The sequence below is a fragment of the Marinihelvus fidelis genome (genome assembly GCF_008725655.1).
In the GTDB taxonomy this organism is placed as follows: Bacteria; Pseudomonadota; Gammaproteobacteria; order Xanthomonadales; family SZUA-36; genus Marinihelvus; species Marinihelvus fidelis.
On record NZ_VYXP01000002.1, the window covers coordinates 115,344 to 230,686 of the forward strand.

At 63.6% G+C, this 115,343-nt stretch carries 95 protein-coding genes, 3 tRNA genes, 2 other RNA genes, 1 pseudogene and 1 riboswitch (2 of these 102 cut by a window edge); of the genes and pseudogenes, 55 read left to right on the forward strand and 46 right to left on the reverse strand.

From position 1 onward, the window contains the following. Positions 1–27: the start of a coniferyl aldehyde dehydrogenase gene (locus F3N42_RS01935; RefSeq protein WP_224784631.1), read on the reverse strand. It extends 1,410 nt beyond the left edge of the window; the window shows 27 of its 1,437 coding nt (coding positions 1–27); the start codon lies at positions 25–27; the stop codon falls past the left edge of the window. 123 nt (positions 28–150) lie between these two features. Here F3N42_RS01935 and F3N42_RS01940 point away from each other — a divergent pair, with 123 nt between their 5' ends. The 5 genes from F3N42_RS01940 to F3N42_RS01960 all read left to right on the forward strand — a co-directional run bounded on the left by F3N42_RS01940 (position 151) and on the right by F3N42_RS01960 (position 7,135). After that, entirely contained in the window at positions 151–1,206 is a 1,056-nt protein-coding gene (locus tag F3N42_RS01940; protein ID WP_191621176.1) for an AraC family transcriptional regulator, read from the forward strand. Positions 1,207–1,306: 100 nt separating this feature from the next. Beyond that, positions 1,307–1,969: a c-type cytochrome gene (locus F3N42_RS15545; protein WP_224784632.1), complete on the forward strand. Its 663-nt coding sequence runs from the start codon at positions 1,307–1,309 to the stop codon at positions 1,967–1,969. A 3-nt stretch (positions 1,970–1,972) separates the two neighbouring features. Next, positions 1,973–3,154, forward strand: a complete 1,182-nt coding sequence (locus F3N42_RS01950) for a cytochrome-c peroxidase (protein WP_150862707.1) — start codon at positions 1,973–1,975, stop codon at positions 3,152–3,154. Next, on the forward strand, positions 3,151–4,548 hold the full coding sequence (locus F3N42_RS01955) for a parallel beta-helix domain-containing protein (RefSeq protein ID WP_150862708.1): 1,398 nt from the start codon (positions 3,151–3,153) through the stop codon (positions 4,546–4,548). The genes F3N42_RS01950 and F3N42_RS01955 overlap by 4 nt, the downstream gene beginning before the upstream one ends. Positions 4,549–4,681: 133 nt before the next feature. Next, a complete protein-coding gene (locus F3N42_RS01960; RefSeq protein ID WP_150862709.1) occupies positions 4,682–7,135 on the forward strand; it encodes a TonB-dependent receptor in 2,454 nt (817 codons plus the stop codon). Positions 7,136–7,237: 102 nt separating this feature from the next. Here the strand turns inward: F3N42_RS01960 and F3N42_RS01965 are convergent, their stop codons facing one another. Further along, a complete protein-coding gene (locus tag F3N42_RS01965; RefSeq protein ID WP_191621178.1) occupies positions 7,238–7,624 on the reverse strand; it encodes a type II toxin-antitoxin system death-on-curing family toxin in 387 nt (128 codons plus the stop codon). A 4-nt stretch (positions 7,625–7,628) separates the two neighbouring features. Next, positions 7,629–7,856 carry an AbrB/MazE/SpoVT family DNA-binding domain-containing protein gene (locus tag F3N42_RS01970; protein WP_150862711.1) on the reverse strand — a complete coding sequence of 76 codons (228 nt, stop codon included), beginning with the start codon at positions 7,854–7,856 and terminating at the stop codon, positions 7,629–7,631. 143 nt (positions 7,857–7,999) lie between these two features. Here F3N42_RS01970 and F3N42_RS01975 point away from each other — a divergent pair, with 143 nt between their 5' ends. The 10 genes from F3N42_RS01975 to F3N42_RS02015 all read left to right on the forward strand — a co-directional run bounded on the left by F3N42_RS01975 (position 8,000) and on the right by F3N42_RS02015 (position 20,442). After that, on the forward strand, positions 8,000–8,356 hold the full coding sequence (locus F3N42_RS01975) for a helix-turn-helix transcriptional regulator (protein WP_150862712.1): 357 nt from the start codon (positions 8,000–8,002) through the stop codon (positions 8,354–8,356). A 256-nt stretch (positions 8,357–8,612) separates the two neighbouring features. Next, positions 8,613–9,848: a tyrosine-type recombinase/integrase gene (locus F3N42_RS01980; protein WP_150862713.1), complete on the forward strand. Its 1,236-nt coding sequence runs from the start codon at positions 8,613–8,615 to the stop codon at positions 9,846–9,848. Further along, complete coding sequence (locus F3N42_RS01985) at positions 9,845–10,558, forward strand: hypothetical protein (protein ID WP_150862714.1); 714 nt, start codon at positions 9,845–9,847, stop codon at positions 10,556–10,558. Before F3N42_RS01980 ends, F3N42_RS01985 begins: the two co-directional genes overlap by 4 nt. A gap of 295 nt (positions 10,559–10,853) precedes the next feature. Beyond that, complete coding sequence (cueR, locus tag F3N42_RS01990; RefSeq protein ID WP_150862715.1) at positions 10,854–11,249, forward strand: Cu(I)-responsive transcriptional regulator; 396 nt, start codon at positions 10,854–10,856, stop codon at positions 11,247–11,249. Continuing rightward, on the forward strand, positions 11,246–13,363 hold the full coding sequence (locus F3N42_RS01995; protein ID WP_150862716.1) for a copper-transporting P-type ATPase: 2,118 nt from the start codon (positions 11,246–11,248) through the stop codon (positions 13,361–13,363). The genes cueR and F3N42_RS01995 overlap by 4 nt, the downstream gene beginning before the upstream one ends. Positions 13,364–13,454: 91 nt before the next feature. Then, the gene (locus F3N42_RS15550; RefSeq protein ID WP_191621179.1) at positions 13,455–13,787 is read left to right on the forward strand and encodes a hypothetical protein; all 333 of its coding nucleotides are present in this window, start codon (positions 13,455–13,457) and stop codon (positions 13,785–13,787) included. Positions 13,788–13,930: 143 nt separating this feature from the next. Next, positions 13,931–15,163, forward strand: a complete 1,233-nt coding sequence (locus F3N42_RS02000) for a TolC family protein (RefSeq protein ID WP_191621180.1) — start codon at positions 13,931–13,933, stop codon at positions 15,161–15,163. Next, positions 15,160–16,659 carry an efflux RND transporter periplasmic adaptor subunit gene (locus F3N42_RS02005; protein WP_150862718.1) on the forward strand — a complete coding sequence of 500 codons (1,500 nt, stop codon included), beginning with the start codon at positions 15,160–15,162 and terminating at the stop codon, positions 16,657–16,659. The genes F3N42_RS02000 and F3N42_RS02005 overlap by 4 nt, the downstream gene beginning before the upstream one ends. Then, positions 16,652–19,810 (forward strand): efflux RND transporter permease subunit, encoded by a 3,159-nt coding sequence (locus F3N42_RS02010; RefSeq protein WP_150862719.1) that lies wholly within the window; start codon positions 16,652–16,654, stop codon positions 19,808–19,810. The genes F3N42_RS02005 and F3N42_RS02010 overlap by 8 nt, the downstream gene beginning before the upstream one ends. Continuing rightward, positions 19,807–20,442 (forward strand): cation transporter, encoded by a 636-nt coding sequence (locus F3N42_RS02015; RefSeq protein WP_150862720.1) that lies wholly within the window; start codon positions 19,807–19,809, stop codon positions 20,440–20,442. The genes F3N42_RS02010 and F3N42_RS02015 overlap by 4 nt, the downstream gene beginning before the upstream one ends. Positions 20,443–20,552: 110 nt before the next feature. Here F3N42_RS02015 and F3N42_RS02020 read toward each other — a convergent pair whose 3' ends face one another. The 7 genes from F3N42_RS02020 to F3N42_RS02050 all read right to left on the reverse strand — a co-directional run bounded on the left by F3N42_RS02020 (position 20,553) and on the right by F3N42_RS02050 (position 27,634). Then, positions 20,553–23,663 (reverse strand): efflux RND transporter permease subunit, encoded by a 3,111-nt coding sequence (locus tag F3N42_RS02020; protein WP_150862721.1) that lies wholly within the window; start codon positions 23,661–23,663, stop codon positions 20,553–20,555. A gap of 9 nt (positions 23,664–23,672) precedes the next feature. Beyond that, positions 23,673–24,830: an efflux RND transporter periplasmic adaptor subunit gene (locus tag F3N42_RS02025; protein WP_150862722.1), complete on the reverse strand. Its 1,158-nt coding sequence runs from the start codon at positions 24,828–24,830 to the stop codon at positions 23,673–23,675. Next, the gene (locus tag F3N42_RS02030) at positions 24,827–25,996 is read right to left on the reverse strand and encodes a TolC family protein (RefSeq protein ID WP_191621181.1); all 1,170 of its coding nucleotides are present in this window, start codon (positions 25,994–25,996) and stop codon (positions 24,827–24,829) included. Before F3N42_RS02030 ends, F3N42_RS02025 begins: the two co-directional genes overlap by 4 nt. 174 nt (positions 25,997–26,170) lie before the next feature. After that, on the reverse strand, positions 26,171–26,545 hold the full coding sequence (locus tag F3N42_RS02035; RefSeq protein WP_150862724.1) for a hypothetical protein: 375 nt from the start codon (positions 26,543–26,545) through the stop codon (positions 26,171–26,173). Positions 26,546–26,609: 64 nt separating this feature from the next. Continuing rightward, on the reverse strand, positions 26,610–26,927 hold the full coding sequence (locus F3N42_RS02040; protein WP_150862725.1) for a hypothetical protein: 318 nt from the start codon (positions 26,925–26,927) through the stop codon (positions 26,610–26,612). Positions 26,928–26,936: 9 nt separating this feature from the next. Next, on the reverse strand, positions 26,937–27,272 hold the full coding sequence (locus tag F3N42_RS02045) for a heavy-metal-associated domain-containing protein (protein WP_191621182.1): 336 nt from the start codon (positions 27,270–27,272) through the stop codon (positions 26,937–26,939). Positions 27,273–27,280: 8 nt separating this feature from the next. Further along, on the reverse strand, positions 27,281–27,634 hold the full coding sequence (locus F3N42_RS02050; RefSeq protein WP_150862727.1) for a mercuric transporter MerT family protein: 354 nt from the start codon (positions 27,632–27,634) through the stop codon (positions 27,281–27,283). Positions 27,635–27,746: 112 nt separating this feature from the next. On the opposite strand from F3N42_RS02050, the gene F3N42_RS02055 reads away from it, so the two are divergent. The 3 genes from F3N42_RS02055 (at position 27,747) to F3N42_RS02065 (ending at position 29,300) form a co-directional block, all read left to right on the forward strand. Then, positions 27,747–28,151, forward strand: coding sequence for a MerR family transcriptional regulator (locus F3N42_RS02055; protein ID WP_150862728.1), 405 nt, complete (start codon positions 27,747–27,749; stop codon positions 28,149–28,151). A 204-nt stretch (positions 28,152–28,355) separates the two neighbouring features. Continuing rightward, a complete protein-coding gene (locus tag F3N42_RS15875) occupies positions 28,356–28,562 on the forward strand; it encodes a helix-turn-helix domain-containing protein (protein WP_150862729.1) in 207 nt (68 codons plus the stop codon). 54 nt (positions 28,563–28,616) lie between these two features. Continuing rightward, on the forward strand, positions 28,617–29,300 hold the full coding sequence (locus tag F3N42_RS02065; protein ID WP_150862730.1) for a helix-turn-helix domain-containing protein: 684 nt from the start codon (positions 28,617–28,619) through the stop codon (positions 29,298–29,300). Between the two features lie 277 nt (positions 29,301–29,577). Here F3N42_RS02065 and F3N42_RS02070 read toward each other — a convergent pair. Next, positions 29,578–29,652: transfer RNA gene (locus F3N42_RS02070), tRNA-Val, on the reverse strand. 109 nt (positions 29,653–29,761) lie between these two features. Here F3N42_RS02070 and F3N42_RS02075 point away from each other — a divergent pair. Both F3N42_RS02075 and dnaE read left to right on the forward strand, forming a co-directional pair. Next, positions 29,762–30,580 carry a hypothetical protein gene (locus tag F3N42_RS02075; RefSeq protein WP_191621183.1) on the forward strand — a complete coding sequence of 273 codons (819 nt, stop codon included), beginning with the start codon at positions 29,762–29,764 and terminating at the stop codon, positions 30,578–30,580. Positions 30,581–30,664: 84 nt separating this feature from the next. Next, entirely contained in the window at positions 30,665–34,129 is a 3,465-nt protein-coding gene (gene dnaE / locus F3N42_RS02080) for a DNA polymerase III subunit alpha (protein ID WP_150862732.1), read from the forward strand. Here the strand turns inward: dnaE and F3N42_RS02085 are convergent, their stop codons facing one another. Together F3N42_RS02085 and tesB are read right to left on the reverse strand one after the other, a co-directional pair. Continuing rightward, entirely contained in the window at positions 34,130–34,726 is a 597-nt protein-coding gene (locus F3N42_RS02085; RefSeq protein ID WP_224784634.1) for a lytic transglycosylase domain-containing protein, read from the reverse strand. Positions 34,727–34,794: 68 nt separating this feature from the next. Next, a complete protein-coding gene (gene tesB, locus F3N42_RS02090; RefSeq protein ID WP_150862734.1) occupies positions 34,795–35,730 on the reverse strand; it encodes an acyl-CoA thioesterase II in 936 nt (311 codons plus the stop codon). A gap of 82 nt (positions 35,731–35,812) precedes the next feature. Between tesB and sbcB the strand changes: the two genes are divergently transcribed. Beyond that, a complete protein-coding gene (gene sbcB, locus F3N42_RS02095; protein WP_150862735.1) occupies positions 35,813–37,273 on the forward strand; it encodes an exodeoxyribonuclease I in 1,461 nt (486 codons plus the stop codon). A gap of 246 nt (positions 37,274–37,519) precedes the next feature. On the opposite strand, the gene F3N42_RS02100 is transcribed toward sbcB, so the two are convergent. Then, positions 37,520–37,759 carry a hypothetical protein gene (locus F3N42_RS02100; RefSeq protein WP_150862736.1) on the reverse strand — a complete coding sequence of 80 codons (240 nt, stop codon included), beginning with the start codon at positions 37,757–37,759 and terminating at the stop codon, positions 37,520–37,522. A gap of 204 nt (positions 37,760–37,963) precedes the next feature. On the opposite strand from F3N42_RS02100, the gene F3N42_RS02105 reads away from it, so the two are divergent. Continuing rightward, the gene (locus F3N42_RS02105; RefSeq protein ID WP_150862737.1) at positions 37,964–38,251 is read left to right on the forward strand and encodes a ComEA family DNA-binding protein; all 288 of its coding nucleotides are present in this window, start codon (positions 37,964–37,966) and stop codon (positions 38,249–38,251) included. Between the two features lie 41 nt (positions 38,252–38,292). Here the strand turns inward: F3N42_RS02105 and recR are convergent, their stop codons facing one another. The 5 genes from recR to F3N42_RS02130 form a co-directional block, all read right to left on the reverse strand. Further along, a complete protein-coding gene (gene recR / locus F3N42_RS02110; protein ID WP_150862738.1) occupies positions 38,293–38,898 on the reverse strand; it encodes a recombination mediator RecR in 606 nt (201 codons plus the stop codon). A 10-nt stretch (positions 38,899–38,908) separates the two neighbouring features. Beyond that, positions 38,909–39,232, reverse strand: a complete 324-nt coding sequence (locus F3N42_RS02115; RefSeq protein WP_150862739.1) for a YbaB/EbfC family nucleoid-associated protein — start codon at positions 39,230–39,232, stop codon at positions 38,909–38,911. A gap of 18 nt (positions 39,233–39,250) precedes the next feature. Further along, positions 39,251–40,909, reverse strand: coding sequence for a DNA polymerase III subunit gamma/tau (gene dnaX / locus F3N42_RS02120; RefSeq protein WP_150862740.1), 1,659 nt, complete (start codon positions 40,907–40,909; stop codon positions 39,251–39,253). A 66-nt stretch (positions 40,910–40,975) separates the two neighbouring features. Then, an RNA gene (gene ffs / locus F3N42_RS02125) (signal recognition particle sRNA small type) lies at positions 40,976–41,073 on the reverse strand. A gap of 63 nt (positions 41,074–41,136) precedes the next feature. Further along, positions 41,137–42,249 carry a bifunctional chorismate mutase/prephenate dehydrogenase gene (locus tag F3N42_RS02130; protein ID WP_150862741.1) on the reverse strand — a complete coding sequence of 371 codons (1,113 nt, stop codon included), beginning with the start codon at positions 42,247–42,249 and terminating at the stop codon, positions 41,137–41,139. Positions 42,250–42,430: 181 nt separating this feature from the next. Here F3N42_RS02130 and F3N42_RS02135 point away from each other — a divergent pair. Both F3N42_RS02135 and F3N42_RS02140 read left to right on the forward strand, forming a co-directional pair. Beyond that, positions 42,431–42,506, forward strand: a tRNA-Ala gene (locus tag F3N42_RS02135). A gap of 2 nt (positions 42,507–42,508) precedes the next feature. Beyond that, positions 42,509–42,584 (forward strand) — tRNA-Glu (locus tag F3N42_RS02140). 74 nt (positions 42,585–42,658) lie between these two features. Here the strand turns inward: F3N42_RS02140 and F3N42_RS02145 are convergent. Further along, positions 42,659–43,168, reverse strand: coding sequence for a DUF1249 domain-containing protein (locus F3N42_RS02145; RefSeq protein ID WP_150862742.1), 510 nt, complete (start codon positions 43,166–43,168; stop codon positions 42,659–42,661). Between the two features lie 105 nt (positions 43,169–43,273). Next, on the reverse strand, positions 43,274–44,089 hold the full coding sequence (gene ppsR, locus F3N42_RS02150) for a posphoenolpyruvate synthetase regulatory kinase/phosphorylase PpsR (RefSeq protein ID WP_150862743.1): 816 nt from the start codon (positions 44,087–44,089) through the stop codon (positions 43,274–43,276). 100 nt (positions 44,090–44,189) lie between these two features. Here ppsR and ppsA point away from each other — a divergent pair, with 100 nt between their 5' ends. Further along, on the forward strand, positions 44,190–46,559 hold the full coding sequence (ppsA, locus tag F3N42_RS02155; RefSeq protein WP_150862744.1) for a phosphoenolpyruvate synthase: 2,370 nt from the start codon (positions 44,190–44,192) through the stop codon (positions 46,557–46,559). Positions 46,560–46,674: 115 nt separating this feature from the next. Here the strand turns inward: ppsA and orn are convergent, their stop codons facing one another. Then, the gene (gene orn / locus F3N42_RS02160) at positions 46,675–47,241 is read right to left on the reverse strand and encodes an oligoribonuclease (protein WP_150862745.1); all 567 of its coding nucleotides are present in this window, start codon (positions 47,239–47,241) and stop codon (positions 46,675–46,677) included. A 35-nt stretch (positions 47,242–47,276) separates the two neighbouring features. On the opposite strand from orn, the gene rsgA reads away from it, so the two are divergent. The 10 genes from rsgA (at position 47,277) to F3N42_RS02210 (ending at position 59,770) form a co-directional block, all read left to right on the forward strand. Beyond that, positions 47,277–48,206 (forward strand): ribosome small subunit-dependent GTPase A, encoded by a 930-nt coding sequence (rsgA, locus tag F3N42_RS02165; protein WP_150862746.1) that lies wholly within the window; start codon positions 47,277–47,279, stop codon positions 48,204–48,206. Between the two features lie 51 nt (positions 48,207–48,257). Continuing rightward, positions 48,258–48,545, forward strand: coding sequence for a hypothetical protein (locus F3N42_RS02170; RefSeq protein WP_191621185.1), 288 nt, complete (start codon positions 48,258–48,260; stop codon positions 48,543–48,545). Between the two features lie 88 nt (positions 48,546–48,633). Beyond that, positions 48,634–49,881: a TraB/GumN family protein gene (locus tag F3N42_RS02175; protein WP_224784635.1), complete on the forward strand. Its 1,248-nt coding sequence runs from the start codon at positions 48,634–48,636 to the stop codon at positions 49,879–49,881. Beyond that, positions 49,881–50,858 (forward strand): tRNA dihydrouridine synthase DusB, encoded by a 978-nt coding sequence (gene dusB / locus F3N42_RS02180; RefSeq protein ID WP_150863139.1) that lies wholly within the window; start codon positions 49,881–49,883, stop codon positions 50,856–50,858. The genes F3N42_RS02175 and dusB overlap by 1 nt, the downstream gene beginning before the upstream one ends. Before the next feature lie 21 nt (positions 50,859–50,879). Next, positions 50,880–52,559, forward strand: coding sequence for a Na+/H+ antiporter NhaC family protein (locus F3N42_RS02185; RefSeq protein WP_150862748.1), 1,680 nt, complete (start codon positions 50,880–50,882; stop codon positions 52,557–52,559). A 62-nt stretch (positions 52,560–52,621) separates the two neighbouring features. Continuing rightward, positions 52,622–56,065 (forward strand): transcription-repair coupling factor, encoded by a 3,444-nt coding sequence (gene mfd, locus F3N42_RS02190; protein WP_150862749.1) that lies wholly within the window; start codon positions 52,622–52,624, stop codon positions 56,063–56,065. 73 nt (positions 56,066–56,138) lie between these two features. Further along, the gene (locus tag F3N42_RS02195) at positions 56,139–56,885 is read left to right on the forward strand and encodes a CsiV family protein (protein ID WP_191621186.1); all 747 of its coding nucleotides are present in this window, start codon (positions 56,139–56,141) and stop codon (positions 56,883–56,885) included. Between the two features lie 43 nt (positions 56,886–56,928). Next, positions 56,929–57,534, forward strand: coding sequence for an inorganic pyrophosphatase (locus F3N42_RS02200; protein WP_150862751.1), 606 nt, complete (start codon positions 56,929–56,931; stop codon positions 57,532–57,534). Between the two features lie 85 nt (positions 57,535–57,619). Further along, positions 57,620–57,997, forward strand: a complete 378-nt coding sequence (locus tag F3N42_RS02205; RefSeq protein ID WP_150862752.1) for a DUF6394 family protein — start codon at positions 57,620–57,622, stop codon at positions 57,995–57,997. A gap of 15 nt (positions 57,998–58,012) precedes the next feature. After that, positions 58,013–59,770 carry a potassium channel family protein gene (locus tag F3N42_RS02210; protein WP_150862753.1) on the forward strand — a complete coding sequence of 586 codons (1,758 nt, stop codon included), beginning with the start codon at positions 58,013–58,015 and terminating at the stop codon, positions 59,768–59,770. Here F3N42_RS02210 and lysS read toward each other — a convergent pair. The 3 genes from lysS to prfB form a co-directional block, all read right to left on the reverse strand. Then, positions 59,746–61,266, reverse strand: a complete 1,521-nt coding sequence (gene lysS, locus F3N42_RS02215) for a lysine--tRNA ligase (protein ID WP_150862754.1) — start codon at positions 61,264–61,266, stop codon at positions 59,746–59,748. The genes F3N42_RS02210 and lysS overlap by 25 nt on opposite strands. A gap of 192 nt (positions 61,267–61,458) precedes the next feature. Continuing rightward, positions 61,459–63,447: a TonB-dependent receptor gene (locus F3N42_RS02220; RefSeq protein WP_150862755.1), complete on the reverse strand. Its 1,989-nt coding sequence runs from the start codon at positions 63,445–63,447 to the stop codon at positions 61,459–61,461. A 132-nt stretch (positions 63,448–63,579) separates the two neighbouring features. Next, positions 63,580–64,675 (reverse strand): peptide chain release factor 2 gene (gene prfB / locus F3N42_RS02225; protein ID WP_224784636.1). Its coding sequence is split into 2 segments (ribosomal slippage): positions 63,580–64,602 and positions 64,604–64,675, totalling 1,095 coding nucleotides; the frame shifts between segments, so codons are not numbered across the junction. Positions 64,676–64,808: 133 nt separating this feature from the next. Here prfB and F3N42_RS02230 point away from each other — a divergent pair. After that, entirely contained in the window at positions 64,809–67,103 is a 2,295-nt protein-coding gene (locus F3N42_RS02230; protein ID WP_150862756.1) for a winged helix-turn-helix domain-containing protein, read from the forward strand. Between the two features lie 67 nt (positions 67,104–67,170). Here the strand turns inward: F3N42_RS02230 and F3N42_RS02235 are convergent, their stop codons facing one another. Further along, on the reverse strand, positions 67,171–70,353 hold the full coding sequence (locus F3N42_RS02235) for a S8 family serine peptidase (RefSeq protein ID WP_150862757.1): 3,183 nt from the start codon (positions 70,351–70,353) through the stop codon (positions 67,171–67,173). 187 nt (positions 70,354–70,540) lie between these two features. On the opposite strand from F3N42_RS02235, the gene F3N42_RS02240 reads away from it, so the two are divergent. Then, positions 70,541–70,726 carry a CPXCG motif-containing cysteine-rich protein gene (locus F3N42_RS02240; protein WP_150862758.1) on the forward strand — a complete coding sequence of 62 codons (186 nt, stop codon included), beginning with the start codon at positions 70,541–70,543 and terminating at the stop codon, positions 70,724–70,726. Between the two features lie 97 nt (positions 70,727–70,823). On the opposite strand, the gene recJ is transcribed toward F3N42_RS02240, so the two are convergent. The 8 genes from recJ to metB form a co-directional block, all read right to left on the reverse strand. Further along, a complete protein-coding gene (gene recJ, locus F3N42_RS02245; RefSeq protein ID WP_150862759.1) occupies positions 70,824–72,542 on the reverse strand; it encodes a single-stranded-DNA-specific exonuclease RecJ in 1,719 nt (572 codons plus the stop codon). Positions 72,543–72,556: 14 nt separating this feature from the next. Next, complete coding sequence (gene greA / locus F3N42_RS02250; protein ID WP_150862760.1) at positions 72,557–73,033, reverse strand: transcription elongation factor GreA; 477 nt, start codon at positions 73,031–73,033, stop codon at positions 72,557–72,559. Further along, positions 73,030–76,254: a carbamoyl-phosphate synthase large subunit gene (carB, locus tag F3N42_RS02255; RefSeq protein ID WP_150862761.1), complete on the reverse strand. Its 3,225-nt coding sequence runs from the start codon at positions 76,252–76,254 to the stop codon at positions 73,030–73,032. Before carB ends, greA begins: the two co-directional genes overlap by 4 nt. A gap of 292 nt (positions 76,255–76,546) precedes the next feature. Next, positions 76,547–77,698 (reverse strand): glutamine-hydrolyzing carbamoyl-phosphate synthase small subunit, encoded by a 1,152-nt coding sequence (gene carA / locus F3N42_RS02260; RefSeq protein ID WP_224784637.1) that lies wholly within the window; start codon positions 77,696–77,698, stop codon positions 76,547–76,549. A gap of 139 nt (positions 77,699–77,837) precedes the next feature. Next, positions 77,838–79,058 (reverse strand): SPASM domain-containing protein, encoded by a 1,221-nt coding sequence (locus F3N42_RS02265; RefSeq protein WP_191621187.1) that lies wholly within the window; start codon positions 79,056–79,058, stop codon positions 77,838–77,840. A 38-nt stretch (positions 79,059–79,096) separates the two neighbouring features. Next, entirely contained in the window at positions 79,097–79,825 is a 729-nt protein-coding gene (locus F3N42_RS02270) for a 4-hydroxy-tetrahydrodipicolinate reductase (protein WP_150862764.1), read from the reverse strand. Beyond that, entirely contained in the window at positions 79,822–80,955 is a 1,134-nt protein-coding gene (gene dnaJ, locus F3N42_RS02275) for a molecular chaperone DnaJ (protein ID WP_150862765.1), read from the reverse strand. Before dnaJ ends, F3N42_RS02270 begins: the two co-directional genes overlap by 4 nt. Before the next feature lie 95 nt (positions 80,956–81,050). Then, positions 81,051–82,244: a cystathionine gamma-synthase gene (metB, locus tag F3N42_RS02280; RefSeq protein WP_150862766.1), complete on the reverse strand. Its 1,194-nt coding sequence runs from the start codon at positions 82,242–82,244 to the stop codon at positions 81,051–81,053. A gap of 121 nt (positions 82,245–82,365) precedes the next feature. Further along, a riboswitch (SAM riboswitch) is annotated at positions 82,366–82,485 on the reverse strand. A gap of 204 nt (positions 82,486–82,689) precedes the next feature. On the opposite strand from metB, the gene F3N42_RS02285 reads away from it, so the two are divergent. Next, on the forward strand, positions 82,690–83,349 hold the full coding sequence (locus tag F3N42_RS02285; protein WP_150863140.1) for a hypothetical protein: 660 nt from the start codon (positions 82,690–82,692) through the stop codon (positions 83,347–83,349). 4 nt (positions 83,350–83,353) lie between these two features. Here the strand turns inward: F3N42_RS02285 and F3N42_RS02290 are convergent, their stop codons facing one another. The 3 genes from F3N42_RS02290 to grpE all read right to left on the reverse strand — a co-directional run bounded on the left by F3N42_RS02290 (position 83,354) and on the right by grpE (position 87,528). Continuing rightward, positions 83,354–84,718, reverse strand: a complete 1,365-nt coding sequence (locus F3N42_RS02290; RefSeq protein ID WP_150862767.1) for a hypothetical protein — start codon at positions 84,716–84,718, stop codon at positions 83,354–83,356. Positions 84,719–84,884: 166 nt separating this feature from the next. Then, entirely contained in the window at positions 84,885–86,804 is a 1,920-nt protein-coding gene (gene dnaK, locus F3N42_RS02295; RefSeq protein WP_150862768.1) for a molecular chaperone DnaK, read from the reverse strand. 124 nt (positions 86,805–86,928) lie between these two features. Next, the gene (gene grpE / locus F3N42_RS02300; protein ID WP_150862769.1) at positions 86,929–87,528 is read right to left on the reverse strand and encodes a nucleotide exchange factor GrpE; all 600 of its coding nucleotides are present in this window, start codon (positions 87,526–87,528) and stop codon (positions 86,929–86,931) included. Positions 87,529–87,653: 125 nt separating this feature from the next. On the opposite strand from grpE, the gene recN reads away from it, so the two are divergent. The 3 genes from recN to F3N42_RS02315 all read left to right on the forward strand — a co-directional run bounded on the left by recN (position 87,654) and on the right by F3N42_RS02315 (position 89,931). Further along, positions 87,654–89,315: a DNA repair protein RecN gene (gene recN / locus F3N42_RS02305; RefSeq protein WP_191621188.1), complete on the forward strand. Its 1,662-nt coding sequence runs from the start codon at positions 87,654–87,656 to the stop codon at positions 89,313–89,315. Between the two features lie 168 nt (positions 89,316–89,483). After that, entirely contained in the window at positions 89,484–89,669 is a 186-nt protein-coding gene (locus F3N42_RS02310; RefSeq protein ID WP_224784638.1) for a type II toxin-antitoxin system mRNA interferase toxin, RelE/StbE family, read from the forward strand. Position 89,670: 1 nt separating this feature from the next. Then, positions 89,671–89,931: a helix-turn-helix transcriptional regulator gene (locus F3N42_RS02315; protein ID WP_150862772.1), complete on the forward strand. Its 261-nt coding sequence runs from the start codon at positions 89,671–89,673 to the stop codon at positions 89,929–89,931. A gap of 20 nt (positions 89,932–89,951) precedes the next feature. On the opposite strand, the gene glsA is transcribed toward F3N42_RS02315, so the two are convergent. The 4 genes from glsA to F3N42_RS02335 all read right to left on the reverse strand — a co-directional run bounded on the left by glsA (position 89,952) and on the right by F3N42_RS02335 (position 94,118). Beyond that, the gene (gene glsA, locus F3N42_RS02320; RefSeq protein ID WP_191621189.1) at positions 89,952–91,793 is read right to left on the reverse strand and encodes a glutaminase A; all 1,842 of its coding nucleotides are present in this window, start codon (positions 91,791–91,793) and stop codon (positions 89,952–89,954) included. Positions 91,794–92,029: 236 nt separating this feature from the next. After that, on the reverse strand, positions 92,030–92,812 hold the full coding sequence (locus tag F3N42_RS02325; RefSeq protein ID WP_150862774.1) for a sulfotransferase domain-containing protein: 783 nt from the start codon (positions 92,810–92,812) through the stop codon (positions 92,030–92,032). Beyond that, positions 92,809–93,573 (reverse strand): class I SAM-dependent methyltransferase, encoded by a 765-nt coding sequence (locus F3N42_RS02330; RefSeq protein ID WP_150862775.1) that lies wholly within the window; start codon positions 93,571–93,573, stop codon positions 92,809–92,811. The genes F3N42_RS02325 and F3N42_RS02330 overlap by 4 nt, the downstream gene beginning before the upstream one ends. Beyond that, on the reverse strand, positions 93,570–94,118 hold the full coding sequence (locus tag F3N42_RS02335; protein ID WP_150862776.1) for an adenylyl-sulfate kinase: 549 nt from the start codon (positions 94,116–94,118) through the stop codon (positions 93,570–93,572). The genes F3N42_RS02330 and F3N42_RS02335 overlap by 4 nt, the downstream gene beginning before the upstream one ends. On the opposite strand from F3N42_RS02335, the gene F3N42_RS02340 reads away from it, so the two are divergent. The 3 genes from F3N42_RS02340 to F3N42_RS02350 are packed head-to-tail and all read left to right on the forward strand — an operon-like array spanning position 94,117 to position 97,918. Then, a complete protein-coding gene (locus F3N42_RS02340; protein ID WP_150862777.1) occupies positions 94,117–94,755 on the forward strand; it encodes a gamma-glutamyl-gamma-aminobutyrate hydrolase family protein in 639 nt (212 codons plus the stop codon). The genes F3N42_RS02335 and F3N42_RS02340 overlap by 2 nt on opposite strands. Next, positions 94,752–95,567 (forward strand): phosphocholine cytidylyltransferase family protein, encoded by an 816-nt coding sequence (locus F3N42_RS02345; protein ID WP_224784639.1) that lies wholly within the window; start codon positions 94,752–94,754, stop codon positions 95,565–95,567. Before F3N42_RS02340 ends, F3N42_RS02345 begins: the two co-directional genes overlap by 4 nt. Then, the gene (locus F3N42_RS02350; protein WP_191621190.1) at positions 95,564–97,918 is read left to right on the forward strand and encodes a PEP-utilizing enzyme; all 2,355 of its coding nucleotides are present in this window, start codon (positions 95,564–95,566) and stop codon (positions 97,916–97,918) included. Before F3N42_RS02345 ends, F3N42_RS02350 begins: the two co-directional genes overlap by 4 nt. Here the strand turns inward: F3N42_RS02350 and fur are convergent. Further along, positions 97,915–98,319 (reverse strand): ferric iron uptake transcriptional regulator, encoded by a 405-nt coding sequence (fur, locus tag F3N42_RS02355; protein ID WP_150862780.1) that lies wholly within the window; start codon positions 98,317–98,319, stop codon positions 97,915–97,917. The genes F3N42_RS02350 and fur overlap by 4 nt on opposite strands. A 127-nt stretch (positions 98,320–98,446) precedes the next feature. Here fur and bamE point away from each other — a divergent pair, with 127 nt between their 5' ends. After that, the gene (gene bamE, locus F3N42_RS02360; RefSeq protein WP_191621191.1) at positions 98,447–99,115 is read left to right on the forward strand and encodes an outer membrane protein assembly factor BamE domain-containing protein; all 669 of its coding nucleotides are present in this window, start codon (positions 98,447–98,449) and stop codon (positions 99,113–99,115) included. On the opposite strand, the gene F3N42_RS02365 is transcribed toward bamE, so the two are convergent. Together F3N42_RS02365 and F3N42_RS02370 are read right to left on the reverse strand one after the other, a co-directional pair. Further along, complete coding sequence (locus F3N42_RS02365) at positions 99,101–99,403, reverse strand: RnfH family protein (RefSeq protein WP_150862782.1); 303 nt, start codon at positions 99,401–99,403, stop codon at positions 99,101–99,103. The genes bamE and F3N42_RS02365 overlap by 15 nt on opposite strands. Further along, positions 99,403–99,828 carry a type II toxin-antitoxin system RatA family toxin gene (locus tag F3N42_RS02370; protein WP_150862783.1) on the reverse strand — a complete coding sequence of 142 codons (426 nt, stop codon included), beginning with the start codon at positions 99,826–99,828 and terminating at the stop codon, positions 99,403–99,405. The genes F3N42_RS02365 and F3N42_RS02370 overlap by 1 nt, the downstream gene beginning before the upstream one ends. Before the next feature lie 96 nt (positions 99,829–99,924). On the opposite strand from F3N42_RS02370, the gene smpB reads away from it, so the two are divergent. The 10 genes and pseudogenes from smpB to F3N42_RS02420 form a co-directional block, all read left to right on the forward strand. Continuing rightward, the gene (gene smpB, locus F3N42_RS02375; RefSeq protein WP_150862784.1) at positions 99,925–100,404 is read left to right on the forward strand and encodes an SsrA-binding protein SmpB; all 480 of its coding nucleotides are present in this window, start codon (positions 99,925–99,927) and stop codon (positions 100,402–100,404) included. 4 nt (positions 100,405–100,408) lie between these two features. Next, entirely contained in the window at positions 100,409–102,238 is a 1,830-nt protein-coding gene (locus F3N42_RS02380; RefSeq protein ID WP_150862785.1) for an aminotransferase-like domain-containing protein, read from the forward strand. A 94-nt stretch (positions 102,239–102,332) separates the two neighbouring features. Next, complete coding sequence (locus tag F3N42_RS02385; RefSeq protein ID WP_150862786.1) at positions 102,333–103,211, forward strand: carbon-nitrogen hydrolase family protein; 879 nt, start codon at positions 102,333–102,335, stop codon at positions 103,209–103,211. After that, positions 103,208–105,592 (forward strand): TonB-dependent receptor, encoded by a 2,385-nt coding sequence (locus F3N42_RS02390; protein ID WP_150862787.1) that lies wholly within the window; start codon positions 103,208–103,210, stop codon positions 105,590–105,592. The genes F3N42_RS02385 and F3N42_RS02390 overlap by 4 nt, the downstream gene beginning before the upstream one ends. A 132-nt stretch (positions 105,593–105,724) precedes the next feature. Further along, positions 105,725–107,158, forward strand: coding sequence for a tetratricopeptide repeat-containing sulfotransferase family protein (locus F3N42_RS02395; RefSeq protein WP_191621192.1), 1,434 nt, complete (start codon positions 105,725–105,727; stop codon positions 107,156–107,158). Further along, positions 107,155–108,810 (forward strand): serine hydrolase, encoded by a 1,656-nt coding sequence (locus F3N42_RS02400; protein ID WP_150862789.1) that lies wholly within the window; start codon positions 107,155–107,157, stop codon positions 108,808–108,810. Before F3N42_RS02395 ends, F3N42_RS02400 begins: the two co-directional genes overlap by 4 nt. A 17-nt stretch (positions 108,811–108,827) precedes the next feature. Next, on the forward strand, positions 108,828–109,979 hold the full coding sequence (locus tag F3N42_RS02405) for an MFS transporter (protein ID WP_150862790.1): 1,152 nt from the start codon (positions 108,828–108,830) through the stop codon (positions 109,977–109,979). Positions 109,980–110,065: 86 nt separating this feature from the next. Further along, positions 110,066–111,622 (forward strand): tetratricopeptide repeat-containing sulfotransferase family protein, encoded by a 1,557-nt coding sequence (locus tag F3N42_RS02410; RefSeq protein ID WP_150862791.1) that lies wholly within the window; start codon positions 110,066–110,068, stop codon positions 111,620–111,622. A gap of 63 nt (positions 111,623–111,685) precedes the next feature. Continuing rightward, positions 111,686–112,050, forward strand: a transfer-messenger RNA (tmRNA) gene (ssrA, locus tag F3N42_RS02415). Between the two features lie 331 nt (positions 112,051–112,381). Next, positions 112,382–112,495 (forward strand): annotated as a pseudogene (locus F3N42_RS02420) (type IV toxin-antitoxin system AbiEi family antitoxin domain-containing protein); the annotation flags it as partial. 27 nt (positions 112,496–112,522) lie between these two features. On the opposite strand, the gene F3N42_RS02425 reads toward F3N42_RS02420, so the two are convergent. Next, entirely contained in the window at positions 112,523–113,299 is a 777-nt protein-coding gene (locus F3N42_RS02425; protein ID WP_191621193.1) for a YbaY family lipoprotein, read from the reverse strand. Between the two features lie 203 nt (positions 113,300–113,502). After that, positions 113,503–115,343 carry the 3' portion of an amidohydrolase gene (locus F3N42_RS02430; RefSeq protein ID WP_150862793.1) on the reverse strand. It continues 67 nt past the right edge of the window, so the window shows 1,841 of its 1,908 coding nt (coding positions 68–1,908); its start codon lies beyond the right edge, outside the window — the gene reads right to left on this strand; it ends in the stop codon at positions 113,503–113,505.

The following is a 115,343-nucleotide window of genomic DNA, read 5'->3' on the forward strand; positions in this document are numbered from 1 at the left end:
ACCGCTCGCCGCCACTGATTCGCTCATCTCTGCCGCCATACCTGGTCGCCACCGCTGGTTGTTGTTGTCGCCGCCATGATAATCGCAAGCCGAGGCCACCGGAACTGCAATACAATGGCGCCCCATGACCCGAGCCCGGCACAACCCGTCTTGACCCCGTTAACCCTGCTGGCTATCGGCGCCGGGTTCTCCCAGGTCCTGCTGTCGGGCGCCTTGTTGCTCTCGCTGGGCCTGGAGTCACGCTCGGGACGGCTGTTTGCCCTGCTGCTGCTGGGCGCGATTGGCTACCTGCTGACGCCGTTGGTCAATGACGGCCAGGGGCACCCGGTGATGCAGGCGCTGGCCACGTCGCTGCCGGGCGTGTTCTGGCTGTTCTGCGCGTCGCTGTTCGACGACCACTACACGCTGCCGGCCTGGCAACCGGCCCTGGTGATCTATTCGGTGGTCGCCCCCCTGGCCTGGCACCTCCTTGGACAACCGGCAGGCGGTCCGCTGGAATGGCTGTTGCAGGACCTGCCGCAGTTGCTGGAGTTCGTGTTCATGCTGCTGGCCCTGCGCGCCACCTTCCGCTACTGGCGCGGCGACCTGGTGGAGGTGCGGCGCAAACTCAGGGTCTGGTTCTGCGCCGGCACGGGCGTATTCATGTTCTCTTTGATCCTGTCACGCGAAGTGCTGTTTGCCGGCGCGGACTGGTTGCAGGGGGCCCAGTACATCGCCACCGCCGTGGTCCTGCTGGGTATCAACATCATGCTGCTGCGTTACCCGACGCGCATCTTTGATCCGGCACGACGCGAGCCCGAAGCCACACCACCCCCGGCCAACGCCAGCAAACCGGTCGAAGACGACCCGGTCGAGGCGCTCGCACCCATTCGCCGGCTGATCATGGACCAAGGCATTTACCGCGAACACGGCATGACTATCGGCCGGCTGGCGAGCGCGGCGGAGATGCCAGAGTACCGCCTGCGCCAACTGATCAACAGCGGCCTGGGCTACCGCAACTTCAATGATTTCCTCAACCGCTTCCGTATCGAAGAAGCCTCGGCGCGCCTGGCCGACCCCCACCAGTCACACCTGCCGGTGCTGACCATCGCGCTGGACGTGGGCTTTCGCTCCATTTCGTCGTTCAACAAGTGTTTCAAGGACCAGCACGGCGTCACGCCCACGACCTACCGGAAAAACCACCTGAAACCACTCGAAGACGACTAATTCTTGCGGATTTTCAATTTCCGTAAGCCAGCCGGCATCGCCCGCGCCACAATCCGTGGCCATGATCATCAACAGAACTGCGCGACCCGGGGGTCGACCCATGAAGCCATTCCCACCTGTCCGCCAGGCCGCCATGCTGGCTGGCCTGGCGATACTCGCCCTGGCGGGCTGCAAGCCGGCCGCGGAGCCGGATGCCGCCGCCGTGGCCGCCGCCAGCGGTGCCTACAAGACCTGCGCCGGCTGCCACGGCGCCGAGGGCGAAGGCAACGCGGCGCTGAAAGCGCCCGCGCTGGTCAACCTGGACGGCGACTACATGGCCCGACAATTGCGCCACTTCCGTGACGGCAAGCGCGGCGCCAACCCCGCCGACACCCAGGGTGCGATCATGGCCGCCAGTGCCGCTGCGCTGAATGACGCCGCCATCGGGGCCATCGTCTCCCAGGTGGCGGGTTTTCCCGACATATTGCCGGCGCCCACCTTCGAGGCCGATATCGCCAACGGCCGCGACTACTACAACATGGTCTGCGGTGCCTGCCATGGCCCTGACGCGGTGGGTAACGAGGCGCTGGGCGCGCCGTCGCTGCGCGGCATAGACGATGCCTACCTGGCACGCCAGTACGAACTGTTTCGCGACGGCCTGCGCGGCGACCACCCGGATGACGAGCCCGGCCAGCAAATGCGCCGCATGGGCCAGGTGCTGAAGGACGAGGACGCCATCCGCAACGTGTCCGCCTACCTGCTGTCGCTGGGCCTGCCGGACTGAACCATGCGCGCCCTGCTCATGCTCACCGCCTGCGTGCTGTCCTGCGCAGCGGCAGCCAGTGACACGGCACCGATCCGGCTGAGCGACACCTGCCCGGCAGGGTTCGCGCCCGATGACGATAACCGTTGTCGCCTGGTCAGCCTTTACCGGCAGTACCCATCGCTACAGGACCGCGGCATGGGCGGCCTGAAGATCGGCCTGCCGCGGGTGCTGGACGGCTTCAGCCCGGAAGAAATCGACCTGGGCCGACTGCTGTTCTTCGATCCGCTGCTGTCGGCCAACCGCGACATGTCCTGCGCCAGCTGCCACCAGCCCGACAAGGGCTTCGCCGACGGCCGCGACCGCAGCCTGGGCGCCAGCGGCGAGCCCCTGCCCCGCTCCGCGCCCAGCCTGTGGAATGTCGGCTTCCAGAAGCAGTTCTTCTGGGACGGCCGCGCCGACAGCCTGGAAACGCAGATGCTCGAGCCGCTTTACGCGGCAAACGAAATGGGCAATACCCCGGAACAGTTGCTCGCCGACCTGCGCGGCAATGCCGAATACACCCGGCTGTTCCGCCAGGCCTTTCCAGGCGATGACGCTGAACCGGTGACGCTGGCGCGCGTCTACCGCGCCATCACCGCCTTCGAAAGCACGCTGGTGTCGCTGAACTCACGCTACGACCTGTACGCGCACGGCGTGCACGAGGCCCTGACCCCGCGGGAAATCGAGGGCCTGAACATCTTCCGCTCGTTCGTGGCCCGCTGCGCCGAGTGCCACACGCCGCCGCTGTTTACCAATGAGCAGATTGCCGTGATCGGCACGCCAGAGCCGGACGGACGGCCACTGGACCCGGGCCGCGAGGCGGTGACCGGCGAGGCCAGCCAGCGCGGCGGCTTCAAGGTGCCTGGCCTGCGCAACATCAGTAAGACCGCACCCTATATGCATTCGGGGCGCTTCGACGAGTTGTCGGACGCCATCGCCTTCTACACCGGTGGCCGCGGCCACGCCGTGCCCGAAGGCGAAAACCTGTACCTGCACTGGCACATCTGGGAACCCGGCCTGCGCGACGAGGAAATCGCGCGGCTGGTGGACTTCCTGGGTGCGCTGGACGATGAATCCTACCTGCCTCGCGAACCCCAACGGCTGCCTTCGGGTCTGCCGCTGGTGCATCGCGACGTGGCCCCCTTCGAGGAGATCGCACCATGACACGCACCCCCATCCACGCCCTCGTGGCCCTCTGCGCCACCGTGCTCAGCTGCGCGCCGCTGTACGCCGCCACGCTGGAAGTTCGCGACGGCGAATCGATCCAGGCCGCCGTGACCCGCGCCTCGCCCGGCGACACCGTGCTGGTCTACCCGGGCAAATACGAGGAGACCGTCTACATCGACAAGGACGACATCACCCTGCGCGGCGTGGTCGAGGAAAACGAGTGGCCGGTGCTGGAAGGCGGGCGCACGCTGAATGACGCGGTGCTGTATTCCGGCAACAACATTACCGTGGAGTGGCTGAAGATCATGCACTTCAAGGGCAACGCGATCATGGGCCAGGCCGGCAACAACTTCACCATCCGCTACAACTGGGTGGTCGACACCGGCGTCTACGGCATCTTCCCGCAGTACGGCCAGAACGGGCTGGTGGCCTACAACGTCATCAGCGGCATCGAGGACGCGGCCATTTACGTGGGCATGAGTGACAACATCGACGTGATCGGCAACGAGGTGTTCGACTCCGTGGCCGGCATCGAGATCGAGAACTCGCGCCATGCCCTGGTGGAAGCCAACTACGTGCACGACAACACCGGCGGCATCCTGGTGTTCATCACCCCGGGCTTGCCGATCAAGACCACTTACGACGTGATCGTGCGTGGCAACTTCGTGGTCAACAACAACACGCCGAACTTCGGCGCGCCCGGCTCCATCGTCGCCGGCATCCCGGCCGGCTCCGGCATGGTGATCATGGCCGCCGACGATGTGCGCATCGAGGACAACATCATCACCGGCAACAAGAACGCCGGCATCATCGTCGTCGACCTGTCCTTCGCCGCCAATGTCACCGCCGACCCGGAGTCGGAGCCCAACCCGGATCGCGTGGCCATCCTGGAGAACTTCTTCAACGACAACGGCGAGGAGCCTGTCACCGAGATCAAGGCGCTGATGATGGCCTCGAAGTTCACCACCCACGGCCCCGACGTGATCGCTGCGGGCGGCGCCGAGGACGACGACAACTGCATCGTCCACCGCGACCGTATCCTGCATCGCGGCGTCGATGACTGGACCGACTGCGAAGTCCGCAGCACCCGCGACATCACCACCATGATGCTGCCCGACGGCGCACCGCCACGCGATACCGACGAAGCGGGCAAGGCGCAGGTGGTCTACAACGGCATCTGCGCCGGCTGCCACGGCTACGACGTGCGCATGGTGGGCCCGGCCACCGTCACCATCCAGGCGCTTTACCATGACGACGCCCAGCGCCTGGCTGATTACATCGCCAGCCCGGAGAAACGCCGCCCCGATTACCCGGCCATGCCGCCGCAGGCACACCTGCCCGAGGACCTGCGCCTGGCCGTGGCCGAGTACATGCTGGGCATCAAAAAGTAGCTTGCGGATTCGGCAAATATGACGGATTTCAGGAATCCGCAAGCCGAAATCCCACATTCCGTTAGTCTTCAGCCGTGGAGAAAGGTACGCCCGCACGTGTGGACGGGCGACCGAACCTGACAAGGAAAACAACATGACCCGGAATGCTCGCAAGAACGACTCGCGCCCTGGTTTTACGCCTGCACTGCTCAGCCTGGCCGTCAGCCTGGCGCTGGCCACCCCGGCCCTGGCCCAGGACAACAACGATAACGACAACCCCAACATCGACGACGAGACCATCGGCCTTGAAGAAGTGGTGGTCACGGCGCAGCGCCGCGAAGAGAACCTGCTGACCATCCCGGTCACCGTTGACGTGTTCTCCGCCGCCGAGATCGAGAAGACCGGCGCGCTGAACCTGTTCGAAATGCAGGACTTCATCCCCGGCTTCGAGGTCGGCGAAAGCGCGACCCAGTCCAGCATCAGCATTCGCGGCGTCAGCAGCTCCAACATCAGCACCGGCGGCGACCCGTCGGTCGCGACGTTCTACGACGAGGTCTACCTGCCCCGCGGCGCAACTTCGATGGCATTCTCCGACATGGCCCGCGTGGAAGTGCTGAAAGGCCCGCAGGGCACGCTGTACGGCCGCAACGCCGCTGCCGGCGTGGTGAACATGGTGCCAAACGCGCCGTCGGCCGACACCGAGGCCTTCGTGCGCACGCGCATGGGCAACTTCGACCTGTTCCGCGTCGAGGCCATGGGCAACGTGGCGCTGGCCGACAACTTCTTCCTGCGCGCCAATATCCTCAGCAACAACCGCGACGGCTTCGCCGAAAACGTCATTGATTACGGCCGCGACCCCGGCGCCCAGGACAACCTGGTGGCCCGCATCGCCGGCCTGTGGACCATTTCCGACACCGTGCGCCTGCAGGTCAGTTACGACTACGACGAAGTGGACAACGCCCCCCGCGGCGCCTTCGGCGTCAGCGAATGGGCCGAATGCCCCGACGACCCGTTCTGCGGCCGCGTGCGCAACGACGTGCTGGAGCCATCCGAGACCCGCGACATGTCGGCCACCACCGGCAAGCTGTACTGGGACATCAGCGACAGCTTCACCTCCAAGTTGATCGTCAGCTACCGCGACTACACGCTGACCAACCGCCAGGACGAGGACGGCACGGCCGAGTACGACCGCTACCTGGACACCGACAACCTGGAAGACTCGGACATTCTCTACAACGAGTTGCAGTTCAACTGGACCGGCGACAACGTCAACCTGGTCTTCGGCGGTGTCTACAGCAAGGAAACCACCCACCAGGTGATCCCGGTGAACACCAACGCCGATTCGGCGATGCGCGCGGTGACCTCCGGCCTGGCCGCCGAGACCGGCTTCCCGCTGACCCACATCTGGGACCCGAACCAGATGGCCGGCCTGATGTCGGCGCTGCTGCAGCAACCCATCAGCCCGGAGATGATCGTCGGCACCGGCGATTTCTTCTACGACCAGCTGGACATGTTCCTGCCCGGCACGCCGATCGTCGGCCCCAGCTACGCCGGCCAGTCGTGGTCCGAGATCTACTACAACGACGGTGATTTCAAGAACTACGGCGTCTACGCCGACGTCGACTGGCAGTTCACCGAGCACTGGAGCGTGCTGGCCGGCCTGCGCTACAGCAAGGACGAGAAGACCTTCTCGTGGCGCAACCCGCCGAACACGCTGAACGCCATCCGCCCCGGCACCGCCGACATCGTCTTCCTGCCCGTGCCGGGCTACGAGCAGGCCCGTACCGGCACTCTGGTGGCCAACGACAGCTGGGACGACGTGACCGGCCGCCTGGTGTTGAACTACAGCATCAGCGACGACGCCACCACGTTTCTGTCCTATTCCACCGGCTACAAGTCCGGCGGCTACGACTCGCTCAACGTGATGACCTCCGACAACCCGCTCGACCCCGAGCAGTCGGAGAACATCGAGTGGGGCATCAAGGGTGACTTCTTCGGCAACCGCCTGCGTACGCAGCTGGCGCTGTTCAACCTGGAGATCGACGGCCGCCAGCGCTCGGTGGAATCCAAGCCGCCGGGACAACCACAGGCGGTCCCCATGGTGATCAATGGCGACCAGGAATTCACCGGCGTCGAGCTGACCCTGGACTGGGTGATCACCGACGAGGTGCAGGCCGGTTTCGTCACCACATGGCGTGACCAGGAGGCCACCTGGGAACCGTTCTACAACGCCGAGGGTGATCTCGTTACCGAGACCTTCTCAGACACCGCCGCCACCAATTACGGCGTCTGGGCGGACAGCTACTTCCCGCTGGGCGTGGGCGCCCTGGCCATCCGCGGCGAGTACTTCTTTTACGAGAACAACGACGAACTGGACCCGACCATCATCGTACGCGACATTCCCGGCTTCGGCGAAGACCGCAAGCTGCTGAACGGCCGTATCGCCTGGGTCAACGACCACTGGACCGTGGCGGTTTGGGGCAAGAACCTGCTGGACAACGAAGTGACCTCGAACATCTCCGACATCAGCACGGCCTCGTTTGGCACGCCCTTCGTCAACATCGACCCTCCGCGCACCTACGGCATTGAGGTGGGCTACCAGTTCTGATGTAAACGACAACGGTGCGCCGCCTGCGGCGCCCAACGCTCCCCCCCGAAGGCCGGGCCGCCCGCGTATCGACGAAAGTCGGTCGCTGGTCCGGCCTTCTTTTTAGTCAAGTGGACGGGTATTCAGGCGTAACCACCTGGCCAGTTCGTCTTCATTGAGGTCGTCCGTGCACAGGGCCAGAATGATCGCAACCGCCTCCGGCTCAGATGCACACAGATCCAGGTCATGCAGCCCCAGGAAGACATCCATGGTCACCAGCGCGACGCGCTTGTTGCCATCAACAAAGCAGTGGTTTTTGGCAAACCCATAGCCGTAGCACGCGGCCAGGCGGCAGGGATCATCAACGCCCTCATAGGCATTCAGGTTAACCGGGCGCGCCAGGGTCGAGTCCAGCGCACCTTCATTCAGCACGCCATGGGCACCACCATAAATATCAATCAACAGGCGTTGTTGCGCGAGTATTTCCGGCTTGTCGAGCCAATAAAACACTGCCCTATTTCGCAAGCTCTTTCAGTGCATTGCGAAACTTCGAGTTGGTTCGCTCGAAAAGCTTCATCTTCTTCTCAAACAGCGGGTCGTATGGCCGAAGATACATGCCACCACTGTCGACGGTCAGGTACAGCTCATCACCCTCGCCCACGCGCAAGCGTGCGAGTTCCTCCCGTGGAAGCGTGAGCCCAACGGAGTTGCCTACCTTTCTGAGTTTGACGGTTGTTGCCATTTGATCGCTCCTGTGTGAACGTCGTGACGTTTCTGATCCGAAAAGCGTATGCCTTTTTTCAAGTAATTACAAATGTTATTACCTTTTCGAACCGACTTTCCTACAAAGCCCTGTCAACTCAAGCCGCGTGGAGACGCATACAAATGACCATTGAGTACCTGGTCGATGAACATGGGAAACGATCGCGGGCGGTTATTCCGCTTGATGAGTATGAGCGGTTGGTTCGCATGAACGCAGACGCCGAAGATATCGCCGACGCACAAGCGGCATTGGATGAAGAAGACATTCCCATTGCAGTTGTCGACCGAATTCTGGCTGGAGAAAACCGTGTGCTCGTGTGGCGGGAGTTTCGCGGTCTGACGCAAAAGGCGCTCGCTGAACGCGCCGGCATCCGCCAGGCTTCGGTGTCAGAAATCGAAGCCGGAAAATCTTCGCCAAGGATGTCAACGGCTCGCCGCCTGGCCGATGTGCTGAACGTGGATATCGACGATTTGTTTTGAAAGAATGAGTGGTGGGCACGACTACCACAACATCGCTTGATACCGAAAATAACCAGCCATAATTCAGACAAGCATAACTATTTGTTATTGCTCATATCGACCGTCATTAAATATACTTCCAAGTACGCTCCAGCACCTTTGAGTCATTGAGGGTATAAACCTTCGAATGTGGGTACTTTAGCGGGTATAGAAATGAACCCGACACCGCAGCCACGGCATCGGGTTCCAACCACCTGGAACTGTTACGGAGTTCAAGATGGCGCGCGAATTGAACAAGCTCACGGCCGCAATGGTCAAGGGCGCCAAACCTCGAAAGAAACTTTATCGCCTGGCGGATGGCGGCGGCTTGATGCTGACCATCATGCCGAACGGCACCAAGTATTGGCACTTTCGTTTTCGGACACGTGGAAAGGAGCAACTGGTCAGTTTCGGGCCAGCAAGGGAACTGTCTCTCGCCGAAGCCAGGGAAAAGCGAAAAGAAGCCCGCGCCGGGCTTCGGAATGGCCTGACACCCCAGGCTACCCGGCAGATTAATGCGGCCGCCCAACGCGATACGTTCAAGTCGTTGGCCATGGAATGGTATGAGCGGAAATCGGCCACGTGGTCGAACAAAAAGCACCGGCAAAACATCCTGGCCAGCCTAGAAAACGACGTATTTCCACAAATAGGGGATAAACCAGTCCGCGAAATCACAGCCCGTGACATTCTCGACACGGTCCAGCTCATCGTAGATCGCGGCTCCACAGATACTGCATCCAGGACACTCCAACGAATAGGCTCAGTAATGAAACTGGGGGTTGTGCTTCGAATGATCGAAAACAGTCCAGCTGATGGGCTTTCTGAATGGGTCAGCGTGCCGCGTGGCGGGCACCTGCCCGCATTACAACCAGCTGAACTCGGCACCCTACTCCATACACTCGATTCCCCAGAATCTCTTAAGTCCGCGCTCCGGCCGGTTACGATTCTGGCCATTGAACTTCAGATGTTGACGGTTTTAAGACCCGGAGAGCTCTGCCACGGCGAGTGGAAAGAAATCGACCTTGACGCGGCAACCTGGACCATCGCTGCGGCCAAAATGAAAATGTCACGTCCACATAACGTACCACTCTCGCAACAGGCGCTTGTTGCGATACGCGAACTCTACCAACGTACCGGAAACAATCGCTGGATGTTTCCTGGCACTCGCGGTGCCGCGACAATGAGCGGCCAAACTGTCAACCAGGCAATTAAGCGTCTTGGTTTCGGCGGACGGCATTGCGCCCATGGTTTCCGAACTACGTTCAGTACTTGGGCAAACGAATCCACCAGTTTTTCCGAAGACGTGATCGAGTACCAACTCGCCCACATCCCTGCGAATAAGGTACGGGCCGCTTACAACAGGGCCAAGTACTTCGACGATCGTAAACGGCTTATGCAAGCCTGGGCGGACTTCACCGACACCATGCGCGGCATCAGCGGCAAGATCACTCCAAAAAGCCATACAGCAACATGAAACGCAGTAATTCTATTCCCTGGCACGAACACCCTGATGGCGCTTTGATATTCAAGGCCATCCTTGAGCATGAACGACGGACCGGCAGCAATTCTGACCCGCAACAAAATACCGAGATATTGCTGCGTCATCTACATGGAAAAATACAAGAGTGGAAAAACGAACATGACAATATTGGTGCGATTAACGACCGGCTGCGTTCGGCCATGCTGGAGGAAGCCCAGGTACTTTCTGCCAAACTTTCTGATGTCATTTACGCCCTGAATCTGCCAACTGGATCCTTGTCTTACTTCAGCACACATGAAATTAAAGCAAGGATGCGCGCGCAGCAAAACGCGTTCAACTCACCATTTGACGAAGACTATTTTGACCAACAAGACATTAGTGCCCACCTATCACTCGCCTTCACCGAATACCCCGAAGCTGAAATTCACCTGGATGAGTGGCTTGAGAAACTTACAAACCCTTCGACTCTCGACAGGCTTGCACCGAAACCAGTTGTAAAGAAGGTCAATACCGAGGAGGTAATCATCACATTTGTCGCGCGAAGAATCGCTACATTTTTGTACAGACGCTACGACAGGACACTGCCTGCAACGATCGAACGAATCTGTGCAATTGAATTTCCTAACGCCCAAATTACTCGAGATTCGATCCGGTCCAAGCTTCGTGGCTTCGACCCGTTACAAGTTGGGCTCAAGGATTTTTAACCGCCCTGTACACTAAGCTGGATTTATATCGGTTCGGGCACGAATGCGATTGACTGGACCATGCGTACCAAACACAAAAGCATCCGTTTCAGTGACCAAAGTCAGAAATTAATCACACCTGACGCCGCCGAGACCTGGCCAACGCCCTGAATGTGGCTATCGATGAACTGCTCTGTAAGCAGTCCGAAAAAATAGCCTGCCAGATTATTTAATGCCGCTTGACCTTACCATCATGGGAGGGTTTAGGATCGTGCCGTAACCGTTAATCGATAACGGTGTGCGGAGGAACATTCCCGTGAATATTGGACAGGCGGCAGACGCGACCGGTGTATCGGCAAAGCGCATCAGGTACTACGAGCAGATCGGTTTGCTCGGTAAGACAACACGTAGTGAATCCGGCTACCGGGTCTTCGACCAGGAAGCCCTGCACACCTTGCGATTTATCAGGCGAGCGCGCCGGCTTGGTTTTTCCGTCCCGAAGATCTCGGCACTGTTGGAACTATGGCAGGACCAGGGCCGTAGCAGCGCAGACGTTAAACGTCTCGTCGAGACACACCTTGATGAACTGCGGGAAAAGATCGGCGATCTCCAGTCGATGGTTGATACCCTCCAACACCTGGCCGATCGTTGCGACGGCGACGCTCGCCCCGACTGTCCGATTTTGCACGGCCTCGAAAGGAGCGCCACATGAATACCGTCTATACCTGCCCGATGCACCCGGAAGTTGTCAGCAACGAGCCCGGTAGTTGCCCCATCTGCGGCATGGGACTTGAACCCACTGTTGCAAGCAAGGAAGAAGATACCGCCGAACTCGATGACATGACGCGCCGCTTCTGGATCTGCGCCGCGCTGACGCTGCCACTGTTTGTGTACGCAATGGCGGAAATGATCCCTGGGCAGCCGTTGGAGCACCTGGTGCCGATTGCATGGCGTCAATGGATTCAGCTGGCACTGGCAACACCCGTGGTGCTGTGGGGCGGCTGGCCGTTTTTTGTACGTGGCTGGAATTCCATCCGGACACTTAATCTCAACATGTTCACCCTGATCGCGCTGGGCGTCGGCGTGGCATTTGTCTATTCGCTGGTTGCTACGACATTTCCCGGCGCCTTCCCTGAAGCCTTCCGAAATGACCTTGGCGAAGTGGCGCTCTACTACGAGGCGGCGGCTGTGATCACGACGCTCGTGCTGCTCGGCCAGGTGCTCGAACTGAAGGCGCGGAGCCGGACATCGGGCGCCATTCGCGCATTGCTGGAACTGGCGCCGCCGACCGCAAGACGAATTGCCAACGACGGCAGCGAGGAAGAAGTGTCACTGGACGACCTCGCTCCCGGCGATCGGCTACGCGTAAAACCTGGCGAGAAGATCCCGGTCGACGGCGAAGTCATCGAGGGGCGCAGTGCCGTCGACGAGTCCATGATCAGCGGCGAACCCATACCGGTTGAAAAAATCGTCGGCGACGGCGTCGTTGGCGGCACCGTCAACGGCACCGGCAGCCTGGTGATGAAAGTGACGCAAGTCGGTGACGACACCCTGCTGTCACAGATCGTGCGCATGGTTGCCGAAGCACAGCGCAGCCGCGCCCCGATCCAGAAGCTGGTTGACCTGGTCGCGGCGTGGTTCGTGCCGGCCGTAATCCTGGCGGCTATCCTGACCTTTATCGCCTGGTCGGTTTGGGGGCCCGCGCCCGCCATGGCTTATGCCATCGTCAACGCCGTTGCCGTGCTGATCATCGCCTGCCCCTGCGCGCTCGGCCTCGCCACGCCCATGTCGATCATGGTCGGCACCGGCAAGGGCGCCCAGCACGGCATTCTGATCAAGAACGCCGAAGCCCTGGAGACCTTTGAAAGGGTTGATACCGTTGTCGTCGACAAGACCGGCACGCTGACCGAGGGCCGCCCCGACCTGGTCATGATCAAGGCCATGGGCGAGCACAACGACGAGTCGCTGCTGGCACTGGTTGCCGCCGTGGAGAAAGCCAGCGAGCATCCGTTGGCCCAGGCCATCGTCGCAGCGGCCGAGAAGCGCTCAATCAATGTGCCCTCGGCGACGGGCTTCGAATCGACGACGGGCGAAGGTGTAAGCGCGCGTGTCGGAGATTCGGATGTCGCCATTGGCAATGCCAAACTCATGAATCACCTGGACGACCATGACACGTCGCTGGCGAAAGCTGCCGAACAGCACCGTGCTGAAGGCCAGACCGTCATGTTCGTGGCAGTCGACGGCAGGCCGGCCGGAATGATCGGCGTTGCAGACCCGATCAAGGAATCGACACCGGAGGCCATCGGGATGCTGCACGAGGCCGGACTCAAGGTCGTCATGCTGACCGGCGACAGCCAGGGTACGGCCAATGCCGTAGCCCGCAAGATCGGTATCGACGAAGTGCATGCAGATGTATCCCCGGAGGATAAAAAACGCGTCATCACGGATCTGCAGGCGAACGGCGCAATGGTCGCCATGGCCGGAGATGGCATCAACGATGCGCCGGCGCTTGCACAGGCCAATGTTGGAATCGCCATGGGCACGGGCACTGATGTCGCGATGGAAAGCGCAGGCGTTACCCTGGTGCGCGGCGACCTGCTCGGCGTTGCCAGGGCACGCGAGTTGAGTCAACAAACGATGCGCAACATCCGCCAGAACCTGTTCTTCGCATTTGCCTACAACGCGATAGGCATTCCGATCGCGGCCGGCGTGCTGTACCCGGTATTCGGACTGCTGTTAAGCCCCATGATCGCGGCCGCCGCGATGAGCCTGAGTTCGGTGTCGGTGATTGGCAACGCGCTCAGGCTGCGCCGTCAGAAACTCTGATGTTGCTGTCGCGTGAACGGCGAAACACCTGGCTTCACGGGTATTACCGTTCAATTGTCCAAATCATGGCCGGGATGTATTCTAAACAGACATGAAGTACCTGCTCGCCATATTCATGCTGTTGTATGCCCTGCAACCCGTGCCGTTGCAGGCGTGCGATATGGATATGGACAAGGCCCAGGACAACACGCATCACTCGACGATGCTCGATAGTGACTCGCCTGATTGCTGCGATTCAGAAGATTCAATGTCGGGCGATTGCATGGATGCGGCAACATGCGGTAGTTGCCCGATCGGGTTGACGTTATTCGCGACAAAGCCTGTTCGCCTAATATTGACGTCCTCCAGGCATCTTGAGGTCCTGGAGTCTTCCAGGCTTACTGCAATCCATAGCCATCCCCCATTTCGTCCACCCATCGCCTGACCAACTCTTTCAGCCCCGCGATAGCCGGCGGCTGACACTTCACTATTTCGTGAACACGCTGGAAAGCGTGACCTGTTTTATTACAGGAGTTGATTATGCGTTGCATCCACAAGTTTTTCCGTTTTACAAAAATGTCCGGGCTGATGATGGCCCTGATTGTCACGCTGCTGTCCACAGGGGCAGGAGCCGAATCGCTGTCACTGGCCGAAGCCGAGTCACTGGCCGTGCTCCAGGACCCTTCCGTGGAGTCGGTAAGATCACGACAGGCGGCGCTCAACGAGCTTGAAGTCGCTGCCGGCCAATTTCCCGATCCGCAATTGAAATTCGGCATGATGTCCGTGCCCACGGACACTTTTGACCTGGACCAGGAGGCCATGACCCAGATGCAGGTGGGGGTGATACAGCGGTTTCCCAGGGGGCAATCCAGGGAATTGCGCGCCGCGCAGCTGAATGAGCGCTCGAAAGCGCTGGGCGACACGGCACAGGACCTGCTGCTTCGGGTCCGGCTGGCGGTACGTGAGAATTACCTCGAAGTTCTGAAGCAAGTGCACCTGGCGGCCATCAACGCAGACGCCGTGGCGGCATTTTCCGATCTGGCAGACATCACCCAGGATTTTTACGCAACGGGCCGGGTTCAGCAGCAGGATGTTCTTCGCGCCGCAGTTGAACTGGCCAGGGTGCAAGAGCGCTCGGTGCGCATTACCGAGGAAGAGCAACAGGCCCGGGGGCGCCTGGCGGCCTGGATTGGCGATGACGCGTGGCGGGACATCAGCCCTGAATGGCCGGTTATTCACGAACCCGGTGCACTACAGGAGACGAAAAAGGGTTTAACCGACCACCCCCGGATTCGCGCGCTGCACCAGGAGGTGATTGCCGCCGAAAAAGGCATTGAGCTCGCCGAGCAGAACTACAAACCGGAATTTGCCGTTGACCTGACTTATGGCGGTCGTGCCGGTGAAAACCCGGATGGCAGCCATCGGGCTGATTTGCTCAGCCTGATGGTGCGAATGGACCTGCCCCTGTTTACGGGTAACCGCCAGGACCGGGTCGTACAGGCGAGCATCGCGAACTCTTCGGCAGCGGCCTTTAACCGCGATGACGCCTATCGGCGCATGTCCAGCGAGGCGGAGGTTCATCATGCCACCTGGCAGCGCCAGCAGGAGCGACTGGACCTGTACGAAGCGTCGCTGTTGCCGGATGCCGACTTCAACGCCCAGGCAACCTTCGATGCCTACCAGGCCGCCCTGGAAGACCTGACAACACTGATGCGCGCGCGCATCACGGAATTCGACCTGCAGCTGGAGCATGCGCGGCTGAAAGCCGAATCGTTCAAATCCCAGGCACGCCTGCTGTACCTGGAGGGGGCATCATCATGAAAAATCTTATTGGATTCACCCTGGTAGGCGGGTTGTTTGTCCTGGCGGGCTTCTACCTGGGTTCTGCCGCCACCGACAAGCCTGACGAAAGTGCTGATGAGCCCCGGGAGCAGGCGCGCAAGGTCGAGTACTGGGTGGCGCCCATGGACCCCAATTTCCGCCGTGATGAGCCGGGCAAGTCGCCGATGGGCATGGACCTGGTTCCGGTGTATGCGGACGAGGCGTCATCGGCTGGCGGCGTCACCATCAGCCCGGCGCTGGAAAACAACCTGGGTGTGCAAACCGCACTGGCCGAGGTGCGTCCATTGTGGCGGCGTATCGAGGCCACCGGGTATGTCGGGCTGGACGAAACCCGGATCAGTCACATCAATATCCGCACGCAGGGCTGGATCGAGCGATTGTTCGTGAATGCAGAAGGCACGCGCGTGAGCAAGGGCGACCTCCTGTTTGAGCTGTACTCGCCCGAGCTGGTCAATGCCCAGAAAGAATACCTGCAGGCGCTAAGGCGCGGTGATACCCGCCTGTTGCAGGGCGCGGACGGAAAACTTCGCGCATTGGGGATGATCCCCTCTGAGATTGATGTCCTGAAAGCATCCGGAACGGCGTCCGAACGAATCAAGATCGTGGCACCGCGTGATGGCGTCGTCACTGAACTGCTGGCCCGCGAAGGCATGTATATCCAGCCCAACACCACGGTGATGAGCCTGGCCGACCTTGGCAGTGTCTGGCTACAGGCCGAAGTGTTCGAATCGCAGGTCGAATGGGTCGCCGAGGGGCAAGCGGCAGAAGCCACCCTGGAGTACATGCCCGGCGCCGTGTTCAGTGGTGAGGTTGAGTACGTCTACCCGGTTCTGGATGCCGAAACGCGAACGCTGCGGGTGCGGCTACGCTTCGATAATCACGGCGAAAAACTCAAGCCCAACATGTATGCGCGGGTATCGATTTTCGGTCGATTACAGCCCCGGGCACTGAGCATCCCCCGCCAGGCCCTGATCCGTGGGGCCGACCGCGACCGCGTCGTGGTCGCCCTCGGCGAGGGCCGGTTCACGGTTCATGAAGTGCTCACGGGCATGGAAAGCGGTGACTGGGTAGAGATCCTTGCGGGAATCGACGCCGGCGACCGGGTGGTGACATCGGCCCAGTTCCTGATCGATTCCGAAGCCAGCCTTGTGGGCAGCATCATCCGCCTGGGGCACGTTGAGGATACGCCTGCCAACGACGAACCGGTCAAAGCGTTCGGCAACGGCTGGATCGAAGAGATCAAGGCGGCTGAGGGGCGCATGCGGATATCTCATGGCCCCATCGATGCGCTGGGCTGGCCGGCGATGAACATGGAGTTCGGCGTCGACCCCGCGGTTGACCTGGCGAACCTGGAAGTGGGCCAGGATATCCGCTTTCAGATAGAGCAGATTTCCTCCGGTCGGTTCGTCATCACCGCCGCCAACCTGAGGGACAACAGCGAGCCTTCAACCAATGGAGATCACGACCATGATTGAGGGCATCATTCGCTGGTCCATTGGCAACCGCTTCCTGGTAATTCTGCTCAGCCTGATCACGGCCGCCTGGGGCATTTATGTCCTGCGCAATACGCCGGTCGATGCGCTCCCAGACCTGTCCGATGTGCAAGTCATCGTCAAGACCTCGTACCCCGGCCAGGCGCCACAGGTGGTCGAGGACCAGGTCACCTACCCGTTGACCACGGCGATGCTGTCCGTCCCAGGTGCAGAAACGGTTCGCGGCTACTCATTTTTCGGCGATTCCTATGTCTATGTCATCTTCGAAGACGGCACGGACCTTTACTGGGCGCGTTCCCGCGTCCTGGAATACCTGAACCAGGTCACGGGCCAACTCCCCGCCGAGGCAAAACCCGCGCTCGGGCCGGATGCGACCGGCGTCGGCTGGGTCTACGAATATGCCCTGCAGGACCGCAGCGGAAACCACAACCTGGCTGACCTGCGTTCCATCCAGGATTGGTTCCTGAAGTATGAATTGCAGACCGTTCCAGGCGTGGCGGAAGTCGCCACCATTGGCGGCATGGTGCGCCAGTACCAGGTAGTCGTGAACCCGGATGCATTACGCGCCTACGGGCTGCCCCTGGCCAAGATCCGCAACGCCATCCAGGCGGGTAACCGCGAAGTGGGCGGCTCGGTCATTGAAATGGGCGAAGCGGAGTACATGATCCGCGCCACGGGCTATCTGCAATCCGTCGAGGACCTGGCCGAAATACCGCTGGGCATGAATGCGACCGGCACCCCGGTCCGGCTGGCCGACGTTGCCGAGATCCGCCTCGGGCCGCAGATGCGGCGCGGCATCGCCGAACTCAATGGCGAAGGTGAAGTGGTCGGCGGCGTGATTATCATGCGTTTTGGCGAGAATGCGCTGGCGACCATCGAAGCCGTCAAGCAACGGCTTGAAGAACTGAAAGCCAGCCTTCCCGAAGGCGTCGAAATTGTCGAAACCTATGACCGCTCGTCACTGATCCTGGGTGCGGTGGAAACGCTGCAGGAAAAACTGCTGGAGGAGTTCATCGTTGTCGTGCTCGTGTGCATGATTTTCCTGTTCCATGTGCGCTCCTCCCTGGTCGTCATCCTGTCGTTGCCGCTGGGCATCCTGGCAGCCTTCATTGTCATGGACGCACAAGGCCTGAACGCCAACATCATGTCCCTGGGCGGCATCGCCATCGCCATCGGTGCGATGGTCGACGCGGCGATCGTCATGGTCGAGACGGTCCACAAGAAAATGGAACACGAGGACTATGACACGAAGAACCATTGGCAGACGGTGACCGAGGCCGCAGTGGAGGTCGGGCCACCTCTGTTCTTCTCGCTGTTGATCATCACCCTGAGTTTTCTGCCTGTATTTACCCTGCAGGCACAGGAAGGCCGGCTGTTTTCGCCGCTGGCATTCACCAAGACCTACGCGATGGCCGCGGCCGCCGGCTTGTCGATCACCCTGGTTCCGGTGCTGATGGGCTATTTCATTCGCGGGAAAATTGTTCCCGAACACAAAAACCCGGTGAATCGTGCGCTGATCTGGCTGTACCGTCCCCTGATCCGCCAGGTCACACTGCACCCGTGGAGAATCATGGTGATTGCAGGGGCGCTGGTCATCGCTGGTTTCTGGCCGCTCAAGCATATCGGCTCCGAGTTCATGCCCGACCTGAACGAGGGTGACCTGATGTATATGCCGACCACCTTTCCGGGCATTTCGATCGGCAAGGCCCAGCAGCTGTTGCAGCAGACCGACAAGCTGATCATGTCGGTACCAGAAGTGAAACGCGTATTCGGCAAGGTCGGGCGGGCAGAAACCGCCACCGACCCGGCGCCGCTGAGCATGATTGAAACCGTGGTTCAGCTGAAACCGGAATCGGAATGGCGGCCGGGTGTCACCATTGACGACATCAAGGCTGAACTGAACCAGCGGCTGAAGATTCCGGGATTGACCAATGCCTGGGTTTACCCGATCAAGACCCGGATCGACATGCTGGCCACCGGCATCAAGACGCCGCTGGGCATCAAGGTCGCCGGCCCCGACCTGGGCGTTATCCAGCAAATTGGCGAGCAGATTGAAGATCTGCTCAGGGACCTGCCTGGTACGGCTTCAGTATTTTCAGAGCGGGTTGCCGGTGGGCGCTACGTGACCGTGGACATACTGCGTGAACAGGCTTCGCGCTATGGACTCAATATCGATGATGTCCAGGCCGTGGTGACGACCGCCATCGGTGGAATGAACGTCACCGAGACGGTCGAAGGCCTGGAACGATACCCCGTTAATCTTCGCTACCCGCGTGAAACCCGGGATTCACTGCAAAAACTACGTGACCTGGCCGTAGTCACTCCTACCGGACAGCAGATCCCGCTGTCTGCGGTGGCCGAGCTCCGGATCGAAGATGGTCCGCCGATGATCAAGAGCGAGAATGCGCGGCTGAACGGCTGGGTATTCGTTGATATCGATGGTGTTGACCTCGGCTCTTACGTCCAGTCGGCGAAAGATGTCGTCACCGACGGACTGGAACTGCCTGCCGGTTATTCACTGCAGTGGTCTGGACAATACGAGTACATGGAGCGGGCCCGGGAACGCCTGTTTATCGTCGTGCCGTTCACCCTCGTCGTTATCATGCTGCTGTTGTTTCTGAACTTCCGCAACCTGACCGAGGTGCTCATCATCCTGGGAACGCTGCCAACCGCGCTGGTCGGCGGAATCTGGCTGCTGTACCTGCTTGACTACAACCTGTCGGTCGCCGTCGGAGTCGGATTTATCGCGCTGGCCGGCGTTGCCGTCGAGATCGGCGTCGTCATGCTGGTCTACCTAAAACAGGCACTGGCCCGCGTGTATCACACGGCTGATGCCGAAGACCGGCCTATAACGCGGCAGGATTTCAACACAGCAGTCGTCGAAGGCGCACTCATGCGCGTACGCCCCATCATGATGACCGTGGCGGCCATCATCGCGGGCCTGCTGCCCATCATGCTGGGCAGCGGCACCGGCTCCGAGGTGATGCGCCGGATCGCCGCGCCCATGGTCGGCGGCATGATCAGCGCGACCCTGCTGACGCTGGCGGTCATCCCCGCCGCGTTTTTGATATGGCAAACTATGACCTTGAACATGCAGCACCGACAAACACCCCAGGACGGCAACTCCACATGAGCGAAGCTGATTTTGACCTCGATTCGGCTGAGAAACGCCGCACGCTGTGGATAGTCCTGTGGCTCAACGTTGCCATTGCGCTCGGCTTCTTCGCAACAGGCTATTTCGGTGATTCCAACGCGCTGATCGCCAATGGGCTCGACAACACGTCCGATGCAGTGGTCTACGGCCTGAGCTTACTGGCCCTGGCCCGCTCGCGATCTTGGAAACGCGGTGCGGCACGCTTCTCCAGCATCATGCTGCTACTTTTTGCCGCAGGCGTGGTTTTCGATGCATTCCGACGCTTTGTTGAAGGATCGGAGCCGGTGGGCGCCATTATGATGACGATGGCGGCCATTGCAGCGGTCGTAAACCTGCTATCGCTCTATATGCTCAAAAGCCTGAAGAGCAGCGATGTGAATCTCCGGGCTGCGACAACGTTCAGCTTCAATGACTTTATCTCCAATGGCGGGATCATCGTGGCGGGGGTTATCGTCCTGCTGACCGGAGCGAATTGGCCGGACCTCGTCGTCGGCGGCGCGGTGGCTTGCATCGCGCTGTATGGAGCCATCGAAATTTGGCGCGATGCTCACATGGACAAGCACGAAGAGACGGGAACCGAGCACCGCAAAGGCGACGGTTTCGGTCGCTGATCGTTCGCAGCACCAAAAAATGCAACTCTTGAAGTTGATACCCAGGGTGGTCCCTGGCGGGTGTGACGGGCCAGTAGCTGCCGATTGCTAGATGACCCGTCACGACCTTGTCATTCGTCGCTTCGCGCGGACGCCCGGGCGCGCGTTTCCATCCACTCGTAGATCACCGGCAGCAGCACCAGCGTCAGCAATGTCGAGGTAATTAATCCACCCACCACGACGGATGCCAGCGGTCGCTGCGTTTCGGCACCGACGCCGCTGGAGAGCAACATGGGCACCAGGCCAAGGATGGCTACGCTCGCCGTCATCAGTACGGGACGTAAACGCATTTCCGCACCGTGGCGCACGGCCTCCTCGATTGATTGCCCCTTCTCCCGCAACTCGTTGATGAAACTGACAAGCACGATGCCATTGAGCATGGCGACACCAAACACGGCGATAAAGCCGATGGCCGATGGCACGGAGACATATTGTCCGGTCACGAACAATGCCAGCAGGCCGCCGATTGTCGCGAACGGAACATTGGCGATGATCAGCGTGGCGTACTTGACCGAGTTGAACGCGGTGTAGAGCAACACAAAAATGAAGAAGATGGTCAGCGGCACAATGACGGACAATCGCGCCAGTGCGCGTTGCTGGTTCTCAAACGCGCCACCCCACTCGATCCAGTACCCCGGCGGCAATTCAAGCTGGGACTCGATCGCGGCGTTGGCGTCCTGCACGAACCCGTCGACATCCCTGCCGCGCACATCCATCTGGATGACGGCATAGCGCTGCAGTTGCTCGCGCCGCACGAAAGAGTAGCCCTCCGCCACCGTCACATCCGCCACGGCTGACAGAGGCACAATGGCACCACCGCTGGTTTTGAGCGGAATACGCTGAATCGACTGCACTGATGCCTTTGATTCGTCGTCCAGGCGCGCCGTGATATCAAAACGCCGCACGCCATCGATCAGGGTCGACACCGGCTCGTTGCCAATCCCGGTACGCACCACGGACAGCACGTCATCCGCGTTCAGGCCGTAGCGTGCCAGTTGGTCACGCCTGACCTGGATGCGAATCTGCGGCTTGCCGACATTCGCCTCCAGCGAGAGGTCGGCGACACCACCAACGCCGGCGATGACGTCCTTGACCTGCGCACTTAAGCGATCCAGTTCCGCCAGGTCCTCACCATAAATCTTGGCCGCAAGCGTGGCGCGTACGCCGGAAATCAACTCCTCGACACGCATCTGGATCGGCTGGGTGAATGCCACGACGGCGGTCGGGACCACCACCTCAAGCTCTTCCTGCATGGCATCGGCCAATTCGCCAATGTCACGACCGCCAGTCCATTCGTCCTGTGGCTTGAGCTCGGTGTAGATCTCCATGTAGTTGACGTCGGCGGTCTCGCCCTTCTCGGCGCGACCGATCATGGCCACCGTCGTTTCCACTTCCTGGAACCCGGACAGCGCGTTTTCGATGTCCTTGGAGATTTCGATTGACTGATCTAGAGAAGCCGACGGAATCGAGGTCACGCGCCACATGATTGATCCTTCCTGCAGTTGCGGCATGAACTCCTTGCCGAGGAAAGGAAACAACGCCAGGCTGAAGACCAACAGGCCTACGGCACTGCTGACGACCACCTTTTTGTGATCCAGCGACCAGGCCAACAGCGGCAGGTAACGCTTCTTAATGACGCGAACCAGCCAGGTGTCGCGCTCCTCCTTTGGTTTGAGGATGAGCGCGGCCAGCACCGGGATCAGCGTCAACGTCAATACCAGGGAGCCCGCCATCGCGTAACTGATATTGAACGCCATCGGCTTGAAGAGCTTGCCTTCGAGGCCTTCCAGCGCGAACAGCGGCAGAAACACGACGATGATGATCATGATGGCGAACGCAATTGGGCTGGCCACTTCCCGCGCGGCCGTAAGCACGGCGGCGCTGCGGTTGACGGACTCACCCGACGCCTTGCGCTCAGCCATGATGCGAAAGGCGTTCTCCACCATCACCACGGCGCCATCGACCATCATGCCGATGCCGACGGCCAGCCCCGCAAGCGACATCAGGTTCGCCGACAGCCCCACCTGGGCCATGAAGATGAACGCGATCAACATCGCCAGCGGCAAGGCGGCAATAACCACCACCGCCGAACGGAATTCGCCGAGGAACAGGAACAGCACGATGGCCACCAGGATCGACCCTTCTATAAGGGCCCTGACCGCCGTACCGACGGCTTCGTCAACCAGGTCGGTGCGATCATAAACCGGCCGCAAGGTAACGCCATCGGGCAACGACTCGTTGACGATATCGACCTTGCCCTTCACCGCATCAACCACGTTCGCTGCATTTTCCCCGATGCGGGAAAGCGCCATCCCGAGCACGACTTCCTTGCCGTCACGCGTGACTGCCCCGAAACGCAATGCGCCATCCTGCCTGATCTGGGCAATATCGCGCAGGTAGACCGGCGTACCGTCTTCAACCTTGATGACCATGTCGCCGATGTCCTGCTCGTTGGCGACCAGTCCAAGGCCGCGCACCAGGTACTGTTCGGCGCCGAGGTTCACGTATTGCCCACCCACCTGGCGATTGTTGGCGGCAATCACCTCCATGACTTCGGTAAAGGTCAGGTCATATTTGATCAGGCTTAACGGGTCCATTACGACCTGGTACTGGCGCTCCTGCCCACCCCAGGACATGACATCATCCACACCGGGCGCCGTGCGCAGAATCAGGCGCACGCTCCAGTCCTGCAGCGTGCGCAGGTCCATGTCGGTGATATCACTGTTCAGCTTTTCATCGGCCCGCTCCAGGGTGTACCAGAAGACCTGTCCAAGACCCGAAGTATTCGGCCCCATCTCCGGTGTGCCGTAACCTTCCGGGATACGGTCGCCGACTTCCTGCAGTCGCTCCATGACCAGGCGGCGGGCAAAGTAGATGTCCATGTCGTCTTCAAAGTAAACGGCAACGTATGACAGGCCGAAAAGACTCACGGACCGTATCTGCTGCACCCCGGGCAGGCCCGCCAGGCCGGACTCAATCGGGAACGTCAGTAACTGCTCGACATCCTCTGCGGCAAGACCGGGCGATTCGGTGTAAATGTTCACCTGGGTCGGAGTCACGTCCGGGAAGGCGTCGATCGGCACCGTTACCACGGCGCGCCAACCCAGGAAGGCCACGACGCCGAAAATGATCAGCACCAGGAATTTGTAGCGAAGCGAGGCTTCAACGAGTTTCTCAAGCATCGGAATCCCCTAGTGTGCGTGGCCTTCGCCGAGCGAAGACTTCAGTAACAGTGATTTGAGATGAAATACGCCATCGATCGCGATTTCATCGCCTTCGCCCAGTCCCGCCAGGACCACGGTCCAGTCGCCCACGGTCGGGCCGGTTTCGATTTTTCCCGCATGGAACTCGTGGCCGTTCTCCAGCCTGAAAACAGCAGGAGACCCTTCAATCATCGTTATCGCGGCACTGGGTACGGCGAGCACTGGCGCGCGTGTAGCGGTCACAATTTCGACTTGCACGAACTGGCCAGGGTGAATTTGATCACCGACGTTTTCGACCTCGACACGCAAACCTTGGGTGCGCGTTGTTTCGTCCAGGCTGTGATGGCGCTGTATGACGGTTCCCTCCAGCCAGTTGATGCCGTCAAGGCTTACCCGTGCGGTTGCGCCGTCATCAATATCGGACACTCCGCCAGGTGTCGTTTGCGCTTCCACCCACATCACCGACTCATCCGTGATGTCGACCAGCACCCGGCCGGGTTCTATCAACTCGCCGACGATGAAGTCGTCCTGCAACACGGTGCCTGCCTGCGGCGCCAACATATCGAACGCCCCGGTCGCTTTGCCGGGGTCACCGGACTGGGCCAGTGCCGCCGCCTGTGATTCAGTCATGCCGTAGGCAATGACCTTCGCAAGGGCCTGCTGTTGTGCTACCTGGGCTTCGGTATAGCGGCGTTCGGAGACCGTTTGGCGCCCCAGGCTCTTCACGCGCTGCCATTCGTAATCTGCGACAACCAGCGCGCCCTGCGCCTCGGCCATCTCAACGCTTGAGAGCGTCACCAACACCTGGCCTTCTTCGACCCGTTCGCCAAGCGTGACGTGTCTCGCGACCACCTGCGCCGTGATGCGCGATGTGACGCGTGAAGAACGGTAAGCATTGATAACGACCTCGCCAGGTACGCGAACGGTTTCGCTCAATGCGCGCCGGCCCACCCTGGCCGGCACGATGCCGGCGCCGCGCTGCTCTTCGGCGGTGAGTTCAATGGCACCACCATCTTCCTCGTCATGTTCGTCGTGGTCAGTTTCCTGTGCGTACAGGTTGACAGGCAGTGCCAAGCACAAGCACACCGCCCAAAGTTTCAGGGTATTCATCGGATTGCTCTCCATCATCAGTCGGGGGGTGTTCATTGTTCGAAGCCTCTGCCCAGCCAGGCATCAACCTGTCCTGAGGCCCGCAGCCATTCAAACCAGGCGCGCCACAGCGTTTCACGCAGATCGAGCGCATGTTCCTGGACATTGAGTGTGGCGGTCAGTTGAACCAGGTAATCCGTGGTGCTCAACTCGCCGGCTTCCCACAACCGCTGCAGCTGCTCAGTCTGTCGCGCCAGGCTGGCCTTGCCGGTCTCCTGCCAGGCTTCCCAGGCGCCCTGCGAGAGCTCATAGCGCTCGGCGGCGCTGGTTAGCCGGGCATAGGCGCGTCGCATGACGTCATCGGCCATTTGTTCGGCCTGGTTGCGCTGCGACAGGGCGGCGCTCACCTCGTTGCTGAAGTTGTTACGGATGTACAGGGGGATACTCAGGTTGAGGCCAATCAGGGTCTCGCCATCTTCGTCACCGCCGGCAACACTCAGGGTTGGGTCCGGTCGTTGTTCACGGCGTCGCAGTTCGGCCAACGCAGCGGCAGATTCGACTCTTCGCCGCGCCGTTTGCACCTCCGGCAACTCAAGCACAAGGGTTTCCGGGTTGGCGGCGCTTTCAGGCAATGACGGCAATGCGCCGGGTAGCGTTGGCCACTGGTCGCTGGCGGATGACCGCGGCGTCAGGTTGCGAACCACCTGTCGCGCCTCGGCAAGTTCCGCGGCGGCCGTGGCGCTTTGAATACGTGCATCCGTTGCCGTCAGGCGAGCCAGGTCAAACTCCACCTGGGCAAGATCGCCCGCGTCGTACCGGCGTTGCGCCAGGTCGACGAACCGGTCCATCAGCGCTTCGCGCGACCGTGCCAGTTCAGTACGCTCCTGGTCGGTCTGGTGCTGTGCGAGCCCGTCCAGCAACTCAACGGTGACCGCCCAGCGCACTGCGAGGTATTCCGCCTCGACAACCAGGCGATCGGATTCGGCCACGTCGGTGCGGGCTTCCCGCTTGCCGCCCCAGTCGAACGTCTGGCTAATGCCGAGTGCCCGCGTCCTGTCGGCGGCATTCTCGGCCTCGAAACTCAACTCAGGGTTGTACAGCGGACGCGAAGCCGCATCCCGGTATGCCCCGCTCGCTTCGAGCGCGGACCGGGCGGCCTGTACCCGCGGGTTGGCATCAACCACGGACTGGACAAAGTGAATGAGCGCCGGATCTGCGCTCACGGCGTTGGGTGTGGTGGTTTCAGCCGCGCTGGCCGTCCACGGAACAATTAACAGGGCACCCAGTACCAGGGCGCGCCCACGTTGGCATATATGCATAAATCATCTTCCGGATACAGTCGATCGGCGCGCGCGCCAGCTAAGCGCCGGCGTGCGCGATCCAAACTTGGAAAATGATTAAGCGTTCGGGGGTGGAGTTGGCGGTGCTTGCGCGAAATTCTGGTAGTGCGGCGCGCGACCCGGCGCATGGCCGCTGGCAGCGAATGCGATGCTATTCGCCGCCGCGCGAGTGCCGATACCGGCACAATGACCGTGGCAGCAGTGCTCACAGTTTTCGTTATCCGGCTCCGGATCGCCATCTGGATCAGCCGGTGAGTCGTGCATCACTTCGCTGTGATGGCTGCCTTCAGGGTCGATGGGGTGCCCATCGTTCGCCATATCAGCCGAACTCTCGAAGCCCAGGACGAGCATGGAGAGCACGAGGATTTGGCAGACGAATAGTTTCATGGCGGGCAAAGTATGCCTGATCCTGACGGCGGATGTGAAACCCATGGACAATCCAGGGTCAGGTGAGTTCCGCAATTTCGAAGTGCGGGCAACTCTTGCGGCGACCAGGTCAACCGAATCGGGTTCGGTCGATGGCCGCCACAATCTCCCGCGTTGTCGGCACACCACCATCGCTGGCATATAGCCGACAACTACACGCGCTGCCACGCTCCGCACCAATGATGTCCTCACCGTTGATGAGAATCGTCGGTGAACCCCAGCGCTTGATGTCATCCGGCGTATCGGGGGCCATCAGGTCCACTTCCTCGAAGTGCGCCTGGATACCCGGTTCGATTCGGTCAATGGCGGCGAGTACGTTGTCCCGGGCTTTTGGCGCCAAAGGGCAGCCATCGAAATAGAGGAATGAGACGGTAAGCTCTGGCGTCATCACGGTCATTCAATCGAGCACGGAAGTTGGAAAGCCGACATTCGTCGATGCGGCACTGATTTCATCAGCGCTGACAATGGCAGGGTTGTACTCCACCGTGGCGGACTCTGATTCAAGGTCCACCTTGACGGAAACCACACCTTCCAGCTTGTTCATCGCCGCTTTGACGGTAATGGGACACGTCGCGCACGTCATGTTTTCGACCGCGAACGCCTGGGTGGTTGTTGCAGCATCTGACACCTTATTATCCTGCCCTGCGTTAACGGTGCTGAAAAGCAACATACTGGCAGCCAACAGAGTCATTGCCATCCCGGTGAATAAAGAAAATCTGCGAAAAATGTTCATGACTTCTCCTAGTAAAAATACGGCGCCCAAATATTGACCGTCAGTGAAATGATTACCAGGCAGGCTGCAGCCCAAAGTGTAATCTTCACCAGTCGGTCCCGTACCGGTGTGCGGCATTCTTCCTCACATTCATCAGTCGCCTTTCCGTAAACCAGCCAGAATCCTGCGACCAGGAAACCACCGGTAAACAAGGCAATGAGGAACTTGTAAGGCTCGAGCACCTTGAGGGTTCCGATCCACGCGCCTGAAATTCCGAGCGAAACGAGCACCAGAGGCAAAACGCAACAGCTCGAAGCGAGCAGTGCTCCCGCCACACTTGCAAACGCCGTGGCCTGCCTGGATTGTTTCGATCTATCCACCATTGCGTTCTCCAGTTTCAGCGGCTGGACTACTAACCGATTTGTTGCCAAACCCGTCACAGGTCGATAAGTTTAATACCTGTAGCAACTACAGGTTCAAGGCATCATTTCAACCATGGCAGCTGAAACAATAACGCGCGGAAAACTGGCAAGCATGACCGACGTCAACCCCGAGACGATCAGGTACTACGAAACACAGGGACTGATGCCCGCTCCGCCCCGGTCAGGTGGCGGCCACAGACTCTATGGCCAGTCGCATGTAAAGCGTCTTTCATTTATCCGCAGATGCCGTGAACTGGGCTTCAACCTGGATGAAATTCGCGGCCTGCTGGAACTGGTGGATGGCGGAGCCTATACCTGCAGCGAGGTCCTGGACCAGACAAGGGACCATATTGCCGATATACGATCGAAGATTCGCGATCTGCGGAGGATGGAACGATCGCTATTGGATATGGCCAGCCAGTGTTCAGGCAAGGATGTACCGGACTGCCCGATCGTCGAAAAACTATGGAATGCCTAGGAAGAGTGGTGGGCACGGCTGGCATACGGTTCAGTTTTCGAATGCCCATAGTATCAATGCCTGGGTTAATGATCCGTTCCACTACCACTAATGGGCAGATTCCGGCTGTATCACGACTCTAATCTGCCCTCAACCAGACCACAGTTTGCAGCATTGTGTGCTTAACGATTGCTTGGGCAGTTTAAAGCTGCAATGAGGTAAGTGATGCACAACGTCGATACAGACCAGTGGAGACAAGCTTTAACCGTCAATGAACTCAGCCAACGCTGGGGTTGCCATCCGATAACAATCAGACGACTGATTTCTGGCGGTAATCTTCCCGCATTTCGAGTTGGCCGAGAATGGCGCATAAGGGCTAAGGAAGTCGAACGGCACGAGAGTGCCAACAAACCCTTTCACGGTGGCGGCTGACCTAGAGCTCGCGCTTTACTGGGCGAACGAGTACGCGTAGACAACGGCATTCAGATGAACCCGAAGCGCCCAGGTGAGAGACAAGAATGGGCAATTCTTTGGGGCTGTGAACTGGAATTGAGTTCCGCCGAAAGGGCCGTTCTCGTATACCTTGCACACCGATGGAATTATAAACGGAAAATCGCGTTCCCTTCGCTGGACAGAATCGCGCAGGACACCGGATTTCACCGTTCTACAGTGATACGAAGCGTAGCCAAACTCGCCGAAGACGGTTTAATTACAAAAAACCACCCCAAGCAACGTCGAAGGGACACTGGTGGTCAATTCGCAACCGAATACAGTATCAATTTCGACAAGGCACCACAGTCGCATGGTGCAACCACTTATAACAACGACCATGGTCGCATTTGTCAGAACCAAGGTCGCCCAGTGCCGGGACCACAGTCGCATGGTGCGACCCCAACAGGGTATTTAACAGGTAGAGATAATCAACATTCCGATTCCACTGAACCAGTTTCAGAATCAGTCGCACCGAATAGGTATGGCAACAACGATGAAATTGTTGGGCTATTCGATATTGGCGAGCAGGCCATGGGCGAAGGTAACGGGGCTCTGATTTCCAAGCTCATAAGAATTCGGGGTAACGACGTAGCGCGCGAGTTACTCGTCGAGGCAGCGAAATGCCAGGATCACGACAAAGCCCGCATTCGCGTTAAAAGGGAAATTGAGATCAACTGACCTGCCCGCCACAGATTTCTACCTATTTGTCGACCAGATGCAGTCCAGCGTGTCAAACAGCGATGACGACACAGCTTGAGTTCGCTGGCGGCCATCCGATTTCACCTGCATGATTGTGGGCACGTAGCCGTTGATTGCGGTGACCAGCTTCCCGGATCACGGTCACATGTGCCATGCAAAGGGCGTGCGGTAAAGTTATTTGCGGGTACAAATACGGGTACAAGCACTAAAAAAGGCCTGTATAACACTTCTAAATTCGTAAGTTACTGATATTGAGTGGTGGGCACGACTGGGATCGAACCAGTGACCCCTACCATGTCAAGGTAGTGCTCTACCGCTGAGCTACGCGCCCACTCGATCTGCGGGGCTTGAAGCCCGCAGGGGCCGCGCAGTGTACCCCATGCGCGAATATAATGAAACTGCTTTTGAGCCGCTTTTTCCGAACACGTGGATGCCGTGAAATGACGATGAACCTGGCGCGGGGCCTGGCTGTACTGGCCATCACGACCCTTGCCGTATTGACGAATGGCGCGCGTGCCCATGACGAGGCCACTGACCAGGAAGAAGTGCTGGTCCAGGGGCAGCGCTGGGACGAACTGCAGGTCTATGTGCGCACGCTGTCGGAGGCCGGGCCGACGGACCAGCTGGCGCGGTGGATGACCTACGTCTGCACCTCGGTGATCGGCGTGCTGCCGGAGCACGCGGAGATGATCAGCCGGCGTATCGCGGCATTGACCGAGGCCCTGGACCTGGACCCGGCGCCGAAGCGTTGCGACCCCAAACTGACGATCATTTTCAGCTCGGAAGCGGACGCCACGGCGGCGCAGCTGGCCGACACCTACACGGTGGCGCTGGGCACGGGTGGGCGCGGCAAGCTGGTCGCATTCGCCGACAGCGACGCGCCGGTGCGCTGGGTGAATATCGTCAATGAATGCGGCGAGGGCTGCGGGCTGATGAACTCGCGCATTCGCCAGGCCACTACGCCAGCCTTCAGCCTGATGCTGGTCGTGGTCGACAATACCGCGCTGGCGGGTTTCGATGTGCGCGAGATCGCGGACTACCTGGCCATGGTCGCCCTGACCAGTCCCTCGCAGACACGTCGGCACGCGAAGACCTCGGTGCTGTCGATGTTCGAGCGCGAGCGGCGTCCGGGTGCGATGTTCGGGCTGACCGCCTGGGACCAGGCTTACCTGGACGCGCTGTACGACCTCGAATCCAACCTCAACGAGAAGCAGCAGCGCGAGCGGATCGAGATGGCCATGCGCGACGCGCTGGAGTGATCCCGGCCGCCCCCTGCCCGGTCGCGGGCGCTATAATCTCCGGGCGCGATGACGCCGCCCCGGAACCCGCTTTCGACTGACCCGATGACCGACACTTTCGTCCACCTGCACCTGCACTCCGAATACTCCCTGGTGGACAGCACGTTGCGGCTGAAACCGCTGATCGCGAAGACACGCGAGTCCGGCATGCCGGCCGTGGCGATCACAGACCAGAACAACCTGTTCGCACTGGTGAAGTTCTACCGCCAGGCGGTGGCGGCGGGGCTGAAGCCCATCGTCGGCGCCGATGTACTGCTGCACAACCCGGACGACCCGAAACACCCTTCCCGCCTGGTGCTGCTGGCGCAGGACCGCGGTGGCTACCTGAACCTGTGCCGGCTGCTGAGCCTGGGCTACCTTGAAGGCCAGGAGCACGGCGTGCCCTACCTGACCCGCGAGTGGGTCAGCGCGCATGCCGAGGGGCTGATCGCGCTGTCGGCGGCGCGCGAGGGCGACATCGGCATGGCGCTGCTCGCCAATCACCCCAAGCGTGCGCGCACGCTGGCGGCCGGCTGGGCTCGGGACTTTCCGGACCGTTTCTACATCGAGGTGCAGCGCACCGGCCGCGAGGGCGAGAAACTGTACGAGCCACTGGCGCTGGCGCTGGCGGCGGAGCTGCAGCTACCGGTGGTGGCCACCAACGACGTGCGCTTTATCGACAGCGCCGATTTCGAGGCCCACGAGGCACGCGTCTGCATCCGCGAGGGCCGGCTGCTGGCCGACAAGCGCCGCGAACAGCGCTATTCCGACCAGCAGTACCTGAAGTCGCCCGAAGAGATGCAGGCGCTGTTCAGCGACCTGCCCGAGGCATTGGACAACGCCGTCGAGATCGCCCGGCGCTGTAACCTGGAGCTGACCTTCGGCGAGTACTTCCTGCCCGACTTCCCCACCCCGGAGGGCGAGTCGGTCAACGACTTCCTGCGCCGCGTGTCCGCCGAGGGCCTGGCGGAATTGCTGGACACCTATGGCCCGTCCGAAGGCCGCACCGCCGAGGAATACCTCGAGCGCCTGGAGACCGAGCTCGACGTCATTATCTCGATGGGTTTTCCGGGGTATTTCCTGATCGTCGCCGACTTCATCCGCTGGGCCAAGGACAACGACGTGCCGGTGGGCCCGGGCCGCGGTTCCGGCGCCGGCTCGGTGGTCGCCTGGGCGCTGGGTATCACCGGCCTGGACCCGCTGAAGTACGACCTGCTGTTCGAGCGCTTCCTGAACCCCGAGCGCGTGTCCATGCCCGACTTCGATGTCGACTTCTGCATGGAAAAACGCGACCGCGTCATCGACTACGTGGCGCAGCGCTATGGCCGCGACCAGGTCAGCCAGATCATCACCTACGGCACCATGGCCGCCAAGGCCGTGGTGCGCGATGCCGGCCGTGTGCTGGGGCACGGCTACGGCTTTGTCGACTCCATCGCCAAGCTGGTGCCGCTGGAACTGGGCATCACGCTGAGCAAGGCGCTGGAGGCCGAGCCGGAACTGCGCCGCCGCTACGACGAGGAAGAAGACACCCGCGCAGTGCTGGACCTGGCGCTGTCGCTGGAGGGCCTGACCCGTAACGCCGGCAAGCACGCCGGCGGCGTGGTCATCGCGCCGTCGGCGCTGACGGATTTCTCACCGCTGTTCTGCGAACCGGGCGGCGGCGGCGTGGTAACGCAGTTCGACAAGGACGACGTGGAGTCGGTGGGCCTGGTGAAGTTCGACTTCCTGGGCCTGCGCACACTGACCATCATCGACTGGGCCACGCAGACCATCAACGCCCGCCGCGAGGCCGAGGGCCTGGAGCCGCTCGACCTGGAGGCGCTGCCGCTGGATGACGAGGTCACGTTCCGCCTGCTGCGCGCCTGCCAGACCACCGCCGTCTTCCAGCTGGAATCGCGCGGCATGAAGGAGCTGATCCGCAAGCTGCAGCCCGACAGCTTCGAGGAAATCATCGCCCTGGTGGCGCTGTTCCGCCCCGGTCCGCTGGAGTCGGGCATGGTCGACAGCTACATCAAGCGCAAGCACGGCCAGGAAAAGGTCAGCGTGCCGCACGAAAAGGTCCGCGACATCCTGGTGCCGACCAACGGCGTCATCCTGTACCAGGAGCAGGTGATGCAGATTGCCCAGGAGATGGCCGGATACTCACTGGGCGACGCCGACATCCTGCGCCGCGCCATGGGTAAGAAGAAGCCCGAGGAGATGGCCAAGCAGCGCGAGATCTTCGTCAACGGTTCGGTCGAGCGCGGGATCGAGGAGAAGACCGCCAGCTTCATCTTCGACCAGATGGAGACCTTCGCGGGCTACGGCTTCAACAAGTCGCATTCGGCCGCCTACGCGCTGATCTCCTACCAGACCGGCTGGCTGAAGGCGCACTACCCCGCCGATTTCATGGCCGCGGTGCTGTCGGCGGACATGGACAACACCGACAAGGTCGGCTTCATGATCGACGAGTGCCGGGCCATGAACCTGGGCGTGGTGCCACCGGACATCAACCGCTCGATGTTCCCGTTCACGGTGATCGATGACGCGCGCATCCGCTACGGGCTGGGTGCGCTGAAGGGCCTGGGGCGCTCCGCCATCGAGTCGATCATCGCCGAGCGCGAGGCCAGGGGTCCCTTTACCGACCTGCCGGATTTCTGCGACCGCGTCGACCTGCAGAAGGTCAACCGGCGCGCGCTGGAGACACTGGTGCGCTCCGGGGCCATGGACCCGCTGGACGCGGACGGCAACCGCGCGCGCATGCTTAACGCGCTGGACACGGTGCTGCACGCCGCCGAGCAGTCACAACGCGACCGCGAGGCCGGCCAGTCCGATATGTTCGGCGCCGCCAGTGGAGAGTCGACCGGCATTTCCGTGGATATCCCCGACTGCCCGCCCTGGCCGGAACTGCAGCGCCTGTTTGCCGAGAAAGAGGCCCTGGGCCTGTTCCTAACCGGCCATCCCACGCAGGTGCACCAGCGCGATCTTGAGCGTTTCACGACCTGCCAGCTGGGCAAGGTGGGCAACCTGGTACCGCCCAACGAGGAAGGTCGCCGCGGCCGCGCGGTGGAGATGACCCTGGGCGGCCTTGTAGCGGCGCAACGGCGCACCAACCGCGGCCAGTTTGTCACCATCGAGGACCACGGCGGCCGGGTCGAAGTGGCGCTGTTCGACGACGCCTTTTCGCGCTACGCCGACCTGCTGGGCAAGGACGAGATGGTCGTGGTCGAGGGCCGCGTATCGGCCGATGACTTCAGTGGCGGTTACCGTATGAGCGCCAGCCGGGTGATGTCACTGGCCGAGGCCAAGTCGCGCTTCGCCCGCGGCGTGTCGTTCTCGGTACAGGGCCCGGACGAGGAACTGCCCGGCCTGCTGGCGTCCACCTTCGCGCCCTACCGCGACGGCGCCGGCACCGTGTACGTGGAGTACCGCAACCCGCGCGCGCGGGCCAGCCTGCAACTGGGTGAGGAATGGCGTGTACGGCCGTGCGAGGAACTGGTGGCCGCGCTGGGCGAACTCGACGCCGTGCTCGCGGCGCGGCTGGTTTACTGATCAGGCGCCGGCAGAGCGGTAGCGCCGGTAGAGAATCTTGATCCTGCGAACGTACTCGCGGGTCTCATCATAGGGCGGAATGCCGCCATGGCGCTGCACGGCGCCGGGGCCGGCGTTATACGCGGCCGTGGCCAGGTCGATATCGCCACCAAACTGCTCCAGCATCCGTGAAAGATACTGCGTGCCGCCGGCAATGTTGCCGGCTGGGTCGTAGGGGTCGGCGACGCTGAGTTCAGCCTGCGTGGCCGGCATCAGCTGCATCAGGCCCTGGGCGCCTTTCGGCGACTTGGCGTCTACGCGGTAGGCGGACTCGGCATGGATGATGGCGCGGATCAGCGGCTCCTCGACCGCAAATCGGGTCGCGGCATCGCTGATCTCCTGGCGGAACAGCGAGGTCATCAGCGGCACATTCTCCCAGTTCACCTTGCGACTGCACTTGGGGTCGGACGCGTAGCAGGGGAACCGGAACGTGGCGTAGGCCTGGTCGGTGGGCGGCTTGGTGTTGGTGTAGTGAACGATGCCGTTGGCATCGGTGTACTTGTAAATCTGCGCGCCGGCCGTTGAGGCCAGCAACAGTCCGGCCATCATGGCCAGCATCCTGATTGTCCGCTTCCCTTGCGTCATAGCCGTACCCTCATGGCACCTGGCCCCGATTCTAGATGATTTTATGGGACATCGCCGCCCCCGGGCGGTTCCACCACGCGGATCATGCCCTCCTGCGCCGTGCTGGCCACCAGGCGGCCCTGGCGGTCGTAGATCATGCCGCGGGCCAGACCGCGACTGCCGCCGGCATTGGGACTGTCACAGTCATACAGCAGCCAGTCATCGAGCCGGCACTCGCGGTGAAACCACATGGCATGGTCCAGGCTGGCCATCAGCACATTGCCCTTGAGCAGGCTGATGCCATGCGGCAGCGTCGCCGTGCTCACCAGGTGGAAATCCGAGACGTAGGCCAGCAATGCGCGGTTCAGCACCGGGTCGTCACCGACATCACCGTTGATGCGGAACCAGACGCGCTGGCGCGGTGGCCGGGGCTCCGGGCGGAAGGGGTCGTATATGTCCACCGGGCGGATCTCGTAGGGCCCGAAGCGATTGAACCAGCGATGCAGCTTGCGCGACACCTGTTCCAGGCGCTCCGGCGACAACGCTTCGCCGGGGACAATGTCGTCCGGGCCCGGCACATCCGGCATGTCGAACTGGTGGTCGACGCCGCCCTGCGGCACCTGGAACGATGCCGACAGCGTGAAAATCTGCTGGCCGTGCTGGATGGCCACCACGCGGCGCGCGGAGAAACTGCGGCCATCACGACTGCGGTCGACGCTGTAAACGATGGGCGATTCCGGGTCGCCGGCGCGCAGGAAATAGGCGTGCAACGAATGCGCCAGGCGCCCCGGCTCCACGGTCTCGCTGGCCGCCAGCAGGGCCTGGGCCAGCACCTGGCCGCCGAACACGCGCGGCGTGCCGATATCGCGGCTCTCGCCACGGAACAGGTTGACCTCCAGCGGTTGCGGGCGGATTAGTGCCAGCAATTCCTCGGCGGAGTGCCGCTCGCCGTCTTCATCGGCGCGGTAACAAACGTGCTCACTGTCGGTGTCACTCATCGGGTCCTGGCCTCTTGTCCCTGCCCCCCGACGGGGGCCGTTTCATTTACCATGTCGGCATGCGACGCAGTGTACCCCAGCCATGAGTTTTCTCTGGCACGACTACGAGACCTTCGGCACCGATCCCGCCCACGACCGCCCGGCCCAGTTCGCCGCCATCCGCACCGATGATGAACTACGCGAGATTGGCGAGCCGGTGAACTGGTTCTGCAAGCCACCCATCGATGCCCTGCCCCACCCCGGCGCCAGCCTGGTCACCGGCATCACGCCACAACGGGCCGAACGCGCCGGCATGGTGGAGGCCGAATTCGCCCGCCGCATCCATGCGGAAATGGCCGAGCCCGGCACCTGTGTCGCCGGCTACAACAACCTGCGGTTCGATGACGAGTTCACCCGATTCATGCTGCACCGCAACTTCATCGAGCCGTACGCGCGCGAGTACAAGGACGGCAATTCCCGCTTCGACCTGATTGACGTGGTGCGCATGTGTTACGCGTTGCGCCCGGACGGCATCGAATGGCCCGAACGTGAACCCGGCGTACCCAGCTTCCGCCTGGAGCACCTGTCCGCCGCCAATGCCCTGGTGCATGATGCGCCCCACGATGCACTGGAGGATGTCCGCGGCACCATCGCGCTGGCCGCCCTGGTGCGCCGCGCCCAGCCGCGCCTGTGGGACTGGGCGCTGCGCCTGCGTGACAAGGCGTTCTGCGCGCGCATGCTGAAGGCTGACCCGCCCTCGCCGCTGTTGCTAACCCAGTCAATGATCCCGGCCAGTCGCGGCTGCACCACGCTGGTCCTGCCGCTGGCGGATGTGCCCGAGCGACCCCAGCAGGTGGTGGTCTACGACCTGTCCGTCGATCCGGAACCGCTGCTCACCCTGCCCGCGGATGAACTGTCACGGCGAGTGTTCAGCTCTGCTGCCGACCTTGGCGACGACGAACCACGAATCCCCCTGATGACGGTGGCCTGCAACCGCCTGCCGATGGTCTCCCCGGTCGCTATGCTGGGCTCGTTCGACGAGGATCGAATCGGCATGGACAGCGCAGACGCCCTGGCCAATGCCCGGCGCATCATGCCGCACCTGGCGGAAATTCGCTCAAAGATGCGTGACGTCTTCTCACCCCCACCGCCGGCGCCGCCCGGTGACCCGGACGCGTCGCTGTACACCGGCGGGTTCTTCTCCGGCGCCGACCGCGCGCGAATGGCGGAGATATCGCGAACTCCCGCCGCGGAACTGGGTACGCGGGAATGGCGCTTTGACGACCGGCGCCTGCCGGAAATGTTGTTCCGCTTCCGCGCGAGAAACTTCCCGGAGACACTGAATGCGGAAGAAACCGCCCGCTGGCTGGACGATTGCCGACGACGCCTGACGTCTCCGCCCAGCCCGAAAATGTCAGGATTTGAAACGTTTAGCGTTGAACTCGCCCGGGCCCGTGACGAGGTCGGCGACGACCCGGCCAGGCAGCGCCTGTTGGATGAACTCGATCAATGGGTTGACAAGTTGTCCTCGACCCTGGGCGCTGACAAACATTCAACGACTTAGCGCGGCTTTCTCCAAGTCAGTCGAACTGTTTATGCACAAGTCCATGATTGTCGGTATGACAAAGTGGTGACACTGCATTGAGCCCGGCCAGGCCGGCCGGCCGCTCGTAAGTGACTGATTTTTTAAATCAAAACGCGTTGGTCAATTTTTGAACAAAATGGACACCAACCCGCCCCCGTTCAGGCGCGGACGCCTTGCCCACAGGGTTATCCACAGAATATGTGGATAACGTAAAAAATGCCCTTCTCAGGCGACATTTAGGGCCAGTTGCGGGCTCACCATGGCCTGCTCCGTACCGGCCCGTCCACGCCGTCCACGGGCATTCGTGATGCGTTCCAGCGTCCGCCGTGCGCTGGGCGAGACAAACTCAACGTGGGTGCCATCAGTGAACTGCAGCATCCAGATACGGTTCGGGCTGCCCTCATGGCCCGGCGCGGCGATGATTCCGGAGATGGTCTTGCCGACCAGGTCATTGCGGTCTTTCATGTTGCGTTCCTCGGGTTGCTTCGAGGCTATTGGACAACACCCCCTTCTCAAAACCTGAGAGACGCATTCCTCGGCTTCAGAAACCGCAATTTTCTGACATCCAAACAGGGTATTTGCCCGACGCGCCGGGATGCCGGCCAGCGCTAACCTGCCCTCAACCGGGTCATCCGGACCCGGCACTGACGTATCACCTGGGGGTGGATCATGAAGTTCCTGCTTAAACTCTTGCCCGGCCTGTTGCTGGCCACGCATTGCCTGGCCGGCCAGCCGGTCAACATCAACACGGCGAACGCCGAGGAGCTGGCCACGTCACTGGACGGCGTCGGGCCGTCCAAGGCCGAGCGCATCGTCGAGTACAGGAAAGCCAACGGCGATTTCAAACACGCCGACGAGCTGGTCAAGGTCAAGGGCATTGGCCTGAGCACCGTGGACAAGAACCGCGACTACATCCTGACCGCGGCGCCGAAGCCGAAGAAGCCGGCGTCGGGTTAGACCCGAGGGGGCACTACAGGGAGCGCGCCGGGCGCTGTGGATCAGCGCCCCGGCGTGAAGGACTGGCGGCTGCCGAAGGCATGCGCCAGCGTGGTCTGGTCGATGTATTCCAGTTCGCCGCCCAGCGGTACGCCGTGGGCGATGCGAGACACACTGATCCCACGTGCTTCCGCCATCTTGTGCAGGTAATAGGCCGTGGCCTCGCCCTCCACCGTTGGGTTGGTTGCAACGATCAGTTCCTGCGGTGGTTCCGTGTCCAGCCGCTCCTCGAGCATGTCGAGGCCGAGTTCCTCGGGGCCGATGCCGTCCAGGGGGGATAACCGTCCCAAAAGGACAAAATAGCGGCCGCGAAACGCGGTCGCCTGCTCGATCGCCAGGACATCGACCGGCGACTCGACGATGCACAGCAGGCCATCATCGCGGCGGGTATCGGAACAGATTGAGCAGAGTTCGCGCTCGGTGAGGTCGCGACAGCGCGTGCAGCGACCGATGCGCTCCATGGCCTCGGCCATGACCCGGGACAGGTTCCGGCCGCCTTCCCGGTCCCGTTCGAGCAGGTGCAAGGCCATGCGCTGGGCCGACTTCGGGCCGACGCCAGGCAGGCAACGCAGCGCGTCGACCAGGGATCCGAGCAGGTTGTCTTGCATCAACGGCGGGTCAGAACGGCATCTTGAACCCGGGCGGCAGGTTGAGCCCACCGGCCACATCGGCCATCTGCTCCTTCTGTGCCGCCTCGATGCGGTTGACGGCATCGTTGGCCGCCGCGGTCACCAGGTCTTCCAGCATTTCGACATCGTCGGCCATGCTGGGATCGATGCGCACGCCAAGCACCGCGTGCTTGCCGTTCATGCGCACCTCGACCATGCCGCCGCCGGCCTGGCCGGTGACTTCCAGCTTAGCCAGTTCTTCCTGGGCACGCTGCATTTCCTGCTGCATTTTCTGGGCCTGCTGCAACAGCCCGGCGATATTGCCTTTCACGATTTCAGTCCCTCGCCCTGCCTACTGCAGGGGTTGAATGGTGTCTTCAACAATGGTGGCGCCGAAGCGCGCCTTCAATGCCTGGACGGTCGGATCATCGGCAATGGCCTTCTCGGCTTCGCTGCGACGCCGAATGGTCGCCTGCTCATCCACGGCCGCAGGGGTCAGCACGGCGCCGGTGCTGGTTTCCAGTGACAGGTCCACTTCGTGGCCCAGCTGGCTGGACATCGCCGACTGCAACTGGCCAACCAGGGAGCCTGTGCCCAGGTGCTCGACAGTATCCGGAATCAGGAAACGCCACGCCGCCCCATTGCGTGAATCGAGCTGGATATTACGCGCCAGTTCACGGACCGCGCCGCGCAGTTCCAGCCGCTCAAACAGGCGGTGCCACTCACGCGCTTCCGGGTCCTGCCGGGGTTCATTCTTCGCCGTGGTCACGGGAGATGGCTCTTCGGCGACGGTAGCGGCTTTTGCGGCGGGCCTGGGCTGCGCCTCCACCGGTGCGGCCGGGCGTGGTTCCGCCACACCACCGGGCGCGCCCTGACGGGTGGCTGCCGGCGGCGCGGAACCACCTGACCTGGCCACATCGTCGACATCGACGGGGCGAAACGCCAGCATGCGCAGCAGGGCCATCTCCAGCCCGGTACGCGCATCGGGCGCGGCGTCAATATCACGCGCGCCCTCAATGGCCACCTGGTAAAACAACTGCACGTCTTCCGGAGACAGCCGGGGTGCCAGCGCGGCAATCGAATCCCAGTCCGCACGATCAGGATCACGGTACTTGGGGACCAACTGAACCAGCCCGATACGGTGCAGGGCCTCGGCCAGGTGGTTCAAAACCGACTTAAGGTCTCGGGACTGGGTCGAAAGTTCCGCGACCACATCCAGCAACGCAGCGGCATCGGCATCGGCCAGCGCGCCGATGATCCGGGCCACGTGGTCGTGATCGACACTGCCCATCATCAGGGCAACGTCATCGTCACGCACCGCGCCACCACCATGGGCAATGGCCTGGTCCAGCAGGCTCAGGGCGTCGCGCATGCTGCCGGCCGCCGCGCGGGCAATACGGTCAATCGCGGCCGCCTCGAACTCGATATCCTCGGTCTCCAGGATATGGGTCAACTGGCCGCTGATCTGCTCCGGCAACAGGTGCCGCAGGTTGAACTTCAGGCAGCGCGACAGCACCGTCACCGGGATCTTCTGCGGGTCGGTGGTGGCGAGGATGAACTTCACATGCGGCGGCGGTTCTTCCAGCGTCTTCAACAGCGCGTTGAAGCTGGCGCCAGAGAGCATGTGCACCTCGTCGATCAGGTAGACCTTGAAGCGGCCACTGACCGGCATGAAGTGCGCCGAATCATTCAGCTCGCGCATGTTGTCGACACCGGTATGCGACGCGGCGTCGATTTCCAGCAGGTCCTGGAAGCGGCCCTCGTCGATGGCGACACAGGCGCTGCATTCGCCGCAGGGTGACGATGTCATGCCCTGCTCGCAGTTCAGGCACTTGGCGAAGATGCGCGCGATGGTGGTCTTGCCGACACCGCGGGTGCCGGTGAACAGGAAGCCGTGGTGAACCCGGTCATTGTCCAGGCCGTTGACCAGCGCCTGCACGACCGAGGCCTGCCCAACCAGTTGATCGAAGGATTTCGGCCGCCACTTGCGGGCCAGGACCTGGTAACTCATCGAATGTTGTTTGCCACGACTGCCGGAAGAGAAAGGTGAACCACTATAGCAGATGGTGGAGGCAACCCCTGCCCGCCAATCCCCGGCGCCCGACTAACGCTGTTGCCGCTGCTCCCTTCCGGGCCTGACGGGGTTCACAACGCGTCGCCGCGGGGCGACCGACAGGGGTCACCATGGATACCATCGCGTCGCCTGGCGGCGCGACGGGCGGGCATTGTGCCGCAACGCTACCGGGGGTTCAAGCGGCCATTGGCGCGGGCCATGGACTCGGCAAAGGCCGGCTCGTCTCCACCGGCGACGGCTCCGGCCAGCCGGTCAAGGGCGTCACGGAAGGCGGCGACGACTTCCGGCGTTTTCTCATTGCCTTGCTGGATCTCGTAATACAGGTGCGGGTTCTCCGACACCACCTGCGCGGCGACCTTCAGCTGGGCGTTGAACGTGCTGGACGAAATGTTCTCCAGCATCGGCACCGCCTCGCCACTGTCGGCCAGCGCACTGGCGAAGGCGATATTGACGATATGCGACAGGCCGAGCACCCAGGCCATCACCTCGTCGTGCTCTTCCAGGCTCAGTTCCACGCAGTCGGCCGCGGTATGCGCGAACAGCGCCAGCGCGTCGCCGACGGCCTCATCGTGCCCGACGTTCACGAACAAGATATGCCGGCCGGAAAGTCCAACCTCGTTTGGGCCAAACATCGGGTGCACCGAACAGACCCGGCAGCCGGCGCTGCGCACGGCTTCCAGCCCCGGTCGCATCGGGCTTTTCAGCGAGCCAATATCGAACACCAGGCCGGGTGGCTTCAACTCGGCAATACGGGCCAGGATGGCATTACTGGGGCGCAGCGGTGCGGCCACCACCACCACGTCGAACCGGTCAACGCAGCTTTCCCAGTCATCGATATTGGTGAACGGCGTATCGCCGGCGGCCGGGTCGGAAATCTCCACCAGGTAGCCGACAGTGTCCAGGTAACGGGCGATCCAGTGACCCATGCGGCCACCACCACCAATGACCAGCGCATGCCGGCCCTGGCCGTGGTCGGACTGCACCCACTGGTCATGTTCCTGCTTGCCCAGCGAGTAGTGAATCAGCGTTTCCAGGATCTCGCGGGCCACGTCGCCCGACAGACCCAGCGATTCCGCCCGCGCCATGCCGCGCTCGATGACCTCGCGCTCGCGCTCATAGTGACGCAGCGGCGTGCCGGTGTTCTGCTTCAACTCGCCAATGGCGGACACCACGCCCTGGCGTTCTGCCACAAGGTTGACGATATGGGTGTCGATCTCGTCGAGCCGCTGGCGCAGCTCCTGCAGTCGTTCCGGTATTTCCCTGGGTTCTTCGGCCATCAATCTTTCCAGCAGTACGGCGGTGTTCGCGAAACCGGAAACTTAAGCGGCACGGGCCCCGGATGCAACCGCCAGGAGCCGCCTGGCGACCGCGCCCGGGCCAACATGACGTGATCTGAAAAAAACCGCTAAAATGTGATTGACACCCCCCGGGGGTGCCAGTAACATACCGCGCCTTGCTGGGGCCATAGCTCAGCTGGGAGAGCGCTACAATGGCATTGTAGAGGTCGGCGGTTCGATCCCGCCTGGCTCCACCAGTGTCCCCATCGTCTAGAGGCCTAGGACACCGCCCTTTCACGGCGGCAACCGGGGTTCGAATCCCCGTGGGGACGCCACTATTCCAGCAAGAAGGCCGCTCAGAAATGAGCGGCCTTTTTTTATGCCCGCTGAACGGGCAGGAACACCCGGGTCAGGCCGGCGCCGCTACACGGGCGGTCTTTTCCGCCGTCGGAATGGCGCTGTCAACGGCCGTCATCGTGTCAAATCGGTGCCCCTGGCCCAGCAGGTAGCCCAGCCACTTCTCCAGCGCGACGTTTTCGCGCCAGGCCCGCTGCACCAGCGGCAGCACCGGGTACCAGGGGTGGGCGGTGCGATTGAAGCCCTGCACGGAATCGAAGGCCGTGACCTCGGCGATTCGGGCATCGTGATACACGCGGATGTGCGCGTCCGGGGCCAGGCGCTGACGGCGCTCATCGCCAAAAAGATAGGTCAGGCGAACGAAGTGGGTGTACGGATGCCGTTCCAGCAACTCCAGGCGCAGCTCCGGCGAGCCATCGACGCGCGACGCGAAGGTATCGTGATGCGCGACGGCCTCGGGCATCAACAGCTGCAACTGGCGATAGATCTCCTCCTGCGCACGCTGCAGGTTTTTCAGTCTCGGGCGTCGCAGGACGCCATGGCTGTCGCGGAATGAAACCATGGGACGAGAATATCACGCGGCCAAATCTTGACGGTAGGCGACCCTGCCGTGGCAGAATGTAAGACCGTGACCCACATTTCCCGTGGGCACCGCCCCTTGATCCCGTCAGAACATCTCCCGCTGCATGCCCAACTGCAGCAGCACCCGGCTGGCAATTTCCTCGATCGACGCGTGCGTGGTTTCGAACGTGGTGATGCCTTCCATGCGTAACAGGTTGGCGGCCGCGTCGACTTCCATGCGGCACTGGCGCGGTGACGCATAGCGGCTGTCAGGCTTACGGGTCTGGCGGATCTGCGACAGCCGTTCCGGGTCGATGCTGAGCCCCACAAGCTTGTGCCGGTAGCGACGCAAAAACGATGGCAGGCGCATCTCGTCCAGGTCTTCCGGCGTCAGCGGGTAGTTGGCCGCACGCACGCCAAAGTGCAGTGCCATGTACAGGCAGGTGGGCGTCTTGCCACACCGTGATACGCCCACCAGCACCAGGTCGGCATCGCGGAAATCCACGCTGACACCGTCATCGTGATTCATCGCGTAGTTTGTGGCCTCCATGCGATGCTCGTAGCGGTCAAGGTTGGCGACACCGTGTGCACGGCCGACGGTAGGCTCGTGGGCCACACCCAGCGCCTGCTCCATCGGCGACAGGAACGTGGCGAACAGGTCCAGCATGACGCCCTCGCTGGCATTGATGACCGAGCACAGTGACTCATCGACGATGGTGTTGAAGACGATGGCCGGCGCGCCATCGCGCTGGCTGGCCTGGTTGATGGCCTTGACCGCGGCGCCGCATTTCTCCAGGTCATCGACAAACGGCATGCGCACCTGGTCGAACTCGACACCGGGAAACTGGGTGATCAGGCTGTGGCCGAGGGTTTCCGCGGTGATAGCGGTACCATCGGAGATGAAGAACACGGTTCGCTTCATATCGGTAATTGATGTCGGTTTTGACAACGTTATCACACCTGCACGGCCTCACTGTGACAGTTAGAATGCCGTTTCCTCAGGATCGGAATGGTGGCGCAGCGTGACCCAAAACTACATCGCCTGGTTGCACGAAACCCGCATGCAGGACCTGCCGCAAGTGGGCGGCAAGAACGCTTCACTGGGCGAAATGCTCACGCAGCTTTCCGAGCTCGGCATCGAGGTGCCGGGCGGCTTCGCCACCACCTCGGCGGCCTTCCAGGAATTCATCGCTCAGTCCGGGCTGGACCAGCGCATCGCCGGCGCCCTTGAAGGACTCGACACCGACGACATCGAGGCGCTCACCCGCACCGGCCGCCAGATTCGCGACTGGGTCATGGAAACACCCTTCCCGCCCGCCATCGAAGATGCGATCCGGGTATCCTGGGACGCCCTGGTCGAGCGTACCGGCGTCGAGCCCGAAGTCGCCGTGCGTTCCTCCGCCACCGCCGAGGACCTGCCGGACGCCTCGTTCGCCGGCCAACAGGAAACCTTCCTGAATGTGCGTGGACTGGACGAGGTGCTGGAGAAGATCCGCGCCGTGTTCGCCTCGCTCTACAACGACCGCGCCATCGCCTACCGCGTCCACCAGGGCTTCGAGCACGCCGATGTCAGCCTGTCAGCCGGCATCCAGTCGATGGTGCGCTCCGATCTCGCCGCCAGCGGCGTGATGTTTACCATCGATACCGAGTCCGGCTTCTCTGATGCAGTGTTCATCACATCGGCCTGGGGACTGGGTGAAATGGTGGTCCAGGGCGCTGTGAACCCGGACGAGTTCTATGTCTTCAAGCCCTCGCTGCGCGCCGGCAAGCCCGCCATTCTGCGCCGCAACCTGGGCAGCAAGGCGCAGCGCATGACCTTCGACGGAGATGGCGCCGGTGTGCGCGTCGAGTCGGTCGAGGCTGCCGACCAGGCCCGCTTCTCCATCACCGATGAAGACGTCGAGGCCCTGGCAAGAATGGCCCTGACCATCGAGGAACACTACGGCCGGCCGATGGACATCGAGTGGGCGAAAGATGGCCGCAACGGCCGCCTGTACATCGTCCAGGCCCGTCCGGAAACCGTTCGCAGCCGCGCCGCGGCCACCCAGCTGGAGCGCTTCCGGCTGGAAGGCGAAGGCCCGCTACTGTGCGAAGGCCGCAGCATCGGCCAGAAGATCGGTGCCGGCGTGGCCCGCGTGGTCGATTCCATTGACACCATGAACGAGGTGCGCGAAGGCGACGTGCTGGTCACCGACATGACCGACCCCGACTGGGAGCCGGTGATGAAGCGCGCCGCGGCAATCGTCACCAACCGTGGCGGCCGCACCTGCCACGCGGCCATCATCGCCCGTGAGCTGGGTATCCCGGCCGTGGTCGGCTGCCGCGATGCCACCGACCGCATCCGCGACGGCCAGGCCGTCACCGTGTCCTGCGCCGAGGGCGATACCGGCTTTGTCTATGATGGTGAACTGGATTTCAAGGTGCAGAACGACGACCTGGAAGACCTGCCGGGAGCACCGGTCAAGGTGATGATGAACGTCGCCAACCCGGACCGCGCCTTCGATTTCGCCGCCATCCCGAACCACGGGGTCGGCCTGGCGCGGCTGGAGTTCATCATCAACCGCATGATCGGCGTGCACCCACGCGCGCTGCTGGACTACGACGACCAGGACCGTGAGACCCGCGCCGAGATCGACCGCCGCATGGCCGGCTACGCCGACCCGGTCAGCTTCTACGTCGACCGCCTGGTCGAAGGCATCGCCACCATCGCCGCCTCTTTCGCACCGAACCCGGTGATCGTGCGCTTGTCCGACTTCAAGTCAAACGAGTACGCCAACCTGGTGGGTGGCCCGCGCTACGAACCGGACGAGGAGAACCCGATGCTGGGCTTCCGCGGCGCCTCGCGCTACGTCGCCCCGCACTTCCGCGACTGTTTTGAGCTTGAGTGCCGCGCGCTGAAATACGTGCGCGAGCAAATGGGCCTGGATAATGTCTGGGCCATGGTGCCGTTCGTGCGCACCCTGGACGAAGGCCGCGCGGTACTCGAAACCATGGCTGACTTTGGCCTGGTCCGCGGCGAAAACGGCCTGAAAGTCATCATGATGTGCGAACTGCCGTCCAACGCCCTGCTCGCCGACGAGTTCCTGGAACACTTCGACGGCTTCTCCATCGGCTCCAACGACCTGACCCAGCTGACCCTGGGCCTGGACCGCGATTCGGCCGAGATCGCCGACAAATTCGACGAGCGCGACCCGGCCGTGCGCAAGATGCTTGCCATGGCCATCAGCGCCTGCCGCGCGAAGGGCAAGTACGTTGGCATCTGCGGCCAGGGCCCCTCCGATCACCCCGACCTGGCCCAGTGGCTGGTCGAACAGGGCATCGAGAGCATCTCGCTGAATCCGGATACGGTGTTGGATACGTGGCTGAAGTTGGCTAAGGCCTCGGCTAGCTGAACCTGGTGAGTAGTGAGTGGTGAGTAGTGAGTAGGGAAAACCTCCTTCGAAGGAGCCCTTTACTACTCACTACTCACTACTCACCACTCACTACTCACTACTCACCACTCACTACTCACGACTCACCCGCAAACCCACCCATAAACTGGCGGTAATGTCGCAGTTCCGTGACTGACTCGCGGATATCGGAAAGCGCGGTGTGGCGGTTTTCCTTCACCAGTGATTCGAGAATCGACGGATTCCAGCGGCGGGCCAGTTCCTTCAGCGTCGATACGTCCAGGTTGCGGTAGTGGAACCAGGCTTCGAGTTCCGGCATCAGGCGGTGCAGGAAACGACGGTCCTGGCAGATGCTGTTGCCGCACATGGGCGACGCACCCTTGACGGTCCATTCGGACAGGAATGTCAGCGTTTCGCGCTCGGCCGCGGCGGCGTCGTGCGTGCTGTCCAGGGCACGCTGCCACAGGCCGGACTGGCCATGGTGACGGGTGTTCCATTCGTCCATGGCCTGCAGTGCCTGGAGCGGATGGCGGATAGCGATCTCCGGCCCAACCGCCAGTTCGTTCAGCTGGCTGTCGGTGACGATGGTGGCGATTTCCAGGATGGTATCGCTGCCGGTATCCAGGCCGGTCATTTCGAGGTCAATCCAGATCAGGTTGTCGGCGCTGGCGCTGTCTTTGCCCATGGTCGGTCCGTTGATGAAAGGATTGGCTAGAATACGTGGATGAACCCGCACAGTGCCACCCATCGATGAACCCGGCCGACGAAGCCCTGGTCCGTGTCGCCTATGGTTCGCACGGCCTGGTCGAAACCCTGGCCGGCGAACACCGGGACTGCCGCTTCCGCCGCAATGTCGGGCGACCGTGCTGTGGCGACCACGTACTGGTCAGGGCTGACGGTGGTGACGCCTGGGTCGTCGACGAGATCCTCGCTCGCCGCAACGAGTTCATGAAGGCCGACGCGCGCGGGCGACCGCAGGTGGTCGCGGCCAACCTCGACCGCGTGCTGGTGGTCGTGGCACCGCGCCCCATGCCGTCGCGCGACCTGCTCGACCGCTACCTGGTCGCGGTGCACAGCCTGGGCATCGAACCGGTCATTGTGCTGAACAAGGCCGAACTGATGGCCGACACGGACATCGACACGGACCACGCGCTGGCGGCCATCGACGACTACATCCGCCTGGGCTACACGGTGGTGCGCACCTCCTGCAAACAGTCGCCGGGCGTGACGCCGCTGGCGGAACTGGTGCAGGCGGGCACCAGCATCCTTGTAGGCCAGTCTGGCGTCGGCAAATCCTCCCTGGCGCACCAGCTACTGCCCGACATCGACATCCAGACCGGCGCGCTGTCGACCACCACCGGCAAGGGCACCCACACCACCACCACGACCATTCTCTACACCCTTCCCGGCGGCGGCCGGCTGATCGACTCGCCGGGTGTGTGGGAGTACGGGCTGTGGACCCTGGACGATGCTGATATCGCCGCTGGCTACCCGGAATTCCGGCCCTGGCTGGGCGAGTGCCGGTTCAACAACTGTCGCCACGCCAGCGAGCCCGGCTGCGCCATCAAGGCCGCCGTCGCGAACGGCGAGATCACTGCGAGGCGCTATGCCGCCTACACCCGGCTGCTGGAGCAGAACGGCGGCCAGTGAGTGGCTGGCAGTGTGCTATTCTTGAATCGCGTTTCTGCATGGAGCTAAGAAATGATCCGGACGTTCGTGGCTACACTCTTGATTTGCGCGCCGCTGGCGCTGAGCGCCGATGTGCTGATCCTGGACGAAGTCCGCCAGGTCGAGTCCATGGCACTGCCCATCAACGGCCTGAGCAAGGCCGATGTCGAGGCGAAATTCGGCACCCCCCGCGAAAAGCACAACGCGGTCGGCAACCCGCCCATCACGCGCTGGGACTATGAAAGCTACAGCGTGTATTTTGAGTACGACCTGGTGTTGTACACCGTGTTACGCCCGGGTGAAGTGATCAACAGCGCCTGATTCCCCGCCGCGGCGGAAACTCCCCGCGGCCCGCCATCTGCGGTATCCTGTGCGCCCTTTCTGACCGGCTCAACGGTGCCGTTTGACCTTGTCCAGCGAACTCCCCATTTCCGATGACACGCCCGGCGTGACGGCTTCGCCTGCCGAGGCCGGCCAGCCCCTGCGCGAGATTACCCGCGACGGCGTGCATTACACCCTGCTGGGCACCGCGCACGTGTCCCGCGCCAGCGTCGAGGCCGTCCAGGCCATGTCCCGCGACGGCGACTACGACGCCATCGCCGTCGAGCTATGCCCGGCGCGGCTGGAGGCGCTGGAGGGCCGCCACGGCTGGCGCGACCTGGACCTGTACCGGATCATCCGCGACGGCAAGGCGGGCCTGGTGATGGCCAACCTGGCGCTGTCCGGATACCAGCGGCGCATCGCCGAGCAGTTCGGCATCGAACCGGGCGCTGAACTGAAGGCCGCGGCCGAAGCCGCGCGCAAGCAGGACATCGAACTTCAGCTGATCGACCGCGATCTCGCCACCACCCTGAAGCGCACCTACCGCCGGGTGCCGTGGTACAAGCGCCTGTACCTGACCGCCGGCCTGGTGCTGAGCAGCTTTTCCAACGAGGACATCGACGAGGACTCGATCGAGAAGCTCAAGGAAGGCGACATCCTTGAGTCGACATTTACGGAGTTCGCCGAACAATCGCCGGAAATCTACGAGGCCCTGATCGCCGAACGCGACCGTTTCATGGCCGCGCGCCTGCGGGCAGACAATGCCGGCGCCGAGGGCCGCCGCGTGCTCGCCGTGGTCGGCGCGGGCCACCTGGACGGCCTGGCCCGGGCGCTGGAAGGCAGCGACGTGGACCCGGCAGCCGAGGTTGCGACGCTGTCGACACAGCCGCCGAAAGCCCGCTGGCCCAGGTTCATCCCCTGGGTGATCCTGGCCCTGGTCGCCACCGGCTTCTACCTGGGATTCCGCCAGAGCCCGGCGCTGTTCTGGGAGCTGGTCGTGCTGTGGGTGGCCATCAACGGCGGCCTGGCGGCGCTGGGCGCGGCACTGGCCAAGGGCCACCCGCTGACCATCCTCAGCGGCCTGGTGGCCGCGCCGCTGACCTCGCTCAACCCGATGGTCGCCGCCGGCATGGTCACCGGCCTGGTGCAGTCCTGGGTGCGCAAGCCCACTGGCGCCGACCTGGAGCGTCTGCGCGACGACGCCACCACGCTGAAAGGCTGGTACGCCAACCCCGCGACCCGTATCCTGCTGGTGTTCTTCCTGTCCAACCTGGGTTCCGCCATTGGCACCTGGGTGGCGGGTTTCCGGATTTTCGAGAAAGTGACCGGCGCGTGATGAAGATCGGCCCCTACCTACTCGACAACGCCCTGGCGCTGGCCCCGATGGCCGGCGTCACCGACCTGCCGTTCCGCAAACTCTGCCGCGAGCTGGGTGCGGGCTACGTGGTCGGCGAGATGGTTTCGGCCAACCCGGCCCTGCGTGGCACGCGTAAATCCATGCTGCGCTCGCGCCACGACGACGAGCCGGCGCCGATCGCCGTGCAGATCGCCGGCAGTGACCCGGACTGGATCGCGGACGCGGCCCGCTATAACGTCGACCTTGGCGCCCAGGTCATCGATATCAACATGGGCTGCCCGGCGAAGAAGGTCTGCAACAAGCTGGCCGGCTCCGCGCTGCTCGAGAACGAGTCGCTGGTGGCCGACATCCTCACGGCCGTGGTCGCTGCCGTGGACGTGCCGGTGACGCTGAAGATCCGCACCGGCCCGGACCCGGACCGCCGCAACGGCGTGGCCGTGGCGCGCATTGCCGAGGACAGCGGCATCGCCGCGCTGGCCGTGCATGGCCGTACCCGCGCGGACCGTTTCAACGGCCACGCCGAGTACGACACCATTGCCGCCATCTGCGCGGCCACGCGCCTGCCCGTATGGGCCAACGGCGACATCAACACGCCCGCCGAAGCGCGGCTGGTGCTGAAAGCCACCGGGGCCGACGGCCTGATGCTGGGCCGCGGCGCGCAGGGCAACCCTTGGCTGTTTCGCGAGATCGGGCATTACCTGGCCACCGGCCAGGAACTGGCGCCGCCCACCGATGCCGAGGTGCACGCGGTGCTGACGCGACACCTGCGCGGCCTGCACGCCTTCTACGGCGAGCTGCCGGGCGTGCGCGTGGCCCGCAAGCACATCGGCTGGTACCTGAAGGGCCGGCCCGGCGGCGACCACCTGCGCAGGCAACTGATGAAGGTGGAGAGCGCCGACGCACAGCTGGCGCTCATCGACGCCCATTTCCAGGCGCGGCTGGACGAAGCCGCCTGACACCACGCAACCGGACAGGACATGCCGATAAAAACACTGAAAAGCATCCCTACCCTTCTCATTTTCCTGCTACTGACCGTTGCCGCCAGCCCTGTCGCCGCGGCCACGGACGACCCCGCGCTCTACGGCCGCTGGCTTTCCATTACACCGCCCCTGCTGGCCATCGTCTTCGCACTGGTGTTCAAGCGCGTGATCCCCGCGCTGTTCCTGGGGTTGTGGCTGGGCGCCTGGCTGGTCCATGACGGCTCGCCGGTGGGACTCTGGTCCGGCCTGCTGGATACCTTCGAGGTGTACGTGAAGACCGCGCTGGCCGACAGCGACCACGCCGCGGTGATCCTGTTCTCGCTGATGATCGGCGGCATGGTCGGCATCATTTCCCGCAACGGTGGCATGCAGGGCATCGTCAACCACATCGTGCGCTGGGCGGACAGCGCCCGGCATTCTTGCATGACCGCCGCGACCATGGGCCTGGCCATCTTCTTCGATGATTACGCCAATACGCTGGTGGTGGGCAACGCCATGCGCCCGGTCACGGATGCCATGCGCGTGTCGCGGGAGAAACTCGCCTACATCGTCGATTCCACCGCCGCGCCGATTGCCTGTATCGCGCTGATCACCACCTGGGTGGGTTACGAGGTGGGCCTGATCGACAGCGCCATCGGCTCGATACCGGGCCTGGATGGCCAGGGCTATTTCGTTTACCTGGCGACCATTCCGTACAGCTTCTACCCCATTCTCAGCCTGGCCTTCGTGTTCATGGTGGCGTGGAGCGGCCGTGATTTCGGCCCCATGCTGAAGGCGGAGCGCGCCGCCCGTGCCGGAGAAATCCACGAAGGCGGCCCAACGCGCAAGCACGACACCGACGGCCAGTCGATCCTGCCGGTCAAGGACAAGCCGCAGCGGGCCATCAATGCGTTGTTGCCCATCGGTGTGCTGATCGTCGCGGTCATGGTTGGTCTGTACGTGACCGGCAGCCGCGCCGTCGAAGGGCCCGATGCGGGCCTGCGCGACATCATCGGCTCGGCCGATGCCTACCGGGCGCTGATGTGGGCCTCGCTGCTGGGTGTGCTGACGGCGGCGGCGCTGTCGATGTCCCAGCGCATCCTCGACCTGGAGCAGATTGTCGATGCCTGGTACCGCGGCCTGCGCGCCATGCTCAAGGCCATCATCATCCTGATCCTGGCCTGGTCGCTGGGCCAGGTGACCGATGTGCTGGGCACGGCCAGCTTCCTGGTCTCCGTACTGGGTGACACCCTGCCCGCGTGGATTATCCCGACGCTGGTGTTCCTGATTGCCGCCGGCACCGGCTTCGGCACCGGCTCCAGCTGGGGCGCCATGGCCATCCTGATCCCGCTGACCATCCCGCTGACCTGGGCGGTGATGCAGAGCCAGGGCATGGCGGGGCCCGAGCATATGCATATTCTCTATTCGGCCATTGCCTCGGTGCTGGCCGGCAGTGTCTGGGGCGACCATTGTTCGCCGATATCGGACACCACGATCCTGTCGTCACTATCCAGCGGCTGTGACCATGTCGAACACGTGCGCACACAGCTGCCCTACGCGATGCTCGTGGGTGCCGTATCGATCCTGGCTGGCAGCCTGCCGGTTGCGCTGGGCATGCCCTGGTGGGCCGGCCTGGGCCTGGGCCTGGTGCTGCTGGCCGCGATCCTCCGGCTACTGGGCCGCGACCCGGACGCCTGAGCGCGCTTGCGAGGGCCCACCGGCTGCTATAGAGTCCGCGCCTCGCCGAAGATCACCCGCTCATGACCACACCACTGCAAGACGCACGCTTCGATGCCGGCGCCGGCGCCTCGACGACATGGGCCGGTCCGCATGGCAGCGCCCTGGCGCTGGCGTTACTGCGGGCCGCCGCCGGGCACGACGGGCCGGTACTGGTGGTCACCCGCAGCAGTCACCGCGCCCAGTACCTGCACCGCGACCTGCGACTGCTGGGCGACGGCAGCGTCACCGTGCGCCATTTTCCGGACCGCGAGACCCTGCCCTTTGACCCGTTCTCGGCTCACCCGGAAATCGTTTCCGAGCGGCTGGCGACGCTGACCGAGATCGCCGCGGCAAAACAGGGCCTGTTGCTGGTGCCGGCTGCCACCCTGCTGGAGCGCCTGCCGCCCCGGACGCACGTGCTCGGCAACAGCCTGGACCTGCGTCGCGGCCAGAAGCTGGCCATCGAGGCCTTCCGCGAGCAGATGCTGAACGCCGGCTACAGCGCCGCCGACCAGGTCTACCAGACCGGCCAGTTCGCCGTGCGCGGCTCCGTGCTCGACCTGTTTCCGACCGGCCTGGACGCGCCAATCCGCATCGACCTGTTCGACGACGAGATCGACAGCATCCGCACCTTCGACCCGGAATCCCAGCGCTCCAGCGGCGAGATGGACGCGCTGCGCATGCTGCCCGCACGCGAGTATCCGGCCGACGCCGACGCACTGGAATCGTTCCGGCGCGCCTTCCGCAACCGTTTCGCCGTGGACATGACCGGTGTGCCGCTGTACCGCGACCTGAAATCCGGCGTGCACCCGCAGGGCCTGGAGCAGTACCTGCCGCTGTTCTTTGACGGTACCGAGACGCTGTTCGACTACCTGCCATCGGCGCCCCTGGTGGTGGAGGACGCCGGCGCCCGGGACGCGATGCTGGCCTTCGCCAGCCAGACCCGGGAGCGCCATGAACAGCGACGCCACGATGTCGAGCGCCCGGTGCTCCGTCCCGAAGAACTGTTCCTGGAGCCAACGGATGTCATGGCGCGCCTGGATGAGCGGCCACGGGTCCGGCTGGCGGCCGAGGACACCGAGGGCCCGGCGGTGCGCTTTGCCACGACAGCGGCGCCGGCGTTGCCCATTCACGAACGCGGCAAGGACGCCAGCGCCGAGCTATCCGGCTTCATCGAGCGCTTTCCCGGCCGGGTGATGTTCGCCGCCGATACCGCCGGCCGGCGCGAGGCCATGGCCGAAACGCTGGCCACCTTTAGCGTCCGCCCCACCCGCTTCGACGACTGGCCGGCCTTCAGCGCCGCCGACGACCGCCTGGGCATCGCGGTGCTGCCGCTGGAAGAGGGCTTTATCGCCGGTGACGACCTGGCGGTACTGACCGAAACGCAGCTGTTCACGGGCCGCGCCCGCCGCACCGGCGACGAGCGCCGCAGCGACCGCGACCCAGAGGCCATCATCCGCGACCTCAATGACCTGGAGGAAGGCGCCCCGGTCGTGCACGAGGAGCATGGTGTGGGTCGCTACCTGGGCCTGCAGACCCTGGCCATCGACGACCGCCCGGCCGAGTTCCTGGCCATTGGTTACGCCAACGACGACAAGCTGTACGTGCCGGTGACCTCGCTGCACCTGGTCAGCCGCTACACCGGCGCTTCGCAGGACAGCGCGCCGATGCACAAGCTGGGCGGCGAACAGTGGAGCCGCGCGCGCCGCAAGGCCGCGGAAAAGGTCCGCGACGTGGCCGCCGAACTGCTCGACCTGTACGCCCGCCGCCAGGCCCGCGAAGGTTTCGCCTTCCCGCTCGACGAGCGCATGTACCAGGAGTTCGCCGCCACCTTCCCGTACGAGGAGACGCCGGACCAGTTGCGCGCCATCGACGCCATCCGCGACGACATGCGCTCGCCACGGCCGATGGACCGCGTGGTCTGCGGCGACGTCGGCTTCGGCAAGACCGAGGTCGCGCTACGCGCCGCGTTCATCGCCGTGCAGGGCGGCAAGCAGGTGGCCGTACTGGCGCCGACCACCCTTCTGGCGCAGCAGCACTACGCCACCTTCGCAGACCGGCTGGCCGACTGGCCGGTAAAAATCGAGGCCCTGTCCCGGTTCCGCACCGCAAAACAGTCTGACGCCGTGCTCGAGCGACTGTCCCAGGGCAAGGTCGACATCGTCGTCGGCACCCACCGGCTGATCCAGCGCGACGTGAAGTTCGACAACCTGGGCCTGGTCATCGTCGACGAGGAGCAGCGCTTTGGCGTGCGCCAGAAGGAGCGCCTGAAGGAAATGCGCGCCGAGGTCGACCTGCTGACATTGACCGCCACGCCCATTCCGCGCACGCTGAACATGGCGCTGGCGGGCATCCGCGACCTGTCCATCATCGCCACGCCGCCGGCCCGCCGCATCGCCGTCAAGACCATGATCGTGGAATGGGACAAGGCACTGCTGCGCGAGGCCCTGCAGCGCGAAATCCAGCGCGGCGGCCAGGTGTTCTTCCTGCACAACGAGGTACGCAATATCGAGCGCATCGCCCGCGAGGTCGGTGAACTGGTGCCGGAAGCGCGCGTGCGGGTGGCCCATGGGCAGATGCGCGAGCTGGAACTGGAACAGGTGATGCTGGACTTCCACCGCCAGCGCTTCCACGTGCTGGTGTGCACCACGATTATCGAAAACGGCATCGACATCCCCAGCGCCAACACCATCATCATCAACCGTGCTGATCGTTTTGGGCTGTCGCAACTGCACCAGCTGCGCGGTCGTGTCGGCCGCTCGCACCACCTGGCCTACGCCTACCTGGTAACGCCGGACCCGCGCGCGCTGACGGCCGACGCGCGCAAGCGCCTGGACGCCATCGCCTCGCTGGAGGAACTGGGCGCGGGTTTCACGCTGGCCACCCATGACATGGAGATTCGCGGCGCCGGCGAACTGCTGGGCGAGGACCAGAGCGGCCAGATCCAGCAGGTGGGCTTCAGCCTGTACAGCGAACTGCTGGAACGTGCCGTCGACGCCCTGCGCGAGGGCCGCGAGCCGGACCTGGAGTCGGCACGTTCCGACGGCGCCGACGTGGAACTGCACGTTGCCGCGCTGATCCCGGAGGACTACCTGGGCGACGTGCATGCCCGCCTGACGCTGTACAAGCGCATCGCCAGCGCCGCCGACGATGCCGAGCTGAGGGAGCTGCAGGTGGAGATGATCGACCGCTTTGGATTGCTGCCGCAGCCGGTTAAAAACCTGTTCGCCATTGCCACCATGAAGCTCAAGGCGCGCAGCGCCGGGGTCGTACGACTGGATTTTGGTCCCCGCGGCGGTCGCATCGAGTTCGCCGAGGACGCCGGCGTGGATGTCGACGCGCTGCTTAAGCTGGTGCGGGAGCAGCCCGGCCAGTTCCGCCTGGGCGGCCCGGAACGGCTGCTGATCACCAGCGAGATCGAGGATGGCGCCAAGCGGGTCGAACGGGCCACGGAATTACTCGGGCTGTTATCAGGGAAGGACTGAGCGCATCGGCTATAATGCCCGCGCCAGCCGTGTTTGGACCTGATGGATGATCGACCCGCGCTCATTTTGCCGAATGCTAGCGACCCTCGCGGTCGGCGCCATGGCGTGCGCGCAGGATGCCCATGCGGCGACCGACCTGTACCGGGTGGAACTGCTGGTGTTCCGCCACGGTGGCGGCGTGACCGAGCCTTTTGACATCGACCGACTGCGTGGCTTCAACGAGGCCTGGCCGCTGGTCATTGATGACACCGGCCAGGCGCCATCGGGCGCGCCCCGGGGCATCGTCACCGAGGGCACCTTCGCCAACCTGCAGCGCCGGCTGGAACGGCTGGGTGATTACATGCCGCTGGCGGTCTATAGCTGGGAGCAACCGGCCATCGAGTACCAGCCGCCGGTCCGCATCCACGACGACGACGTCATCATGGACACGCTGTACTTCCCCGCTGAAGCCGCCACCATCGACCTGACATCGGCCGCGCCGTTCCAGGACCACCTGGCGCCGCTGTACCGCCTCGATGGCATGGCGCAGCTGCGCCGCAGCCGCTTCCTGCACCTGGAACTGGATATTGAGTGGCGCCAGGACGCACCGGTGGAGACCAACCTGCCCGCGCCTGGCGACAGCCCGGCCGAGCCCGCCGAAGACGCCGGCATCGATGCCGAGGCCGATACTGAGGCCCTGGCCGATGAAGGACCCGCGCCTGACCCATTCAAGGTCCACCGGCTGCGCCAGTCGCGCCAGGTGGTGACCGACACGCTGATCTATTTCGACTCCGACGTCCTGGGCGCGCTCGCGCGCGTGACTGCCCTGGCCGCCGAGTAATTCACAGCCGAACCCTTAAACCCGCGCGCGAACTGGAAACACCATGACCCGAATTTTCAATCAGTGGCGACCCCACCCCTGGCATGGCCTGGAACTGGGCCCCAATCCGCCCAGCGTCGTCCATGCCTACATCGAAATCACCCCGTTCGACTTCGTCAAGTACGAGGTGGACAAGAAGACCGGCTACATGCGCGTCGACCGGCCGCACCGCACCTCGTCATTGCCGCCGGCGCTGTACGGCTTCATCCCGCGCACCTACTGCGCCGACCGGGTGCGTAACCTGATGGAAGGCGCCGACCGCGGCGATGGCGACCCGCTGGATATCTGCGTGCTGTCGAGCCGCCGCATCACCCGCGGCGAGATCATCGTTAACGCACACGTCGTGGGCGGCATCACCATGCTCGACCACGGCGAGGCCGACGACAAGATCGTCGCGGTGCTGGACAATGATGATGTCTGGGGCTCGGTCGACGACATTACCGAGCTGCCGAAATCGCTGGTCGAGCGCCTGCGCCACTATTTCCAGACCTACAAGACCCTGCCCGGTGAACCGGAAAAGGTCCAGGTGGGCGAAGCCTATGGCGCCGAGCACGCCGCCAAGGTGATTGCCGCGGCCTCGGCCGACTACCAGGACGAATACGGGGGCTGAGCCCCCGTTCCGGCCCGCGGATTGCCCGCGGGCACCGGTTGCCGGTACGCTAGCAGTCCACTTTCGCCCCGGGGAGAGGCGCCGAATGAACTTTGAGAAAACCTCGTTTGCCTTCTTCATCGTCCTCGCGTTGACGCTGAATTTCGGTTTTTTCATCGGCGATATCGACAACCCCGCGCACCATGACGCCATGGAGCTGGGTGCCGCGCTGGTGGTCAGCATCATCGCCACCATCCTCAAGTTCGGTGACCGTTCGAGCATGGGCGCGGTGTTTCTGGCGACCAGCCTGGTCGCCGACCTGCAGCTGCTGCTGGCGGCGATCTTCTGGGGCCTGGCCATTTCCAACGGTGGCGTGACCCCCGAGGTCGTCGCCCGCGTTGTCTCGCTGTCCGGCGGCGCACTGCTGGCCAACCTGGTGTCCGTCACGCTGCTGGTCGCCGAAGCCATCGTCTACCGCCGCTGACGGCCGCGCCGCCGCATGTACGGCATGAACGACATCGTCTGGCTCACCATGCGGCGCATGCGCCTGCCGCTGATCGTGCTGCTGCTGGTGTTCTTTGCCTCGGTGCTGGTGATGGTGACCCTGCCGGGTGTCAACGCCGAAGGCGAACCGGTCCACCTCAGCTACCTGGACGCGGCGTATTTTGTCGCCATCATGTCGACCACCATCGGCTTTGGCGAGATCCCCTACCCGTTCACCGACACGCAGCGCATGGTGGTCCTGGCGCTGGTGTTCCCGAACGTCATCGCCTGGCTGTATTCATTCGGCGTGATCCTGCAGCTGCTGCTGGACCGGCAGTTCCAGCAGGTCATGGCGCGCAGCCGCTTCGGCCGCAAGGTGCGGGGCATGGGCAGCGACAGTTTTTACCTGGTGTGCGGTTTCGGCAGCACCGGTTACGTCGTCGTCCAGGGCTTGCTGGCGCGTGGCAAACGCGCCGTGGTCATGGATGCCGACGAGGACCTGGTGCATGCGCGCGCGCTCGACCCCCGCTTCACCTTCACACCCATATTCGGTGGCGACCCGACCATCCCGGCCAACCTGGAGCGCGCCGGCCTGGAGCGTGACAATTGCCGGGGCGTCATCATTACCACCGATGACGACCACGCCAACCTGACCATGGCCATTACCAGTAAGCTGCTGCGGCCGTCGCTGCCGGTGTTCGCCCGCAGCGAGGACGACCGGGTCAGCGACAACATGCGCTCCTTCGGCACTGATCACGTCATCAACCCGTACGAGATCTTCGCGGAGCGGCTGTACCTGGCGCTAACGTCCCCCATCAAGTACCTGGTCCAGGACTGGCTGATCACGGTGCCGGGCAAGCCCATGCGCCACCGCAAGCTGGAACCCCGGACGGGTCGATGGATTGTCTGTGGCGCGGGCCGCTTCGGCAGCCAGGTGATCGAGCGCCTGGCCCGCGACGGCACGCCGTACACCGTGGTTGACGTGCACCCGGAGCGTTCCGGCGACTACGAGGGCGCGATCCTGGGTCGCGGCACCGAGGCCCATACCCTGAAACAGGCCGGCATCGAGGACGCCGTCGGCATCATCGCCTGCACCGGTGACGATATCGACAATCTGTCCATCATCATGACCGCGCGGGAACTGAACGATAAGCTGTTCCAGATCGTCCGCCAGGAAGACCAGCGCAATACGCCGCTGTTCGACAAGCTGGGCGCCGACCTGGTCGCACAACGCAGCCTGATCGTCGCCCGGCGTATCCTGGCCGTGGCCACCAACCCGATGCTGGCCACCTTCCTGGACCACCTGGTACATGAGAACGACGAATTCGCCGAAAAGGTCTTTGCGCGGCTGAAGGCCTGCGTTGAGACCTACTGCGGCCAGGGCGTTGAGGACTGGCCGTCACCCCAGCAATGGACGGTGGAACTGGACGCATCACATGCGCCGGGCGCCGCGGCGCTGTTCGAGGCCGACATGGAACTGACCCTGTCCTACCTGCTGCATAACACCCGCAGCGAGCGCGACGAGGACCTGCATTGTGTCTGCCTGGAAATCGAGCGCGGCGCCCAGCGCCTGTTCCTGCCGGCGAATTCCACCCGCCTGCAGCCCGGCGACCGCCTGCTGTTCGCCGGCTGGGGCCGGGCCCGCCACGAGATGATGTGGAGCCTGGAGGACCCGGTCCTGCTGCTGAACTACGCGACGCCGGGGCCGGCGCCGCGAACCTCGATTGGCCGCTGGCTGTGGCGCCGCCGTCAGGCGGACTCGGGGCGCATATAGGGGAACAGCAGCACGTCCCGGATCGAGGCCGAATCCGTGAACAGCATCACCAGCCGGTCGATGCCCACACCCTCACCCGCCGTCGGCGGCATGCCGTATTCCAGCGCACGCACGTAGTCGGCGTCGAAGTGCATGGCCTCGACATCGCCCGCGTCCTTGGCCGCCACCTGGGCGCGGAAACGCTCGGCCTGGTCCTCGGCATCGTTGAGCTCGGAGAAGCCGTTGGCGATCTCGCTGCCACCGACGATCAGCTCGAAGCGGTCGGTGATCCGCAGGTCGTCGTCATTGCGGCGTGACAGCGGCGACACCTCGGTCGGGTAGCGGGTGATGAACGTGGGCTGGATCAGCTCGTGTTCGACCGTGGCCTCGTAGAGCTCCGTCATCAGCTTGCCCGGGCCCCAGTTGTCGTCCACGTGCGCGTCCCTGGCCTCCAGCGCGGCGCGCGTGACCGCCGGGTCCCACAGGTCGGCCTCGGCCAGCTCCGGGTTGTAGCGGCGCACCGCGTCTTCCACGCTGAGCCGCTCGAACGGCCGGCCGAAGGCGATCTCCTGCCCCTGGTAGCTCACCGTGGTGTCGCCGGTGACGTCCCGGGCCAGTTCGCGAAGCATGGCCTCGGTCAGGTCCATCAGGTCGTTATAGTCGGCATAGGCCCAATAGAACTCGAGCATCGTGAATTCCGGGTTGTGCCGGGTCGAGACGCCCTCGTTACGAAAGTTGCGGTTGATCTCGTAGACGCGATCCAGCCCGCCAACCACCAGCCGCTTCAGGTACAGCTCCGGCGCCACGCGCAGGTACATTTCCAGGTCCAGCGCGTTGTGGTGCGTGACGAAAGGCCGGGCCGTGGCGCCACCCGGGATCGGGTGCATCATCGGCGTTTCGACCTCCAGGAACTCGCGACCCTCGGCTTCCATGAAGCGGCGGATGCCGGTGATAATCCGCGAGCGCGCCTGGAAGACGCGGCGGGAATCCTCGTTCATGATCAGGTCGACGTAGCGCTGCCGGTAGCGGGTTTCCGTGTCGGTCAGGCCATGCCATTTCTCCGGCAGCGGCCGCAGCGACTTGGTCAGCAGGCGCAGCGACGACAGGCGGATCGACAGCTCACCCTTGTTGGTGCGAAACACCCGTCCGACACCACCGATGATGTCGCCGATATCCCATTGCTTGAAGCCCTGGTAGACGCCTTCGGGCAGCTCGTCACGCTGGGCCACCAGCTGGATCGAGCCACTGGCGTCCTGCAGGCGAATAAAGGCGATCTTGCCCATGACCCGCTTGGCCATCATGCGCCCGCCAACGGCAAACTCGTCGGTCACCGCCTCCAGGGCTTCATCGTCGAGCCCGTCATACTGCTCGATCACCGCCTTGGCGGTCGTGTTGGGGCGGAAGTCGTTCGGAAAGGCCTGGCCGGCGTCGCGCAGGGCCGTCAGCTTGGCGCGCCGCTCGGCGACCAGGCGGTTGTCTTCGGGCGCGGCGGACGCGCTGTCGTTATTCTGGGTCATGGCTGGGCCGCTCCGGCCTTGGGCAAAACCGCTATTTTATTGGATTATCTCCCCCGACGACCAGAAGCGATTGGCAGTTTGTCCCCGCCAGTGCAGAAAAAGCGAGGCCCCACCCGCCACCTGGGCGAGCAGGGCCAGGCCATTGAGCCACGGTGTCAGCCAGGCCAGTCCGTCACGTGACTCACTCCCCCATCAGAAGCGATACGCCGCCGATGCGATGACTTCGCGACCACGGGCCGGGTAACCCACGTAGTCGTTGGTGGTCCCGCCCAACCAGGTGTAGGTCGCCTGGTCGTAGTAGAACGCGTCGAACAGGTTGTTGACGGTCAAGGCCAGGGTCAGCTCGCGCCAGGGATTCCAGTCGATAAAGGCGTTGAGAACGAAGTAGCTGTCCTTGTCGGGCGCATTGGGGGCCACCGCGTTGGGCTCGGACTCGACATAACGTGCTTGGGCGCCAAAGCCGACTTCATCAAAGCCGAAATGGCTGAAACTCGCCAACCAGGTGCGGCCAATACTGGTACCCAGTCCAAGGTTCGAGTCGGCCAGCGGCGCACCGTTCAGCGAGTTGTCGGCATCCCAGACACCCACGCTGGCGTCAAACCGGTCGGTCTCCCAACCCGCTTCCAGCTCGTAGCCGTCGACCTTGGCATCACCCACGTTACGCCAGTAACCCCAAACTGCGCCGCCAGCGTACTCGGCGTCGATAAAGTTCTCGATGTTCTGCTGGTAGACCGTGGCCGCGGCATAGAACGGGCCGGATTCCCAGGCCACGGTGAACTCCAGGTTATCGGCTTGCTCGGATTCCAGGTTGCCGTCATGCACGTACAGGCCGCTGAAGAAGGCCTCGCGAATGGTCCCCCCGCGGAAGGCCTGCGCCCAGGTGGTGCTCAGCGTCAGGCCATCGATCACTTCCCAGCTGAGGCCGATATTCGGGCTGAAGCCGTCATCAGAGATGTTCACACCCTCGCTCACGCCCTGCTTGCCTTTCAGCGAGTAGTCGTCATAGCGCACGCCGGCGGTGATGTCGAAGCGCGGCGTCACCGACCACGTGTCCTGGATGTAGACGCCGGCAACGCTGGCGTCCTGGCGCGTGCTGCCCCAGGCGAACGGCGGCGTGGCATTCTGTGCCGAGTCCAGGTCGTCGGCGCGGTAGTCGATGCCGTAGGTGAGCGCGTGATCGCCCAGCAACGAGGTGTTGCGCACGTCGAAACCGGTGCTGGAAAAGTCACCCTCACCATAGATAATGTCCGAATTCTGCCGCTGGACGCGGAAATCGTTGTCGTTGCGGTACACCGTCGCGGCCAGGTCCCAGGCTGCGGTGCCCGGGCGGTAGCCGTAGTTGAACGCATAGGTCTGGCGGTTCAGCTCCTGGTCGGAGAGGATGTAGCGACCGGCGAAATTGGTCAGGTTTGGGCGTTCAAACGTGGTGGCCTCGTCCTCGACATTTTCCACCGTCAGGCTGTAATCGTGGGCACCGTAAGCACCATTAATCTTGGCGAACCCGCGGAGGTGGTCATACGGCGTGGCTTCGAGCAGGTCACCATGGCCATCGGCGTACTCGCCGCGATCCTCGCGGGCGATACCGACAATCAGCCCCGTGGTCTCACCCAGCTTGCCGTAGAACGACGCGACCTCGCGGTCACCGTCGTCACCGTTCCAGATGTAGCCCGCTTTCAGGTAGGCGCCAAAGTTGGCATCGCCTTCAAGCATGTCATCGGCCGTTCTCAGCGTGGTCTTCAGCGCACCGGTCAGCGCACCGGCGCCATTGGTCGCGGGCCCTGCCCCGGCATCCAGCTCGATGGTCTTGATAAACTCGGGCTCCAGTTGCACACGCGCCTGGTGGTGGTAGAGCTCGCCCGGGCTCTGCGCGCCGTCGACGGTGACGTTGAGCATGACGTCTTCGAAACCGCGCACGTAGATCTTCTGCGCGGTCACCGAGCCGCCACCGACGGCGACCGACGACTGGTTGGCGAAGATGTCTTCCAGGCTGGAGGCCTGGCGCCTGACCAGGTCGTCACCGTCGACCAGCATGTTGCCGGGTTCGCGGCGCTCACCGACCACGGTGATGGAGCCCAGGTCTTCCTGGGTGTCGTCGGTGTCATTTTCGGTGTCGTCCTGGGCGATGGCCAGGCCGGCCTGCAGCGCCAGCGCGAGCGCGATGGCTGAGGGCAGTTTGTTCATGAGGATGCGTCATCCGCTGCGTGTTAAAGCGCGAATGATAATTACTCTCATTTGCATTCGCAAGCAGAAACCGGGAATGGTGGCTTGGGTGAATGCATTCCGGCCGCTGCCGCGGCCGGAATCAGGGCGGGATCAGAGCCCCTGCTTCAGGGACGCTTCGACGAACGGGTCCAGGTCGCCATCAAGCACGGCCTGCGTGTTGCCAACCTCGACGTCGGTGCGCAGGTCCTTGATGCGGGACTGGTCGAGTACGTAGGAACGGATCTGGCTGCCCCAGCCGATGTCCGACTTGGCGTCTTCCATGGCCTGGGCGTCGGCATTGCGCTTCTGGATCTCAAGCTCGTAGAGCTTGGCGCGCAGCTGCTTCATCGCCTGGTCCTTGTTCTTGTGCTGCGAGCGGTCGTTCTGGCACTGCACCACCACGCCGGTAGGCTCGTGCGTGATACGCACGGCCGACTCGGTGCGGTTGACGTGCTGGCCACCGGCGCCGGAGGCGCGGTAGACGTCGATGCGCAGGTCCGACGGGTCAATCTCGATCTCGATGCTGTCATCCACTTCCGGGGACACGAACACGGCGGCGAACGAGGTATGTCGGCGGTTGCCGGAATCGAACGGTGACTTGCGCACCAGCCGGTGCACGCCGGTCTCCGTGCGGCACCAGCCAAAGGCGTAGTCACCGGTAATGTGCACCGTGGCGCTCTTGATGCCCGCGACTTCGCCGGCGGACACTTCCACCAGCTCGGCATCCCAGCCACGACGCTCGGCCCAGCGCAGGTACATGCGCAGCAGCATTTCGGCCCAGTCCTGGGCCTCGGTACCGCCGGAACCGGCCTGGATATCCACGTAGCACGGCCGGCCATCCATCTCGCCGGAGAACATGCGCTGGAATTCCAGGTCCGCCACGCGTGACTCGAGGGAATCCAGGTCGGCGACGACTTCGTCCAGCGTTGCCTCATCGCCCTCTTCCACCGCCATCTCGACCAGGTCAGCGGCATCCGTCAACGCCTGCGTGGTCTCTTCGATGGTGGTGACGGTCTTGTCCAGCGCGGCGCGCTCACGCCCCAGCGACTGCGCGCGTTCGGGGTCGTTCCAGACTTCGGGGTTTTCCAGTTCCCGGCTTACTTCTTCCAGGCGGTCTTTCTTGTGAGCGTAGTCAAAGGTACCCCCTCAGCGCTTCGACGCGCTGCCCGAGGTCTTCGATCTGCGCGGTAATGGGCGCGGTTTCCAAGGTGCTCGAATCCGGTTGAGAGAAACGGCGTATTGTACTGCCTGCTGGACAGTGAAGCACCCCACGCACCACACTTGGTAGAATCGCGCACCGGCCCCACGCAACCTTAACAGCGTTAGACCCACCCGACGACATGAGCCCCGACTCCAACCCGCAACGCCCGCATACCGTCTATCGGTTTGGCAACTTCACGCTGGACCCCGCGACGCGGGCGTTGCACCGTCATGGTAAGGCCGTGGCCCTGCCGCCGAAGTCCTTCGACGCCATCGTCTACCTGATGGAAAACCATGACCGCGCCGTGGGCCGTGATGAACTGATCTCTGCCGTCTGGGGCAGGGTCGATGCCAGCGACGCGGTGGTGGCCCAGACCCTGCTGCGCGCGCGGCGGGCCATCAACGATACCGGTGACCGACAGTCGCGCATCCGTACCGTACCGCGCTTTGGCTACCAGTGGGTCGGGCCCTTCGAGGCCGTCCAGGTCCGTGGCCAGGTGGATTCCCCACAGGCCAGCACACCCGCGTTAGGCAGCCGACACACGCGCTGGCCGCTGGCCGGTGCCCTGGTCATTGCCGTTACCGTTCTGGTCGCTGTCGCCGTGTCCATGGACCGACGAACAGCAACCCCGGAGACAACTACTGATGGGGTTACCAGCACGGAAGCTGGCCTGACCGTGGTCATGCCGGTGAGCGTTCAGCCGGAGACCGCCGAGACCGCGTGGATCCGCCTGGGCGCGATGGACTATGTGGCCAGCCGCTTGCGTGAACAGCCGGGACTGGTCGTGTTACCCAGCAGTCGCACGCTGGGCCTGGTGGGTGACCAGGACGTCACCGCAGTCACGATCAACCGGGTGCGGGACACCGCCGGCGTGCAGAACATCCTCGTCCCCCAGGCGAGCTTTGAGGAAGCGGGCTGGCGCTTTCGGCTGATGCTCGACGCGGCGGGCGACCAGCAGGTCGTCGAAGTCGAGGCCGCGTCACCACTGGGCGCGGCCGCGGCGGCCACCGACATGATGCTGCGCCGCATGGGGATTGACAGTACCACCCTGCCCGCCCCAGACCAGTTGACAGAACGCCTGCAACAGGTCGACGCGGAGTTGCTGGCGGGCCAGCTGGCCACGGCCAGGGGCCTGATCGCAACCGCGCCTGCCAGCCAGGCCCACCACCCACAACTGCGTGTGCGCCAGGGGCAGCTCGAGTTCCGTGCCGGCCAGCTCGACATCGCCCGGGATATCTTCGAAAACCTGCTCGCCGGCGACCCGGCACTGGACTCCGAAGTCAGGGCACGCGCGTTGATGGGGCTGGGCGCGGTCAACCTGAGAAACCGTGATTATGTTGCCGCCGAACAACACTACGCTGACGCGCTTGAACGGCTTACCGCCGATGGCCTGGACCAGCGCGACCCTGCGCTGGCGGGCAATGCCTACAACGGCCGGGGCGTTTCCCGGGTGGAACTGGGACGGATGGACGATGGTATCGCCGACCTTGGGCGGGCACGCATTGCCATGGCGCGCGCCGGTGACGAGGTCGAAGCGGCCACCGTCGGCACGAACATCGGCCTGCTCGAAGCCCGAAGGGGGCACCCCGCCCGCGCGATCAGCGAGTTCGAAAACGCGGCCTCGACCTTCGAGCGATTCGATGTCCGCGACAACCTTGCCGCCGTCCTGCTTTCCAAGTCTCGGGCCGAACTGCAACTCCTGCGCCCCGTGGTGGCGCTGGAAGACGGTCAGCGGGCGATGGACATCGGCGCCACGCTTGAAAACCCGCGACTCCAGCAGAGCATCAGCGCGGCGTATATCAGCGCGCTGCTGGCCAATGGCCAGCTGTCACGCGCCGAACAGCAGCTACGCAAGGACGAAGCCGATCACCCCCAGCTGGCGCTGCAGTGGTTACTGGACAGTGGCCTGACGGATGAAGCCGCCAACCAGGCAGAGGACATGCTCGAACTGGAACTGGGAAGAAACGCCGACGTCACCTTGCTCGCGATCCAGTCTGGCCTGCTTGCCGGTCGGCCAGCACTCGTCGAGCAATGGCGCCAACGACTGCTCCCGGGCCAGCCCGGCAGCGGCGATTACTACGCCGCGGCGATGGCCGAAGCGCTGGTGCTCGCCGCCGGCAGCCAGGTCCCGGATCCATCCGCCAGGCTCGCTTTCGAGACGGCCATGACCGCCGCGGCCAGCCACCTGACACCACTGGACGAGGTACGGACCAGTTCGGCCTACGTGCTCTACCTGGTTGACTCCGGCCAGCTGGATCGCGCCAGCGAAGTCCTTGGCTCCTTCAGCCCTTATGCCGAATCCGACTACCGGGCCGCCCGCGCCGCGCTGGCCCTGTACCAGGCGCTCGATGACGAGTCGCTGGCCGCTCACGCGTGGCAGCGGGTCGAAGCCCTTGCCGGCGAACGTGACCCCGGTGATCCGGTCATTTTCTAGCGCTTCCCAAAAAAAACGCCCCCGACCAGCGGGGGCGTCAATTGCACACTTATGCAGTATGCCGAGCTTACTTACCGAGACGGCCGTTTTCGTTGAACGACTGCATCATCAGGTCATCGTTGTCGTAGGTGATGTACTCGGACCAGAAGAAATAGGCCCGGCCATCGTCGTCAACGTGGGACGTCGGCGCGGACATCCATGACGGCGCCGTCTTGAAACTGATGATTTCTTCGCTCCAGTTGAAGCCGCCATCGGCGTCCAGGCGGGTCGCCTGCAGATACATCGGCGCCGGGCGCTCATTCAGGCCCCAGGCGAAGATCACACCGTTGTCCGCCGGCAGCGCGCGCAGTGCGCCCTTGCCGCCCGGGCCGTTCGGGATGATCTCGCGACCGGTGTCGCCCCACAGGCGGTTACCCGTGGCGTCCAGGGCCTGGGCGCGAATGCCGAATGCACTGTTGCCGGAATTACGTTCCGCCCAACCGACGTAGCTGGTACCGGTCTCCGCATCGTAGCTGCACGATGCCTCGTCCCGGAAGTGGCTGTCGTCGGTGGACACCAGCACACCATTAGTGCCAAAAGCCAGCGCGCCATCGGCACCCAGGCGCTGGGCGCGGACATTGGTGCCTCCCGCCCCGAAGGTGGAGTGCCAGCAGAACAGCGCACCACCCTGGTCGTCGGCCACAAACACCGGCCATCCACCTCGTGGCATGCCCTCGTAGCTATCCGCGAGCACGTCCACGTGGTCCGCACCCCACACCAGGTTGCCGTCGGCATCCACCTTCTGCGCCCAGTACTGGGAAACGGCTCGGCCCAGCTGCGACACCATGGAAATGATGGCGCTTCCGTCCGACGAGGCCTGCAGGTCCGCCTTGCCCATGCTGTAGTAGTCCGCATAGGCGCCACGCCCGTTCATCTGCAGGTTCTCGGCCCACATCATGTTGCCATCGGCATCGAGCTTCTGCATCCAGACCTTCGAGTTGTTGTCACCCCAGGCCAGGACAGCGCCACCGTCGGTGGTGCCGACGATGGACGGCGACAGTGTATGCACGGGCCAGTCCGTCAACAGGCGGCCTTCGTCACCCCACAGCTTGTCGCCGCTCGGGCTGATTTTCTGCACATACAGCTGCGCGATGCCGTTTTCGTCATTGATGCGGTAGGCCACCAGCGCGTTGCCCTCGGTGTCCGCTGACAGGCCGTAATCGGTGGTATAGCCCAGGTTACGGTCGGCGACCATGATGCCGTCACCCCACTGGCCACGACCCTTGCGGTCGATGCGCTGCAGGTAGACATCAAACTTGCCGCCCGCTTCCAGCCAGGACACGTAGGTGTCACCCTTCGGCGCGGATGCGGTCTTCGGCTGTACCTCGTCAGACTCACCGCCGGCCAGGACCATTGCGCGGCCCGCGTCGGTGGAGAACTTGCCGTTGTTGTTCGGCGGCACGTCGCGGCCGTCGAAGTTCACCGTGGTGGCACGCGAGCAGACATTGGTACCGGTGTTGCAGACCTTGTAGATCCAGGTACCGTCACCCACCGGCGTATCTTCGTGAACCGCGGCGCCGGTGTTGGCGATGCCGCCCAGCACGACCTTGTCGTTCAGGATAACGTCAACGTTGGCTTCACCAGCCGTCCAGAAGAACTCGGTGCGCAGCTTGTGGCTCTTCGTCCATTCGCTGCTGGCGATCAGGAAACTCGGCGCGCTGCCGGCCACCGGGCCAGGCGTACCATTCGCCAGTTCGGCAGCCGCGTCGGCCGCCTGGACCAGGCCCCAGCCGGTGCGGATGTCGTAGCCCGCGTCATCAATATCGATGGCGGTGGCACCCAGTGCCTGGCGTACATCACGGTTGGTTTTCTCCGGCGCGGCGCTCCACACCAGCGCGGCCACGCCGGCTACGTGAGGGGACGCCATGGAGGTGCCGTCCTTGTAGCCGTACTCACTGACATCCAGTTCGTAGGCGGAACTGACCACGGTGTTTTCACCCAGGTGACCGGCGACCAGGTCCAGGCCGGTCTCCAGGCTCAGTGACAGGGCCGGGATGGTCGAGGTGTTACCCACGCCAAACCAGCCGTTGATGTAGCCGGAAACGTTGTTGTAGATAATGACTGCAGCGCCACCGGAGGCCGCCACGTTGTTGTGCATGGTCCAGAACTGCGTGAAGGTGCCCGGGCTGCGCTGGCACAGCACCACCTTGCCGGCCCAATCGCCATTGATGGCATCACAGATTCCGCCGTCAACCAGTTCACCGCTGGCCTGGCCTTCCATGGTGCCACGGAACGGCTGGCTTTCGATGCGATCACCGGCGACTTCCAGCAAAGAGTAACGGGTGGAAATGGTGCTCAGCACAGCCACACCCGGGGCCGCCAGTTCAACCTGGTCATTGTGCTGTGAGAACTGCGCGTGGGCATTGTTCTCGTCGATGGCGGCCACGGATACCACGCTGTCGTATGAAGCCGGGTAGTTGTAGCTGGTGTTCCAGTCATTACCGGCAGCGGCGATGCTCAGCACACCCTCGGCGTACAGCTTGTCGAAGGCATCGCGCTCGAACGTGGACGCGTAATCACCACCCAGGCTCATGTTGATGATGTCCGCGCCGGCTTCCTGGCACTTCTCGGCGGCGGCGATCAGGTCGGACGCGTAGGTCCAGTCACACTGCTCACCTGAAAATGTCTTGACGATATGCAGGGAAACGTTGCCGTCCGGGCTGACGCCGACCACGCCGGTGTCATTGGCCGCGGCGGCGATGGTACCGGCCACGTGGGTGCCGTGGGTGCAGGCATCGGTATTCCAGGCCTGGCCTTCGTTGGCTTCACCCGTGATGGTCACGCCGGCGAAGTCTTCGTGGCCGGCGTAGATGCCGGAGTCGATGACACAGACCTTGATGCCGCTGCCGTCGGCGCCGGCGGCAATGGCCTCGGCAGCCTGCACGCGGGTGATACCCCACGGCACGGTATCGCTCATCAGGTAACGCGGCGCGTCGATTTCCACGGCGACGACATCGGCGTCCTGCTTCAGCGCCTCGATCTCGTCGACCGACAGGCTGGCCGAAATAATGTCGTTGCGGTCCAGTTCCTTGTGGATGTGGCCCTTGGCCTTACCCACCTTGTCCTTGACCCGGGCCTTTGCCCCCTTCTTGAACTTGACCATGACGCGGTCAACATCCTGGCCGTTGCCGGCCGCGGCAACCGTCGCCGGGACAAGGCCCGCGGTCGCTATGGCGGTGGCAAGCGCCATTACCAGTTTGCGTTGTTTCATGCTGTCTCTCCGTTGGTGACTACGGGGGCAGGCAGCCGTAGCCGCCGGGTCCCTCCATTCGACCGCAACGGTAAGTCGCGACCACGCCGGGCGCTTCAGCGGAGCGTCACGGGGACATTGTTATCCCATGACATTTCCATGACATTGACCCAACATCAATGGCTTACACAGCGGCTATACTGAAAGCATGGAAACGGAAAACCTGTCCTGCCCCTATTGCGGAGAGCCGCTGGAACTGCTCGTGGACGATTCCGCCGGCGCGCAGCGCTATATCGAAGACTGTGCCGTGTGCTGCAAACCCATCGAAGTTGAAGTGCGCCGCCGGCGCAGCGACGACGGTCTCGAGACCACCCTGCATCGTGATGATGAGTGAGGAGGTAGGAGGTAGGAGGTAGGAGGTAGGAGACAGGCACCGCCTGCCGACAAAGCTTCCTGTCACGCGTCACGCGTCACGCGTCACGCGTCACGCGTCACCGGACGATGTGCTCGATCACGAGTTGCGCGCTGGCCTGGCCGCGGAAATGATTCACATCAAGTCGGTACAGGAATCGCGCGCGGCGTGCGTCATCCAGGTCTTCGGGCAGCGTGCCAAAGGCAATCGCATCGATGACCTCGTGCCCATCCAGCGGCCGTAACACCATTTTCAGGTGGGCACCGCCGACCACGCGCTGGTCCAGGACCTCGAACGCGCCTTCGAACAGTGGCTCGGGAAATCGCTGGCCCCAGGGGCCCATGGCGTGCAATTCGCGGGCGAAGTCCAGGTTCAGGTCGGCGGCAGCGAGCTCACCGTCGGTGACACGTTCAGCCCGTGGGGGTTCATCAGCCAGGAAAAGCCGGGTGGAGGCCTCGAAGGCCGCGCGAAAGTCGTCGAGGCGGTTGGCGGCGATGGACAGGCCCGCGGCCATGGCATGGCCGCCGAATGCGTCGATCAGGCCCGGCTGGCGCGCGTCGACGTGGGCCAGCACATCGCGTACGTGCAGGCCCTTGATGGAGCGCGCCGAGCCTTTCAGGCGAGCACTGCCCTCTTCTTCCGGCGCGAACGCGACCACCGGCCGGTGCGTGGCTTCCTTGACCCTGGAGGCGACCAGGCCAACGATGCCCTGGTGCCATTCGGGGTCGTGAAGGCACAGGCTGAAGGGAACTTCGTCGCCCAGTTGCTCGATGATGGCGCTGACCTGGGCGCTGGCCGAATCCTGCATGGTGGCCTGCATGGCGCGGCGCTGTTCGTTCAGGCCATCGAGCGTGGCCGCCAGTTCGCGGGCCTCTTCCACGTCATCGGCCAGCAGGCAGCGAATGCCCACGGCCATGTCTTCGAGCCGCCCGGCGGCGTTCAGGCGGGGCCCGACGGCAAAACCCAGGTCGCTGGCGCTCACATTTCGGTAATCCCGCTTGCCGGCCCGCAGCAGCGCCATGACGCCCGGGCTGGCCTGGCCGGCACGGATACGCCGCAGCCCCTGCTCGACCAGCACACGGTTGTTACGGTCCAGCGGCACCACGTCGGCGACCGTGCCCAGCGCCACCAGGTCCAGCAGCATCCCCAGGTTGGGTTCCGGCCGCCGAGCGCCGAACCAGCCGCTGTCGCGTAAGCGCGCGCGCAGCGCTCCGGCCAGGTAAAACACCACGCCGACACCGGCCAGCGCCTTGCTGGGGAAATCATCGCCAGACAGGTTGGGGTTCACGATAGCGAAGGCCGGCGGCAACGACTCACCCGGCAGGTGATGATCGGTAACGATGACATCGATGCCCAACTCCGCGGCACGAGTGATGCCATCATGGCAGCAGATGCCCGAGTCGACCGTCAGCAGTACATCCGGAGGTGATTCGGCCAGCGTGTCAACCAGGCCGGTGCTGAGTCCGTAGCCGAACTCAAAGCGATTAGGAACACGGAACTCGACGCCGGCCGCGCCCATGGCGCGCAGCGCGCGCACGGCCACCGCGGTGCCGGTCGCGCCGTCGGCGTCGAAATCACCGACCACCATGATGCGCTGGCCGGACTGGATGGCGTCCGCGAGCCGGTTGGCGGCGGCATCAAGGCCGGACAGGCCCTTCATTGGCGCCATGCGCGCCAGCGACAAGTCCAGCGCTTCGGCCTCGCGTACGCCGCGGGCCAGCAGGATGTCGCGCAGTACGGGGTGCAGCGTGGCAGGTAAGGCGTGTTCGCCACCGGGCACGGCCCGGCGGCGGATCATTGGCGGCGAGCGCCTCAAACGTATTCGACGGAGACGATTTCCAGGTCGCGGGCGCCTGACGGGGCCTGCACCGTGGTCTCGTCGCCCTCCACCTTGCCGATCAGGGCGCGGGCGATGGGCGATGAGATGGCGATGCGGTTTTCGTTGATGTCCGCTTCCAGGTCACCGACGATCTGGTAGGTGGTTTCATCACCACTTTCGACATCGGCCACCGTGACGGTGGCGCCGAAGACGACCTTGCCACCCGGGTTCAGCGACGCGACGTCGATGACCTGCGCGGAGGACAGCACCGATTCCAGGTGCTGGATACGGCCCTCGATAAAGCCCTGCTGCTCGCGCGCGGCATGGTACTCGGCGTTTTCCTTCAGGTCGCCGTGCGCGCGCGCCTCGGCGATCGCGGCAATCACGGCTGGCCGGTCGGTTTTCTTCAGCCGGGCCAGTTCGGCGCGCAGGCGCTCGGAGCCCGCAAGGGTCAATGGATCACGGTTCATTTGTTCAGTCCTTCATGCAGGGACTGCAGACTGCGCACTTCACGGTCGTTCTCGTGGTCGATGGCCTGCAGGGTCGCCCAGCCACGCGCGATGGTGGTGGTGTACGGTACCCGGTGCTGCAGCGCCTCGCGACGGATCGAGAACGAGTCGGTGATGGTCTGTCGGCCCTCGGTCGTGTTGACGATAAAGCGGATTTCGTTGTTCTTGATGGCATCGACAACATGCGGCCGGCCTTCGTCGACCTTGTTGATTCGCTCACACTCAAAACCGGTCTTGAGCAGGTAGTCACAGGTGCCGCCCGTGGCGACCAGGCTGTAACCCCGCTTGACCAGGTTACGGGCCACCGGCACCAGCGAGGCCTTGTCGCCATCGCGGACACTGAGGAACGCCTTGCCCGGTACCGGGATCGACTGGCTGGCGCCACGCATGGCGCGCATGCAGGCGGCACCGAAGGTCTCGCCCACACCCATGACTTCGCCGGTGGATCGCATCTCGGGCCCCAGGATCGGGTCGACGCCCGGGAACTTGATAAACGGGAACACCACTTCTTTCACGGAGAAATAATCCGGCACCACCTCGCGCGTGTAGCCCTGCTCCGCCAGCGACGTACCGGCCATGCAGCGCACCGCTACCGAGGCCAGCGGCACGCCGGTGGCCTTGGACACGAACGGCACCGTGCGCGAGGCCCGCGGGTTCACCTCGATGACGTAGATGTCATCGCCGCGGACCGCAAACTGCGCATTCATCAGGCCGATCACGCCCAACTCCAGCGCCATCTCGCGCATCTGGTCACGCAGTTCGTCCTGGATTTTCTTGCCCAGCGAGTACGGCGGCAGCGTGCAGGCGGAATCGCCCGAGTGCACGCCGGCCTGTTCGATATGCTCCATCAGGCCGCCGATCAGCACGTTCTCGCCGTCGCAGATGGCATCGGCGTCGACCTCGATAGCGTGGTCCAGGAAGTGGTCCAGCAGCACCGGCGAGTCATTGGAGACGTCCACGGCGTTCTGCATGTAACGGCGCAGTTCTTCCTCGCGATGGACGATATCCATGGCGCGACCGCCAAGCACGTAGGACGGGCGCACCACCAGCGGGTAGCCAATTTCCTCGGCCAGCTTCACCGCCTGCTCGACGCTGGTGGCCGTGCGGTTGGGCGGCTGGCGCAGGCCCAGCTTGTCGAGCATCTTCTGGAAGCGCTCGCGATCTTCGGCCGCGTCGATGGAGTCTGGCGAGGTGCCGATAATTGGCACACCGGCGGCCTCCAGCGCGCGCGCCAGTTTCAGCGGCGTCTGGCCGCCGTACTGCACGATCACGCCCTTCGGCTTCTCCTTGGCGACGATCTCGAGCACGTCTTCCAGGGTCAGCGGTTCGAAGTACAGGCGGTCAGAAGTGTCGTAGTCCGTGGACACGGTCTCCGGGTTGCAGTTGACCATGATGGTCTCGAACCCGTCGGCGCGCAGCGCCAGCGCGGCGTGCACACAGCAGTAGTCGAACTCGATGCCCTGGCCGATGCGGTTGGGGCCGCCGCCCAGGACCATGTACTTCGGCTTGTCGGACACCTCGGCCTCGCACTCCTCCTCGTAGGTGGAGTACATGTAGGCCGTGCTGGTGGCGAATTCGGCCGCGCAGGTGTCGACGCGCTTGTACACCGGGTGCAGGTCCAGGCCGTGACGGTGTTCACGCACCTCGGCTTCCTTCAAACCCAGCAGGTCGGCGATGCGGCGATCCGAGAAACCCTTCTGCTTCAGCGTGAACAGGCGATCCTTGTCGAGCGCGGCCAGGCCGCCCTCGGCGATGCCGGCTTCCTCGGCCACCAGGTCCTGGATCTGGTCCAGGAACCACGGATCGATATGCGTCAGCGCGTGCAGTTCATCGAAGGTCAGGCCTTCGCGGAAGCCGTCGGCCACGTACAGCAGTCGCTCCGGGCCGGCTTCGCGCAGCTCGCGCTTCAGCGTGGCGGCGCGGTCTTCCGCATCTTCCACGTCCAGGATCGGGTCCAGTCCATTGCGGCCGGTCTCCAGGCTGCGCAGCGCCTTCTGCATTGATTCCTGGAAGGTACGACCGATGGCCATGGCCTCGCCGACGGACTTCATCTGCGTGGTCAGGCGCGCGTCGGCGGCCGGGAATTTTTCGAACGCGAAGCGCGGAATCTTGGTCACCACGTAGTCGATGGCCGGCTCGAACGAGGCCGGGGTCACGCCGCCGGTGATCTCGTTGCGCAGTTCGTCCAGCGTGTAGCCCACGGCCAGCTTGGCCGCGACCTTGGCGATCGGGAAGCCGGTGGCCTTGGAGGCCAGCGCGCTGGAGCGCGACACCCTGGGGTTCATCTCGATGATGATCACCCGGCCATTCTCCGGGTTCACCGCGAACTGCACGTTGGAGCCACCGGTGTCGACGCCGATCTTGCGCAGCACGGCGATGGAAGCGTCACGCAGGCGCTGGTATTCCTTGTCGGTCAGCGTCAGCGCCGGCGCCACGGTGATCGAGTCGCCGGTGTGGATGCCCATCGGGTCCAGGTTCTCGATCGAGCAGACGATAATGCAGTTGTCGACGTGGTCGCGCACGACCTCCATCTCGAACTCTTTCCAACCCAGGATGGATTCTTCCAGCAGCACCTCGTTGGTCGGCGACAGCTCGATGCCGTGGCTGACGATGCGCTCGAATTCCTCGTGGTTGTAGGCGATACCGCCACCGGAACCGCCCATCGTGAACGACGGCCGGATAATGGTCGGGTAACCGATGTCCTTCTGCTTCTCGATGGCTTCTTCCAGCGAGTGCGCGATGGCGGCACGGGCTGTTTCCAGGCCGATATCGGCCATGGCATTGCGGAACTGCTCGCGGTCCTCGGCCATGTCGATGGCCTCGCGCGTGGCGCCGATCAGCTCGCAGCCGTACTTTTCCAGCACACCATGCTTTGCCAGGTCCAGCGCGCAGTTCAGGCCGGTCTGCCCGCCCATCGTCGGCAGCACCACGTCCGGGCGCTCCTTCTCGATGATCTTGGCGACGGTCTGCCACTCGATCGGCTCGATGTAGACCGCGTCGGCGGTCTCCGGGTCGGTCATGATGGTGGCCGGGTTGGAGTTCACCAGGATGACGCGGAACCCCTCCTCGCGCAGGGCCTTGCAGGCCTGGGCGCCGGAGTAGTCGAATTCGCAGGCCTGGCCGATGACGATCGGGCCGGCGCCGATGATGAGTACACTTTGGATGTCGTTGCGTTTGGGCATCGTTTGTTTGGTTGCTTGGTTGCTTTACTGGGTTGCTTGGTTTGGTGGCTTGGTTGCGTTTTGGGTGGTGGGGTCCGGTTGGGTTTTTTACCGCAGATTTCGCGAATTTCGCAAATTACGCGAAAACATTTATATGTGTTGCCAATAGGTTAGGTGACATTATTGCTGTAACTCCTCATGTTATTGAGGGGGCAACTGCCCCTAAACCTTTCGCGCCCTTCGCGTCATTTGCGCAATTTGCGGTAAAACCCTCAGCGCGACCCACCTGGCCCGCCAAAGCGCAGTCCTTTCATCAGGCGCCCGCACTCTCGATCCGCGCCGTCGCCGCTTCCATCGCGGTGATGAAACGGTCGAACAGCGGCTGGATATCGTGCGGGCCGGGGCTGGCTTCCGGGTGACCCTGGAAGCTGTAGGCCGGGCGGCCGATCAGTTCGATACCCTGCAGGCTGCCGTCGAACAGCGAACGGTGGGTGGCGCGTACGCCGTCCGGCAGGCTGTCTTCGTCCACCGCAAAACCATGGTTCTGGCTGGTGATGTATACGCGGCCGTCGTCCAGGTCCTGCACCGGGTGGTTGGCACCGTGGTGGCCAAACTTCATCTTCACCGTCTTCGCGCCCACGGCCAGGCCCAGCAGCTGGTGGCCCAGGCAGATACCGAACAGCGGCACGCCGCGGTCCAGCAGGTCACGAATGGCGGTGATGGCGTAGTCGCAGGGCTCAGGGTCACCGGGGCCATTGGACAGGAACACGCCGTCCGGCTCCAGCGCCATCACCTGCGAGGCAGGCGTCTGCGCCGGCACCACGGTGACGCGGCAGCCACGGTCGGCCAGCATGCGCAGGATGTTGCGCTTGATGCCGAAATCGTAGGCGACCACGTGGAAGTCGCCGCTGGTGGTGGCGAATGCGCAGTCGTCCAGGTCCCAGCTGCCCTCTTCCCAGGTGTACGCGGCGTTGGTGGTGACCTCGCGCGCCAGGTCCTGGCCGGCCATGCCGCCGAACGCCTTCGCCTTGGCCAGCGCATCGGCCTCGTCGATGGTCTCGGCGCAGACCAGGCAGCCACCCTGGGCGCCCTTCTCGCGCAGGATGCGCGTCAGGCGGCGTGTATCGATGCCGGCGATGCCGACAACGTTGTTCTGTTCCAGGTACTCGGACAGCGACAGTTCGCTGCGCCAGTTGCTCAGGCGCCGCGGCACGTCGCGGACGATCAGCGCAGCGGCCTTGATGCCGTCGGCCTCTTCGTCGGTGGCGTTGCAGCCGGTGTTGCCGATGTGCGGGAAGGTCAGGGTCACTAACTGGCCGGCGTAGGACGGGTCGGTGAGAATTTCCTGGTAACCGGTCATCGCGGTGTTGAACACCACCTCGCCGACGGTTTCACCCGCCGCACCGATTGCCACACCGTGAAAAACACTGCCATCCGCCAATGCCAAAACTGCTTTAAGACCCACGCGACCTCCAGACAAACAAAACGGGAATACCATGACTGGGATTCCCGCTTAGATTAATTCGTAAATTGTTTACTCAGCTCCGCCAGAATTCGCACCCTGCGGAACCGTTTCCTCTAAGCGTACAGATTGTACCGAAGCCCTACCCCTCAAGTCCATTTTGTAGACGATTTTGCAGGGCTTTTTCGCGCCATTGCGTCATATTGCCCAGGTCCACGAACGGATCGTCCAGCGCCGGGTCGGCCATGACCGCCAGGAAGGCCTCGTGCTCCGGGTGCTCGGGGCGCCACGGACACTGCGCTTCAAACTCGCGTTTTGGCCACGTGCCCCAGTCCACCAGGCGGGAAAAATAGGCCCGGTCGGCGCCCAGCCGGCGTGCCAGTTCGACAAATGCCGGCATCTCGCGGTAGTTCGCGGCCTGTACGACGAAATCGTAGCGCAGGTTGCGGATTTCGCCGTGGCGACGCAACTGGCCCAGGCGCTCACAGTTCGCCATCAGCGTGGCCCAGTGGCCTCCGCGGCGGGTGATGGCGTAGGTGTCTGCGGTCGCGGCATCGAACGACACCAGGATGCTGGAGATGTTGCCGTGCACCCCTTCCATTCGCTTCCAGTTGCGCGGTGTCAGCAACACGCCGTTGGTCTGCAGCGCGATCTTCATGTTCGGGTAGCGGTTGCCGTCCAGCGTGTACAGAAGCTCGCGGTAGGCGCGGCTGGCGAACGGGTCGCCGGAGCCGGTGATCGACAGCGTGAAGTCGGCCTCGTTAGGCTCTGCCAGCCAGTCGGCCAGGAATCGCTCCTGGATCTCGGCGATGCGATCGAAGGCCTTGCCCTCGTTGATCACCACACGCTCGGTCCGGCAACTGGGGCAATACAGGTTGCAGGACGCGTCGTTAACCATGTTGATAAAGGTCGGCAGCGTGTCCATGGTGGTCGCGCGCGCTTTGACAACATCACCGTAGACCGGGTCCTTTTCGGCCTCCTCGATACTGGGCAGTTCGCCGTTCTGGATGACCGGGCAGCGCTCATGGTTGCAATAACGGAAGCTGCCGTCGTAGATGCTTTCGCGGATCTTCTGCATCACCGGCCCGTTCCAAAGCTGGCGCATGGACTGGTGCTTGACGTTGCCCATCGGGGTCGGCAGCCAGGCCGAGCAGCAGGTGTAGCAGGCGCCGGAGTGCATCAGGTCAACCTGCTTGAACGGATTCGGGCAGAAGCGCCCGGCCAGCGGCGCCGCGTCGCCCTGCGAGCCCAGCGAAGGTGCACCAAACAGCCGTGTTTTCAGCCGCGACAGGCGCACGCGCTGGCCCCAGCTGAGCCTGGCCAGGCGGGCTTTGACCTTGTTGAACAGTGTGCGTGTCGACATCGATGGTTTCGCCCCGAGGGCGATTCGGCCTGCTGCGATTATGGCGTGGCCGCGTCGATGCAGTCGAGCATGGTGTAGCGCCCGGGCGACCGTGAACATAACCAGCGGGCCGCGTGCAGGGCCCCAAGCGCGAACAGCCGCCGGTCGTTGGCCACGTGACGAATTTCGATTTGTTCGTCGGCCAGTTCCAGCACCAGGTGGTGCTCGCCGATGGCGTCGCCCTCGCGCACGCTGTCGTATTCGACGTCGCCACCAATGGCTTCGCCCAACACTAACGCCGTGCCTGACGGCGCGTCCAGCTTGCCGGCGTGATGGATATCCAGTATCCGCGCCGGCGCGTCCGTGCCGACGAGTTCTCGCAGGCGCTTCGCCAGCACGAGGCAGGCGTTCAGGCCGATACTGAAGTTGGCCGCCCATAACAACGGAATCTTCGCGGATGCCGTATCCAACTCGGCGCGCGCGGTCTCGTCCAGGCCAGTCGTGCCACTAACCAGGGGGACGCCGTTGCCCGCGCACCACTGCGCCACGCTCGCGGCCCCTCCGGGCAGGCTGAAGTCGATGATGACGTCTGGCCTGACGACCAGCTGCTCCGGCGATGCCGCGTAGAGGTCTTCGGTAAGCCAGTCCGGCTGGTGACGGGCGATGACGCCGACCAGGCTGAAGCCAGCCGATTCCGAGGCCTCGGCCAGCTGTCGACCCATGCGACCGGCACCGTGCAGGGCCAGCCTGGGGCGGTGCCCGCCTGTCGATGGGCGTGTTTCGCTCAAGGCGTCATCCGGTCGAAGAACTCCTTCACACCATCCAGCCAGCCCCGCGAGCGCGGGTGGTGGGTGGCGCTGTCACCAGAGGCCGTATCAAACTGACGCAACAGGTCTTTCTGCTCGCGGCTCAGCTTCACCGGCGTTTCCACCACCACGCGGCACATCAGGTCGCCACGGGCGCGGCTGCGGACGGACTTCACGCCCTTGCCGCGCAGTCGGAACATCTTGCCGGTCTGTGTCTCGGCCGGAACCTTCAATTTAACCTGGCCGTCCAGGGTCGGCAGTTCCAGCTCGCCACCCAGTGCGGCCGTCGTGAACGGCACCGGGACTTCGCAGTACAGGTTGTCACCGTCGCGCTCAAACAGCGGGTGCTGGCGCACGCGCACTTCAACGTAGAGGTCACCGGGTGACGCGCCGTTGGGGCCCGCTTCGCCCTCGCCCGCCAGGCGAATGCGATCGCCGTTGTCGACGCCCGCGGGAATCTTCACCGACAGCGTACGGGTTTCCCGCACGCGGCCCTGACCGTGGCAGTCGCCACAAGGATTGGCGATGGTCTGCCCGGCGCCATGACAGGCCGGACAGGTCTGCTGAACGGAGAAAATGCCCTGCTGCATACGGACCTGGCCGGCGCCGCCGCAGGTACCACAGGTTTCCTTCTTGCCGTCCTTGGCGCCGGAGCCCTTGCAGGTCTTGCAGCTGCCCAGGGTCGGCACGCGGATCTCGCGTTCCACACCGCTGACGGCTTCTTCCAGGTCCAGTTCCATGGCAAAACGCAGGTCGGAGCCGCGCGCCTGCGCACGGCCGCCACCACGGCGTCCCTGGCCGAAAATATCCCCGAAAATGTCGCCGAAGATGTCGCCGACGTCACCCTGAAAGCCGCCCGGCCCGCCCGGGCCGCCACCCATGGACGGGTCGACACCGGCGTGACCAAACTGGTCATAGGCCTGGCGCTTACGGTCGTCCTTCAGGACCTCGTAAGCCTCCTTGGCCTCGGTGAATTTTTCCTGCACCGTGGCGTCATCGGGGTTGCGGTCGGGGTGGTACTTCTGCGCCAGGCGGCGGTACGCCTTTTTCAGCTCGTCCGCACTCGCGCCCCGCTCCACACCGAGCACCTCGTAGTAATCGCGTTTTGCCATTGCTCGCTCTGAAACCGTTGATTGTCATTGTGTTTTTGACTCCCCCAGATGTGAGGTCCGGGGGCACGGAATTCAAGCGGCAATTTGGGCTGGAATCAGCCCAGTCGTGCCACGCCCTCGGGCAGCTGCAGCGACTGCTGCGCGCGCTCCAGGCCGGCGGCAAGATCCGCCACCAGGTCCGCGGCGCGCTCGATGCCCACCGAAAGGCGCAGCAGGGTCGGCGCGATGCCGGCCTCGGCCTGCGCCTCTTCGCTCATGGCGGCGTGGGTCATGCTGCCCGGATGGCAGACCAGGCTCTCGACACCACCCAGCGACTCGGCCAGCGTGAAAAACTTCAGCCCATCGAGGAACGCCCGCACCTGCGCCTCGCCACCCGCCAGCTCAAAGCTGACGATGGAGCCGAACAGGTCCTGCTGGCTGGTGGCCAGGGCATGATCCGGATGCGACTTCAGTCCCGGCCAGTTCACCTGCTTCACGGCCGGGTGGCCGTCCAGCGCGGTGGCCACTTCGGCCACGTTTTCCTCGTGACAGCGCAGCCGCGCGTGCAGCGTGCGCAGGCCGCGCATGACCTGCGAGCAGTCCCACGGCGACGCGGTCGAGCCGACGCAGTTCGCCCACCAGGCCAGCTGCTCCAGCAGTTCGGACTCGCGCGCCACCACGGCACCGCCGACCACGTCACTGTGGCCATTGATGTACTTGGTGGTGGAATGCACGACGATGTCGGCGCCCAGATCCAGCGGCTGCTGGCCCAGCGGCGTCAGGAAGGTGTTATCGACCACCAGCAGCGCGCCGCACTCGCGGGCGATGGTCGCCACGCGGCGAATGTCGGTGACACGCAGCAGCGGGTTGCTCGGCGTTTCCACCCAGATGATGCGCGGGCGAATCTCGCGGCACTGGCGGCGCAGCGCGTCCAGGTCGCAGAAATCCAGGAACCGGGTCTTGAAACGGCCGATGTTCGCCAGCGAGTCGAACGCCCGGTAGCAACCGCCGTAGCAGTTGTGCGGTGCGACGATGGTGTCGTTGGGGCCAAGCAGGAACGTCGGCAGCACCACCGCGGACATGCCGGTGTTGGTGATGACGGCGCCGGTGCCGTTCTCGAGCTGCGCGATGGCGTCACCCAGCTGGTCGCGGGTGGGGTTGCCGCTGCGGGAATAGTCGTACTCGCGCTTGCCGCCCAGGCCCTCGAAGCTGTAGTTCGTGGACAGGTACAACGGCGGCATCACCGAACCGTGCTGTGTGTCGGAGTCAATTCCGGCGCGGACGGTCTGGGTGATTCGATTGCGTTTCATGGCTAGGCCTCATTTCCAGTATTAATATCGATAAATACTCACTGGAAACTCCGGCCTTTGGCGGAGGGGCCCGATCCCATCACCCTGCTGGTTAAACTGTGGTCGCGGGGTGCTGACCGAACACTCATTTCCCGGAAACCTCGATGGGCTTCCGCAGGAGTTGGCACCTTTTCGGAGTGGTTAACCCCCGAAGGTTGCCCCGGCGTCTAAGGGCCTGTCCCTCTGCCGGTCTCAATGAGTTGTAGCGAACTAGTTTACCGGCAACTGGCGGACTGTCAAGGTGGTGACGGGTGACGGGTGACGGGTGACGGGTGACGATCAGGGTGCGCTGTGGGTTGGGAAGGCAAGTCTGTCGGTTTGGCGCGCTGGCGCGCTGGCGCGATGGGGTGGACTGGACTACGGTTGAGCGGGTTGCGGGGGCTTTCTTGATGGAGGGTACGTGATGATGAATCGAGCAGTTGCTGCTTGGGTGGTGATGGGGTTGATGGCGGGCACGGGTTCTGCGTTGGCGGACTGGACGGATGCGGCCTGTGAGGTCTATCCGAAGGGTGAGGACCACGCCAGTGCCTTCGTGCCGTGCGTGTTCAGCCAGCGCCAGGGCGCCGTGACCATCACGCTGGAGGACGGCACTGTCTACGACCTGCGGCCCGTGGGCGATGACCCCGGCAACTACGAAGACCAGGACGGCAACGCCGCCTACCGCAACAGCGGACTGGGCGACCAGGGACTGATTTTCCGCTTGGCGGAGGAGTCGGTATATGTGTACTGGAACACCGATGCCCTGAATCCGCCGGCCGATGAAGATAACTGGACCGCGCCGTTCACCACCGCCGACTACGACGCCACCACACGCCTTCGCTGCAAGGCGGCCGGCGATGACGAATTTGGCAGCTGCCCCGCCGGCATCGCGCGTATGGAAGACCAGCAGGCTTCCATTACCGTGCAGAACCAGCTGGGCGAACAGTTCACGATCAACTTCATGACCGACTACGTGAATGCCACCAACCGCGAACTGGAGGCCATCCTGGATGGCGACACCTGGATCCTTAACTTTGCCAATGGCGAAGTGTGGGAGGTGCCGATGGCCGCGATTGAGGGCGACTGAAACGTCAGGGTGCCTGGGCGTGCAGCGATGCAGGCAACGGGATCATCCAATGCTCACCGCGCCCCGTCCAGCGCAGCGTCAATTGCAGGGTCTCACCGTCGGGGCCGATGGCCAGGTCGTCGCCCGGGTCAACGAGCTCGGCCGGGCGATCTTCCAGCAGGGACTGCGCTGAACGCCCCTGACCTGCGTTCTGGCGCAGCCACGCCAGTGTGCCCAGTGCGCGCAGCCGGGCACCATGGTCCTGCACCCGCAGGTCGTAGTCACCGTAGGCTGGCAGTGCAATCTGATCCAGGACGCAGCCGGCCAGGTTGCTGATGCATTCGAACCGCCAGAGAGTCGCCTGTCGTTGTGGGTGGGTGACGAATGTAGAACGCTCATCCCCGGAGGCGCCCTCCCCCCTGCAAGCCGGAACAAACCCCTCCGCCCTCAGGCCAAGAGACGCTTCCGGATCAAGGGTGAGCTTCGTTAGCATTCGATCGAGAGTACTTTCTTCCTGCTCAACCAGGTCGTGCAGGTACTGATTATCGACAAAGGCGAACTCCCCGCGCATGGCGTTGCACAACGACAGTTCGCTGCTCGTGGGTGGCGCCAATGCTTCGTCGCACGCGCTCGGCAACGATTCGTCGGCGGGCAGCTCGGCCAGCATTTCGGCGAACAGGCGGCCATTTTCGCGGCTGCTGTACGCGATGCCGATCATAAGGGTAATCAGGCTGTCCGACTGCACGCCCAGGCGACGCCACGTGGTGATGTCGCGGCAGATTGACGACAGTGCCTGCTGATGCGCTCCGTTTGCAAACTGGACGGCGTGGCGGGTACGCAGGTAACCCGCGCTATTGGAGTTTGGCCAGGGTGAGTGAATGGTGTAAGGAAATGCCGAGCGTACGTGACCGTAATGTTGCAGCCGTTCGACACGATCCAGCAACGGTGCATACCGTTCCACGAGGGCGTTGTACCTGTCGGGGTCGGCCATTACCCGTTGCAGGCAACCGGGCTCGAGCCCTTTGCAAAAGAGTTGCCGGTCCTCGTCACTGACGCCGAGATCGGGATAGGCGTTCGCTGCCGAAGACGACCGCTCGGGCACACCGCCCTCAATACTGGGTGGTGCGTAAGGCTCCAGATCAAAATTGCGGACATCCTCATCCAGCACCGCCTGCATATCCCCGTCTGGCACATCACGCTCGAGCGTCCAGAGCAACGCATAAGCATTCTCCCCTTCGAATTCCGGCCAGGCGCGCAGTACCTCGATGGCCTGTCGCTGCGCTTTGGTGGGGTACATCATCCGGGACACGCCCCACAGCGCGACCAGCATGAACAGCAATAGCAGGGCCAAAATAATGAGCCACTTTAGAGCAGCCTGGACGTTTTGCATTGATCACCCATTTCCGTGTGATTATGAACGAGTGTACTACATCACTAAAACAGCTATCAACGCACAAAAAAAGCCCCGCCAACCGGCGGGGCTTTTTCCAACCTCACACCCGGGCATCAATCCGCCCGGCTGACGTGTCACGCGTCACGCGTAACGCGTCACTCACTCACTTCTTGTCGTCGTCGACCTCTTCGAACTCGGCGTCGACCACGTCGTCACCGCTGTCCGCTGAAGCGTCCGCGTCGGCACCCTCGCCCTGCTGGGCCTGGGCCTCGGCGGCGGCCTGCTGGTAGATCACCTGGCCGGCTTCGGTCAGTTTCTCTACTGCGGACTCGATGGCGGCCTTGTCGTCGCCCTTCATGGCTTCCTCGACGCCTTCGATGGCGGACTCGACCTTGGCCTTGTCGTCGTCACCGATCTTGTCGCCCAGTTCCTTCAGGCTGGAACGGGTGGCGTGGACCATGGCGTCGGCGTTGTTGCGGGCGGAGACCAGTTCCTGGAATTGTTTATCTTCTTCCGCGTGCGCCTCGGCGTCCTGCACCATTTTCTCAATCTCGTCATCGGACAGGCCGGAACCCGCCTTGATCTCGATGCGCTGTTCCTTGCCGGTGGCGTTGTCCTTGGCGCTGACGTGCATGATGCCGTTGGCGTCGATGTCGAAGGTCACCTCGATCTGCGGCATGCCGCGCGGGGCGGGCTGGATGCCGGCCAGGTCGAAGCGTGCCAGTGACTTGTTGGCGCTGGCGATTTCACGCTCGCCCTGCAGTACGTGCACGGTCACCGCGGACTGGTTGTCCTCGGCGGTCGAGAATGTCTGCGACTGCTTGGTCGGGATCGTGGTGTTCTTCTCGATCAGCTTGGTGAACACGCCACCCAGCGTCTCGATACCCAGTGACAGCGGGGTCACGTCCAGCAGCAGCACGTCTTTCACGTCGCCGGCCAGCACACCACCCTGGATGGCGGCGCCCACGGCGACGGCCTCGTCCGGGTTGACGTCCTTGCGCGGCTCCTTGCCGAAGAATTCCGTCACCGCTTTTTGCACCATCGGCATACGGGTCTGGCCACCGACCAGGATCACGTCGTTGACGTCGCTGACCTTCAGGCCGGCGTCATCCAGCGCCGTGCGGCACGGGGCAATGGTGTTCTTCACCAGGTCTTCCACCAGGGCTTCCAGCTTGGCGCGGGTCAGCTTGATGTTCAGGTGCTTGGGACCGGAGGCATCGGCTGTGATGTACGGCAGGTTGACTTCGGTCTGCTGGCCTGAGGACAGCTCGATCTTGGCGCGCTCGGCCGCCTCTTTCAGGCGCTGCAGCGCCAGCGGGTCGTTGCGCAGGTTCACGCCCTGGTCCTTGTTGAACTGGTCCACGAGGTAGTCGATGACGCGGTTGTCGAAGTCCTCACCACCCAGGAAGGTGTCGCCTGAGGTCGACAGCACCTCGATCTGGTGCTCGCCGTCCACTTCGGCGATCTCGATGATGGACACGTCGAACGTACCGCCACCCAGGTCGTAGACCGCGACCTTGCGATCACCGCCCTTCTTGTCCATGCCGTAGGCCAGCGCGGCCGCAGTCGGCTCGGAGATCACCCGGCGCACGTTCAGGCCGGCGATCTTGCCGGCGTCCTTGGTGGCCTGGCGCTGGTGGTTGTTGAAGTAGGCCGGGACGGTGATGACCGCTTCTTCCACGGTCTCGCCCAGGTAATCCTCGGCAGTTTTCTTCATCTTCATCAGCACGCGTGCGGACACTTCCGGCGGCGCCATCTTCTTGCCGTCAACTTCCACCCAGGCGTCGCCGTTGTCGGCCTTGACGATGGTGTAAGGCACGATGTCCTGGTCCTTCTGGACCACCTTTTCGTCGAACTTGCGGCCGATCAGTCGCTTGACGGCAAACAGCGTGTTCTTGGGGTTGGTGACGGCCTGGCGCTTGGCGGACTGGCCGACCAGCACCTCGTCGTCTTTCGTGAATGCCACGATGGAAGGCGTCGTGCGATCGCCCTCCGAGTTTTCGATGACCTTGGGCTGGCCACCTTCCATCACAGCCACGCAGCTGTTGGTGGTGCCGAGGTCAATACCAATGATCTTGGCCATGATTCTGTACTCCAGAAATAAGTGTATAAACGATGTCTATTGAAATAGGGTCTGGCGGCGGTTTTTCAAACGAGGGTCATGACAATTAATGACATTCGCTTGACCCGCTCGGCCAAACGCCCGCTCAGGCGTCCGGCGCGCCGCTGGAGACCACCACCCGCGCCGGGCGGATCAGCCGCTCGTTCAGGCGGAAGCCCTTCTGCACCACGTCGATGACCGTATTGGTCTCGTGCTCCGGCGACGGGATCATGCTGATCGCCTCGTGCTCCTCGGGGTTGAAGGTCTCGCCCACCGGGTTGATCTCCACCAGCCCGTGATCGGCCATGGCCTTGTCCAGCATGCGCTTGATCAGCGCCTTGCCTTCCTTCAGCGATTCCACTGACGCCGATTCCTCGGCCGCTTCCAGGCCCTTTTCCAGGCTGTCGCGCACCGGCACCAGGTCGCTCATGAAACCTTCCAGCGCGCGCTTCTTGGAACGCTCCAGGTCGTTCACCAGGCGCTTGCGCAGATTGTCCATCTCGGCCTGCATGCGCAGCATGGCGTCGCGGGCGTCGGCCACTTTCTGCTCGGCGTCGGCGAGCTGGTCCTGCAACTGCGTGGTTTCGTCGCCTGCTTCGGCAGCTTCCGAGGCTTCCTCGCCGGCCTTCACGGCTTCACAGGCCGCCTCGATGGCGTCGTCGACGGCTTCTTCGCCGGCGCTCTTGGGGTCGTGTTCTGGGGTCAATGTTCACTCCTGCCCGGGCGCGTCGCCCGTTTCGATGTTCTGTGCGGGGATATGGGGTTTTCCGACATGGATTCAAGCAATCTGACGCTGGTCGCGCACCATGGCCATCCACTAGAATCGCTCCCATGCTGACGCAGCTGCAGATTCGCAATTTCGCCATCGTGCCGTCGCTGGACCAGGGCTTTAAGCCCGGCTTCACGGTGATCACCGGCGAGACCGGTGCGGGCAAGTCGATCCTGGTCGACGCCCTGGGCCTGCTGCTGGGCGCGCGCTCGGACGCCAGCTGGGTGCGTGCCGGCGAAGACCGCGCCGAGCTGAACGCGCAGTTTGACCTGGCCCGCAACCCCGAGGCCGCCACCTGGCTGCGCAACAACGAGCTCGACAACGGCAACGAATGCCTGCTGCGCCGCATCATCCGCGCCAATGGCCGCTCCGCCGCGTGGATCAACGGCACGCCGGTGACCGTGCAGCAACTGGCCGACCTGGGCCACCGCCTGGTGGAGGTCCACGGCCAGAACGAGCACATCCGCCTGACCGGCCGCCGCCGCCAGCTGGAGCTGCTGGACGAGACCGGCGACTACGACAAGGCACTTGAAGCCACGCGAGCGGCGTACGGCAAGTGGCGCGAGCTCACCGAGGAGCTCAAAGCGCTGGAGGCCAGCGCTGCCCTGCCCCCCGCCGAGGCCGAATTCCTGCGCTTCCAGTTACAGGAACTCGACGACACCGCCCTGTCCGCCGAGGAGGTCACGGCGCTGGAACACGAGCATAAGCTGCTCTCAAACGCCGAAGAACTGCAGCGCGTGCTGGGCAACGCGGTGGCCGCGCTGGACGATGACGACGGCGTCACCGAACGCCTGGGCGCGACCGCCCGACACCTGAAGGATTTTGCCGAACTGGACGACGACATCGCCGCCGCCCGCGGCATGCTGGACGAGGCACTGATCAACTGCCAGGAAGCCGTGGCCAGCCTGCGTGACGCCAGCGAGCGCAGCGAGCTGGACCCCGAGCGCCTGTCGCAGGTGGACAGCACACTCTCGGACCTGGGCCGGCTGGCGCGCAAACACGGCGTGGAAATCGACGCACTGGCGCCGTTGCGCGACAAGCTTCACGAGCGCCTGGACACCGCCGAGGCCAGCGAAGAGCGGCGCGAGGCCCTGGTCGAAGAAATCGAAGCGGCCCTCGCCGGCTATCGAAAAGCCTCCGGCGCGCTGTCGAACGCCCGTATTAGACACGCCACCGCCCTGGCCAAAAACGTTGTATCCCTGATGGCCGAACTCGGCATGGCCGGCGGCCAGTTCATTATCGACGTACGACCCGACCCCGACGCCGCCCCACGCGCCACCGGCGACGACGACATCGACATCCGCGTCAGCGCCAATGCCGGCATGCCGCCGGGTCCGTTGGCAAAGGTGGCTTCAGGCGGTGAGCTGTCACGTATCTCGCTGGCCATCCGGGTCGCCACCGCCAGCGGCGCCGGCCGCACCCAGGTTTTCGACGAAGTCGACACCGGCGTCGGCGGCGACACCGCCAACGCGGTCGGCCGCCTGCTCGCCACCGCCGCCGAAAGCGGCCAGTCGCTCTGCGTCACTCACCTCGCCCAGGTCGCCGTCCGCGCCGACCACCAGCTTCGCGTCAGCAAGGCCGCCAGCGACCAGGCCACCCACGTCGAGGCCAGCCTGCTCGATCCCGATCACCGGATAGAAGAAATCGCCCGAATGCTGGGTGGCAAAGTCTCTGACCAGAGTCGCGCGCACGCGCAGGAACTGCTGCAAGCGGCCGCAGGCTAGGCCACATGTGAAACACAGGTTCCGCTTTCCCGCATTGCCCATATCATAAAAAATATATATAGTCTTTTTGGTATGTGGCATATACTTGAACACAAACGTCTCGACAAACGTTTTAAAGTTTTGCCACCCGATATTCTCAAACGCTATGAGAAGTGGAAGGATATCGTGATGATCAGTGGCCCCAACGGTTTGAAAGCCATTCGCGGGTTCAACGATGAATCGCTTAAAGGGAATTGGAAAGGGTTTCGTTCATCGCGCCTTGGACAGAAATACCGGGTCATCTACCAGGTGAAAGTGACCGAGATTTTAGTCACCGTCATTGATGTCACGCCGCATGATTACCGGAAGAAATGATATGAGTGATTTCAGGCCTGCAAAAAAACGGATCGACGTAACGGTTGGAGAGTCTGTCCGAATCATTCGCGAACTCCAGGAAATGAGCCAAAATGACCTGGCTAGGGCATCGGGGATTGCCCAGTCCACGATATCCGCTATCGAAAATGACCGGATCAACCTGGGTGTCGAACGAGCAAAAACCATTGCCCGGGTACTCAAGTGTCACCCCGCCGTGCTGGTGTTCCCCGGGTGGGAAGTGACAACCGAACACGCCGCCTGATTTGGTCCCCACCCCCACTTCTACTTCGTCAATACCCGGATCTCGTGATTCGCGCGCACCAGCCGATCCAGGCTCAGCTCCGCCAGGTTGGCAAATAGCTTCGCTTTCAGCGCGGCGATGCGCGCATCCTTCGGCTGCTCCAGCCGGGCCGGGTCCAGCCGGTACAGGCTCACGTTGGTGTCGGCGATGATGTCGGCAGAACGGTTGTGATCGCTGAACAGCGCGGACTCTCCGAACACCCAACCGGCGGTGTAGGCGCCCAGTCGGTGGTTATGCTTGTTGTCCAGTGTCAGTGACACCCGGACCCGGCCGTGGCGCAGCAGGTAGACGAAATCGGCGGCTTCGCCCTCGGCGCAGATGACCTGGCCGGGCCGGAACGACTGTTCGTCCAGCAGGCTACGGAACAGGTCCAGTTCATCAGCCGCAAGGCCCTTGCACAGGGGTTGCTCATCAAGATGCACCTGCCGCTGTTCGTGTGACGGCAGGCCGATGGATTCCAGGATTCGGTCCTCAACGTATTCCAGCGCGCGGTCAACATCAGCGTAGTCGAACACGGGCGCCGCGTCGCGGCCGTTGAAGTGGACGCGAACCGCCTGGCGGAAGGCGAAATGGCCATCGGAACCGGCGATCACGACGATTTTCCCCGCATCAATCAGCTCGTCCATCAATGCCGTCAACAACGCGCCGCCTGGGTTGTCCACCGCCATGACCCGGGCCAGGTCCAGAATCAGCCAGTCGCGCCCGGACATGGCGTCGGCAACCGTGCTGGAGATCACTTCGGCGGCGACGAACATCAGTTCGCCGGTCAGCTCCAGCACCAGTGCCCGGTGCCCATGTTCGCGCAGGGCCAGGGCGCTGTCGCGGTCGCGCTGCAGGTTGGAGTGCACATCGGCCAGGGTGTAGGTGTTGCGCACCACGCTGTGGGTGGTGGTCCGCGTGACCCGCAGCATGTGCATGCCGAAATCGCGCGACACGGACTCACAGACCGCGATGCCGCGGACGCTGTTGCCCTTGGCATCCAGCCGGGGCGAATAGACGGCCAGCCCGAACTGGCCCGGCAGCACCGCGACCACGCCGCCGCCGACGCCGCTCTTGGCCGGCATCCCCACCTGGAAGATCCAGTTGCCGGAATAGTCGTACATGCCGCAGGTGGCCATCACCGCCAGCACATTCGGCACCAGCGGCGACGGCAGCGCCCGCACCGCCGTGATCGGGTTGACGCCATCATTCGCCAGCGTTGCGCCCATCAGTGCCAGGTCACGCGCCGTTACCTCGATCGCGCACTGGCGGAAATAGGCATCCAGCGGCTCCTCGGGGTCGCCTTCCAGGATTTCGTAATTGCGCAGCAGGTGGGCGATCGCGCGGTTGCGGTGCCCGGTCGAGCGTTCCGACTCGTAAATGGCCGGGTTGATCCCCAACGGACGGCCGGCGTAATGCTCGAACTTCGCCAGGATACGTTCCAATCTCGCCGCCGCATCCTCGCCGTTGACCAGGCTGGTGGCGACAATCGCGCCGGCGTTGATCATCGGGTTGCGCGGACGCCCGGTCTTCGGTTCCAGGCTGATGGAATTGAAAGCCTCGCCCGACGGCTCGACGTCGATCTTCTCGGCCACCCGCGCCGGCCCCTGGTCCTCGAGCGCGATGCCGTAGGTAAAGGCCTTGGAGATCGACTGGATACTGAACGGCGTGCGGCTGTCGCCGGCCTGGTAGACATGCCCGTCGACCGTCACCAGCGCCATGCCAAACGCGTCCGCGTCCACATGCGCCAGCTCGGGAATGTAATTGGCGACATCGCCATCGCGCACATCCAGGAACCGCGCGTACAGCTGGTCAAGGTAATGCTGAAAAGACGTGGTGCGCACAACCGCCTCCATCCCGCCCGGGCGTGAACACGCCCCGCACCGGCAAGGCCCACCCGTTCATTGGTGTTATGCGGTAATGAAAGCAATTTACGCGCCAGCGACTGAAAGGCGCAGTGCGGCGGGTTTGCGCCTGTCCGGATCGCTTGCGCCCCGACAGGACGTGCAACCACGGTGCCAGGAAACACGAAAGTGCCTCAGCTTGGTGCGGCAGCGACCCGCAAGAGGGTTGTGTTCAGTTAACCGCCCTGGTCGTAGCCAAGCCGCTCAAGGAGCGAGAAAAACTCATCGTTCAAGACCCGCGTGGTTTCCGAATCCCAGCTTTCTCGCCACTCCTCCGGTTGGCCTGCCCTGTTGACAGTGAACGGCGCGCGAAGTCTTTCCGGCAGCCTGGATTCCGCTTTCCTGGCCCTGTTCCAGTCAACCAGCTTCCTGGGGTGGGTGGACGACGCCAGAACATCACCAAGGCCCAGATACTCTGAAACCCTCAACAGCGATTTCCCAGGCGATCGTTTGAGATCTTCAAAGCGCACAAGGAGCCCGTCAAGCGCAGGAAGCGCAGACAACCAGGCGGTGCAGAACCTGGTGATGTAGGTCAACGCCGATTCGCCCGGATAGCGCCATTCTGCCGACAGGAACCGGGCAAACGATGCGGTTTTTTCCCGCCTCCAGGCCGAATACAGGCAATCCCTGGGGTCACGAACAATCCAGATTGTCCTGGGCCGTGGCGGCGATTGCGCCGGCGAGCAATGATGGAACCTGGGTATGACGTCGGTTCGCCAGGCCAGGATTTGCCCCCGCCGCAACTCCGGCATCAGGGTCTCGAATCCACTGGGGTCGGGACTGACACGTATACGACCGCCTGGCCCTTGCTCATAGAGCCCCGACGTCGACAGGTTCCATGGGTCAATGACCGGCACATTCCAGGCCACCATCACGTTGGCCAGTATCGCGGCACCTGACGGCATCTCTGCCGAAACAACCTGGCAGTTGTAGCCATGTTGCTGCAGAAAGGATTTCACGCGCGCAGCCGGGCGTAGAACCCCCTGGTCTCATAGGGCACTTCGATATATTCCCCCTGCTCCGATCCGACAACATCCCCGATGGCTGCCAGGACGTCGTCAAAACGATCACCCGATTGGCGCTTCAACGTGGCATGCGACGCCCAGGCCCGCAGGAATCTTGACGCTTCCAACTTATGGACCACCCGAAAAGAAAATCCGGTCGGACGGTCAAAGCAACCCGCTTCCTGCACGACACCGTCCTGGGACTCCCGGCGACTGCCGTAGCCATAGTCCGGAAGAATCGACCGGATAGCGGCCTCAATGCGCTGTTGTAGCGGATCGTCAAAACAGCGGTGGTTCCAGAACGCCAGCAGCCAGGCGCCGGGTTCAAGAATCCTCGCGCTTTCTGCGAGTGCTTTCGCGCGACATGTGACGTTGAACGAACTCGCAAAGCTGACCATTCGAAAGCTGGAGTCCGCCTGCCCACTGGCTTCGGCCGTTCCATTACTCCAGGTCACATGATGGCCGTGTGCGCGGACAACCCCTTTGCTTTTCATCGCGGCGTTGGGCTCGACCGCGACGACGTCAAGGCGCATGGACGCCAACAGTTCGGTAAAAATACCGGTGCCCGCCCCTATGTCACATACCCTGTCGCCTGGCTTGAGGCTGAGCTCATTCGCCAGTAGCGAACTCAGCGCGTCATCGGCATACGGCGCCCGGTCGTCATAGCGTTCAGCGAGCTCGGTGTAGTCCCACTGCACATGGCTATTGACCGTCATACCAGGTGTTTCGCAAGGTGGGCACGCATGGCCTGGATGTTCAGTGGCAGGTCGTCTTCAACTTCATTTCTCAGCCGGAGATGTGGCCTACGGGGCCACTCCGCGGCCTGCCCTGCACCGACCCAGCTTGGAGCTTCAGCCTCTGGCAATGGTCGACGCCGACGCAATGTCGTTTCACCGACGTCCAGCAGTACTTCAAGATAACGCGGGTGTAGTTGTCGATTCATGTCGTGAATGTCATGGAAAAGGGAGATCGTGGCCACGATCGTGACAGCATGGGCCCGCGATACGTGCGAGCAATGCTGCGTAAGGCGGGTCGCGCACTCGCGCCGATCCGTCAGCGAATACCCAAGGTGCGGCACGTGAAATTTCCGAAAGTCATCACCATCGACCCGGGCAACCGTGACCCCTTCATTGACCAGCGTCGCTTCCAGCAACGCGGCGAGTCGTGTCTTGCCACTCCCGGCCAGCCCGGTGATCCAGACCATCACCCCGGAATCACCTTCGTTGACTGCATTCTGCGCATTCGCAACCATACTCGACATGAAACGAATGTTAGCAAGCCAACGCCTGCTGCGCTTACCGGGAACGAGCGAAGTACACCAGGCACTCGACACCCGCTGGGCGGCCTTTTTTCATGCCCTGGGGTGGTGTCTTGTGCCGGCCCAGATGGACGCCTCGGCCAGCGCCCAGTTCGAGGGGCTTGAAGCCCGCGCCTTGCTGCTCAGCGGCGGGAATGACCTTGCGAGTGTGTCGGATTCTGCATTGTCCCGGCAGCGCGACCATGCTGACCGGCAGTTATTGGCCCAGGCCGAGGCCCGGCAGCGGCCCGTGATTGGCATCTGTCGAGGTATGCAATTCCACGTGGTCGAGTCCGGAGGGCAGTTGGTGCGTACGACACGGCATGGTGGAACGCGTCATGAGCTGGCACCTGGAGACGCCACAGACCCCTTCAATCCGGGAGATTTTGTTCGACAGGACCTGGCCTCCTACCATCACTGGCAGGTCACCCACCTGGCGGATCACTACGATATCCTCGCCCGCGCGGACGATGGGAGCCCGGAAGCGGTTATCGACAAACAGAGCCGGTTTCTGGGCATCATGTGGCATCCGGAACGGGCTGACCCATTCGACGCCCGTGACCTGTCACTCGTAAGAACGTTTCTGGAGCATTATTCGTGACACGTGCGGTCATACTTGCGGCCGGCACGGGAACCCGTATGGGTGCATTGACCGCCGACCGGCCAAAAGGACTTCTGCCCATCAACGGCCGACCACTCGTTGCTCACCAGATTACCAACCTTCGCCAGGCAGGCATTCAGGACATCACCCTCGTTGCCGGTTATCGCGCCGAGCAATATGCCGGGCTTGGCATCGAGGTCGTCGTCAACCCGGAATATGCAACGACCAACATGGTCGCCTCGCTGTTCTGCGCAACAACGGTATTTGATGACCCCAAAGGCAACACGCTCGTTCACTACGGTGACGTCATCGTTGAACCGCGGCACCTGGAGCGCCTGAACGCCGAACCCAGGGACATCGCCTGCCTCGTCGACATGGACTGGATCGACTATTTTCGGGCGCGCGGCGAACACTGGCGGGATGATGTTGAAGCCCTGAACATGGGGGAGGATGGGCGACTCTTGACGATCGGCGGTGCCGCAGAAAACCTGCAGCACGTCCATGGACGCTTTGTCGGAGCGCTGAAACTGTCCAGCCTGGGTGCGATCGAATGTCATGCTCATTACCGGCAAATGCTGGAAAGTGCGGCCGATTCACCTGGCGCGTTACAGGCCATCCGCCAACAGTACACGACAGATTTCCTGCAGTCGCTGATCGACAATTACATCGCGGTTCAGGCGACCCTGATCAAACGCGGATGGCTGGAATTTGACTGTACTGCCGACTATGAAGCGGCCGTGTCCTGGTTCCGTACCAAAGACAGCCGGTTCTTCGATGTCTCTTCGATTCCCGCAATGGAGCCAGGACTTTGAGCCACTGGGGTAAGGCGCAATTGCTGAAGCGCCTGAAAGGGAAGATCAACACCGCCACGGTTCTCGAATCTCATGACCTTGACCAGGCCACCTTTCAAAACGGGTTTGGTGACTGGTGGTTGCAATCACCCGAATGGCTGAAGCAACACCCCCTTGCGGTCCGAAGTGACCATGATGACGAGGGAGCGCAGGCGGCACAGAACGCAGGAAGGTTCCTGTCGGTCTTAAGCGTGCCCCCTTGCCCGGATTCGGTAAGAGAAGCCGCGGCAAACGTGTTTGCAAGCTACGACAGACCCCGGCTCGAACAGCGGCTTTTCGTGCAACCCATGGCCAGCGACGTTCGTTGGTCGGGCGTGATAACGTCCCGCAGCCGCAGTTCCGGCGCGCCCTACTTTGTCGTTCATGAGTCACCCGGGTCCGATACTGGCCAGGTGACGCGCGGAAGCGCTGGCGAAAGCCAGGTGACATACATAGCCCGCCAGGCAACGGGACGACGTCCGCTTACCACCCGGCATGCGAGCCTCGTCAGGATGATCGAAGAAATGGAAGATTTTCTCGGTCACGACCGCCTGGAACTGGAGTTCGTTACGCGTCGAAAAGGTCTGCCAACGCTATTGCAGGCCCGGAAGCTGGATTGCCCTTCATTCGAAGCTGATGAGCCTTTTGTGACCGGCCTCCATGCCCTGGCACGCGAGGCCAGGGCCTGGTGGACAAATCGCGAAGATGACGCGCCCGGCCCGGTTTTCAGTGTCATGGCGGACTGGAACCCAGCCGAGATTATCGGCCGTAATCCCAAGCCACTGGCCACCTCGCTGTACCGCAAGCTGATTACCGACTTCGAGTGGGCGCAATCGCGCGCCGACCTGGGTTACCACATGCCCGCAAGGCACGACCTGTTGCGAACGCTGGGTAACACCCCGTACATCGATGTCGACCTCTCGTTTCAATCACTGACACCCGCAGGCATTCGGGCAGAAACGCGCCACAAGCTCACCCGCAGCTGGATTGAACAACTGAAGCAGCAGCCATCGCTGCATGACGCGGTTGAACTCCAGATCGCAGAAACCTGTTTTACGGTAGGCACACCCGCCCGCAAGTCCACGTTCCGGCAAGCTGGCCTGAACGCAGAAGAGACTGAAGCCTTCTGCCGCGAGCTAAAACTGCTGACGCAGCGGATCATGAATCCGGAAGGCACGTTCTGGCATGACCTGGAAGCACTGTCGCGGCGCCTGGGCGCTGTAACTGAGGCGCCGATCAAGTCGGGGGACGCAGTGATCCCTGCGCTGGTGAAGGAATGCAAGCAGGTCGCGAGACTGTTTGGCCGGCTCGCCCGCTCGGCCTTCATCGGTGTGGCTCAGCTCGATGCCCTCGTGGCATGCGGGGCGGTGCGCGAGAACAATCGCCCGATGTTCTTCCGTGCCGGGCACACAACGACAGGGCCCCAGTCCCACCGGGAGACGGCTACTCCAGGCGAAGAACAGCTACATCGAACTAACGGGCATTCCCTCGACCATTTGCGCCCCGGGACCTACGACATCGAGCGCCACTGTTACCGGGACAGGAAAGAACGCGTGTTCTCTGCGCCTGCACCGACTCCGAAGGCCGAAGACGCTTTGGCGTGCGTGAATACGCCTGCTATCCAACAGGCCCTGGATGATGCGGGTATGGGCATCGCCGCAGCTGACATGGTCGCATTTATCGTTAAGTCCATAGCCGCAAGGGAAGACGGAAAGTTTCTCTACAGCTATTACCTTTCCCAGCTGATCGAAGCCATCGCCGGGGCCGGGGAACACGCGGGAGTCAGCCGGGAACAGCTGTCCATGCTGGAGCTAAGCCAGCTCATGCCACTGACCGATGCGCCGGTCGGGACCCTGCACGCACTTGGCCAGGTTGCTGATCAGCGGCGAAAGGCGTTTGACCAGTCAGGCGCCTACGTTCTGCCGGACTTGCTGGTCAGCCCGGACGAGGTCTTTGCCCACACGCAAGTGCAACCCGAAGGCCACTATTTCGGCCAGGGTGTCATCAGCGGTGAAACCCTCGTCATCAACGACGCCAGGCCGGGCCGTCTTCGAGGCCGTATCGTTGTGCTGGAAGCCGCGGACCCGGGCTATGAATTTCTGTTTGGCAGTGAAATCGCCGCACTGGTGACCTGCTATGGCGGCGTGAACTCCCACATGGCCGTCAGGTGCCAGGAGTCAGGTACACCTGGCGTCCTTGGTATAGGGTCAGACCGGTTTCGCCGGCTTCTGACGGCTCAACAGGTAACGATCGATTTCGACTCCCGGCGGCTTGAAATCTGTAGTCGCCAGGCCGGCTCATCGGCGGTCAGAAGCCAAAACCTCTCGACCTAGTTTTCCTTCGGCCGCACGTAAAGCACGAGCGAGTGATCCTCGATCTCGTAGCCGTGCTCTTCGGCGATCTGGTGCTGGAGTTTCTCGATTTCCTCGTTCATGAACTCGATGACCTTGCCGGTCTGCACGCAGACCATGTGGTCGTGATGTTCGCCGGAGTCGAGTTCGTAGTAGGCCTGGCCGCCTTCGAAGTTGTGCTTGACGACGAGGCCGGCGGCTTCGAACTGGTTGAGGACGCGATAGACGGTAGCCAGGCCGATGTCTTCGCCGCGGTCGGTAAGGGCGCGGTAGATGTCGTCGGCGGTCATGTGCTTGAAGCGGCGGCGCTCGAGCAGTTCGAGGATGAGGCGGCGGGGCTGGGTCACTTTCAGCCCGGCTTTGCGAAGGTTTCCGGTTTCCACCTGGGTGCGTCTCCTGGTTCGTGCGCGGGCCGTGCCTGCGTGCAGTGATCATTCGCCCCTGTGCGGCAGGGGTCATGGCATTGTATCATTCACCGTTCGTGTACCACTCGCCAATTCCTGGACAATAATGACAAAGCGCCTGCTGATCCTGTCCTGCGCGGTTCTCTTTCTTTGCGCCGGCTGCAACCTCATCTACAAGCAGAATATCCAGCAGGGCAACGCGCTCGAGCAGGACGACCTGGACCAGCTGGAGCTGGGCATGACCAAGAACCAGGTGTCGTTCCTGCTGGGTACGCCGGCCATCCAGGACCCGTTCCACCAGGATCGCTGGGACTATCTCTCGTCATTCAGCCGCCGTGGTGGCGACCCGGTGCGCCGCCTGGTGACACTGGAGTTCGACAACGGCTCGCTGGTGTCGATGACCGGTGTGCGCGAGGGTGAAGGCACCGAGGAACTGACCGCCGACGGCGCCAGGCCCCTGCCCTCGGCGAACGAGGACGGCATCCCGACCGACCTGGTCGAGACCGGTGTGCCGACGACGCGGGCACCGGAATATCGTGACGGCTGGTCCGTCCAGGCGGGTTCGTTCGACAGCCGTACGGCCGCCGATGAGCGTGCGGCGGCGCTGGAAGCGGCCGGTTACGAGGCCAATGTCTACACCCAGGTCAATGGCCGGCGCGAGCATTACATCGTCCGCAGCGGCAACTACAGCGACCGTGCGGAGGCACTGGCGGCGATGGCGGCCATCGAGGCCGCGACCGGCGCGCGCACCTACCTGGTGTCACCCGGTACCTGATTCTTTCTCCTGCTGCGCCCGGGCCCGGGCGCGGCGGACTTCCTTGGGGTCGACCTGCAACGGCCGGTAGATTTCCACGCGGTCGCCCGCGTTCAGCACCTGGTCCAGGGCGGCCTTCTTGCCGAAGATGCCAACGCGCGCGGCGTCGATTTCCAGGCCGGGCACGCGCTCATGAATCCCTGACAGCACGATGGCCTGCTCCAGCGTCGTGCCCTCCGGCACGTCCACGGCCAGCAGCCACTGCTGCCCCGGCAGCGCGTAGGTCACTTCAACGCGCAGGGTCTGCATCAGCGATAGACCGCTTCCGCGCGCCTGGTGAAATCGGCGACCAGGCGGTCGGCGACGTGCGCGAAGCCGCGGCCGAAGGCGCCGCCGAACAGCCCCATGGTTTCGAACGACATGGTCAGCGTCACCTTGCAGCCGGCATCGCCCAGCGCCTCGAACAGCCAGGCGCCGTTGAGCTTGCGGAACGGGCCGTCAACCAGGTGCATGTCCAGGCGCCGGCCCGGCGTCAGCGTGTTGCGGGTGGTGAACTGCTTGCGGATGCCGGCGGCGGCGATGTCCAGCGACGCCAGCTGGGTGGTTTCGCCCTGCTCCAGCACCGTGGCGCCGGTGCACCAGCTGAGGAATTCGGGGTAGGCATTCACGTCTTCGACCAGGCGGTACATCTGGTCGGGGCTGAACGGAACGAGTGCGGTGCGGCTGATGTCCATATCGCGGTCTGTCGTTTTGGAGCGGCGCAAATATACCACGCGGGCCGGCATGGCCATCCTTTACAATACCCAGTCGGCACGAAACAGAATCACGAGATGAACGCTAAAACCAAGGGCACGGGCAACGCCCAGAAGACCATCGCCCTGAATAAGCGCGCGCGCTACGAATACCACATCGATGAACGCTTCGAGGCCGGCCTGTCGCTGGAGGGCTGGGAAGTGAAATCCCTGCGTGAGGGCCGTGTGCAGTTCGCCGACAGCTACATCCTGTTCAAGGACAACCAGGCCTGGCTGTTCGGCTGCCGTATCGACCCGCTGCCGACGGTCTCAACCCATTTCACGCCCGACCCGCTGCGCACCCGGCGCCTGCTGCTGCACCGCCGCGAGATCGACCGCCTGGGCGGCCTGGTCGAGCGCAAGGGCAAGACCGTGGTGCCCACGGCCATGTACTGGTCGAAGGGCCGCGCCAAGGTGGAAGTGGGTGTGGCGACCGGCAAGCAGATGCACGACAAGCGCAAGACTGAGCGCGATCGCGACTGGGCGCGGCAGAAGAGCCGGATCCTGAAACACGCCTGAGCGCATGGCCGAGGCGCTGATCTTCCTGGACCCGGACAGCCCGCTGAACCTGCAGGGGCAGATCCGCCAGAAACTCGTTGAAGGCATCCTGGGTGGCTCGTTCCCGCCCGGTTCCCGGCTGCCGTCCTCGCGCGGACTGGCCGACCAGCTGGGGGTATCGCGCAACACCGTGGCGCTGGCCTACGACCGCCTGGCCGCCGACGGCCTGATCGAATCGCGGGCCCGCAGCGGCGTGTTCGTCAGCACCCACGCGCTCGACGGCCGGGTGGGCTATTCCGGCGGCCAGGGCGAGGCGCCGGTGGCAGACGAGCGTTGGGCCGGTCGCATCCGCCGGCAAGCGCCCAGCGATAAGAGCTTCCGTATCCCGGCCGAATGGCAGCGCCACCCCTACCCGTTCATCGACGGCCATTTCGATGCCTCCCTGTATCCCACCGCGCAATGGCGCGAGGCCAGCCGCCTGGCCCAGGGCAGTCGTATCGTCGAGATTGAGGGTGCCGGCGGCGGCGATGGTGATGACCCGGAACTGGTCGAACAGATTCGAACCAAGATGCTGCCCCGGCGTGGCATTACCGCCGCTGCCGACGAGGTACTGATTACCGGCGGCGAGCAGAACGCGCTGTACCTGTTGACCCGGCTGCTGGTGGACCAATCCACGACGGTGGCCGTTGAAGAGCCCGGCGACCCGCGACTGCGCCTGCTGCTGGCCCATGCCGGCGCCAGGCTGCTTCACCAGCCGCTTGACAGCAACGGCCTGCGCCTTGATGGCGACCTGGCCGCGGCCGACGTGATCTGCGTGACACCCAGTCACCAGGTGCCCACAGCGGTGACCATGGACCAGGCCCGGCGCACCGCCCTGCTGGGCCTGGCGCGACGCAACGGCGCGCTGGTGATTGAGAACGACTTTGAGACCGAGCATAACTTCCTGGGGCAGCCGCACCCCGCCCTGCGCGGCATGGACCGCGAGGGCCGCGTGATGTACGTGTCCGGGCTGCCGCGGATGCTGTCTCCGGGCCTGCGACTGGGTTTTATCGTCGCCCCGGCGCCTGTCATTCGCGAGGCGCGGCGGTTGCGACGCCTGGTGGTCGGCCGCCCCAGCCTGATGACCCAGCGCACCGCCGCACTGTTCCTGTCACTGGGCCACTACGACGCCGCCAGCGCGCGCCTGCACCGCATCCTGGGCAGTCGTTGGGACGCCCTGCGCCAGGCGCTGAACCACTACTACCGCGACTCCGAGATCAGCCTGCCGACGCGCGGCGGCACGTCACTGTGGGTGCGTGCGCCCGACGACCTGCCGGTGAGCCGGCTGGTTGATGCCGCCGCCCGGCGGGGCATCCTGGTCGAGCCGGATACCCCGTATTACGGCGCCGCGTCCGGGGCACGGAACTTCTTCCGCATGGGCGTGACCTCGATCCCGGAAGAGCGTATCCGTGACGGCGTGCGCCAACTCGATGAACTGGTGCGCGAGCTGCGCGGCGACCGGGTGCAGACTTTGCGCGGCGACCACCCGAATCGCGTCAGCGGAGAACAACTGGCGCGCTGGCTGCCCGGCGCCGTCATCCATTACCGGACGTTTTACGGCGACCCCTGCACCATCGACCTGCATGCCAACGGACGCATGAGCGGACGCGCCGGCCACGCCGACGAGGACCTGGACGAGGGCCAGTGGTGGCTTGAGGGCGACCTCTACTGCCGGCGCTGGTCGCGCTGGGGTTACGGCGAAACCAGCCGCCTGGAAGTCACCCTGGAAGGACGCCAGATTCGCTGGTGGCGGCCTGGCGGCCACCTGGTCGACGCGGCGGAAATCGATATCCCACCCGAAAATCTGGCCCCATAACGATAGAAGATCTGGCCCTATCTGGCCCGCGCGCCCGTTGCTAGCCTGAAAAGCGTTCAAGCCACCCGCCCCCGGGTGGCGACAAGGAGAACGCATGAGCCACCTTCCCATCGCCGGCCTGCAACTGGAATTGGGCGCCGACGACAACCTGGAGACCATCGAACGCGAGATCGCCCAGGTGGCGAAGCGCTTCCCCTGGGTTCGAATGGTCATCCTGCCGGAGCTGTGCACGCGCGGCGCCTCCACCGACCACGCCGCCGAGCCCGGCTCGGAGGCCGAGACCCGGTTCCGCGCCGCCGCCCGTGAACACGGCCTGTGGCTGGTGCCCGGCTCGCTGTTCGAGCGCCGCGGCAACGCCGTGTTCAACACCGCGCCGGTGATCGACCCGACCGGTGAAGTGGTCGCGCGGTACGACAAGCGCCACCCGTTCCTGCCCTACGAGAAGGGCGTGCGCCGAGGCCAGGACTTCTGCGTCTTCGACGTCCCCGGCGCCGGCCGCATCGGCCTGATGATCTGTTTCGACATGTGGTTCCCGGAGATGGTCCGCCAGCTGGTCTGGATGGGCGCCGAGGCCATCATCGTACCGACGCTGACCAACACCATCGACCGCAAACTGGAACTGGCCATCGCCCAGGCGAACGCGGCCTGCAACCAGGTCTACATGGTCAACATCAACGTCGCCGGTGACCTGGGCTACGGCCGCTCGATCGTGGTCGGCCCGGACGGCAACGTCATCCACCAGGCCTCGACCACGCGCGAGATCATCGCGCTGGAACTGGACTTCGAGCATGTCCGCCGCAGCCGCGAGCGCGGCATTTTCAGCACCGTCCAGACCCTGAAGAATTTTCGTGACGCCGATGTGCGTTACCCGGTCTACCAGCCCGGCGCCGGCCCCGGCGCGCTGGCTGAGCTTGGCCCCCTTGCACTGCCCGACGAAACCGACAATAACGGTCCCCATGGAGCACACACATGAACAGTCAGCACACGCCCAAACGCGCCACCCTGTCCGCCGCCATTTCCGCCGCCGTGTTTGGCGCCTTCGCCCTGCCGGCCCAGGCCCAGACCGACGCCCAGACGATGGACGAGGAGCTCACCGCACTTGAAGAAGTGGTGGTGACCGCGACCCGTCGCGAGGCGACCATCAAGGACATTCCGTACAACATCTCCGCCGTGGGCGGCGATGTCATCGACCGCGGCAAGATCATGACCACCGGCGAACTGCTGCGCGGCGTGGCCGGCGCCTCGGTCATCGACTACGGCGCCCGCAACGCCGGCGCGGTCAACGCCATCCGCATCCGCGGCCTGGCGATCGATTCCAACATCAATATGGACGTGCGCCTGTCGGCGGTGCCGCCGGTGTCGACCTATATCAACGACACCCCGCTGTACGCCAACATGGTGCTGAAGGATCTGGAGCGCGTCGAGGTGCTGCGCGGCCCGCAGGGCACGCTGTACGGCTCCGGCTCACTGGGCGGCACGGTGCGCTACATGACCCGGCGGCCGGTGCTGGGCGAGGCCGAAGGCCGCTTCGAGGGCGCCGTCAGCAGCACGTCCGGTTCCAGTGGCTACAACTGGGACGCCAATGCCATCCTCAACATGCCATTCGGCGACACCTTCGCCTTGCGCGCCGTGGTGGGCCGCATCGACTACGACGGTGTCATCGACCTGCCCAATGTCTACGTACTCGATAACGATGGGCTGCCAATTGCGCCGAACGGCGTGCTCGACCCGGCCGCCGAGTACGAGTACGTGGAAGATGCCGACACCATCGACATCACCTACGCCCGCGTGTCGGCGCTGTGGGAACCCAACGACACGTTCAACGCGCTGCTGACCTACTCGTTCCAGGAGGACGACATCGGTGGCCGCATGCAGCCCACCGAGGGCGTGGACGGCTGGGGTGACCCGTACGACCGCTACGAAAACGGCTCGGTGCAGCGTGAACCCTCGGAACGCGAGGTCGACGCACTGGCGCTGGAAATGAACATCGATTTCGGCTTCGCCACGCTCACCAGCAGTACCTCCAGCTACGACCACAGTGGCGAGAGCAACAGCGAAAACACCGGCTTCTACGCGGCCAGCGGCTGGCTGGCCTCGTTCTACTACAACTACCCGCGGCCAATGGCTTCGGCCGTACGTGGCTACGGTGACGAGGCCTTCGTCCAGGAACTACGCCTGGTCTCCAACACCGACGGAGCGCTGGACTGGATCGTCGGTGCCTTCTACCGCGACCAGGATAATTCCAGCAGCCAGTACAGCTACCTGCGCGGCTTCTACCGCTGGACGGCAGCCGCCTGGGATTGCTGCGTGGTGGATGACAACGACTTCCGCTACGACCGCGAGGAGAACTTCACCGACACGGCGCTGTTCGGCGAACTGACCTGGAACATCAGCGACACCTTCCGCCTGACCGGCGGCTTCCGCAGCTTCGACAACGAGTACACCAACCACACCTTCATGGGCGTGGGCCTGTACACCTCGTTCGCCATCGACGACGAGGTCACCTTCGAGGGCGACGATTCCGACACGCTGTTCAAGTTCAACGCCTCGTGGGATGTCAGCGACGACATGATGCTGTACGGCACCGTGTCCGAGGGCTATCGCCGCGGCGGCGCCAACGCCGTGCCGCTGTCCGGCACCTTCGCCGAAGACCCGGCCTGGCAGGTCTACGACCCGGACACGACCACTAACTACGAAATCGGCCTGAAGGGCGGTGATGCGAGGTCATTCTGGAACGTGTCGCTGTACTACGTCGACTGGATGGACATCCAGCTCAACACCGCCACCACCAACTGGGGCTTCTACGCCGCCCAGAACGGCGGTGACGCGCACACCCAGGGCGTGGAGTTCGAGTACGACCGCGTCTTCGGCGGCGGCTGGCATGCCAGCGTGGGCTACTCCTTCAACCAGGGCGAACTGGACGAGACCTTCATGTCCGCCGACGACGCCTACGTGGCCGGCGTGAAAGGCGCCGAACTGCCTGGCCTGTCGGAGCACACCATCAACGTGATGCTGGAAAACACCATGACGCTGGGCAACGGCTGGGACTGGAACAACCGCATCTCCGGCTACTGGCAGGACGACATGAAGAACCACATCAGCGACACCAGCGCGTCGTTCTCGGCCACGCTGGACAGTTTCGCGCTGTTCGACTTCAACTCGACCCTGGCGGTCAGCGAGAACTGGTCGTTTGGCCTGTTCGCCAAGAACCTGTTCAACGAGAAGGGCGTGTCCGGCGTGTTCACCGAGAACTACATGGGCACCGACCCGGCGCAGAACTACTACGGCAGTGGCGCCAAGAGCGTGATCACGCGGCCGCGCACGATCGGCGTCTCGGTGGTCTACGATTTCTGAAGCCCGTAACCCGGCTTCATCCGCGGGCACCGGCACGACTCCCCCCCGGCCGGTGCCCGCACCCTGTTCCCGATCAACCCGGCGGCGACAATGCTAAAGTCGCCGCCATCTTCCCCTGAACGGCGCCGCGCCATGCCCGTAGAACCCGTCACCCCGGCCATCGATTTCGAGCGCGACCTTGCCGACGCCGAACGCGCGGCCGTGGCGCGGCCGGATGACCCCGGCGCGGCCTTGCGGCTGGCCGAGTGCCGGCTGTATTGCGGCCAGGTGGCACAAGCGCTGGAAGGCGTGCGGGCGCTGGAATCGCTGACCTGGTCGCAGCCGGAATGGCTGTTGCGGGTGGCCGAGTTCCACGTCCACGGCGGCCAGCACGAGGCTGCCTGGCGCTGCCACGAGCGCGTGCTGGCACTGTGCCCCGACGACCCGGACGCCCACTACGCGGCGGCGTCCAGCTGCGTGGCGCTGGGCCGCATGGACCAGGCCGACCAGTTGTACCAGCGCGTAATCGCGCTGCGCCCGGATGACTACGATGCCTGGCAGAACCGCTCGACGCTGCGGCGACAGACGCCGGAAGCCAACCATGTTGAGCAAATGCGCTACGTGCTGGGGCACCTGGACGCCGACGACGACGGCCAGGTGCCAGTGAACTACGCTCTGGGCAAGGAGCTGGAAGACCTGGGCGAGTACGACGCCGCCTTCGGCCACTACCAGGCCGGCGCCGAGGCGCGCCGCCGACGCCTGTCCTACGACGTGGCCACCGATGAATCGGTCATGCACCGGATCACCACGACCTTCGACGCCGACTGGGTCAAACAGGCCAGCGAGGGCAGCGACGTCCCGGGCCCCGTGTTCGTCATGGGCCTGCCGCGCACCGGCACCACGCTGGTCGAGCGCATGCTGTCGGCGCACCCGGACGTGGCCAGCCTGGGCGAGACCAACACCCTGCTCTACGCCCTGGTCCACGCGGCGGGACCACACGACAACCGCGAGCAGCTGTTCTCGCGCATCCCCGGCATCGACCTGCCCGCGCTGGGCGAGCGCTACCGCACGGCCACGCGCGGCTACGGCCACGACGCGCCGCTGCTGGTCGACAAGGCCCCGCTGAATATCCTCTACCTGGGGCTGATCCTGAAGGCCATGCCCGGCGCCAGGGTGATCCACCTGCGGCGGCACCCGCTGGATGCCTGCTTCGCCATGTACAAAACGCTGTTCCGCATGGGCTATCCCTTCAGCTACCGCTTCCAGGATGTCGGCCGCTATTACCTGGCCTATCACCGGCTGATGGCGCACTGGCGCGCCGTGTTGCCCGGACGGTTCCTGGACGTCGATTACGAGGCCCTGGTCACCGATACCGAGCCGCAGCTGCGCCGCCTGCTGGACGGCGCCGGCCTCGACTGGGACCCGGGCTGCATGGACTTCCACCGCCAGGCCACACCCACCGCCACCGCCAGCGCGGCCCAGGTCCGTCGCCCGGTGTACTCCGATTCCGTGGGTCGCTGGCGCCGTTACGAGCGCCAGCTCGCACCGCTGGCGGCCAAGCTGCGCCAGGAAGGCGTCGACTGTTGACCGGTCGACTGTTAAGCCGGCCGCCATCCGGGGTGCTGCTCGCCGTTGGACTGATCCTGGCCACAGGCTGTGCCATCGCCGCCCAGGACCTGGATGCCGGCACCTTGCCCTTGCAGGGCCAGCTGGAGATCAACGGCGGGTCCTTCACCGATTTCAGGCCCAGCGTCGACACCTTCGACCTGGCAAGCGACGCCGGGCTGCGAGTCACCGAGTTCCCTGCCATCGACATCGACTGGGTCACCGACGGCGAACGGTTGGTTCCGACGATTCGCACGCCGGTCGGTACCGGCCACCCGTTGTGGATGTTTATCGCTGAGCCCGGGCGACTGGGCCCGGAAGCCGACGACGGTTCGCGGCCCGTGGCGTTCCCGTTCGCGCTCCGGCATGCCAATCACGGCTGCGTTCATTACGGCATCATCGAGGGCGCGTTACCTGGCCGCCACGCGGAACCGGCAGCGTTGGACCTGCATTGGCGGATCAACGCCGAGACCTGCGCCTACCTGAAGTTCGATGCCAACGGCACGTTAAAGGCCAGCTGGACGGCCGGGCCGGTCGACGCTGCCGACGACGTGCTCGCGCGCGATCAGGCCTTGCGGCAGCGGGCCATGCCAACCCGCCCCTTGGGCGCGCTCACCGAGCGCTTTCCGGCCTTCGACGCCGGCGCATTCGCGCCGCCCGCCGATGCCGATGTGACCGCCTATGGCCTGGTCGTGGACGGCGTTCACTACCTGGGCGACTGCCTGGCCCATGACGGCGAGAAACTGGCCTGCGAGCACCTGCCGCTACCGTCCTACTCCACCGCCAAGAGCCTGTTCGCCGGGCTGGTCTACCTGCGCATGCTGAAACTGTGGCCCGAATTGGCGACCACCGCGGTCACCGACCTGGTACCGGAGTGCCGGCTGGCCGACAGGCGCTGGCGCGATGTGCGGCTCGAGCACCTGATGAACATGAGTACCGGCCTGTTCACTGACCCGGCCCACCAGGCCGACGAGGCATCGGCGACCATGGTGACCTTCTTTGACGCCATCAGTAACGCCGAGCGCATCGAGGTGGCCTGCACGGCCTGGCCACGGGCCGAGGCACCGGGCGTCACGCCGGTTTACCACACCTCGGACCATTACCTGCTGGGCGTGGCCCTGCAGCGCTTCCTTCGCCAACAACGCGGTGACGGCGCCGACATTCACCGCGACATCCTGCTGGGCGAGATCCTGGCCGGCGTCGATGCCGGGCCGCTGACCGGTTTCACCGAGCGCACCAAAGACACCGACGCGCAGCCGTTGACCGGCTACGGCCTGGCCTTTCACGTTGATGACGTGGCCCGTATCGGCGCCGCCCTGCCCGACCTGGCCAGGAACGGAACACTGTTTCCGGAAGACACCTATAACGAACTATTTTTCCGGAATATAGAACCATCATTTGTCTGGCCCCATGGTGGCGGTGAACGCTACCGTCATGGCTGGTGGGCCTATGACTTTGGCCCCGCGCTGGGTTGCTCGACGCCCAGCTGGGTGCCGTTCATGGCCGGTTATGGCGGCATCACCTGGGCCTTCCTGCCCAACCAGATGGTCTACTACCACTTTACAGACAATGGCTTCACGCCCTGGAAACAGGCCGTCCTGCAAGCTCACAAAGCACGTAAACTCTGCGATTAATATAACGATATTTCATAATGATAAATAAACTTTCAAGAAATAGCTTTACATCTAGGATCGGCCTTGCCTTCCTCGCCACCGCCGGTCTTTTCTACGTCAACATCATGCCGGCGATCATCGATGGGCTGATCGAGGCCCTGGACTTCAGCAACCGCCAGGCCGGCGCGGTGGGCTCCGCCAACATGTACGGCGCCGCCTTCGGCGCGCTGTTGATCGTGTTCCTGGTGCGGCGGCTGAACTGGCGGGTGGCCTCGCTGGCCTTCCTGTTGACGCTGATCGTCATCGACCTGCTGTCCATCGGTATCAGCCAGCCCACCGCGCTGGTCGCGATGCGGTTCGTCCACGGGCTGGTGGGCGGCATGCTGGTGGGCACGGGTTTCGCGGTCATCGCGCGCACCGAGCAGCCGGACCGGACGTTTGGCGTGCTGCTGTTCGTGCAGTTCGGCCTGGGCGGGCTGGGCGTGATGCTGATACCCGGCCTTGTGCCGCAGTTCGGCACCGCGGTGCTGTTCCTGTCACTGGTGGCCTTCAGCGTGGTGACGCTGGCCATGCTGCCCTGGCTGCCCGACTACGCGGTTTCCGACCGCCCACCACCGCCCATCACCCGACGCGCGGCCTGGTCGCTGCCGCTGGTGCTGACGCTGCTGGCGATTTTCCTGTTCCAGGGCGCCAACATGGGGCTGTACGCCTTCATCATCGGCCTGGGCGCGCACTACGGCCTTGAGCAGGGCTTCATCACCCAGACGCTGGGAGCATCAGCGTGGATCGGCCTGGCAGGCGCCGGGCTGGTCATCGCCGTCAGCGACCGCATGGGCTACCTGCGACCGCTGACGCTGGGCATCGGCATCACCGCCATCGCCACCTGGGCCCTGCTCTACAGCGATGTGCCGGCCATCTGGATCGCCTCGAACATGGCCATCGGCGTGACCTGGGCCTTCACGATCTCGTACCTGCTGGGGCTGGCATCGCGTTTCGACAGTCACGGCCAGATGGCCGCGCTGGCCGGATTCGCCTCGAAGATGGGGCTGGCCTCCGGCCCCATGCTGATCGCCTTCCTGCTGGGTGAAGACCGCTACGCCCTGGTGATCGGGGTCTCCGCGCTGGCGCTGGTGGCGGCGATGGCCACCACCTGGATCCCGGCCCGGGCCAGGGACCGCGCCGCGGACTGACCACGCCACGGCACGAGCGCGGGGCGGCTTCGCCCTCCCCGCGCATTCCCTTACAATACGCCCCTCTTTCCAGACACCTGCCCGACATGGCCGCACAACCCAGACCCTCCGCGACGCTGCCGCGCAAGATCGGCCGCATCCAGCGCCTGATGCAGGCCGGCGAGTACCGCCAGGCCAATGAACTCTGTGACCACCTGCTGCGCACCTGGCCCGGCGAGTTCGAACTGCTGATGCTGAGCAGCCATATCCTGCAGGCCATGGGCGATTTCGACCGCATGATGGTCACCGCCCAGCAGGCCTTCGGCGCGCGACCGGAAAGCCTGGAAGCCCGCGCGCGGCTGGCCGAGTGCCTGCTGTACACCAACCAGTTGGGCCTGGCCATCGACTGCATCCGCGCGCTCGAGGAACAGGTGGGCGGCGTGGTGCCGGCTTTGACGCGGGTGGGCGAGTTCTACCAGAACTGCGGCCGCTTCGAGGACGCCCTGCGGGTACAACTGCGCTGCGTCGAACTGGAGCCGAAGAACTCACGCCTGGCCGCCGACGCCGCCACGTCCTGCGTGGTACTGGGCCGCGCCGCCGACGCGGAAAAGCTGTTCGACCGCGCCATCTACCTGGACCCGAAGAATTACGACGCCTGGGAATCACGCTCGGCGCTGCGCAAACAGACCGCCGACAACCACCACGCCCAGCAGCTGGGCTTCGTGCTGGAAAACCTGCCCGAGGGCGACTCGGCCCGCATCCCGGTTTACTACGCCCTGTCCAAGGAACTGGAAGACCTGGGCGAGTACGACACCGCCTTTGACTGCCTGCGCTCCGGCGCGCGGCTGATGGCGGAGCGCGTCAACTACGACGTGTCCACCGACGAGCGCGCCCTGGACCACATCGCGCGCATCTTCGACGGCAAGCGCCTGGCCACCGGGCAACCCGGCTTCGAAGACGCCAACCCGATCCTGCTGGTGGGCCTGCCGCGCATCGGCATCGCGCTGGCCAACCGCCTGCTGGCCTCGCTGGACGGCGTCGCCAGCCTGGGCCCGGTCAACACGCTGATCTTCGCGCTGATCCATGGCGTCGGCCCGCACCAGAAGCCCGAAGACGTGATCGACCGCGCCGGTGATATCGACTTCCAGCGCATGGGCCAGCGCTACTGGACCGGCCTGCGCGGCCTGGCGCCGGAAGCCCCCAACCTGGTCGACTGCACACCGCTGAATTTCCAGCACCTGGGCCTGGTGAGCAAGGCCATGCCCAACGCCCGCGTCATCCACCTGCGCCGGCACCCGCTGGACAGCTGCTACACGCTCTACCGCACCCTGTTCCGCGGCGGCCACGGCTTCGCCAACCGCATGGACGACATCGCCCGCTATTTCGTCGCCTACCAGCAGCTGATGGGCCACTGGCGCCGCCACCTGCCCGGCTGGATCCTGGATGTCGACTACGAAAAACTGATCGCCGACCCCATGGCGCAGATGGCGTGCATCCAGGACTTCCTGGGCACCGATGCCGAGATCGTGGAGGGCCAGTTACAGGCCATCATGCAGCGCTCCCAGGGCACCGAGGCGCCGGTGGGCGTGTGGCGCGAATACCGCGAACAGCTCAAGCCACTGGCCACCCTGCTGCGCACCCACGGCGTCCCCGTCGACGGCTGACCCGAGCGCAAACCCTTGCGCGGCCGGAACTTTCCGTTACACTACGCGTCCAAAGCAAGACTTGGGGGCGACCTGGCTTCGACGTGGGTCGTGAAACCCGAGGTGCATGCCGAGCTGCAAGCAACTCGTTAAAAGGTTTGCAAACAAGTTAGTTGCCAACGACGACAACTACGCACTCGCAGCTTAAACACCTGCCGTAGTGCCCTCCGCCCGGAGCTTGCCCGTGAGCACCGGAGCCCGGGGGTCGACCCACACGGGATCGCGATGAAGCACGCCTGGTGTGGATTCGTTAAAACCTCATCCAGGCTCGCTGGTGGTTTTCCCTCGCCGATCGGGTAGCCCACAGCTAAATTAATAGATCGACTAAGCATGTAGAGCCAAAGGCGAATCACTTGCGGACGCGGGTTCGATTCCCGCCGCCTCCACCAATATTTTTTATCTAACGCATTGTTTTAACGAGAATATTTTGAGTTCGATTTCCAGTCCGGCACAGATCGGTCTGGACGGCACGGGATTTACTGTGCTTCCCCCGTCCGGATCGAGGAAAATCCCATCCCCGTGCTCACCTGGCCCTAACTTTCCCTACCAACCCAATGTGGGGGTATTTCTCGGGGTACTTTTGGGCCTCCGATCGAAATACCCCATCCGACACCGCAGGGCGGCTGACGATTGCCCGCGGGCCAAAGGACAGCGGCGGGTCGCGTTGCTTTATGTCGGTAGTTGCTGACTACTACCGGCCTTTCGCAACACCATGGCGGCATGGCTCGTTCGCATCGGAAGATCCTGGATCTCGCCGCAGAACACCGCCTTATTCGATCGCGCGATCTGACTGAGCGCGGGCTGCCCGCTGTTGCCCTGACGCGGCTGGTGCGGCAAGGACGGCTGCAGCTCGAGCCGCCATCAGAAGTAGACTGCCTCGAACCCGAGCACATCCTCGTCGTCGCGCAACAGGCGCAGGGTGTCTCCCCGGATGGCGTAGCGATTCGCCTCTCGCAGCGCCGCCAGAAAACGGGATTCGATCTCCATACCTTCCAGGCAGGCGCGCTGCGTGACCGCAAGGTCGCTGAATCGCAGCATGCCATCGGCCAGTTCGATGCGGCCCGAGTAGCCGTTGCAGCCACCAAATCCCGTGACGGCGTTGTCACGCTCCAGTAGCTTCAAGTGCGGCTCGCGGTTGGCGCCCACGTGCCGATACATCTCACCGCCGACCGAAACCAGCTTCCAGTAGGTGTTGGTCAGAGAGGCGTCGGGCTTCGTCTCCGGCCCGCCGACCCGTTTCAACAGCAGGTCGACGGTGTTGCCGGCTCCGCGCGTGATCACCGGATACATCGTATCGGTGGTGAACAACAATCGGTCCTCTTGCCGAATGACGGCGCGCACGGCGTAACTCATGCGCTGGTCGATCTCTGCGGGGTCATATTTCAGCACGAAGGGGATAGGGGGCGCGGACGGGTCATCGATAAGCTGCCGCGCGATCGTGCGGGCGGGCGCGTCGGCGCGCGAGACGTCGAGCAGGGACACCTCGGCCACGGCGCCCGGGCGGAGCAGCAGCCGCTCACGATAGGAAAGGGTACCTGTCACCTGCTGCATGCCAGCCTCGCTGCGTTTACTGGCGGTAGCGCCCACGCTGGGAGCCTGCGTGCAGGCCGCGACGAGAATTAGGCCGGCCGCCAGCAACGCTGTCCCGATTGTCTTGAAAACTGGCCGCATCGCCGAATCAGTGCAAATGAGCCATAGAAATCAGCCTCGCGAGCTGCCCCATGGCCGCGTCAACCAACTCGCTATCCGGCACGCTCGCATAGCCTTCCATGGCTACGCCCGCAGCCTCGTTTGTCGATTCCGGTCGCCGTGTACCACGTCAAGTCTGCGCGCGCGAACGATCAGTGGTCGTGCTTGTGGCGCAGGAGCGATGCCAGCCTCCCGGCCACCGCGCGGTCGAGGTCCGCAGCGTCGCGCGGCGCCTCTTTCAACGGCGCCTCACCTTGCACCGCCGACGTCGTCCGCGGCAGCTTGCCGCCGACCGGCTGCACACGGCCCTCGAGCATGGTGCCCCACACGTCGATGTCCTTCAGCTTCTCGGGCGCGACCTCGTAGGGGCTCTGTTCGAGAACCGTCAGGTTCGCGTCCTTGCCGACCTCGATCGAGCCGACCCGCTGTTCCATCTGGATCGAGTAGGCAGCGTCGATCGTCACAGCCTTGAGGGCGACGTCAAGCGACACCTTGTGCTGCGGGCCGGCGACCGGCCCTTCGGCGGTGAAGCGGTTGACTGCCGCCCACACGAGCTGCATCGGCTTGGCGGGCGCCATCGGCATGTCGGAATGGAAGGACAGCGAGCCGCCGTTCTTTACGACGTCGCCATTGGGCACCATGTTGGCCGACCGCTCCGGCCCGATGCCGAGCTTGGCGTAGCGCCCTGCGAGGGCGGTCACGTAGTAGGGGTTCGAACTCACGATGCCGCCGAGCTCGATCCACTTCGCCACCTGTTCGGGCTGGGCGAAGCCGAAGTGCACGAGCACGGTCCGATGGTCGGTGCGCGGCTTGCGCGCCATCGCCTTCTCGAACGAGGCGAGCAGCACGTCCAGGCCGGCGTCGCCGTTGTTGTGGATATGGATCTGGTAGCCCGCGTCCCAGTAGGTCTGGAACATGAAGTCGAAGGCCGGCGGGTCGACGATCCAGGCGCCGTGGTGGCCGTCGGTGTAGCCGTCCTTCATCTGCATCAGCTGGCTATAGATCGCGCCGTCGGTGAAGAGCTTTACCTGGTTAGGGATATACCAGGTGCGCCCTTTGCCCCAGCTCTCGACCTTGCGGGTCTCGGCGAGCAGGCTCACCGCATCGTTGGGCTTCATCGCGAAGAAGCTCTTGCCGTCGCCGATGAAACAGTGGTTGAACGGCGTGGCGTCGTCCGAGTACACGGCGTTGACCGCATCCTGCATCGGCTTGCTCACGAACCCGCCCGGCTCGCAGGCGAGCGTAATGCCGTTGCGGTGGTAGTAGGTCTCGGTGAACTCGAGGCCCTTGCGGAACTGCTCGGCGGAGGCGATGTAGGGGGCGACTTTGGGCAGGATCGCGAGCATCCCCTGCTCGAAGAAGTGGCCCTTGGGGAGGCTTAGTTGCGCCTGCGCCGACTCGGGCAGGCCCTTTACCAAAGCCTCGTCGATGCGGGTGAGCTCAAGCGCCGCGTCGTTGAGGAAGATCTCGTGTGCCGAGCGGTGCCAGACGATCACGGGGAAGTTGGGCGCGAGCTCGTTGAGCATGTCGCGCGACATCTCGCCGTGGAAATAGTGGTGGTAGCCCCAGGTCACGAACGGCGCCTGCTTGTCCTCGTGGGCGGCGAGCGCCTGTTTCAGGCGCTCCTGGTAGCCCTTCTCGTCGCGCACCGCGGGCGAGAAGCCGTCGATCGCGTCCCAGTCCTCGATCGAGATGACCTTGGTGTTCATGGTCAGCGCCGCAAGCACCGGGTGCACGTGTTGCTCGACGAAGCCGGCTATCACGACCTTGTCGTTGAACGTCTTGTCGAGCCGCGCATCCTCGCCGGCCGCGGCACCAACCTCGGCGCGCGTGCCGACCGCGACGAACCTGCCATCGCGCACCGCGATCGCCTCGGCACGCGGCCTGGCAGGATCCATCGTGATGAACTCGCGCGCGGTGTAGATCACCGTCGGGCTGGGTGGCTCGGCGAAATGGCTACCGATATCCTGCAAGGTAGTGGTCTGCGCCGAAG

Excerpts from the sequence above, each read along its gene's own strand:
- F3N42_RS02085 (WP_224784634.1), bottom strand. The coding sequence starts at position 34,726 with ATGCTGGCCATGATGGCCGGACTGTTGCTGGCCTCAACGGCCGGCGCG.
- ppsR (WP_150862743.1), bottom strand. The coding sequence starts at position 44,089 with ATGAAGCGAACCGTGTTCTTCATCTCCGATGGTACCGCTATCACCGCG.
- recN (WP_191621188.1), top strand. The coding sequence starts at position 87,654 with ATGCTGACGCAGCTGCAGATTCGCAATTTCGCCATCGTGCCGTCGCTG.
- metB (WP_150862766.1), bottom strand. The coding sequence starts at position 82,244 with ATGAAACGCAATCGAATCACCCAGACCGTCCGCGCCGGAATTGACTCC.
- F3N42_RS02205 (WP_150862752.1), top strand. The coding sequence starts at position 57,620 with ATGAACTTTGAGAAAACCTCGTTTGCCTTCTTCATCGTCCTCGCGTTG.
- F3N42_RS02035 (WP_150862724.1), bottom strand. The coding sequence starts at position 26,545 with ATGGGTTTCACATCCGCCGTCAGGATCAGGCATACTTTGCCCGCCATG.
- F3N42_RS02000 (WP_191621180.1), top strand. The coding sequence starts at position 13,931 with ATGATGGCCCTGATTGTCACGCTGCTGTCCACAGGGGCAGGAGCCGAA.
- F3N42_RS02240 (WP_150862758.1), top strand. The coding sequence starts at position 70,541 with ATGGAAACGGAAAACCTGTCCTGCCCCTATTGCGGAGAGCCGCTGGAA.
- F3N42_RS02405 (WP_150862790.1), top strand. The coding sequence starts at position 108,828 with ATGATAAATAAACTTTCAAGAAATAGCTTTACATCTAGGATCGGCCTT.
- F3N42_RS01980 (WP_150862713.1), top strand. The coding sequence starts at position 8,613 with ATGGCGCGCGAATTGAACAAGCTCACGGCCGCAATGGTCAAGGGCGCC.
- lysS (WP_150862754.1), bottom strand. The coding sequence starts at position 61,266 with ATGACCCAGAATAACGACAGCGCGTCCGCCGCGCCCGAAGACAACCGC.
- F3N42_RS02055 (WP_150862728.1), top strand. The coding sequence starts at position 27,747 with ATGGCAGCTGAAACAATAACGCGCGGAAAACTGGCAAGCATGACCGAC.
- F3N42_RS02340 (WP_150862777.1), top strand. The coding sequence starts at position 94,117 with ATGAAACGAATGTTAGCAAGCCAACGCCTGCTGCGCTTACCGGGAACG.
- sbcB (WP_150862735.1), top strand. The coding sequence starts at position 35,813 with ATGAGTTTTCTCTGGCACGACTACGAGACCTTCGGCACCGATCCCGCC.
- F3N42_RS02015 (WP_150862720.1), top strand. The coding sequence starts at position 19,807 with ATGAGCGAAGCTGATTTTGACCTCGATTCGGCTGAGAAACGCCGCACG.
- F3N42_RS02185 (WP_150862748.1), top strand. The coding sequence starts at position 50,880 with ATGCCGATAAAAACACTGAAAAGCATCCCTACCCTTCTCATTTTCCTG.
- F3N42_RS02100 (WP_150862736.1), bottom strand. The coding sequence starts at position 37,759 with ATGAAAGACCGCAATGACCTGGTCGGCAAGACCATCTCCGGAATCATC.
- F3N42_RS02200 (WP_150862751.1), top strand. The coding sequence starts at position 56,929 with ATGACCCGAATTTTCAATCAGTGGCGACCCCACCCCTGGCATGGCCTG.
- dusB (WP_150863139.1), top strand. The coding sequence starts at position 49,881 with ATGAAGATCGGCCCCTACCTACTCGACAACGCCCTGGCGCTGGCCCCG.
- F3N42_RS02130 (WP_150862741.1), bottom strand. The coding sequence starts at position 42,249 with ATGGCCGAAGAACCCAGGGAAATACCGGAACGACTGCAGGAGCTGCGC.
- F3N42_RS02265 (WP_191621187.1), bottom strand. The coding sequence starts at position 79,058 with ATGTCGACACGCACACTGTTCAACAAGGTCAAAGCCCGCCTGGCCAGG.
- F3N42_RS02315 (WP_150862772.1), top strand. The coding sequence starts at position 89,671 with ATGAGTGATTTCAGGCCTGCAAAAAAACGGATCGACGTAACGGTTGGA.
- F3N42_RS02390 (WP_150862787.1), top strand. The coding sequence starts at position 103,208 with ATGAACAGTCAGCACACGCCCAAACGCGCCACCCTGTCCGCCGCCATT.
- F3N42_RS02105 (WP_150862737.1), top strand. The coding sequence starts at position 37,964 with ATGAAGTTCCTGCTTAAACTCTTGCCCGGCCTGTTGCTGGCCACGCAT.
- F3N42_RS01995 (WP_150862716.1), top strand. The coding sequence starts at position 11,246 with ATGAATACCGTCTATACCTGCCCGATGCACCCGGAAGTTGTCAGCAAC.
- F3N42_RS15545 (WP_224784632.1), top strand. The coding sequence starts at position 1,307 with ATGAAGCCATTCCCACCTGTCCGCCAGGCCGCCATGCTGGCTGGCCTG.
- F3N42_RS02210 (WP_150862753.1), top strand. The coding sequence starts at position 58,013 with ATGTACGGCATGAACGACATCGTCTGGCTCACCATGCGGCGCATGCGC.
- F3N42_RS02010 (WP_150862719.1), top strand. The coding sequence starts at position 16,652 with ATGATTGAGGGCATCATTCGCTGGTCCATTGGCAACCGCTTCCTGGTA.
- F3N42_RS02290 (WP_150862767.1), bottom strand. The coding sequence starts at position 84,718 with ATGCAAAACGTCCAGGCTGCTCTAAAGTGGCTCATTATTTTGGCCCTG.
- orn (WP_150862745.1), bottom strand. The coding sequence starts at position 47,241 with ATGGGCAAAGACAGCGCCAGCGCCGACAACCTGATCTGGATTGACCTC.
- F3N42_RS02395 (WP_191621192.1), top strand. The coding sequence starts at position 105,725 with ATGCCCGTAGAACCCGTCACCCCGGCCATCGATTTCGAGCGCGACCTT.
- F3N42_RS02370 (WP_150862783.1), bottom strand. The coding sequence starts at position 99,828 with ATGGACATCAGCCGCACCGCACTCGTTCCGTTCAGCCCCGACCAGATG.
- greA (WP_150862760.1), bottom strand. The coding sequence starts at position 73,033 with ATGAACCGTGATCCATTGACCCTTGCGGGCTCCGAGCGCCTGCGCGCC.
- F3N42_RS02075 (WP_191621183.1), top strand. The coding sequence starts at position 29,762 with ATGACGATGAACCTGGCGCGGGGCCTGGCTGTACTGGCCATCACGACC.
- F3N42_RS01975 (WP_150862712.1), top strand. The coding sequence starts at position 8,000 with ATGACCATTGAGTACCTGGTCGATGAACATGGGAAACGATCGCGGGCG.
- F3N42_RS01950 (WP_150862707.1), top strand. The coding sequence starts at position 1,973 with ATGCGCGCCCTGCTCATGCTCACCGCCTGCGTGCTGTCCTGCGCAGCG.
- F3N42_RS02410 (WP_150862791.1), top strand. The coding sequence starts at position 110,066 with ATGGCCGCACAACCCAGACCCTCCGCGACGCTGCCGCGCAAGATCGGC.
- F3N42_RS02285 (WP_150863140.1), top strand. The coding sequence starts at position 82,690 with ATGAATCGAGCAGTTGCTGCTTGGGTGGTGATGGGGTTGATGGCGGGC.
- carB (WP_150862761.1), bottom strand. The coding sequence starts at position 76,254 with ATGCCCAAACGCAACGACATCCAAAGTGTACTCATCATCGGCGCCGGC.
- mfd (WP_150862749.1), top strand. The coding sequence starts at position 52,622 with ATGACCACACCACTGCAAGACGCACGCTTCGATGCCGGCGCCGGCGCC.
- F3N42_RS02045 (WP_191621182.1), bottom strand. The coding sequence starts at position 27,272 with ATGAACATTTTTCGCAGATTTTCTTTATTCACCGGGATGGCAATGACT.
- dnaK (WP_150862768.1), bottom strand. The coding sequence starts at position 86,804 with ATGGCCAAGATCATTGGTATTGACCTCGGCACCACCAACAGCTGCGTG.
- F3N42_RS02365 (WP_150862782.1), bottom strand. The coding sequence starts at position 99,403 with ATGCAGACCCTGCGCGTTGAAGTGACCTACGCGCTGCCGGGGCAGCAG.
- recJ (WP_150862759.1), bottom strand. The coding sequence starts at position 72,542 with ATGATCCGCCGCCGGGCCGTGCCCGGTGGCGAACACGCCTTACCTGCC.
- F3N42_RS02040 (WP_150862725.1), bottom strand. The coding sequence starts at position 26,927 with ATGACGCCAGAGCTTACCGTCTCATTCCTCTATTTCGATGGCTGCCCT.
- F3N42_RS02230 (WP_150862756.1), top strand. The coding sequence starts at position 64,809 with ATGAGCCCCGACTCCAACCCGCAACGCCCGCATACCGTCTATCGGTTT.
- F3N42_RS01960 (WP_150862709.1), top strand. The coding sequence starts at position 4,682 with ATGACCCGGAATGCTCGCAAGAACGACTCGCGCCCTGGTTTTACGCCT.
- recR (WP_150862738.1), bottom strand. The coding sequence starts at position 38,898 with ATGCAAGACAACCTGCTCGGATCCCTGGTCGACGCGCTGCGTTGCCTG.
- F3N42_RS02220 (WP_150862755.1), bottom strand. The coding sequence starts at position 63,447 with ATGAACAAACTGCCCTCAGCCATCGCGCTCGCGCTGGCGCTGCAGGCC.
- F3N42_RS15875 (WP_150862729.1), top strand. The coding sequence starts at position 28,356 with ATGCACAACGTCGATACAGACCAGTGGAGACAAGCTTTAACCGTCAAT.
- dnaE (WP_150862732.1), top strand. The coding sequence starts at position 30,665 with ATGACCGACACTTTCGTCCACCTGCACCTGCACTCCGAATACTCCCTG.
- F3N42_RS15550 (WP_191621179.1), top strand. The coding sequence starts at position 13,455 with ATGAAGTACCTGCTCGCCATATTCATGCTGTTGTATGCCCTGCAACCC.
- F3N42_RS01955 (WP_150862708.1), top strand. The coding sequence starts at position 3,151 with ATGACACGCACCCCCATCCACGCCCTCGTGGCCCTCTGCGCCACCGTG.
- F3N42_RS02330 (WP_150862775.1), bottom strand. The coding sequence starts at position 93,573 with ATGACGGTCAATAGCCATGTGCAGTGGGACTACACCGAGCTCGCTGAA.
- F3N42_RS02145 (WP_150862742.1), bottom strand. The coding sequence starts at position 43,168 with ATGGTTTCATTCCGCGACAGCCATGGCGTCCTGCGACGCCCGAGACTG.
- F3N42_RS02235 (WP_150862757.1), bottom strand. The coding sequence starts at position 70,353 with ATGAAACAACGCAAACTGGTAATGGCGCTTGCCACCGCCATAGCGACC.
- bamE (WP_191621191.1), top strand. The coding sequence starts at position 98,447 with ATGACAAAGCGCCTGCTGATCCTGTCCTGCGCGGTTCTCTTTCTTTGC.
- F3N42_RS02020 (WP_150862721.1), bottom strand. The coding sequence starts at position 23,663 with ATGCTTGAGAAACTCGTTGAAGCCTCGCTTCGCTACAAATTCCTGGTG.
- F3N42_RS02310 (WP_224784638.1), top strand. The coding sequence starts at position 89,484 with ATGATCAGTGGCCCCAACGGTTTGAAAGCCATTCGCGGGTTCAACGAT.
- tesB (WP_150862734.1), bottom strand. The coding sequence starts at position 35,730 with ATGAGTGACACCGACAGTGAGCACGTTTGTTACCGCGCCGATGAAGAC.
- F3N42_RS02195 (WP_191621186.1), top strand. The coding sequence starts at position 56,139 with ATGCTAGCGACCCTCGCGGTCGGCGCCATGGCGTGCGCGCAGGATGCC.
- F3N42_RS01970 (WP_150862711.1), bottom strand. The coding sequence starts at position 7,856 with ATGGCAACAACCGTCAAACTCAGAAAGGTAGGCAACTCCGTTGGGCTC.
- F3N42_RS02170 (WP_191621185.1), top strand. The coding sequence starts at position 48,258 with ATGATCCGGACGTTCGTGGCTACACTCTTGATTTGCGCGCCGCTGGCG.
- F3N42_RS02025 (WP_150862722.1), bottom strand. The coding sequence starts at position 24,830 with ATGAACACCCCCCGACTGATGATGGAGAGCAATCCGATGAATACCCTG.
- dnaJ (WP_150862765.1), bottom strand. The coding sequence starts at position 80,955 with ATGGCAAAACGCGATTACTACGAGGTGCTCGGTGTGGAGCGGGGCGCG.
- F3N42_RS01985 (WP_150862714.1), top strand. The coding sequence starts at position 9,845 with ATGAAACGCAGTAATTCTATTCCCTGGCACGAACACCCTGATGGCGCT.
- F3N42_RS02385 (WP_150862786.1), top strand. The coding sequence starts at position 102,333 with ATGAGCCACCTTCCCATCGCCGGCCTGCAACTGGAATTGGGCGCCGAC.
- F3N42_RS02380 (WP_150862785.1), top strand. The coding sequence starts at position 100,409 with ATGGCCGAGGCGCTGATCTTCCTGGACCCGGACAGCCCGCTGAACCTG.
- F3N42_RS02050 (WP_150862727.1), bottom strand. The coding sequence starts at position 27,634 with ATGGTGGATAGATCGAAACAATCCAGGCAGGCCACGGCGTTTGCAAGT.
- F3N42_RS02335 (WP_150862776.1), bottom strand. The coding sequence starts at position 94,118 with ATGTCGAGTATGGTTGCGAATGCGCAGAATGCAGTCAACGAAGGTGAT.
- F3N42_RS02065 (WP_150862730.1), top strand. The coding sequence starts at position 28,617 with ATGAACCCGAAGCGCCCAGGTGAGAGACAAGAATGGGCAATTCTTTGG.
- F3N42_RS02005 (WP_150862718.1), top strand. The coding sequence starts at position 15,160 with ATGAAAAATCTTATTGGATTCACCCTGGTAGGCGGGTTGTTTGTCCTG.
- dnaX (WP_150862740.1), bottom strand. The coding sequence starts at position 40,909 with ATGAGTTACCAGGTCCTGGCCCGCAAGTGGCGGCCGAAATCCTTCGAT.
- smpB (WP_150862784.1), top strand. The coding sequence starts at position 99,925 with ATGAACGCTAAAACCAAGGGCACGGGCAACGCCCAGAAGACCATCGCC.